The 95,180-nt window shown below is 66.0% G+C and carries 95 protein-coding genes, 5 tRNA genes, 1 other RNA gene and 1 pseudogene; 46 read left to right on the top strand and 56 right to left on the bottom strand.

Features of this window, described 5'->3' with window-relative positions; all coding sequences use genetic code 11:
* Positions 1-111: 111 nt before the first annotated feature.
* The 7 genes from ACT3S2_RS08790 to ACT3S2_RS08760 form a co-directional block, all read right to left on the bottom strand.
* Positions 112-756, bottom strand: coding sequence for a mycothiol-dependent nitroreductase Rv2466c family protein (locus ACT3S2_RS08790; RefSeq protein WP_444553682.1), 645 nt, complete (start codon positions 754-756; stop codon positions 112-114).
* A 79-nt stretch (positions 757-835) separates the two neighbouring features.
* Positions 836-2,128 (bottom strand): ATP-dependent Clp protease ATP-binding subunit ClpX, encoded by a 1,293-nt coding sequence (clpX, locus tag ACT3S2_RS08785; RefSeq protein ID WP_444553683.1) that lies wholly within the window; start codon positions 2,126-2,128, stop codon positions 836-838.
* Between the two features lie 157 nt (positions 2,129-2,285).
* Positions 2,286-2,948, bottom strand: coding sequence for an ATP-dependent Clp protease proteolytic subunit (locus ACT3S2_RS08780; RefSeq protein WP_444553684.1), 663 nt, complete (start codon positions 2,946-2,948; stop codon positions 2,286-2,288).
* A 47-nt stretch (positions 2,949-2,995) separates the two neighbouring features.
* Positions 2,996-3,589 (bottom strand): ATP-dependent Clp protease proteolytic subunit, encoded by a 594-nt coding sequence (locus ACT3S2_RS08775; protein WP_444553766.1) that lies wholly within the window; start codon positions 3,587-3,589, stop codon positions 2,996-2,998.
* Positions 3,590-3,880: 291 nt separating this feature from the next.
* The gene (tig, locus tag ACT3S2_RS08770; RefSeq protein ID WP_444561557.1) at positions 3,881-5,242 is read right to left on the bottom strand and encodes a trigger factor; all 1,362 of its coding nucleotides are present in this window, start codon (positions 5,240-5,242) and stop codon (positions 3,881-3,883) included.
* Positions 5,243-5,327: 85 nt separating this feature from the next.
* A tRNA-Pro gene (locus tag ACT3S2_RS08765) sits at positions 5,328-5,401 on the bottom strand.
* An 88-nt stretch (positions 5,402-5,489) separates the two neighbouring features.
* Positions 5,490-5,921, bottom strand: a complete 432-nt coding sequence (locus tag ACT3S2_RS08760; RefSeq protein WP_444553686.1) for a hypothetical protein — start codon at positions 5,919-5,921, stop codon at positions 5,490-5,492.
* A gap of 172 nt (positions 5,922-6,093) precedes the next feature.
* Here ACT3S2_RS08760 and ACT3S2_RS08755 point away from each other — a divergent pair.
* Positions 6,094-6,164 (top strand) — tRNA-Gly (locus ACT3S2_RS08755).
* A gap of 73 nt (positions 6,165-6,237) precedes the next feature.
* On the top strand, positions 6,238-6,897 hold the full coding sequence (locus ACT3S2_RS08750; RefSeq protein WP_444553687.1) for an alpha/beta hydrolase: 660 nt from the start codon (positions 6,238-6,240) through the stop codon (positions 6,895-6,897).
* 21 nt (positions 6,898-6,918) lie between these two features.
* On the opposite strand, the gene ACT3S2_RS08745 is transcribed toward ACT3S2_RS08750, so the two are convergent.
* From ACT3S2_RS08745 to ACT3S2_RS08735, 3 genes are read right to left on the bottom strand one after another with little or no spacing between them, the layout of a single operon-like run.
* Complete coding sequence (locus ACT3S2_RS08745; protein WP_444553688.1) at positions 6,919-7,827, bottom strand: Fpg/Nei family DNA glycosylase; 909 nt, start codon at positions 7,825-7,827, stop codon at positions 6,919-6,921.
* A gap of 2 nt (positions 7,828-7,829) precedes the next feature.
* Entirely contained in the window at positions 7,830-8,303 is a 474-nt protein-coding gene (locus ACT3S2_RS08740; RefSeq protein ID WP_444553689.1) for a ribose-5-phosphate isomerase, read from the bottom strand.
* 42 nt (positions 8,304-8,345) lie between these two features.
* Positions 8,346-9,398, bottom strand: a complete 1,053-nt coding sequence (locus ACT3S2_RS08735) for a lactonase family protein (RefSeq protein ID WP_444553690.1) — start codon at positions 9,396-9,398, stop codon at positions 8,346-8,348.
* Between the two features lie 238 nt (positions 9,399-9,636).
* Here ACT3S2_RS08735 and pepN point away from each other — a divergent pair, with 238 nt between their 5' ends.
* The 4 genes from pepN to ACT3S2_RS08715 all read left to right on the top strand — a co-directional run bounded on the left by pepN (position 9,637) and on the right by ACT3S2_RS08715 (position 14,088).
* Positions 9,637-12,183, top strand: a complete 2,547-nt coding sequence (pepN, locus tag ACT3S2_RS08730; RefSeq protein ID WP_444561556.1) for an aminopeptidase N — start codon at positions 9,637-9,639, stop codon at positions 12,181-12,183.
* Positions 12,184-12,284: 101 nt separating this feature from the next.
* Positions 12,285-12,752 (top strand): OsmC family protein, encoded by a 468-nt coding sequence (locus ACT3S2_RS08725; protein WP_444561555.1) that lies wholly within the window; start codon positions 12,285-12,287, stop codon positions 12,750-12,752.
* 2 nt (positions 12,753-12,754) lie between these two features.
* Positions 12,755-13,438 (top strand): DNA alkylation repair protein, encoded by a 684-nt coding sequence (locus ACT3S2_RS08720; protein WP_444561554.1) that lies wholly within the window; start codon positions 12,755-12,757, stop codon positions 13,436-13,438.
* Between the two features lie 44 nt (positions 13,439-13,482).
* The gene (locus ACT3S2_RS08715) at positions 13,483-14,088 is read left to right on the top strand and encodes a globin (protein WP_444561553.1); all 606 of its coding nucleotides are present in this window, start codon (positions 13,483-13,485) and stop codon (positions 14,086-14,088) included.
* A gap of 19 nt (positions 14,089-14,107) precedes the next feature.
* Here ACT3S2_RS08715 and ACT3S2_RS08710 read toward each other — a convergent pair whose 3' ends face one another.
* Both ACT3S2_RS08710 and ACT3S2_RS08705 read right to left on the bottom strand, forming a co-directional pair.
* Entirely contained in the window at positions 14,108-15,133 is a 1,026-nt protein-coding gene (locus tag ACT3S2_RS08710; RefSeq protein WP_444561552.1) for an MFS transporter, read from the bottom strand.
* The gene (locus ACT3S2_RS08705; RefSeq protein WP_444561551.1) at positions 15,133-15,378 is read right to left on the bottom strand and encodes a hypothetical protein; all 246 of its coding nucleotides are present in this window, start codon (positions 15,376-15,378) and stop codon (positions 15,133-15,135) included. The genes ACT3S2_RS08710 and ACT3S2_RS08705 overlap by 1 nt, the downstream gene beginning before the upstream one ends.
* Positions 15,379-15,678: 300 nt before the next feature.
* On the opposite strand from ACT3S2_RS08705, the gene ACT3S2_RS08700 reads away from it, so the two are divergent.
* Positions 15,679-16,965: a sensor histidine kinase gene (locus ACT3S2_RS08700; RefSeq protein ID WP_444561550.1), complete on the top strand. Its 1,287-nt coding sequence runs from the start codon at positions 15,679-15,681 to the stop codon at positions 16,963-16,965.
* Positions 16,962-17,639 carry a response regulator gene (locus ACT3S2_RS08695; RefSeq protein WP_444553697.1) on the top strand — a complete coding sequence of 226 codons (678 nt, stop codon included), beginning with the start codon at positions 16,962-16,964 and terminating at the stop codon, positions 17,637-17,639. The genes ACT3S2_RS08700 and ACT3S2_RS08695 overlap by 4 nt, the downstream gene beginning before the upstream one ends.
* Here ACT3S2_RS08695 and ACT3S2_RS08690 read toward each other — a convergent pair.
* Positions 17,636-18,556 carry a CPBP family intramembrane glutamic endopeptidase gene (locus ACT3S2_RS08690; protein WP_444561549.1) on the bottom strand — a complete coding sequence of 307 codons (921 nt, stop codon included), beginning with the start codon at positions 18,554-18,556 and terminating at the stop codon, positions 17,636-17,638. The genes ACT3S2_RS08695 and ACT3S2_RS08690 overlap by 4 nt on opposite strands.
* Positions 18,557-18,876: 320 nt before the next feature.
* Between ACT3S2_RS08690 and ACT3S2_RS08685 the strand changes: the two genes are divergently transcribed.
* Both ACT3S2_RS08685 and ACT3S2_RS08680 read left to right on the top strand, forming a co-directional pair.
* Positions 18,877-19,644 carry an ABC transporter ATP-binding protein gene (locus ACT3S2_RS08685; protein ID WP_444561548.1) on the top strand — a complete coding sequence of 256 codons (768 nt, stop codon included), beginning with the start codon at positions 18,877-18,879 and terminating at the stop codon, positions 19,642-19,644.
* Between the two features lie 4 nt (positions 19,645-19,648).
* On the top strand, positions 19,649-21,592 hold the full coding sequence (locus tag ACT3S2_RS08680; protein ID WP_444561547.1) for an FtsX-like permease family protein: 1,944 nt from the start codon (positions 19,649-19,651) through the stop codon (positions 21,590-21,592).
* Here the strand turns inward: ACT3S2_RS08680 and ACT3S2_RS08675 are convergent.
* Positions 21,564-22,238, bottom strand: a complete 675-nt coding sequence (locus tag ACT3S2_RS08675) for a hypothetical protein (protein ID WP_444553701.1) — start codon at positions 22,236-22,238, stop codon at positions 21,564-21,566. The two genes, ACT3S2_RS08680 and ACT3S2_RS08675, sit on opposite strands and share 29 nt — an antisense overlap.
* A gap of 116 nt (positions 22,239-22,354) precedes the next feature.
* Between ACT3S2_RS08675 and ACT3S2_RS08670 the strand changes: the two genes are divergently transcribed.
* Entirely contained in the window at positions 22,355-23,311 is a 957-nt protein-coding gene (locus ACT3S2_RS08670) for an acyl-CoA thioesterase (protein ID WP_444561546.1), read from the top strand.
* A 79-nt stretch (positions 23,312-23,390) separates the two neighbouring features.
* Here the strand turns inward: ACT3S2_RS08670 and ettA are convergent, their stop codons facing one another.
* Together ettA and ACT3S2_RS08660 are read right to left on the bottom strand one after the other, a co-directional pair.
* Complete coding sequence (ettA, locus tag ACT3S2_RS08665) at positions 23,391-25,073, bottom strand: energy-dependent translational throttle protein EttA (protein ID WP_444553703.1); 1,683 nt, start codon at positions 25,071-25,073, stop codon at positions 23,391-23,393.
* A 133-nt stretch (positions 25,074-25,206) separates the two neighbouring features.
* Complete coding sequence (locus ACT3S2_RS08660) at positions 25,207-25,752, bottom strand: single-stranded DNA-binding protein (protein WP_444553704.1); 546 nt, start codon at positions 25,750-25,752, stop codon at positions 25,207-25,209.
* Between the two features lie 215 nt (positions 25,753-25,967).
* Between ACT3S2_RS08660 and ACT3S2_RS08655 the strand changes: the two genes are divergently transcribed.
* Positions 25,968-26,043 (top strand) — tRNA-Arg (locus ACT3S2_RS08655).
* A 219-nt stretch (positions 26,044-26,262) separates the two neighbouring features.
* Positions 26,263-27,507: an MFS transporter gene (locus ACT3S2_RS08650; protein ID WP_444561545.1), complete on the top strand. Its 1,245-nt coding sequence runs from the start codon at positions 26,263-26,265 to the stop codon at positions 27,505-27,507.
* A 10-nt stretch (positions 27,508-27,517) separates the two neighbouring features.
* Here the strand turns inward: ACT3S2_RS08650 and ACT3S2_RS08645 are convergent, their stop codons facing one another.
* Together ACT3S2_RS08645 and ACT3S2_RS08640 are read right to left on the bottom strand one after the other, a co-directional pair.
* Complete coding sequence (locus ACT3S2_RS08645; protein ID WP_444553706.1) at positions 27,518-28,177, bottom strand: SDR family oxidoreductase; 660 nt, start codon at positions 28,175-28,177, stop codon at positions 27,518-27,520.
* Between the two features lie 28 nt (positions 28,178-28,205).
* Complete coding sequence (locus tag ACT3S2_RS08640; RefSeq protein ID WP_444553707.1) at positions 28,206-29,045, bottom strand: aldo/keto reductase; 840 nt, start codon at positions 29,043-29,045, stop codon at positions 28,206-28,208.
* A gap of 97 nt (positions 29,046-29,142) precedes the next feature.
* On the opposite strand from ACT3S2_RS08640, the gene ACT3S2_RS08635 reads away from it, so the two are divergent.
* A complete protein-coding gene (locus ACT3S2_RS08635) occupies positions 29,143-29,838 on the top strand; it encodes an HAD-IA family hydrolase (RefSeq protein ID WP_444553708.1) in 696 nt (231 codons plus the stop codon).
* A 134-nt stretch (positions 29,839-29,972) separates the two neighbouring features.
* The gene (locus ACT3S2_RS08630; protein ID WP_444561544.1) at positions 29,973-30,599 is read left to right on the top strand and encodes a malonic semialdehyde reductase; all 627 of its coding nucleotides are present in this window, start codon (positions 29,973-29,975) and stop codon (positions 30,597-30,599) included.
* A gap of 48 nt (positions 30,600-30,647) precedes the next feature.
* Here ACT3S2_RS08630 and ACT3S2_RS08625 read toward each other — a convergent pair whose 3' ends face one another.
* A complete protein-coding gene (locus ACT3S2_RS08625) occupies positions 30,648-31,754 on the bottom strand; it encodes a GTP pyrophosphokinase (RefSeq protein ID WP_444561543.1) in 1,107 nt (368 codons plus the stop codon).
* A gap of 291 nt (positions 31,755-32,045) precedes the next feature.
* Here ACT3S2_RS08625 and ACT3S2_RS08620 point away from each other — a divergent pair, with 291 nt between their 5' ends.
* Positions 32,046-32,678, top strand: coding sequence for a uracil-DNA glycosylase (locus tag ACT3S2_RS08620; protein WP_444553711.1), 633 nt, complete (start codon positions 32,046-32,048; stop codon positions 32,676-32,678).
* 146 nt (positions 32,679-32,824) lie between these two features.
* A complete protein-coding gene (locus ACT3S2_RS08615) occupies positions 32,825-34,312 on the top strand; it encodes a DUF2079 domain-containing protein (RefSeq protein WP_444561542.1) in 1,488 nt (495 codons plus the stop codon).
* Between the two features lie 45 nt (positions 34,313-34,357).
* Here ACT3S2_RS08615 and ACT3S2_RS08610 read toward each other — a convergent pair whose 3' ends face one another.
* Positions 34,358-34,963, bottom strand: coding sequence for an HAD family hydrolase (locus ACT3S2_RS08610; RefSeq protein ID WP_444561541.1), 606 nt, complete (start codon positions 34,961-34,963; stop codon positions 34,358-34,360).
* Positions 34,964-35,062: 99 nt separating this feature from the next.
* Here ACT3S2_RS08610 and soxR point away from each other — a divergent pair, with 99 nt between their 5' ends.
* Both soxR and ACT3S2_RS08600 read left to right on the top strand, forming a co-directional pair.
* Positions 35,063-35,509 (top strand): redox-sensitive transcriptional activator SoxR, encoded by a 447-nt coding sequence (gene soxR / locus ACT3S2_RS08605; protein WP_444553714.1) that lies wholly within the window; start codon positions 35,063-35,065, stop codon positions 35,507-35,509.
* Between the two features lie 104 nt (positions 35,510-35,613).
* Positions 35,614-36,141, top strand: a complete 528-nt coding sequence (locus tag ACT3S2_RS08600; RefSeq protein ID WP_444553715.1) for a flavin reductase family protein — start codon at positions 35,614-35,616, stop codon at positions 36,139-36,141.
* A gap of 19 nt (positions 36,142-36,160) precedes the next feature.
* Here ACT3S2_RS08600 and ACT3S2_RS08595 read toward each other — a convergent pair whose 3' ends face one another.
* The 3 genes from ACT3S2_RS08595 to mptB (ACT3S2_RS08585) are packed head-to-tail and all read right to left on the bottom strand — an operon-like array spanning position 36,161 to position 40,617.
* Positions 36,161-37,477: a glycosyltransferase family 87 protein gene (locus ACT3S2_RS08595; RefSeq protein WP_444553716.1), complete on the bottom strand. Its 1,317-nt coding sequence runs from the start codon at positions 37,475-37,477 to the stop codon at positions 36,161-36,163.
* Positions 37,474-39,081 carry a polyprenol phosphomannose-dependent alpha 1,6 mannosyltransferase MptB gene (mptB, locus tag ACT3S2_RS08590; protein WP_444561540.1) on the bottom strand — a complete coding sequence of 536 codons (1,608 nt, stop codon included), beginning with the start codon at positions 39,079-39,081 and terminating at the stop codon, positions 37,474-37,476. The genes ACT3S2_RS08595 and mptB (ACT3S2_RS08590) overlap by 4 nt, the downstream gene beginning before the upstream one ends.
* Positions 39,082-40,617 carry a polyprenol phosphomannose-dependent alpha 1,6 mannosyltransferase MptB gene (gene mptB / locus ACT3S2_RS08585; protein WP_444561539.1) on the bottom strand — a complete coding sequence of 512 codons (1,536 nt, stop codon included), beginning with the start codon at positions 40,615-40,617 and terminating at the stop codon, positions 39,082-39,084.
* Positions 40,618-40,860: 243 nt separating this feature from the next.
* Between mptB (ACT3S2_RS08585) and ACT3S2_RS08580 the strand changes: the two genes are divergently transcribed.
* The 4 genes from ACT3S2_RS08580 (at position 40,861) to def (ending at position 42,642) form a co-directional block, all read left to right on the top strand.
* Positions 40,861-41,058, top strand: coding sequence for a hypothetical protein (locus ACT3S2_RS08580; protein ID WP_444561538.1), 198 nt, complete (start codon positions 40,861-40,863; stop codon positions 41,056-41,058).
* A gap of 57 nt (positions 41,059-41,115) precedes the next feature.
* Complete coding sequence (gene orn / locus ACT3S2_RS08575) at positions 41,116-41,775, top strand: oligoribonuclease (protein ID WP_444553720.1); 660 nt, start codon at positions 41,116-41,118, stop codon at positions 41,773-41,775.
* Between the two features lie 151 nt (positions 41,776-41,926).
* Positions 41,927-42,002 (top strand) — tRNA-His (locus ACT3S2_RS08570).
* A gap of 67 nt (positions 42,003-42,069) precedes the next feature.
* Entirely contained in the window at positions 42,070-42,642 is a 573-nt protein-coding gene (def, locus tag ACT3S2_RS08565; protein WP_444553721.1) for a peptide deformylase, read from the top strand.
* Between the two features lie 91 nt (positions 42,643-42,733).
* Here the strand turns inward: def and ACT3S2_RS08560 are convergent, their stop codons facing one another.
* Positions 42,734-43,345, bottom strand: a complete 612-nt coding sequence (locus tag ACT3S2_RS08560) for a hypothetical protein (RefSeq protein ID WP_444553722.1) — start codon at positions 43,343-43,345, stop codon at positions 42,734-42,736.
* Between the two features lie 67 nt (positions 43,346-43,412).
* Positions 43,413-44,894, bottom strand: coding sequence for a glyceraldehyde-3-phosphate dehydrogenase (locus ACT3S2_RS08555; protein ID WP_444553723.1), 1,482 nt, complete (start codon positions 44,892-44,894; stop codon positions 43,413-43,415).
* A 469-nt stretch (positions 44,895-45,363) separates the two neighbouring features.
* Here ACT3S2_RS08555 and ACT3S2_RS08550 point away from each other — a divergent pair, with 469 nt between their 5' ends.
* A complete protein-coding gene (locus ACT3S2_RS08550; protein ID WP_444553724.1) occupies positions 45,364-45,597 on the top strand; it encodes a hypothetical protein in 234 nt (77 codons plus the stop codon).
* A gap of 304 nt (positions 45,598-45,901) precedes the next feature.
* Here ACT3S2_RS08550 and rnpB read toward each other — a convergent pair.
* Positions 45,902-46,270: RNase P RNA component class A (rnpB, locus tag ACT3S2_RS08545), an RNA gene on the bottom strand.
* 13 nt (positions 46,271-46,283) lie between these two features.
* A complete protein-coding gene (locus tag ACT3S2_RS08540) occupies positions 46,284-47,366 on the bottom strand; it encodes an acyltransferase family protein (RefSeq protein WP_444553725.1) in 1,083 nt (360 codons plus the stop codon).
* Between the two features lie 199 nt (positions 47,367-47,565).
* Here ACT3S2_RS08540 and ACT3S2_RS08535 point away from each other — a divergent pair, with 199 nt between their 5' ends.
* The 3 genes from ACT3S2_RS08535 (at position 47,566) to ACT3S2_RS08525 (ending at position 49,658) form a co-directional block, all read left to right on the top strand.
* Positions 47,566-48,348, top strand: coding sequence for a YaaA family protein (locus ACT3S2_RS08535; protein WP_444561537.1), 783 nt, complete (start codon positions 47,566-47,568; stop codon positions 48,346-48,348).
* Positions 48,349-48,487: 139 nt separating this feature from the next.
* Positions 48,488-49,492 carry an IS481 family transposase gene (locus tag ACT3S2_RS08530; RefSeq protein ID WP_444553909.1) on the top strand — a complete coding sequence of 335 codons (1,005 nt, stop codon included), beginning with the start codon at positions 48,488-48,490 and terminating at the stop codon, positions 49,490-49,492.
* Positions 49,493-49,508: 16 nt separating this feature from the next.
* Positions 49,509-49,658: a hypothetical protein gene (locus ACT3S2_RS08525; RefSeq protein WP_444561536.1), complete on the top strand. Its 150-nt coding sequence runs from the start codon at positions 49,509-49,511 to the stop codon at positions 49,656-49,658.
* Here ACT3S2_RS08525 and ACT3S2_RS08520 read toward each other — a convergent pair.
* On the bottom strand, positions 49,655-50,392 hold the full coding sequence (locus ACT3S2_RS08520) for a zinc ribbon domain-containing protein (protein ID WP_444553728.1): 738 nt from the start codon (positions 50,390-50,392) through the stop codon (positions 49,655-49,657). The two genes, ACT3S2_RS08525 and ACT3S2_RS08520, sit on opposite strands and share 4 nt — an antisense overlap.
* Before the next feature lie 54 nt (positions 50,393-50,446).
* Positions 50,447-51,355 (bottom strand): Nif3-like dinuclear metal center hexameric protein, encoded by a 909-nt coding sequence (locus tag ACT3S2_RS08515; protein WP_444561560.1) that lies wholly within the window; start codon positions 51,353-51,355, stop codon positions 50,447-50,449.
* Positions 51,356-51,628: 273 nt separating this feature from the next.
* Between ACT3S2_RS08515 and msrA the strand changes: the two genes are divergently transcribed.
* From msrA to epsC, 3 genes are all read left to right on the top strand, one after another.
* Entirely contained in the window at positions 51,629-52,153 is a 525-nt protein-coding gene (gene msrA, locus ACT3S2_RS08510; protein WP_444561559.1) for a peptide-methionine (S)-S-oxide reductase MsrA, read from the top strand.
* 71 nt (positions 52,154-52,224) lie between these two features.
* Positions 52,225-53,160: a cysteine synthase A gene (cysK, locus tag ACT3S2_RS08505; RefSeq protein WP_444561535.1), complete on the top strand. Its 936-nt coding sequence runs from the start codon at positions 52,225-52,227 to the stop codon at positions 53,158-53,160.
* A gap of 39 nt (positions 53,161-53,199) precedes the next feature.
* On the top strand, positions 53,200-53,784 hold the full coding sequence (gene epsC, locus ACT3S2_RS08500; protein WP_444561534.1) for a serine O-acetyltransferase EpsC: 585 nt from the start codon (positions 53,200-53,202) through the stop codon (positions 53,782-53,784).
* 84 nt (positions 53,785-53,868) lie between these two features.
* On the opposite strand, the gene ACT3S2_RS08495 is transcribed toward epsC, so the two are convergent.
* Both ACT3S2_RS08495 and gndA read right to left on the bottom strand, forming a co-directional pair.
* The gene (locus ACT3S2_RS08495) at positions 53,869-54,873 is read right to left on the bottom strand and encodes an aldo/keto reductase family protein (RefSeq protein ID WP_444561533.1); all 1,005 of its coding nucleotides are present in this window, start codon (positions 54,871-54,873) and stop codon (positions 53,869-53,871) included.
* A 120-nt stretch (positions 54,874-54,993) separates the two neighbouring features.
* Entirely contained in the window at positions 54,994-56,430 is a 1,437-nt protein-coding gene (gene gndA / locus ACT3S2_RS08490; RefSeq protein WP_444561532.1) for an NADP-dependent phosphogluconate dehydrogenase, read from the bottom strand.
* Positions 56,431-56,782: 352 nt separating this feature from the next.
* On the opposite strand from gndA, the gene ACT3S2_RS08485 reads away from it, so the two are divergent.
* The 4 genes and pseudogenes from ACT3S2_RS08485 (at position 56,783) to arfB (ending at position 59,447) form a co-directional block, all read left to right on the top strand.
* Entirely contained in the window at positions 56,783-57,598 is an 816-nt protein-coding gene (locus tag ACT3S2_RS08485; RefSeq protein ID WP_444561531.1) for an endonuclease/exonuclease/phosphatase family protein, read from the top strand.
* On the top strand, positions 57,586-58,224 hold the full coding sequence (locus ACT3S2_RS08480) for a hypothetical protein (RefSeq protein WP_444561530.1): 639 nt from the start codon (positions 57,586-57,588) through the stop codon (positions 58,222-58,224). Before ACT3S2_RS08485 ends, ACT3S2_RS08480 begins: the two co-directional genes overlap by 13 nt.
* A pseudogene (locus ACT3S2_RS08475) lies at positions 58,173-58,796 on the top strand (glycosyltransferase family 2 protein); the annotation flags it as partial. The gene ACT3S2_RS08480 and the pseudogene ACT3S2_RS08475, both read left to right, overlap by 52 nt.
* Positions 58,797-59,024: 228 nt before the next feature.
* Positions 59,025-59,447, top strand: a complete 423-nt coding sequence (gene arfB / locus ACT3S2_RS08470; RefSeq protein ID WP_444561558.1) for an alternative ribosome rescue aminoacyl-tRNA hydrolase ArfB — start codon at positions 59,025-59,027, stop codon at positions 59,445-59,447.
* A 48-nt stretch (positions 59,448-59,495) separates the two neighbouring features.
* Here arfB and ACT3S2_RS08465 read toward each other — a convergent pair whose 3' ends face one another.
* The 4 genes from ACT3S2_RS08465 to ACT3S2_RS08450 all read right to left on the bottom strand — a co-directional run bounded on the left by ACT3S2_RS08465 (position 59,496) and on the right by ACT3S2_RS08450 (position 61,339).
* Positions 59,496-60,158, bottom strand: coding sequence for a mismatch-specific DNA-glycosylase (locus ACT3S2_RS08465; protein WP_444561529.1), 663 nt, complete (start codon positions 60,156-60,158; stop codon positions 59,496-59,498).
* A gap of 153 nt (positions 60,159-60,311) precedes the next feature.
* Positions 60,312-60,384, bottom strand: a tRNA-Val gene (locus ACT3S2_RS08460).
* A 62-nt stretch (positions 60,385-60,446) separates the two neighbouring features.
* Complete coding sequence (locus ACT3S2_RS08455; RefSeq protein ID WP_444553736.1) at positions 60,447-60,923, bottom strand: redoxin domain-containing protein; 477 nt, start codon at positions 60,921-60,923, stop codon at positions 60,447-60,449.
* Positions 60,923-61,339, bottom strand: coding sequence for a DUF3052 domain-containing protein (locus tag ACT3S2_RS08450; RefSeq protein WP_443427881.1), 417 nt, complete (start codon positions 61,337-61,339; stop codon positions 60,923-60,925). The genes ACT3S2_RS08455 and ACT3S2_RS08450 overlap by 1 nt, the downstream gene beginning before the upstream one ends.
* A 362-nt stretch (positions 61,340-61,701) precedes the next feature.
* Here ACT3S2_RS08450 and aceE point away from each other — a divergent pair, with 362 nt between their 5' ends.
* From aceE to fabF, 6 genes are all read left to right on the top strand, one after another.
* Entirely contained in the window at positions 61,702-64,443 is a 2,742-nt protein-coding gene (gene aceE / locus ACT3S2_RS08445; RefSeq protein ID WP_444561528.1) for a pyruvate dehydrogenase (acetyl-transferring), homodimeric type, read from the top strand.
* 158 nt (positions 64,444-64,601) lie between these two features.
* Positions 64,602-65,813, top strand: coding sequence for a PucR family transcriptional regulator (locus ACT3S2_RS08440; RefSeq protein ID WP_444561527.1), 1,212 nt, complete (start codon positions 64,602-64,604; stop codon positions 65,811-65,813).
* A gap of 77 nt (positions 65,814-65,890) precedes the next feature.
* A complete protein-coding gene (locus ACT3S2_RS08435; protein WP_444553739.1) occupies positions 65,891-66,847 on the top strand; it encodes an ACP S-malonyltransferase in 957 nt (318 codons plus the stop codon).
* A gap of 49 nt (positions 66,848-66,896) precedes the next feature.
* On the top strand, positions 66,897-67,904 hold the full coding sequence (locus ACT3S2_RS08430; protein WP_444553770.1) for a beta-ketoacyl-ACP synthase III: 1,008 nt from the start codon (positions 66,897-66,899) through the stop codon (positions 67,902-67,904).
* A gap of 86 nt (positions 67,905-67,990) precedes the next feature.
* Positions 67,991-68,236 carry an acyl carrier protein gene (locus ACT3S2_RS08425; RefSeq protein ID WP_444553740.1) on the top strand — a complete coding sequence of 82 codons (246 nt, stop codon included), beginning with the start codon at positions 67,991-67,993 and terminating at the stop codon, positions 68,234-68,236.
* 161 nt (positions 68,237-68,397) lie between these two features.
* Positions 68,398-69,636, top strand: coding sequence for a beta-ketoacyl-ACP synthase II (gene fabF, locus ACT3S2_RS08420; RefSeq protein ID WP_444561526.1), 1,239 nt, complete (start codon positions 68,398-68,400; stop codon positions 69,634-69,636).
* A 190-nt stretch (positions 69,637-69,826) separates the two neighbouring features.
* Here the strand turns inward: fabF and ACT3S2_RS08415 are convergent, their stop codons facing one another.
* The 5 genes from ACT3S2_RS08415 to ACT3S2_RS08395 all read right to left on the bottom strand — a co-directional run bounded on the left by ACT3S2_RS08415 (position 69,827) and on the right by ACT3S2_RS08395 (position 74,722).
* The gene (locus ACT3S2_RS08415; RefSeq protein ID WP_444553742.1) at positions 69,827-70,330 is read right to left on the bottom strand and encodes a DUF3145 domain-containing protein; all 504 of its coding nucleotides are present in this window, start codon (positions 70,328-70,330) and stop codon (positions 69,827-69,829) included.
* 152 nt (positions 70,331-70,482) lie between these two features.
* Entirely contained in the window at positions 70,483-71,499 is a 1,017-nt protein-coding gene (locus ACT3S2_RS08410) for a tyrosine recombinase XerC (protein WP_444561525.1), read from the bottom strand.
* An 87-nt stretch (positions 71,500-71,586) separates the two neighbouring features.
* Entirely contained in the window at positions 71,587-72,816 is a 1,230-nt protein-coding gene (gene dprA / locus ACT3S2_RS08405) for a DNA-processing protein DprA (protein WP_444561524.1), read from the bottom strand.
* Complete coding sequence (locus tag ACT3S2_RS08400) at positions 72,813-74,366, bottom strand: YifB family Mg chelatase-like AAA ATPase (protein ID WP_444561523.1); 1,554 nt, start codon at positions 74,364-74,366, stop codon at positions 72,813-72,815. The genes dprA and ACT3S2_RS08400 overlap by 4 nt, the downstream gene beginning before the upstream one ends.
* Positions 74,363-74,722 carry a YraN family protein gene (locus ACT3S2_RS08395; RefSeq protein ID WP_444553746.1) on the bottom strand — a complete coding sequence of 120 codons (360 nt, stop codon included), beginning with the start codon at positions 74,720-74,722 and terminating at the stop codon, positions 74,363-74,365. The genes ACT3S2_RS08400 and ACT3S2_RS08395 overlap by 4 nt, the downstream gene beginning before the upstream one ends.
* A 559-nt stretch (positions 74,723-75,281) precedes the next feature.
* Here ACT3S2_RS08395 and ACT3S2_RS08390 point away from each other — a divergent pair.
* Positions 75,282-75,704 carry a DUF421 domain-containing protein gene (locus ACT3S2_RS08390; protein WP_444561522.1) on the top strand — a complete coding sequence of 141 codons (423 nt, stop codon included), beginning with the start codon at positions 75,282-75,284 and terminating at the stop codon, positions 75,702-75,704.
* 101 nt (positions 75,705-75,805) lie between these two features.
* Here ACT3S2_RS08390 and ACT3S2_RS08385 read toward each other — a convergent pair whose 3' ends face one another.
* The 11 genes from ACT3S2_RS08385 to ACT3S2_RS08335 form a co-directional block, all read right to left on the bottom strand.
* Positions 75,806-76,990 carry a methyltransferase gene (locus ACT3S2_RS08385; protein WP_444561521.1) on the bottom strand — a complete coding sequence of 395 codons (1,185 nt, stop codon included), beginning with the start codon at positions 76,988-76,990 and terminating at the stop codon, positions 75,806-75,808.
* A 9-nt stretch (positions 76,991-76,999) separates the two neighbouring features.
* The gene (locus ACT3S2_RS08380; RefSeq protein WP_086996372.1) at positions 77,000-77,323 is read right to left on the bottom strand and encodes a DUF2469 domain-containing protein; all 324 of its coding nucleotides are present in this window, start codon (positions 77,321-77,323) and stop codon (positions 77,000-77,002) included.
* Positions 77,324-77,338: 15 nt separating this feature from the next.
* On the bottom strand, positions 77,339-78,061 hold the full coding sequence (locus tag ACT3S2_RS08375; RefSeq protein WP_443348389.1) for a ribonuclease HII: 723 nt from the start codon (positions 78,059-78,061) through the stop codon (positions 77,339-77,341).
* Between the two features lie 3 nt (positions 78,062-78,064).
* A complete protein-coding gene (lepB, locus tag ACT3S2_RS08370) occupies positions 78,065-78,793 on the bottom strand; it encodes a signal peptidase I (protein WP_443427872.1) in 729 nt (242 codons plus the stop codon).
* Positions 78,786-79,379: a signal peptidase I gene (lepB, locus tag ACT3S2_RS08365; RefSeq protein ID WP_444561520.1), complete on the bottom strand. Its 594-nt coding sequence runs from the start codon at positions 79,377-79,379 to the stop codon at positions 78,786-78,788. Before lepB (ACT3S2_RS08365) ends, lepB (ACT3S2_RS08370) begins: the two co-directional genes overlap by 8 nt.
* A 118-nt stretch (positions 79,380-79,497) precedes the next feature.
* Positions 79,498-79,854 (bottom strand): 50S ribosomal protein L19, encoded by a 357-nt coding sequence (rplS, locus tag ACT3S2_RS08360; protein ID WP_086996363.1) that lies wholly within the window; start codon positions 79,852-79,854, stop codon positions 79,498-79,500.
* Between the two features lie 265 nt (positions 79,855-80,119).
* Entirely contained in the window at positions 80,120-80,926 is an 807-nt protein-coding gene (gene trmD / locus ACT3S2_RS08355; protein WP_443348384.1) for a tRNA (guanosine(37)-N1)-methyltransferase TrmD, read from the bottom strand.
* A 3-nt stretch (positions 80,927-80,929) separates the two neighbouring features.
* Positions 80,930-81,466, bottom strand: coding sequence for a ribosome maturation factor RimM (gene rimM, locus ACT3S2_RS08350; protein WP_443348383.1), 537 nt, complete (start codon positions 81,464-81,466; stop codon positions 80,930-80,932).
* A gap of 113 nt (positions 81,467-81,579) precedes the next feature.
* Positions 81,580-81,822 carry an RNA-binding protein gene (locus ACT3S2_RS08345; RefSeq protein WP_086996354.1) on the bottom strand — a complete coding sequence of 81 codons (243 nt, stop codon included), beginning with the start codon at positions 81,820-81,822 and terminating at the stop codon, positions 81,580-81,582.
* A gap of 2 nt (positions 81,823-81,824) precedes the next feature.
* Positions 81,825-82,253, bottom strand: a complete 429-nt coding sequence (gene rpsP / locus ACT3S2_RS08340) for a 30S ribosomal protein S16 (protein WP_086996351.1) — start codon at positions 82,251-82,253, stop codon at positions 81,825-81,827.
* Positions 82,254-82,478: 225 nt separating this feature from the next.
* Positions 82,479-83,381, bottom strand: coding sequence for a PrsW family glutamic-type intramembrane protease (locus ACT3S2_RS08335; protein WP_443348381.1), 903 nt, complete (start codon positions 83,379-83,381; stop codon positions 82,479-82,481).
* A 336-nt stretch (positions 83,382-83,717) separates the two neighbouring features.
* On the opposite strand from ACT3S2_RS08335, the gene ACT3S2_RS08330 reads away from it, so the two are divergent.
* Positions 83,718-84,548, top strand: coding sequence for an aldo/keto reductase (locus ACT3S2_RS08330; protein ID WP_443348379.1), 831 nt, complete (start codon positions 83,718-83,720; stop codon positions 84,546-84,548).
* Here ACT3S2_RS08330 and ACT3S2_RS08325 read toward each other — a convergent pair.
* The 4 genes from ACT3S2_RS08325 to ffh form a co-directional block, all read right to left on the bottom strand.
* Positions 84,545-86,905, bottom strand: a complete 2,361-nt coding sequence (locus ACT3S2_RS08325) for a bifunctional lysylphosphatidylglycerol flippase/synthetase MprF (protein WP_444561519.1) — start codon at positions 86,903-86,905, stop codon at positions 84,545-84,547. The genes ACT3S2_RS08330 and ACT3S2_RS08325 overlap by 4 nt on opposite strands.
* Positions 86,906-87,094: 189 nt before the next feature.
* Positions 87,095-88,306, bottom strand: coding sequence for an alpha/beta hydrolase (locus ACT3S2_RS08320; protein WP_444561518.1), 1,212 nt, complete (start codon positions 88,304-88,306; stop codon positions 87,095-87,097).
* Between the two features lie 201 nt (positions 88,307-88,507).
* Entirely contained in the window at positions 88,508-89,137 is a 630-nt protein-coding gene (locus ACT3S2_RS08315; RefSeq protein ID WP_443348375.1) for a hypothetical protein, read from the bottom strand.
* Positions 89,138-89,157: 20 nt separating this feature from the next.
* Entirely contained in the window at positions 89,158-90,726 is a 1,569-nt protein-coding gene (gene ffh / locus ACT3S2_RS08310; protein WP_444561517.1) for a signal recognition particle protein, read from the bottom strand.
* Positions 90,727-90,866: 140 nt separating this feature from the next.
* Between ffh and ACT3S2_RS08305 the strand changes: the two genes are divergently transcribed.
* From ACT3S2_RS08305 to ACT3S2_RS08295, 3 genes are all read left to right on the top strand, one after another.
* Positions 90,867-92,351 carry a glucose-6-phosphate dehydrogenase gene (locus ACT3S2_RS08305; protein ID WP_443348370.1) on the top strand — a complete coding sequence of 495 codons (1,485 nt, stop codon included), beginning with the start codon at positions 90,867-90,869 and terminating at the stop codon, positions 92,349-92,351.
* Positions 92,352-92,481: 130 nt separating this feature from the next.
* Complete coding sequence (locus ACT3S2_RS08300) at positions 92,482-92,925, top strand: universal stress protein (protein ID WP_218778260.1); 444 nt, start codon at positions 92,482-92,484, stop codon at positions 92,923-92,925.
* 181 nt (positions 92,926-93,106) lie between these two features.
* On the top strand, positions 93,107-93,565 hold the full coding sequence (locus ACT3S2_RS08295) for a universal stress protein (RefSeq protein WP_444561516.1): 459 nt from the start codon (positions 93,107-93,109) through the stop codon (positions 93,563-93,565).
* A 110-nt stretch (positions 93,566-93,675) separates the two neighbouring features.
* Here the strand turns inward: ACT3S2_RS08295 and ACT3S2_RS08290 are convergent, their stop codons facing one another.
* Positions 93,676-94,710, bottom strand: a complete 1,035-nt coding sequence (locus tag ACT3S2_RS08290) for an acyltransferase family protein (protein WP_444561515.1) — start codon at positions 94,708-94,710, stop codon at positions 93,676-93,678.
* 220 nt (positions 94,711-94,930) lie between these two features.
* On the opposite strand from ACT3S2_RS08290, the gene ACT3S2_RS08285 reads away from it, so the two are divergent.
* Positions 94,931-95,180, top strand: a 250-nt coding sequence (locus tag ACT3S2_RS08285; RefSeq protein ID WP_444561514.1) for a hypothetical protein, incomplete at its 3' end; no start/stop codon positions are given.

Here is a 95,180-nt window from a genome sequence, read left to right as displayed (position 1 = left end):
GGCCCGCCCGGCGCCCCCGCGGGGGGTCAACGGGGGGGATGTGCGGGGGGGGCCCCGGGGGCCCCCCGGCGGCCCCCACCACTGTCGGGACCCTACCGGGCCCGGAGGCGCTTAGGACGCATTGACCTGGGAGAACTGCTGACGTTCCTTGGTGAACTGCGGTGCCCCGGTGCGGGTGCGCTTCAGTTCGAAGAAGTACGGGAACGAGGCCAGGGTCACGGAGGCGTCGAAGAGGCGTCCGGCTTCCTCCCCCGAGGGGATCTCGGTGATGACCGGTCCGAAGAAGGCGGTGCCGTTCAGCGCGACGACCGGGGTACCGACCTCCTGGCCCACCAGGGAGATACCCTGCTCGTGGCTGGCCCGCAGGGCCGCATCATGCTCGTCGTTGGCGCCGGCCTGGGCCAGCTCGGCGGGCAGCCCGACACGCTCCAGCGCGCGGGTGATGACCTCGGCGAAGTCCTGGATTCCGGCATAGTGGATGAGTTCACCCATGGCCGTGTAGAGCTCGCCGACGACTTCCTGTCCGTGGGCTTCCGCGGCGGCGATGACGACCCGTACCGGGGCCCACGCGCTGCTCAGTCCCTTAGGGAATTCGCGTTCGACATCTTTGTCCTCGTTCAGGACGGCCAGGCTCATGACATGCCATTGGACTTCGATGTCACGGACCTTCTCCACTTCGAGGATCCATCGCGAGGTGGCCCAGGCGAAGGGGCAAAGCGGGTCGAACCAGAAATCTACGGCCGTGGTCTCGGACAAGGTGTTCCTCCTGAAATCGGTGCATGAACTCGGTGCCGACCCATGACGAGCCTGCCCCGCATTCGGTACAACGACCGGATCAGGCGGACTTATTCCGTCGTTTATTCACTACTTCGGCAGAAATGAGCGTCGGTTCACTCACCCGGGCCACCACTTCGGCGTTGATGACGACCTCGGCGATGTCCTCGCGGCCGGGCAGATCGAACATGATCGATCCCAGGGTCTCCTCGAGGATGGCCCGCAGCCCACGGGCCCCGGTGCCGCGCTCCAACGCCAGATCGGCGATGGCTTCGAGGGCATCGAGTTCGAAGGTCAGTTCCACACCATCGAGGCGGAACATCTTCTGGTACTGCTTCACCAGGGCGTTCTTCGGCTCGGTCAGGATCTTGATCAGGGCCTCGCGGTCCAGGTTCTCCACGGTGGCGATGACCGGCAGGCGCCCGATGAACTCGGGGATCAGACCGAATTTGAGCAGGTCCTCGGGGCGGACATCGGAGTACTTGGCATCCTCGGAGTTCAGTGCGGTCAGCGGCGCCCCGAATCCGATCCCCTTCTGCCCGGCCCGGGAGCCGATGATCTCCTCGAGACCGCCGAAGGCCCCGGCCACGATGAACAGCACGTTCGACGTGTCGATCTGGATGAACTCCTGGTGTGGATGCTTGCGCCCACCCTGGGGCGGGACCGAGGCCACGGTTCCTTCGAGGATCTTCAACAGTGCCTGCTGCACCCCCTCCCCGGACACGTCACGGGTGATGGAGGGGTTCTCGGATTTACGCGAGATCTTGTCGATCTCGTCGATGTAGATGATGCCCTGCTCGGCCTTCTTCACATCGAAGTCCGCGGCCTGCAGGAGCTTGAGCAGGATGTTCTCGACATCCTCACCGACGTAGCCGGCTTCGGTCAGGGCGGTGGCGTCGGCGGCGGCGAAGGGCACATTCAGCCGGCGCGCCATCGTCTGGGCGAGGTAGGTCTTGCCGCAACCGGTGGGCCCGATGAGCAGGATGTTGGACTTGGAGACCTCGACGTCATCCAGGGCATCCACGTCGCCCAGCTGGGCCGCTGCCGTGGAGCCGGTCCCCGATTGGATGCGCTTATAGTGGTTGTACACCGCGACCGACAGCGAACGCTTGGCGCCCTCCTGGCCGATGACATATTCCTGCAGGGAGTCGAAGATCTCGCGGGGACGCGGCAGTTCGAAGTCGGGACCGGCCTCGATCTCGGCCAGCTCCTCCTCCATCAACTCGTTGCACAGCTCGATGCACTCGGTGCAGATGTAAACGCCTGGACCGGCGATGAGCTTGCGGACCTGCTTCTGGCTTTTGCCGCAGAACGAACACTTCAGCAGGTCGGAGCTTTCACCCATACGAGCCATGGTGTTCTTCCCCTAACGTGTTACAGAAACCACACGGCGGACGCCGCATGATGATGTCTAGCTACAACTCTAGGTGAGTTGCCCGACAGAATAGGTGACCGGACGGCCCGTGGTGCGAAAAACCTACGGGACGCCCGGTCACGGCAGCCATCATCGACTACTTGTTGATGGCCTGCTGCTTGATCTTGCGGGGGCTGAGCACCTCGTCGATCAAACCGTATTCCTTGGCCTCGTAGGCGGTCATGAACAGATCGCGTTCGATGTCGTTGCCGACCTGCTCGGGGCTCTTGTGGCTCTGCTCGGACAGCGTGGTCTCCAACCAGGTCCGCATGCGCATGACCTCTTCGGCCTGGATCTGCAGATCGGTGGCCGTGCCGCGTTCCCCGCCGCCCATGGCCGGCTGGTGGATCAGCACGCGCGCGTTGGGCAGTGCCAGGCGCTTGCCGGGGGCACCGGCGGCCAGCAGGACCGCAGCGGCGCTGGCCGCCTGGCCGAGGCAGACGGTCTGGATCTCGGGACGGATGAACATCATCGTGTCGTAGATCGCCGTCATGGCGGTGAAGGACCCGCCCGGTGAGTTGATGTACAAGGTGATGTCACGCTCGGGGTCCATGGACTCCAGGACCAGCAGCTGGGCCATCACGTCGTCGGCCGATGCGTCATCGACCTGGGTGCCGAGGAAGACGATGCGGTCTTCGAACAGCTTGGCGTAGGGGTCCTGGCGCTTGAAGCCGTAGGGGGTGCGCTCTTCGAATGAAGGGAGGATGTAGCGGGCGGACGGCATTTCGCCAGCGGTGCCTTCGTTGCCGGTGTAATTCATGTTCTTCTCCTGGGGGGGGTCTGTGGGGATGCTCGTCGGCTGGGTGGCTAGTTCTTGACTCCGCCGCCGCCGGAGACCGTCACGGAGTTCACGGCGATGTGGTCGAAGAAGCCGTACTCCAGGGCCTCGGGGGCCGTGAACCACTTATCGCGGTCGTTGTCCTTGAGGATCGTTTCCAGCGTCTGTCCGGTCTGTTCGGCGGTGAGCTCGGACATGACCTTCTTCATGTGCAGGATCAGTTCGGCCTGGATCCGGATATCGGAGGCCGTGCCGCCGATGCCGCCGGAGGGCTGGTGCATCAGGATCCGTGCGTTCGGGGTCGCGTAACGCTTGCCCTTGGTGCCCGAAGAGAGCAGGAACTGCCCCATCGAGGCGGCCAGCCCGGTGGCCACGGTCACGACGTCGTTCGGGATGTAGTTCATCGTGTCGAAGATCGCCATGCCGGCGGTGATGGAACCACCCGGTGAGTTGATGTACAGGAAGATGTCCTTATCCGGGTCCTCCGCGGAGAGCAGCAGCAACTGGGAGGAGATGGCATTGGCCGACTCGTCGCTCACCTCCGTGCCGAGCCAGATGATGCGCTCCTTCAGGAGTCGGTTGTAGATGTAGTCCTCGCGACTGGCTGCATCGACCGAGGCCATCTTCGGGGTGTGGGATTCCGTCGTCATTTTCGAATACCTCTCCATGGGTGCCATGCGACGTGGCTCTTCCGGCCACGTACGGTAGCGCTTGCTTTCCTTGACACTACTGCAGTCACAACACGCGCCGCGCCCGCGATCATTCGCTGTTCGCTGATGGCGCATACCCCCGGCGGGGGCCCATCGCCCGTGGCTTAACTGCTGGTGCCTTCGGCTTAAAAAACGACGGCGGGGCCGCCTGCATGAGACGGTCCCGCCGGTGCAACCGGGAAGGGTTGCCGTGGTTTCGTGTGGCTACTCGGCCGATTCCGCCGAAGCGGAGGAGGCCGAGGATTCGGAGGACGCCGAGGACTCGTCCTCTTCGCCGGCCGGGCGGACGAAGTCGGTCAGGTCAACGTCCTTGCCGTCGGTATCGGTGACCTTGGCCAGTTCCAGGACCTTGGCCAGTGCCTTGCGGCGGCGGACCTCACCGATCATCATCGGCACCTGGCCGGCACTGTCGAGCATCTGGGCGAACTGGTTCGGGTCCATGCCGTACTGGCTGGAGCTCTGGACGATGTAGTCGATGAGCTCGGACTGCTCGACACCGACCTCTTCCTTTTCGGCGATCTCGTCGAGGATGACCTCGTTCTGGAACGCCCGCTCGGTGTTGGTCTTGACCTCGGCGCGGTGCTCGGCGGTGTCGTGCTCTTCACCGGGGTTCTCGTTGCCCTGGGCGAAGTGCTGCTCGACCTGCTCGTCGATGACCGACTCGGGGACCGGCACGCTGACCAGCTCGGTCAGCTTGTCCATGACCTTGTCGCGGGCCTGGACCCCCTGGTCGACGAGCTTGGACTCGGCGGCCTTCTGGGTCAGGTCCTCGCGGAGTTCGCCGATGGTGTCGAACTCGGAGGCCAGCTGGGCGAACTCGTCATCGGCGGTCGGGAGTTCGCGCTCCTTGACGGCCTTGACGATGACCTTGACCTGGGCGGTCTCCCCGGCATGCTCGCCGCCGGCGAGCTTGGTCTCGAACGTGGCATCCTCGTCGGCGGACAGGCCGGTGACGGCCTCGTCGAGGCCTTCAAGCATGGTGCCGGAACCCACCTGGTAGGACAGATCGGTGGCGGCGTCGACCTCCGTGTCCTCCACCGTGGCGGTGAGGTCCAAGGTGATGAAGTCCTGGTCGGCGGCGGGGCGCTCGACGTTCTTCAGCGTGCCGAAGCGGCCGCGCAGTTCGTCCATGGCGGTCTCGACGTCGGCGTCGGTGGCCTCGACGGCGTCGACCTGGACCTCCAGGCCGGTGTACTCCGGCAGCTCGATCTTCGGGCGGATGTCCACCTGGACATCGAAGACCAGGTTGCCCTCGGTGGCCGTCGGCTCCGGGACCTCGGTGATCTCGACCTCGGGGCGGGACAGCGGGACGATCTCCGTCTCGCGGACCGCTTCCTGGTAGAACTCGTTGAGCCCTTCATTGATGGCCGTCTCCAGCACATAGCCGCGGCCGACACGCTGGTCGATCAGGCGGTTCGGGACCTTGCCCTTGCGGAAGCCGGGAACATTGATCTGCTCCGCGATGGACTTGTAGGCCGCGTCGATGTTCGGCTGCAATTCGGTGAGGGGAACCTCGACATTGAGCTTGACCCGGGTGGGCGTGAGGTTTTCGACGGCGCTCTTCACTACGTAGCTCTCCTGAATGATCTGGGCTATAAAGACACTGCACACTCGTCCCCGATGTGGAGCTGACGGGGCTGAAGGTTCAGAGTCGGGGTGACAGGAGTTGAACCTGCGACCTCACGCTCCCAAAGCGCGCGCTCTACCAAGCTGAGCTACACCCCGATTGGTGCAGAGGCTAGTTTACGCAGAATCGACGCGGAACAACTAATTGCTGACAAGCTCCGGGGCCCACCATGGCGCGGGCCCGTCCCTACTGGTCGTCGGCGATCTGCGAGACCGGTTGCCGAATGATCCATTCGTCACTGGGCAAACGGTCCATGTAGTAGAACCCGCCCACCGCGGATGCACGATTCGGTGGGGCCTCCGGATGGTAGTTCAGCACCAGTCCCCGACGCTGCAACCAATCCAGCCAGGCGTGCAGGGCGTGGACCTGCTCATCGGGAACGTCCCGGCCTGCCCGCTGGCGCAGCAGGACCCGGATATGGGCCATCACGGCGCTGCGATGATGCTCGGACTCCACGGTCCAGGGCAGGATGTCGCGGTAGGAAGGCCGTCCCGCGGGGGCCTGGCCCCGGTCCAGGGCCCGCTGGACGCCGGCCGCAGTGACCCCGTAGCGCTCGGCGATCTGCTCGATGGTCACTCCCAGCTCGCTGAGTCCCCGCAGGATCCGAAGATCCGGCACTTTCCTGGGTCCGCCCAATTTCCACCCCCATGCCCCGCCGTCCGGGGCCTCGTCACGACGTCGGATCCCGACCTTTCGAGCATGCGCCGCCCGGGGACCGGCGTCAATTTTGCCGTGCTCCGGACCCACTGCTAATGTGGTCCAAGCAACGGGCCGCAAGGCCCGTCTTTGCGGGGATGTAGCTTAATGGTAAAGCCTCAGTCTTCCAAACTGATGACGCGGGTTCGATTCCCGTCATCCCCTCCGCATGCGTCGGGCCGCCCCAGGGCGGCCCTTCGTCGTTAAGGGGCGCGGAACGGGGTGCTAGTGTCCGGCCATGCGCATCTACGTTCCCGGGGCCAACCGCACCGGCAGGGCCGCCTGGCCGAAGTCCACCGATGACGAGGGACTGTACGTCTCCTTCGCCCCGGACTCACCCGTGGAGCAGCGGGCCACCCTTCTGGGACAGCTGAGGACAACGGAGCCCGGCACGGTCATCGCCCATTCGTTGGGGGCCGCTCCGACCTTGCTGGCCATCGCCGCCGGGACACTGCGTCCGGCGCGGCTGGTCCTGGTCGAACCGGCGCTCTTCGACCTCATCCGTGGCACCGCATCCGTGGAAGAGCACATCGCGGTCATGACCCGGGCCCGGAAAAAGGCCGCCGAGGGCGATCTCTTCGGCTATTGGGCGCTAGTGAAGCCCCGGCTGTTCGGCGGGCCCGCACTGGCAGCGGATTGGCCGCAGGACGAGCCCCACGCCCGTCGGTTCAGCACCCTTCCACCACCGTGGGGACACGACATCAGCCCGGACCTGATCGAGGCGCTACCCACCCTGGTGCTCAGCGGTGGGTGGAACGAGCATTACGAGGCCGTCGCCGAGGTCCTGGCCCGGCAGGGGGCCGGGCACCGGATCCTGCCCGGCAGCGGGCACCGGGCCCAGGACGATCCGGGATTCGAGGCACTGATCGCCTCCTTTGAACAGCTCACGGCCGGCTGAAGCCGCGATCCTCCGGCCGGATCAGGGCACCCGACGGGTCGGGGCTTGGCAGCCGGGGCACCAGTAGAGCTTGCGTGCCGCCAGTTCGGCCAGCCCGATCGGGGTGCCGCAGATCAGGCATGGCCGACCCTGGCGCTGGTAGGTGTAATAGGCATGATCGGGCCAGACCGGGGCCTCGGGATCGCTGCGGTCCCGGACCCGGGTGGTGATGATGCGGCCATCCCTGACCCCATCGGCCATCATCGCGCAGATATCGGCCCACAGCGCACGCAGGGCCGGAACCGGGACATCGCGGCCGCGCATCCATGGATCCAGTCCGGCCCTGAACAGTGCTTCGGCCCGGTAGATGTTCCCGACCCCGGCGATCAGCGACTGGTTCATCAAGGCCGCGGCGATGACGGTGCCCGTGGCCCCGATCCGGCCAACGAATTCCTCTTCCCCCGCAGCGGTATCAGCCCCCAACGGGTCAGGTCCCAGGCGCCACCGAACCGCTTCGGCCTCCGGGATGGTCAGGACCTCGCAGACCGAGGGCCCCCGCAGGTCGGCCCAGCCGTGGGCGGAGACCAGGCGCATCCTGACCTGGCCCACCGGGGCGGGAGGGCCGTCGTAGGCGGCGGGAGCCTCGTCGTCGTACGCTTCCTTTTCGCCGATCCTCCGGGGTGCCCCGATGCTTGAGGCACCCCGGAACGTCTGGTCCCCTCCGAAGCCGAAGGCCCCGTAGAGGCCCAGGTGCACCCGCAGGATCCGTTCGCCGGAGAACCGGGCGAAGAGCTGCTTGCCGTGGGCCGTGGCCTCCAGGAGTTCATGGCCGTCCAACAGTGCAGCCCCGGCGGCGAACCGTCCCTGCGGGCTGGAGACCTGTAGCACCTGTCCGGCGAAGACGTCGTCCAGCTGGCGGGCCAGCCGGTGGACGGAGTGCCCCTCGGGCACCCCTAGTGCTCCAGCTGGCCGGTGGTTTCGTAGGCACCGATCTGCTGGATCCGCCGGATATGGCGTTCGTCCTCGCTGAATGGTTCGGCCAGGAACGCATCGATCAGTCCGGTGGCCTCCTCCAGGCTGTGCTGGCGGCCGCCGACGGCGACGATATTGGCGTCGTTGTGCTGGCGGGCCAACCGGGCGGTGTCCAGGTTCCAGGCCAATGCGGCCCGGATGCCCTTGACCTTGTTGGCGGCGATCTGTTCGCCGTTGCCCGAACCGCCCAGCACGATCCCCAACGAATCCAGCCCGCGGGCCCGTTCGGCGGCGACCGCTTCGGCGGCGTTGATGCAGAATCCCGGGTAGTCGTCCTCGGCGTCGTAGGAGGTCGGGCCGTGGTCCACGACGTCGTGGCCAGCACTGCGCAGATGCGCCACGAGGTGGGCACTGAGCTCGAGTCCGGCATGGTCGGTGGCAATATGAACGCGCATGGTGTCCTTCGGGTCATCCGTGGCAGGGGAACATTTCCCACCTTACAAGGGGGCGACGACCTCGATCCACAGCGGGCCTGCTCCCGTGGCCACCCGGTCGGTCGCGGTGAGCGTGCCGTCCTGGGCGGAAATCCCATAGGCACTGAGGTGGCCCGAGAGTTCCCCGCAGACCAGCAGGTGGTCCCCGCCGGCATCCACGCCGGCCCCGCGGGGCTGCTGCTCGGTGTCGGTGGTGCGCAGGTAGTCCAACATGCCGGTGTCCGGGTCGATGGAGAAGGTGGAGATCGTCGAGGTCGACCGCTCGGTGGTGAACAGGAACCTGCCCCGTCCCCCGATGCGGATATCGGCGCACCAGATGGCGTCGGGGCCGGGCACCGGGCCACCGGGGTGGCGGGCGAAGCCCGGGATCAGGCCCAGGGAGGCCGGGACGGAGTCGATGCGTTGGATCTCGGTCAGGGCCCCGGAGACAGCGTCCCGCTCATGGACGGCGACCTCCCCGGACATCTCGTGGATGACATAGACCCGCGAGGCATCCGCGTTGAAGAGCAGGTGGCGTGGGCCGGAGCCGGTGGGGGCCTCGACGGAACCGACCAGTGTCAGTTCCCCCGGCGCCACCGCATACCAGACGACCCGGTCGCTGCCCAGGGAGGCCGCGTAGACGTAGCGGCCGTCGGGGGATGCCCGCACGCTATGGGCCTTCTCCCCCGGGCTGGGTGCCTGGACCGCGTCACCGACCGGAAGCCCCTGGTCGTCCAGCGCCACGGAGTTCACCGCGTCCTGGTGGTAGGAGGCACTGCGGACCGTCCCTCCGTCGGCATCGAGGCTGATGTAGGCCGTGTTGTCCGCCAACTGCACGCTCGCGGTCTCGCCGAGCCGGCCGGTGGAGGAATCGATGCGCAGCGCGGTGAGCCTGGGGGGCTTGCTGGAGGCCCCGGCGTAGAGCAGCCCGAGTTCCCGATTGGAGGCCAGTGACCGCACCCCGTCCACGGGCACCGGCCCACCGGCGGGGCCGAAGGTTCCTGCCCCGGGATCGAAGGCGAAGGTCTCGACGGTTCCGGCCTTGGCGCAGCCAACGTAGACATGGGTCTGGTTCACGGTGCTTCTCCTGGTCATCGACGCGGGGGGATGCGGGACGGATCCCGTCCACCGATCCTATCCGGCCCGTCCCCGGCGCGGACATGGGCCCCGGCGCCCCTGGCCGGGTCGGATGGCCCCAGGTAGCGCCATCCCGCCCATTAAGTGAGACAATAACCGTAATGTTCAGGAATCGCTTCAGATATCCGCGCTCTCTGGACCGCCATCAACCGCGAAAGACAAACAGGGAGGCATCACCGTGCCAGGATTGAATCTCACCCGCGACGAAGCGCGCGAACGCGCCGGATTGGTCACCGTCGAGAGCTACGACATCGAACTGGATCTCACCCGGGGCGAGAAGGTGTTCGGGTCCACCACGACCGTGAACTTCGAGGCGACCGCCGGGGCCGACACGTTCATCGATGCGGTCACCGACACCGTCCACTCGGTCACGCTCAACGGGGTGGAGCTGGATCCGGGGACGGTCAGCGACGGCGTCCGCATCCAGTTGCCCGGTCTGGCCGCACGCAATGAGCTGCGCATCGTCGCCGATGCCCTGTACATGAACACCGGTGAGGGCCTGCACCGTTTCGTGGACCCGGTCGACGACGAGGTCTACCTGTACTCGCAGTTCGAGGTACCCGACGCCCGGCGCATGTTCGCCGTCTTCGAGCAGCCCGACCTGAAGGCGGCGTTCTCCTTCACCGTCACCGCCCCCGACTACTGGGACCTCATCTCCAACTCCCCCACCCCCACGCCCTCGCCCGCCGGGGACGGGAAAGCCACCTGGGCCTTCTCCCGCACCGCACGGATCTCGTCCTACATCACCGCGCTGATCGCCGGGCCCTATGAGGCGGTGCGCAGCGAATTGACCAGTTCCGACGGGCGGACCATCCCGTTGGGCGTCTTCGCCCGCAAGTCGATCATGGAACACCTGGATGCGGAGAACATCTTCACCCTGACCCGCCAGGGCTTCGAGTTCTACGAGGAGCAGTTCGGCACCCCGTACCCGTTCGAGAAGTACGATCAGCTCTTCGTCCCGGAGTTCAACGCCGGGGCCATGGAAAACGCCGGGGCCGTCACGTTCCTGGAGTCCTACGTCTTCAGGTCCCGCCCCACCGATGCCATGGTCGAACGCCGGGCGATCACCATCCTGCACGAACTGGCCCATATGTGGTTCGGGGACCTGGTGACCATGCGCTGGTGGAACGACTTGTGGCTCAACGAGTCCTTCGCGGAATTCATGTCGGCCCTGGCCGCTGCGGAGAACACCGAGTTCAGCCAGGCCTGGACCACCTTCTCCTCGATGGAGAAGTCCTGGGCCTACCGACAGGACCAGTTGCCCTCCACCCACCCGATCAAGGCCGACATCAACGACCTGCAGGACGTGCAGGTCAACTTCGACGGGATCACCTACGCCAAGGGCGCCTCCGTACTGCGCCAGCTGGTGGCCTGGGTCGGCCAGCAGGAGTTCATGGCGGGGGTGCGCGAATACTTCGCCAAGCACGCCTACTCCAACACCGAGCTGGCCGACCTGATGCGCGAACTCGAGGCCTCCAGCGGCCGCGACCTCTCCGAATGGACCCGCCTATGGCTCGAAACGGCAGGGGTCAACAAGCTTGAAGCCGAGATCGCCACCGACGACGACGGCACCATCACGTCCTTCGCCGTCGTGCAATCGGCCACCGAGTCCCACCCCACCATCCGCCCCCACCGGGCCGCGGTGGGATTCTACGACCTGAACGACGCCGGCCAGCTGGTGCGCACCCACCGCCAGGAACTCGATGTGGCCGGGGAACGCACCGACGTCGAGGCCCTCGTGGGCAGGAAGCGCCCGGACCTGGTGCTGGTCAACGACGACGATCTGGCCTATGCCAAGATCCGTCTGGACCCCGCCTCGCTGCAGGTCGCGATGAAGCACCTGAAGGACTTCGAGGATTCCCTGCCCAGGACCCTGGTCTGGGGTTCGGCCTGGGACGCCGCCCGCGACGCCGAGACCCCGGCGCGTGAATTCGTTGAGCTGGTGCTGCGCAACATCGGCCACGAGTCCGATTCCTCGGTGGTCCTGGTCATCCTGGGCCAGCTGAACACGGTCCTGGACTACTACGTACGCGAGGAGGACCGCGAGCGGATCGGCGACCAGGCTGCCGACCGGCTGTGGGTGCTGGCCCGCGAGGCCGAATCCGGTTCGGATAAGCAGCTGCAGTTCGTGAAGGCCTTCGCCTCCCGGTCGCACACCGCCGACCAGCTGGACACGGTCGCGGCCTTGTTCACCGGCGAACAGAAGCTCGACGGACTGCAGGTCGACGCCGATCTGCGCTGGCACCTGCTGACCGCGCTGGTCGCCGGTGGGCGGGCCGCCGCCGCGGACATCGCGGCAGAACTCACCGCCGACGACACGGCCAACGGGCGGTTGGCCGCCGAAGTGGCGCGGGCCGCCATCCCGACGGCCGCCTCGAAGCTGGCCACCTGGGAGGCCATCATCGATGGCGGAGAGCTGTCCAACACCCATCAGCGCTCGGCGATCACCGGTTTCAAGCGGGCCCATGATCCCGCCCTGCTGGAACCGTTCGTGGAGAAGTACTTCCAGACCATCCAGGGGGTCTGGGAGTCCAAGAGCTGGGAGATCGCCCAACAGATCATCGTCGGGTTGTTCCCCATGGCCCAGACCAGCAAGGCCACGCTGGAAGCCACCGATGCCTTCCTGGAGCAGCTGGGCACCGGCAGCCCTGCACTGCGCCGGATGCTGGTGGAAAGCCGCGATGCGATGGTCCGGGCCCTGGCCGCCCAGGCCGTGGATGGCTAGGGCCCTGACTGGTTGATGCACTGATCCCCCGGGTCCCGGCTCCCCACGGAGCCGGGACCCGGGACGTTAATCGCCCGGGAATTCGGGCCTACAGTGGTGCCATGGATCCGAATCTGCATCAGTACCAGGTCGATGTCCAGTGGACGGGAAATCGCGGGACCGGGACCACCGGCCATCGCGATTACGGCAGGGAACATCTCCTGCGGGTGGACGGTCTGCCGGATCTTCCCGGCACCGCCGATCCCACCTTCCACGGTGACCCCGATCGGTGGAACCCCGAACAACTGCTGCTCGGCGCCCTGGCCCAATGCCATATGTTGTCCTACTTCCATGTGGCGGTGAAACATTCGGTGGCGGTGACCGGATACACGGACGCCGCCACCGGGACGCTGCGCCTGAACCGTGACGGCAGCGGCGAATTCACCCAGGTCCTGCTCCGGCCGCGCATCGTTCTGGCCGATGAGTCCCAGCGGGACCTGGCCGACACGCTGCATGAGAAGGCCCACCGGTTGTGCTTCATCGCCCGGTCGGTGAACTTCCCGGTCCTCAACCGGCCCGAAGCACCCTAGCCATGGGCACCGGGCTCGGGGAGTTGATCATCTCCCGGTTGGCGGCCGCCGCCGATCCGGTCGCGGCGGATGCCATGCAGCACTATATGAAGACCGACATGGAGTTCTTCGGCGTCCGGGCCCCCGTCGTCCAGCGGATCGTGCGCGACTCGGTGCGTGAATCCGGGGTCGGCCGGTGGGAGGAACTGCTCGGCTCGGCCCGCGGACTCTGGGAGGGCGCGCGGTATCGCGAGCAGTGGTATGCCGCCCAACAACTCACCGGGTACCGGTCCTGCCGGGGCAGGCTCGAGTTCCTCGACCTGTTCGAGGACATGGTCGTCGACGGCGCCTGGTGGGACATCGTGGATCAGTACCACCGCCGGTTCGCCGACCTCCTGGCGCAGCATCGCGGGCAGGTTGATCCACTGGTGCGCGCCTGGGCGGTGGATCCGAACCATTGGAAGCGTCGCCTGGCGATCATCACCCAGCTCAGCGCGAAGGAGGCCACCGACGTCGGCCTGCTGGAAGCGGCCATCGTGGCGAATATGAACGAACAGGATTTCTTCCTCCGCAAGGCCATCGGGTGGGCCCTGCGCGAATACGCCAAAACCGATCCGGCATGGGTACGCGCCTTCGTGGCCGGGCATCGGCAGGAACTCTCGGGCCTGAGCCAACGAGAAGCCCTGAAGCACCTGCGTATTCGATAGTGTGGAGGAGGCTGGACCGTGCCAGCCGTGGAAGGAAACAACTCGTGAGCGACCAGCAGAACCAGCAAGGCGGGCCCGTCCGTCTGCCCGGAGGGGAATCCTTGGGCATCCATGTCGGACAAGCGCGCCCGTTGTCCTCCCCCTCGGTGTCCCCTGCGGCCCCGGGCGGGCAGTCCGGGGACGGCGACACCTCCCCGCAGGGCCCTGATCGATTCGGCGGGACGACCCCGGCCTCCGCCGACCGGGGCGACCACGAGGACCTCTCCCCCTATCTGGGGACCTTCTACGCCGAGGTCGGCGGCTCCAGGACGTTCCAGCGGCTGACCGAGTTCTTCTACGAGTCCGTCGCCAATGATGCCGAGTTCAGGTCGATCTACCCCGAGGAGGATCTGAAGCCGGCAGCCATCCGCCTGCAGTTGTTCCTCGAGCAGTACTGGGGTGGCCCGACCACCTACAGCCAGCTGCGCGGGCATCCGCGGCTGCGGATGCGCCACGTCCCCTACACCGTGGACACCGCGGCCCGGGACACCTGGCTGGCCCATATGCGTCATGCCCTGGACCGGATCGCGTTGCCACCGCTGCAGGATGCCACGATCTGGGACTACTTCGACCGGGCGGCCCGTTCGCTGCAGAACGCCGCCGACCGCTAGGAGCCCTGCCCACCGCAGCCTAGACCGCCGCGGGAACCGACGCCCTGTGGGCCGTGAGCACGAAGAACAGTGCGGCGGCTCCGAGGGTAAGCAGGGGCCACACCAGCAACGGCACGCCCAGCCCGAGGGCATCGGCGAGCAGCCCTCCCCCGACGGCCGCCAGCGGCACGGAGCCCATGGTGATCGTGCGTTGGGCGGCACTGGTCCGGCCCAGCGAGGTGGCCGAGACGGCATTGGCGGTGAAGGCCGCCCCGGCGATATTGGTCACCGTCAGGGTGGCCGCCCAGCAGACCTCGAAGGCCAGCAGCAGCACCACGGCCGCCCCGGGCCACAGATACGCGGCCAGCGAGAGAGCTGCCACGACCGCCTGGAGGACCGCACCCCAGCCGAACAGGCGCCTCAAGGAGACCCGACGCACCATCGCCGGCGCCACGAAGGTGGCCGTCAACGCCGCCGCCGCCGCCACGGTCCCCAGGATCCCGTAGAAACCCATGCCCAGCCCCAAGGTCCGCAGGATCAGGATCGGTTGGATCGAACTACCGATGGCCAGCCCGATATTGCCGGCAGCCGTCAGCAGGGTGATTCCCAGCAGGACCCTGTTGCGCAGCAATACCGCGAAACCGTGGCCGGCCCCGAGGGCAAGGACCTTCGCCGCCCCGGCCGGGTTGCCGGCTGCCGACGGGGCGCGTGCCGGCCGCACCCGGCCGGGTCCCTTCCTCACCAGGGGGAGCATTGCCGCCACCGCCAGGGCGAAGAAGGCGGTGGACAGGGCCAAGGCGGGCGCGCCGCCCCACAGCGCGATGAGCGCACCGGTCACTCCGGGAAAGATGATTCCGGCAGCCCGGTCGACCGAAGCCATCGTGGCAATGACCTGGGCGATGCCCCTCGTGTCACGGGTCAATCCCGGAACGATGGTCGTCTGCGCGTTTTCGGAGGCCACGGTCAGGATCCCTGTCACCGTCACGGCGACCATGGCGGCCACGGTGCCCAGCTGACCGGTCAGGAACAGGATCAGGACGGTCCCCGATCCCAGCAGTTTGGCCACTAGATGTACTCGGCCGGGACCCGTGCGGCGCCGACACGGTCCACGAGCATGCCCAACGGGACGCTGAGGAACAGGAACGAGAGCGAACCCAGCGCGTTGAGCAGGCCGACTTGGGTGGCCGAGAACCCGAGGACCGTCACGGTGACGATATCCAGGGTGATGCCGAATAGTTGATTCGCCCCGGCATCGGAGGCGTTGGAGAGATTGGCAGGGCTGAGGCGGGGCTGAAGGGGTTTGTTTCTCACGGATCTTCCTGGCCGTTCGTCCTAGGGGTAGAGGCCACCGGGCGCAGCGACATGACGCCCACGGCTTGTGGACGTGATGACGTGCGGGACTAGGAGTAGACCCGTGTGATGAAGAACATGTTCCGACCCTACCGGTCGGGGGACGTCGGCCCCGTTCACTCCGGTTTCCCCGCGGGTCAACGCCTCCTGTTCGGGCCGGGCGATCATCTGCAAGGATGGGAGGGTGCCCCGGGCCCACACAGGGTAATCCACGACGAGGTCGCCCACCGTCCACCCACTCCAGGACAGGAACCCCAGGACATGCAGGACATGCAGGACCACGAGGATCGCAGCTTCCGGCCATCGCCCGCCGAGTGGGGTTCCGCCGTGGTGTGTGCCGGGCTGGCACTGACCACCCTGCTGCTGCTTCCGCTGCTCGAGACCGCCGATACGGAGATCCCGGGAGGGACGTTCCCCTCCGGCGGGCATGAGCTATGGGGAGTTGCGGTGGTCCTGGTGGGCCAGGCGGTCGCCCTGCTCCGGGCCAGGACGGCCCCGCGGGCGGTACTGCTCATCGTCGTGGCCTTGCCGATCGCCTTGGCCGCCTTCGTCCCTGGCTCGGCGTTCAGCCTGTGCACCCTGGCCATCTTCTGTGCCGCCTTCCTCACCGTCGGCGTGCTTCCGGTACGCCGGCTGGGCCCCTTGCTGGCCCTGGCCGTCCTGTTGCTTGCCGGGGCCCAGACGGTCAACGACTTCCGCACCGGCATGCCGGCCTCCGAGGCCGGGATCTCCGCGGCCCTCCAGGCCCTGGTGGTGGTCGGCGCCCCGGCCCTGTTCGCGCTGGTGTTCTCGTCCCGGCGGGAAGCCCGCCTCTCCCGCACCCATGAAGTCCAGGCCCTGGCGCGTGAACACCAAGCCCGGATCGAGGCAGCAGTTGCGAGGGAACGCACGGCGATGTCCCGGGAACTGCACGATATTGCCGCCCACCACATGTCGGGCATCGCCCTGATGACCTCGGCGATCCAACAGCAGATCGACACCGACCCCGAGGAAGCCAAACGGTCTGCCCAGCAGGTCCGCTCCCAAAGCACGGCCGTGCTGCAGGATCTCCGCCTGCTGGTCGGCCTGCTGCGCGAACACCCCGAAGGCACCCGTTCAACCCGGACGGTGGCTGCGGTTCCCGACCTGGTGGAGGAACGACGCGGCACGGGAATGGACGTGGAGGTGCTCCTGTCGGCGGCGGGGGACGACCGGGAGCCGGGGACCGGGATCGGACCGCTGGCCCAACTGGTGGTGTATCGGATGGTCCAGGAATCACTGGCCAATGCCTCCGCCCACGCTCCCGGGGCCCGGTGCGTCGTGGAAATCGACGACACCGATCCCGGCCGACTCACGGCCGTCGTGCGCAATGGGCCGTCCGCGGCCGGGCCCCGGGGCACCGCCGGGGGCTTCGGCCTCCTCGGGCTGGGTGAGCGGGCCGAGCTCATCGGGGCTACGCTGAGCCACGGGCCGATGGGCGACGGCGGCTGGTCGGTTCGTCTGGTGGTGCCCCGGGAGGCCAGGGACCCCGACGTCGACGACCACGAAACCCACCAGGAGTTGCCTTGATCCGCGTGTTGCTTGCCGACGACCAGCCCCTCGTACGAGCCGGGCTCTCCGCCTTATTGAACATGGAGGCCGATATCGATGTCGTCGCCGTCGCCTCCGATGGGGTTCAAGCCCTGGAGTTGGCCCGCGAGATGGACCCCGATGTCGCCTGCCTGGATATCCGCATGCCCGGGATCGACGGCATCAGCGTCACCCGGGAGCTGTGCGGGCCGGGGGTCCTTACGCCGATCCCTGTGCTGGTGCTGACCACCTTCGACCTCGATGACTATGTCTTCGGGGCCCTGGAGGCCGGGGCCTCGGGGTTCCTGCTCAAGGACGCCGAACCACAGGTGATTGCCCAGGCGGTGCGACGGGTCGCCGGCGGGGAGGCGACCATCGACCAGACGCTCACCCGCCGGATCCTGCGGGAGTTCGTCGAGCGACGGAGCCTGCAACCGGTCACCGGACGCAGGGTGGAGGACCTGTTGACCCCGAGGGAGCACGAAATCCTGCTCCTGCTGGCCCAGGGGAAACCGAATGAGGAGATCGCGGCCGATCTGGTGGTGGAAGTCTCCACCGTCAAATCGCATTTGGCGCGCATGCTGCCCAAGCTCGGGGTCAGGTCCCGGCTCCAGGCGGTCGTGTGGGCCTACCAGAATCGGATCGTCGAGGTCCCCGACGGCTCTGGTCCCTAGCCCACCCCTTCCCGGACTGCCTCCTCCGCGCCAGCAGGCACGTGGCCCAGCTGTCCGCCGGTGGCGACGATGATCGCCACCGCAGCGACGACGGCACCGATGGCGGTCGCCGGAAGGACCATGACTTCCGTGATCGCCGGGAAGGTCTCGGTCCAGATGATGGAGGCGAAGGTGTTGACGCTGACGTGCATGAGCATGGAGAGCGGAAGGCTCTGCCCGGTCCGGTTGAAGACCCAGGACATCACCACGTTGAACGCGAGGCAGAAAATGATGAATGCCACGGGGCGGGTCCAGTGGGCCTCGGGCCAGCCACCCCATTCGGTCAGGAACAGTGGCAGATGCCAGATGGCCCAGAGCGGGCCCAGGAGCATCGCCGCCCCCAGGGCCCCGAAGCGTTGCTGCAGGCGCGGCAAGGCGAAATCCCGCCACCCGGGTTCCTCGGCAAGTCCGGTGGTCAGCAGCTGGACCAGCAGCAAGGGAACGTAGAGTCCGAGGGCCGTCAGCGACGGAGCGTTGATCCTCCCGCCGGAGAACACGAACCCGGTCACCAGCATCGCCGCGGGAACCCCCAGCAGCGTGATCGCGTACCACTGCCAGTGGACACGCCACCTCCACAGGCGTCCGACCCAGATGCGGAGCCCGGAACGGCCCTCCGTCACGATCGTGACCAGCAGGGCCGAACCGATGGGTCCCAGGAAGGCCCCGGGCAGGACGCCGGCGAACTGCGAGGTGCCCAGCAACTCGGGGAATCCATAGTCCCAGACCCCCAGCCCGTTCCTGGACAGGATGTACGGCAGCCAGCCCAGCCAGCTCAAGAGGTTGGTCAGGATGAAGAAGGTCGTCAAAGGCCGTCGTCTAATCAGTCCCCGGACGGATCCGGCCTCGACGTCCGGTTGTAGTTCGGTGGTGGTCATCATGGTCCCTTTCCGGGGGTTCGTCCGCTGTTGTGCTGTCCTTCCGACGCTATGGCCGCATGCGGCAGGGCCTCCAGCCGTGCAGGATGGCATGTGGGGACCACCATCCAAAGGTGTTGTCCCGCCCTCGGGAACCGGTGCCACGTCAACGGACCGGCGGGCTCCCCGGGGCGTCGAGGGGCCCTCCCGGCTCCGCGCGCACCCGGTCCTTGCATCAAAGGATGCAAGTCCCGGGGTGCCTCCTCCAGCGGCTCGTGCCGGGCTCGTGGCGCTTCTAGGCTCGAAGTCCCCAGGCAACATTCCCCCGACATAGGAGCCATCCCATGAGCATGACCACCCCCGCCACGGTGCCGACCGGCCGGATCCCGGCACCGGCCGTGGTATTGAGCCGACTGCGCAGGACCTACCCGAACGGCCCCGGGGTCTCCACCGCCTTGGACGATGTCACCTTCTCCCTCCCCCAGGGCACCTTCACCGCGGTGATGGGGCCGTCGGGGTCGGGAAAATCCACCTTCCTGAACTGTGCCTCCGGGCTGGATGTACCCACCAGTGGACGCGTGGTCATCGGGGGAACCGACCTCACGATGCTCTCCCCCGACGCGGTCACCCGGTTCCGCCGGCGCCATATAGGTTTCATCTTCCAGGCCTATAACCTGATCGGTCATTTGACCGTCGCCGAGAACATCACACTCCCGCTCCAACTCGATGGCAGGCGTGCCGACACGCAGTGGCAGCAGCGGCTCATCTCGGCGGTGGGCCTGAATGGGAAGGAAGACCAGTACCCCGGCGAACTATCCGGAGGTCAAGCCCAGCGGGTCGCCATCGCCCGGGCCTTGATCGCCCGTCCGGACGTCGTCTTCGCCGACGAACCCACCGGCGCCCTGGACCGCCCCACCGGCCAGAAGGTCCTTCAGGTCCTGCGGACCACGGCCCACGAACTGGGCCAGACCCTGGTACTGGTCACCCACGATGCGCAGGTGGCCACCGCTGCGGACCGGGTGCTCTTCCTGTCCGACGGCCGTCTGGCAGGAGAACTGATCGCGCCCTCCACCGACCAGATCGTCGCCCGTCTCACGAAGCTCGAGGGCTGAGATCATGTGGTCCACGACCCTCTCCGCATTGCGCGCCCATCGTTCCAGTTTCATCGGCAGCTTTCTGATCGTGCTCCTTGCGGCCGCCTTGCTTTCGGCCACCGGAGTCTACCTGGCAGCGGGGCTGAACGCCGGGGCCTCGGGCTCCCCGGTGTCCCAGCTCCTGACGGTGGCCGGTTCCTTCGCCGGCACGGCCCTGATCCTGGTCGTCCTGGTGCTCTCCCAGACCTTCGCCGCCTCGCTACGGCAACGCCAGCAGCAATTCGCCCTGCTTCGGGCCATCGGGGCCACCTCCGCTCAGATTCGTTCGATGATCACCGCCGAAGTCTTTGCAGTCTTCTGCCTGGCCGCACCGCTCGGGGCCATCCCCGGGCTCTACGCTTCCGGCCTGCTCCTGCCGCTGTTGCGCCGCAGCGGGATCGTCCCGGCAGGGTTCGAGCCAACCATCAACGCACTTCCCGCTGTGGGTGCCGTGGTGGTGCTGTTGGCCACGAGCCTGCTCACGGCACACCTGGGCGCCAGGAGCCTGACCCGCGTCAGCCCGATGGAGGCCGTCAGCGGCAGCGCCATGGAAACCCCGGTGCTCTCCCCCGTCCGGCGTATCTCGGCCTGGAGCTTCCTGGCGGCGGGCTCGGGGTCCTCCGTGATCCCCATCATCCTGCCGAACACCATCGGCAGCGCCAGCGGTGCCTCGTCCGCGTTCCTGCTCGTCGCCGCGGCCGCGTTGGGCGGGCCGGCCATGATCGGGTGGGTGGCCCGGGCTGCGGTCAGGCTCTTCCTGTCGGGCCCGGCCGGGCCGGCGGTACTGGCGATCGCCAACACCCGGGGTTTCTCGCTTCGGCTCACCACCGCGATCATCCCCCTGGCCCTGTTGCTGGCCTTGGGAACCGTCCAGTCCGGGGTGGGGGTCGGTACCGTCGGAGCGGCCGGGCTGCAGCTCCGCGAGGGCCTGGAAGTCAATCTGGTGGTCTCCTCCCCCACGGGTCTGGGCACCGAAAACGCCACCGAGGTGGGACAGGTCCCGGGGGTGGAGTCCGCGATGGCCAGCTCTACCGTCCCGGTCAGCACGAAGCTCGAGGACGATGACGAGGATCTGGCCCTGTTCAATGACTTCCTCTGGGAACCCGGGGCCCTGCGCACGGTGGGAGACCACCCGGGCCGGTTCCTTGATCCGGGGCTCACGCAGGGGAGGCTGGAGGATCTTTCGACCCCCGGGACCATCGCCGTGAGCGATGTGGCCACGCTGGGGACCGGAAAGGGCCTCAATGACGCCCTCGAAGTGCGTTTCGGCGACGGCAGCGAACACACCCTGGCCATCGCCGCGATCTACCGCAACGGTCTGGGATTCGGCGACTTCATCATCAACGAGGACTACATCCCGGCGACGAACCGCCCGGACCGGGTGGACTCGGTGCTGGTGAACACCACCGGCAGCGGTGCCGCGGCCGCCTCAGCATCGCTCGCCTCCCGGGGATACACGGTCAGCAGTGTCGCGGACTACGCCGAACAAGCGGTGATCTCCACCGCCGAGCAGCAGCGCCTTTCCAACGCCTTGTTGCTGGTCCTGGTCCTCTTCGTCGCCTTGGCTGCCGGAAACACCCTGGTGATGCTCACCGGGGCGAGGAAGAACGAATTCACCGTGTTGAAACGGTTGGGTGCCACCCGCAGCCAACTGCGTTTCATGGTCTTCATCGAATCCGGTTTCGTCGCCGTATCCGCCCTGGTGATCGGCACTCTGTGTGTTCTTCCGGCACTCTTCGGTGTCGGTTACGGGTTGTTGGGAGGCTGGGCCCCGGCCGTGGACTGGCAGATCTATGGCGCACTGGCCGCCGCCGTGGTGTCGATCGCGGTCGGGACGATGGGTCTGTCGGCGTGGGCCGGAACCCGTGATCGGTCACCGGCCGGGGGCCGGTCGGTCCCTACAGCAATTGCGCCGCGTGCCGGATGAGGGTGTGTCCGCCCGCGGAGGACAGCCGAAGCCAGCGGCCTTGCCTGAAGACCCTGCTGGTTCCCCCGGGCCGCAGGAAACCCAAGGTGTGGGCGGCGAAGGCCGCCCCCAGCGGCAGTTCCACGTCATGGGGGCCGGTCCCGGTCACCGGGGCGGACCAGATCCTCCCGCGGACCGTATCCAGGACCGGGCGCCCCACGCTGGCCGGAACGGCCTCGGCGACCGAGCGCATCCCGGTTTCGGCCTGGGCCCGCAGTTCGTCGTCGGCGTAAGCGCCCAGTTCCTCCCAACCGGCCAACGGCGGGGTGATGCCGGCCCAGGCGGCCCGGGACTCCGCCGGGGGCAAGGCCAAGGTCGTTTCGAACTCATCGACCCGCGCCAACCGGTCGGTCAACGCGCCGAGCTCATGGACGGCTTCGAAACCGTCCGCTTCGGGGCTGGCCAGACGGGCCACCCGCAGTCCCAGCACGGTGGGGGTCGCCGCGGCGATGGCTTCCTGGGCCAGAACCGGAACGTAGACGGCCAGTGCCGTCCCGACCGCCTGCAGCCGGACTTGTCCGTCCTCAACGGTCCGGGCCCGGGTCAGGAACGTGCGTAGATCAGTCATGGTGTCGGCATCGGCGAAGAGCAGCGTATCGTGAAGCATGTTCCCATGCTGTCACCCCCGGTGTCGGCACGCTATTTTTCGGTTTCTCCTGCTTGATTGGCGAGGTGGCCCGCGGATAGTCTCTAGCGCAGGACAATGCCTACCAAGGAGTAATAGTGCCCGAAAAAGAAGTGCCCGAATCCCTGGTCAGGGTGCTGGATCTCGAAGGAGACGGCCAGACCCGCACGGACGAGGACATCTTCGTCGGCCACACTCCCGAGCAGAGCCGGGACCGGGTTTTCGGCGGGCAGGTCCTGGGCCAGTCGGTCATCGCCGCCTCGCGCACCGTCGAGGGCGGACGGCCCATCCACTCCATGCACGGATACTTCCTGCGTCCCGGCAACGTGAAGATCCCCATCACCTTCGGGGTCGAACGCCTGCGTGACGGCCGGTCCTTTTCCGCCCGGCGCGTCCATGCCTACCAGAAGGGCAAGCCGATCCTGTCGATGATCGCTTCCTTCCAGGAGCCGGCGGAGGGCCTGGAGCACCAGCTGCAGATGCCCGAGGGCATTCCGGAGCCCGAATCACTGCCGACCACCGCCGAGGTGATCGGGAAGATCAACCATCCCATTGCCCGCGAATGGGCCTATAAGCGCCCCTTCGACATCCGCTACATCGACAAGCCCCTGTACTTCGAGGCCCCGACCGGTCAGGCCCGGACCGCCTCGAACGCCGTCTGGATGAAGTCCTACGAGGTCCTGCCCGACGACCAGTCCCTCCACCGGGCCGCGCTGGCCTTCGGGAGCGACTACACGTTGTTGGAGTCGGTGCTGCGCCGCCATGGCCTGCCATGGATCACCCCGGGGATGAGTGTCGCGAGCCTGGACCACGCCATGTGGTGGCACCGCGACGTCCGCGTCGACGACTGGCTGCTCTACGTCCAGGAGAGCCCCAGTTCCTCCGGGGCCCGCGGGCTGGGCCAGGGACGATTCTTCACCCGCGAAGGCGTCCTGGTGGCGACCGTCGCCCAGGAAGGCATGCTCCGTGTTCCCACCGATACCAAGTCCAAGATCATTGGCGGGGTGCAGTCGCGCCTGATGCGCGCGGCGGTCAAGCACGAACAGAAACGCTAGGACCGCCCGCACCACACAAATACGGCGCCCCCGCCGGATGTCATCATCCGGTGGGGGCGCCGCTCGTGGTTCCGGGAACCTAGCCGCGGGTCAGACGGCGGTGGGTCACCCGGTGGGGCTTGGCCGCATCCGGGCCCAGCCGCTCGATCTTGTTTTCCTCGTAGGCCTCGAAGTTGCCCTCAAACCAGTACCAGTTGGCCGGATCCTCCTCCGTGCCTTCGTAGGAGAGGATGTGGGTGGCGACCCGGTCGAGGAACCAGCGGTCGTGCGAGACGACGACGGCGCAACCGGGGAACTCGAGCAGCGCATTCTCCAGGCTGGAGAGCGTTTCGACGTCGAGGTCGTTGGTCGGCTCGTCAAGGAGCAACAGGTTGCCGCCCTGCTTCAGGGTCAACGCCAGGTTCAAGCGGTTGCGTTCACCACCGGAGAGCACACCTGCCTTCTTCTGCTGGTCCGGGCCCTTGAACCCGAACGCCGAGACGTAGGCCCGGGAGGGCATTTCGACGTTGCCGACCTGGATGTAGTCATTGCCCTCGGAGACGACTTCCCAGAGGTTCTTCTCCGGGTCGATGCCACCACGGTTCTGGTCGACGTAGGAGATCTTCACGGAGTCGCCGACCTTGAGCACTCCGTCGTCGATCTCTTCCATGCCCACGATCGTCTTGAACAAGGTCGACTTGCCGACACCGTTGGGCCCGATGACCCCGACGATGCCGTTTCGCGGCAGGGTGAAGGAGAGGTCCTCGATGAGGACGCGGTCCCCGTAGCCCTTCTTGATCTTGTCGGCTTCGATGACCAGCGAGCCCAGGCGCGGACCCGGCGGGATCTGGATTTCCTCGAAGTCGAGCTTGCGGGTGCGCTCGGCCTCGGCAGCCATCTCCTCGTAGCGGCCCAAACGGGCCTTGGACTTGGTCTGGCGGCCCTTGGCGTTGGAGCGGACCCATTCGAGTTCATCGCTCAGACGCTTGGACAGCTTCTGGTCCTTCTTGCCCTGGACGGCCAGACGGGCCTGCTTCTTCTCCAGGTACGTCGAGTAGTTGCCTTCGTAGGGGTGGAGCTGGCCACGGTCGACTTCGGCGATCCACTGGGCCACGTGATCCAGGAAGTACCGGTCGTGGGTCACGGCCAGCACGGCGCCCGGGTAGGCCTGCAGGTGCTGCTCGAGCCAGAGCACGGATTCGGCGTCGAGGTGGTTGGTCGGTTCGTCCAGGAGCAACAGGTCCGGCTTCTGCAACAGCAGCTTGCACAAGGCGACCCGACGGCGCTCACCGCCGGAGAGGATCGAAACCTCGGCATCACCCGGAGGGCAACGCAGGGCATCCATGGCCTGCTCGAGCTGGGAATCGATATCCCAGGCGTCGGCGGCGTCGATGGCCTCCTGCAGCTTGCCCATCTCCTCGAGCAGCGCATCGAAGTCGGCGTCCGGTGAGGCCATCTCCTCGGAGATCTCGTTGAAACGGGAGATCTTCCCGTAGATTTCCCCGACCCCTTCCTGGACGTTGCCCAGGACGGTCTTCTCTTCGTTCAGCGGTGGCTCCTGCAGCAGAATGCCCACCGAGTATCCGGGGCTGAGCCGTGCCTCGCCGTTCGACGGCGTGTCGAGGCCGGCCATGATCTTGAGGATCGTCGACTTACCCGCACCGTTCGGGCCGACGACACCGATCTTCGCGCCGGGGTAGAACGACATGCTGACATCGTCGAGGATCACCTTGTCACCAACGGCCTTGCGGGCCTTGGTCATGGTGTAAATGAATTCTGCCATGCCCTCTAGGCTAGTCGTTGCCGCGGACATTTCCCTATTTGGGCGGGGCCGGAGGACTCCTGCCGGCACTACTGCTGCAGTGGCCCCACCGGAACAGTCCATCACCGGTGGTGCAGGACCGGAGGCCGCGGCCTCAACCGGCCAACGGATCCGCCTCCGGTTCCTCCTGGTCCTGCCACGCATCACCGGACCCGGCAGCGGAGGGACCCGCATGGGCCGTTCCCGGCCCGGACGGCGCCTCGGCTTCGTCCCCCTGGACCGCGGGTGGCCCCGGCTCCGTCCGGTGCCCGTCGCCCCGGGGGGCGAATAGTTGGGGAAGCCTGGCGAATTCGGTGGTCCCGAATTTGAGGTCATGGCCGATGGCCTCGGCCTCGACATCTATTCCCGTCCCCGTGCTGCCGTCCTCACGGGTGTATTGGTCCACCTTGGCGTATCCGGCCACGAAAACCCGTTGCCCCTTGCGCAGGGAGGCGTGGGCATTGAGCCCCAGCTGGTGAAACACCTTGATTGTGTACCAGTTGGTGCTCTTGGTCTCCCATTCGCCGCTTTGCTGGTTCCTGCCCCGGATATCGGCCCCGAGTCGGAACTGGGTGACCTTGAAGTCATTGGCATGCGTGCGCACCACCGGGTCGGTCCCCACATTGCCGACCACGGTGATGAAGTTGTTCACGTCTTTCATGGTGTCCTCCAGTGCTGCGCTCGAACCGGGACGGATCGTCCCGGATCCCCAGACTGGCCGTTCGGCCGCAGAAGCGGCGGCGCCGTCGGCGAGGGTGTGCACTACCGGTCTGATTCGTCCGGAGACCGGGGGGGTGTGAGGGGGCCGTGGCCGGCCCGATGTGGCGCTGCCGGAACGGATCGCTAGAATGATTCCTGTTGCCCTGCGGGGCACGGGCCCCCGTAGCTCAGTGGATAGAGCAACAGCCTTCTAATCTGTCGGTCGCGCGTTCGAATCGCGCCGGGGGCACCACCCACACCCACGAGGCCGTTGCGCTCAGACGCGCCGGGCCCGCGCCGGCGAGGCGCGAACAACAAATAGTCCACCCGCAGCATAAAAGCCATTAGACTATAGGCAGCAGCAGTGATACTCCCCCGCCCGGCAGCAACACGCTGATCCGATCGGGAGGTCCTCGGTCCTCCGGGACCGCATCACCATCTTGACCCCGAAGGAACAGGAAGAAGCATCCAGGTGCCCACCACGCAGCCGACCATGGTTCGAGGAAACCTCCGTGCGTGGCGCAATGCCGTTTTCGTGGTCTTCACCCTTTCAGGCCTGGGCTTCGCCTCGTGGGTCTCCCGCATTCCGGCGGTTCGGGACGGCATGCACCTGAGCACCGCCACCATCGGACTGATGCTCTTCGGCCTGGCCTTCGGTTCCATCGCTGGACTCGCCACCGCCCCGAACTACATGGCCCGGATGGGGACCCGCAACGGGCTGAGATATTCGCTGCTGGCCATGGCCGTGGCCACCGTGTTACTGGGCCTGGCCACCGAGGTATGGGGTTCCTTCCCCGCCTCGGCCGGCATATTGGTGCTCTTCGGTTTCTTCTACAGCATCACCGACGTCGTCATGAACGTCGAAGGGGCGGAGGTTGAAAGGGCCAATGGGCGCACCCTGCTGCCGATGATGCACGCCTTCTTCAGTTTCGGAACCATCATCGGTGCCGGCCTCGGCGCGGTGGCAGCCATGAATTCGCTCCCGGTGGCCATCCACTTCACGGTGGTCGGGGTGGCCATCGCGGCCGCCGGCAGTTGGAGCGTTCGCTATCTTCCCGGGCCCGGGATCAAGGAGCCCGTCGTCCTACCGACCACGCCCCAGGTGGTCACCGGTGTCGGGAGGCACACCCACCTCGGGGCACGGCTGCGCGAAATCCTGAAGATGGCCGCCGAACCCCAGTTGTTCTTCCTGGGGCTCATGGTCGTGGGCATGGCCTTCGTGGAAGGCTCCGCCAACGACTGGTTGCCCATCGCTGCCGTGGATGGTCATGGTTTCGACAATGCCGGTGGGGCCCTGGTCTACGGGACGTTCGTGGCGGCGATGACCGTCGGGCGGGCGGGCGGCGGGCCGTTGATCGACAGATTGGGCCGACGCCACACCCTGACGATCATGGGGGCACTAGGGTTCATCGGCATCCTGATCTTCATCCTGACCGACAGCCAGTGGACGGCCTTTGCCGCCGCGGGCCTCTGGGGCCTGGGCGGTTCGCTGGGCTTCCCGATCGGTGTCTCGGCGGCGGCGGACCACCCCACGCAGTCGGCACGGAGGGTCAGCATCATCTCGATCTTCGGCTACATGGCCTTCCTGGTCGGCCCGCCGGTGCTCGGTGTGGTCGGCGAACACCTGGGGATCCTCAACGCGTTCTATCTCGTGGCGCTGATGCTGCTGCTTTCACTGGTGGTCGCACCCCGCGCCATGCGCGCCCCACCCCGTTAGCGCCACCGGGTCACCCGTCCACTGCGGCGAACCATTGGTCCACGGGCAGGTCCCCGTCGCAGAAGTTCAACGTGGCACCAATGGTGCGCGGTTGGGCCAAGGCTTCGGCAATGGCTGCGGCGACATTGGCCCGCGCGGTGGAGGTGTCCCCGGAGATCGGATGCTCCAGCGGGGCCACCTTCCCGGTTCCCGGTTCCAGCGTCAGCGCCCCCGGCCCCAGGATCGTCCAGTCCAACGCCGATTCACGCAGATGCTCGTCGGCGGCGATCTTGGCCACCTGATAGGGATAGAACGGGTCGTCGAGCGGTTTCAGGTAGCGGGTATCGGCTTTCGCGAAGGAGACCAGGACGAAGCGTTGCACTCCGGCCACCAGGGCGGCGTTCATGATGCGGATGGCCGCGTCCCGGTCGACCGCGTAGGTGCGCTCGGGATCACCGCCGCCGGCCCCTGCGGTGAACACCACGGCGTCGAATCCTGTCAGGGCCGGTTCCAGTTCGGGGCCGTAGGCCCGCTCGATGTCCAGCACCAACTCGGTGGCGCCGGTCGCCCGGACCTCTTCCGCATGGTCCGGATTGCGGATGACCGAGGTGACCTGATCACCTCGACGGGACAGTTCGCGGCCGAGCAATAAGCCGATCTTTCCGTGGCCGCCGATCACGATGACCTTCATGGGTGGCTCCTGGGGTTCGTGGTGGCGGTCAGTGGCCGAAGACCATCGGGTCGACCAGCTCGTCGCCGGTCCCGTCGAGGGCGTCGATGGCGGCCATCTGCTCGGCGTCGAGTTCGAATCCGAACACGTCGAGGTTGTTGGCCATCCGTCCCGGATCCTGGGACTTGGGGATCGGTGATGCCCCGTGCTGCAGGTTCCAGCGCAGCACCACCTGGGCGGGGGTCTTCTGGTGGGCGGTGGCGGCCTCGATGACCGGTGCTGCCTTCAACGCGTCGCCGCGGGCCAGCGGGGCCCAGGCCTGGGTGTGGATGCCGTGGCGCTGGTGGAAGGCAATCTCCTCTTCACGCCTCCACATCGGGGAATGCTGGATCTGGTTCACATCCGGCACCACCCCGGTGGCATCCATGAGTTCGGTCAGTTGCGCGGGGGTGAAGTTCGAGGTCCCGATCGCCCTGACCTTGCCCTTGGACAGGAGCTTCACCAGCCCCTCATAGGCTTCGACGTAGGTCCCCTGCCCCGGATTCGGCCAGTGGATGAGCAGCAGGTCGATGTAGTCCAGTCCCAACTGTTCGATCGAATGCCGCCAAGCCTGGCGGACCCCGTCGAAGGACTGCCATTCGGCATTGAACTTGGTGGTCACGAACAATTCGCTACGGGCGAGCGGACAGCGCGCGATACCTTGTCCGATCCCGGCTTCGTTGCCGTATTTCTCGGCGGTGTCGATCAGTCGATAGCCGGCCTCGACGGCGTTGAGCACCGCGGCTCCGGCCTCGGTGTCGTCCATCGTCCAGGTGCCCAATCCGATCATCGGGATCTCGGCACCGTTGGCGAGCTTCTGAAGGGGAATTGCTGCTGGGTTCTCTGACATTCACTCATGCTAGCCTGCCCCGTCGATTCCTGCCCGGGCCCGGGCCACCGATTTTCCGGCCACTCCGGGAGCCCGGTTCCGCCGATAGGCTGGGCTGATGGATACCAGCCACCGCCCAGCGGCCCGTCACCACTCCAACGGCGACCATCTCGACGTCGAGGCACTGCTGTTCGACCTCGATGGGACCCTCATCGATTCGACCCGGGCCACCGAGAAGTGTTGGCAGGAATGGTCCCATCGGATGGGGCTGGGAGAGCACGGCCCGCACCCGCATGGCGTCCCGGCCCGGGATGTCGTGGCCCAACGGATCGAACCGGGCCGCCGGGCCGAGGCGCTGGCCCTGATCGAAGCCCTGGAGGTGGAGCAGAAGGAGGGCATCGCGATCAAGGACGGTGTCGCCGAACTGCTGGCGGCGTTGCCGGCGACACGCTGGGCGATCGTCACCTCCTGCACCGCTGAGCTGGCCGCCGTGCGGTTGTCGGTGGCGGGGATCGAGGCCCCCGCGATCCTGGTCTCCGCCGACTCGGTCGCCCAGGGCAAACCCGACCCCGAAGGCTACCTGGCCGCAGCAACCGCCCTGGGCGTGGACCCGCAGCGGACCCTGGTCTTCGAGGACGCTCCCGCCGGGATCGAGGCCGGGCGCGCCGCCGGAGCGTGGACCCTGGGCATCACCGGAACCTACGATGCCGATTCCTTGGACGCCTCGAAGATCGTGGGGACCCTGGAGGGCCTGACCGTGGCCGTCGGTGGGGACGGTACGGGGCTGCGCATTGGTTTTCCGACCGTTGACTAGGCGCCGGTGATCAAGGCCACACCATGATGCGGAAATATGCACAGGCATGCAATGGTTGGGAATTGAAGACCAGCACAACGTCAGTGGCCGGCACCTCACCATGCCCCGACCACCGTCTCCCCCGGAAGGACCCCATGACCACCACGACCTCCGACGTCGAGCAGGAACTGGCCATCGACCCGGCCACCGCCGATGTACTCTTCCGTGAAGCACGCACGGCCAACACCTTCACCGATGAGCCGGTCAGCGAGGAGACGGCCCAGGCCATCTACGACCTCATGAAGATGGGGCCCACGATGATGAACAACCAGCCGATGCGCATCACCTGGGTCCGCTCCGAGGCCGCCCGCGAAACCCTGGTCAACCGCATGGCCGAGGGGAACCGGCCCAAGACGCTCTCCGCCCCGCTGGTCGCCGTCCTGAGCTTCGACACCGAATGGCATGAGCACTTCGCCACCTTCCTGCCCCATGCCCCGGACCGCAAGGAGGCCTTCGACGGTGCGGACAATGCCGCCGCACGCTCCCATGTGGGCAACTCCAACGCCCATCTGCAGGCGGGCTACTTCATCATGGCCGTGCGGGCCGTCGGTCTGCATGCCGGCCCCATGGGAGGCTTCGACGCCGCCGGGGTGGACGAGGACTTCCATGCCGGAACCACCCAGCAGACGTTCATGGTCGTGAACATCGGCAAGCCCGGCGAGAACGCCTGGCGTCCGCGCCTGCCACGCTTCGACTACCAGACGGCCACCACCACCATCTAGTAGCCGGCGCCTGCCCCGGGACCGGCGCACGAACCCGACGGGTCGGTGCTAGTCGGACCCGGGGTTTTTTTCTGCCTGGTAGGAGTCCATCTGGGCCAACCGGCGCCGCAGGCTCTCCTGGCGCTGCCGGTCCTTCCCGGCGGTCAACTCGATATGGCGGGCCCCGAAACGCCACAGCAGCACGTCATCGAGCAGCCGGTCGGGGCCCGGTGAGTACCGGTGGTCCAACGCCTTGCGTACTTCGGTGATTGCGGTGGCATCGAGCAACCCGGCCAGTTCGATCGTCGTCCCCAGCCCGTGGGCGGCGAGCAGTTCGGCGGCCCACCCCCAGTCGTCGTCCGCCTTGCGGTCCACATGCGGTAGCAGGGTCTGCCAGATCTCCCGGATCCGCCCCGGGTCCAGCTCCACGGCCCCTTCGCCGTCACGGTCCCAGTAGCCGGTGACCGCCAGATAGCGGTCATGCAGTTCCTCGAAGGTCGATTCAACGGCCTCGAGCATGGCGGCGGTCGCGGTGAATTGGCGGTCCAGATAGGGGCTCCAGGCCCGCGGGTCGACCTTCTTGAACCGGATGTCATGCTCGATCTCACTCCAGGCATGGGCCAGGATGGTGCGGATCTGGGTTTCAAAGATGTAGTTGCCGGTGACCCTGACGTTCTCGGCCAGTTCACTCTGGTAGTCACGGACGACGTCGTTCTGCCGGGTGCGCAGGATCAGGTGCCGGCTGGAATAGCCGTAGGTCCCCGATTCCACCGAGCCGATGTCCTTCTCCCGGTCGGCGCGGCAATCGAATTCGTGGCGCCGGCGTTTGATCAGGTTGGCCGCTTCGCGGACTTCGTGGGGCAGGGACACGATGACCCGCACCCCGACCAGGTCGTGGAGGTCCCGCAGCGGATGGGGGAATTCGAGTTGGCGATCGCCCCCGGGCTCGTCTGGCTCGATCGTCCGTGAGGCCTTATCGCGGAAGGAGTCCACCGTTTTGGTCCGGCCGGTCACGAAGAGCGGCTGCAGGTCAACGCCTTCGAAGATCTCCCGGATCCGTGCTGTGACGTCGGCGGTCACCCGCTCCAGATGGGGGCGGAGGCGCTCGTAGTCGAGGGTCACTGCGTCGACCCCGGGTTTCAACTGGTCATCCAGCCGGTCGAATACTGCTCCCATGAAGGGTTGCTCCCTCGCCTCGTTGTCTACCGCACCACACACTATCAAGCGGCGTGGACGCTGAGAATCCTCCGGTTCCAGGCCCTCCGTGCCATGGATCACCGAAGACCAGGAGGCCGCCTCGGCGTGTCCAAAAGCCAGAAGGAGTAGTGTGGGAAGCACGCAACGGCATTTTCCGACGCGTTTCCCGTTCACCTCGGCGCCCCAGGGGGCAAGTCCTCCAGTGCGCCGGTCATCACCGGCGGACCAGCTATCCGCAACCAGCAGCAACCCCAGGAGAAGCACCCCTTCATGACCGCATCTGCCCCGGAATTATCGACCGACACGCTGTTTAGCCGCCGTTACGAGGAGCAGATCGCCCCCGTCAACCGACTTCTGGACGAGACCGCCTTGCTGCGCCCCGGCTCCTCGGTCAGCTACGTCGACCCCCAGCACGACGTCGACCAGGTCAAGATCATCTCCCTGTTCTCCAACATCGGCATCGCCGATGACAGCGGCTTCATCACCCCGGGCGACTCCGACGCCGCCGAGCGCATGATTGCCCTGCAGTGGCAGCTGGGCCTGCGTCCGGAATACGTCATGCCCTGGAACGTTTCCCCGTGGCATACCCCCGGTGAAGCCAATGGCCGCTTCGAACCGGCCCAGATCACTTCGGGCCTGAAGCCGCTGCTGCGCATGCTCAAGCAGGTTCCACGTGCGTCGGTCCTGGTCGCCCACGGCACCGAGGCACACCGTCTGGCCGATCAGCTGGCCAAGACCCAGAACCCGCTGTTGTGGCGTCGCGGTTTCAAGACCTATAAGGTCAAGTCCCTCGACGGCCGGGCCTTCGCCGGCTCCGCCGAACGCCAGCAGGGCCACCTGGACCAGATGCAGACCGCCTACGCCGATGCGATGGCCCGCACCGGATTGGCTTCCATCCGCTAGTCCGGCTCCCTGCCGGCTGCGGCAGGAATCCTCAGGACGGTGTCCACCTCTTAGGTGGGCACCGTCTTTTATTGTGAGCCATGCCGCGCCGAATCCCCGCGGCGATGGTCCAGCGAGGGCCCTGATACCCCGCTAAACTCGTAGCCATGCCCGAAGCCCCACCCGCCGCCGAACCCGCGGTGACGCCCGTCAGCCGAGCCCATAAGCTACAGCTGGCTGCGGTCATGGTCGGTGCGACCATCCTGTACGTCGCCCATTCGCTGCTGCGCTACCGCAATTTCGAGGCCAAGGGCTACGACCTGGGCATCTTCGACCAGGCGGTCCACCAGTATTCGCTGTTCAAGGCGCCGATCGTGCCGATCAAGGGCGTGGACTTCAATCTGCTCGGGGACCACTTCCACCCGATCATCGCCCTCTTCGCCCCGCTGTATTGGATCTGGCCCGATCCGCGGATGCTCAACTTCGGGATGATCGCCCTGCTGGTGGTCACGGCCATCCCCGTCTACCTCTTCTCCCGCAAACATCTGGGTCACCGCGGAGGTTTGCTCACGGCGGCGGCACTGCTTTTGTGGTGGCCCTTCCAGTCGATGGTGAACTGGGATTTCCACGAGGTGGCCTTCGCGGTGCCCCTGATGGCGTGGATCGTCTGGGCTTTCGATGCCCGACGGTACTGGCTGGTCGTGGGCCTGTCCTCGGTGCTTCTGCTGGTCCGTGAGGACATGGGCGTGACGCTCATTGCCGTGGGCCTCGTCCTGGCCTTCCACCGCCAATGGGGCAAGGCGATCCTGATGGCCGTCGTCGGTGTGGCCGGCTATCTGGTGGTCACCGAAATACTGGTCCCGCACTTCGCTCCCCCCGATGCCATGTCCTATTGGCAATACACCGCATTGGGCCCCACGGCGGGGGCCGCGATCGTCTTCATCCTGTCCCACCCGTTGAAGTCCATCGCCTTGCTGTTCAACCACGAGCTGAAGGTCCTGCTCTGGTTGATGTCCTTCGTCCCGCTGGCACTGCTGCCCTTCCTCTCCCCCTACGTGATCCTGGTGGCCCCGAGCCTGCTCAGCCGGTTGTTCAACGACAGGCTGAACACCTGGGCCCCGGTCTACCAATACGATGCCATGCTCGCCCCGGTGCTGCTCATGGCCTCGGTGCATGTGCTGTCGAAGATCATCGCCCGCACCGGCAGGAGGAAACTAGCCGTCGGGGCCCCCGCCTATCTGCTGATCCTGGCGTTCGTCTGCACGCTGTTCATCCATGCGGTCTTCCCGCTGGGCCGGACGCTGACCGGGCAGAACTGGACGATGCCCGAAACCGCGAAGGCCCAGGCCCGGGCGGTGGCCCTGATTCCCGACGGGGTCTGTGTCGAGGCTGCGGATACCGCCGTTCCGCATCTGGTCCAGCGCACCTACGTGGGCCTGCACGGGGATATCGGCGACGACCTGTCCAGCTGGATGATCATCGACTTCAATACCGACGAACTCGGTGGCTGGGATCCGCTCTCACCGCAGGAGGCCCTGAAGCGGGGCAAGAAGCTGGGTTTCAAGGTCGTCACCGAGGACGATCACGGCATCTGGGTCCTGCATCGCGATATCCCGGTTAATCCCATCTGTAGCGACTACCTTCCCCAGCACTGAGGCCCTCCCCTGCCATGGCAGGGGTCCGAGAGGCCTGGACGGTGGTTAGAGTCCGAGTTCGGCAGCTAAATCGGTGCCTGCGGTGTAGTGAACGGTACCCAGTCCCAAAGCTGCTGCGGCGTCGATGTTCTCGCGTTTATCGTCGATGAATACGACGTCGGAGGCTTCGGCGCCCATCGTCGCTAGGGCGTGTTCGTAGATCCGCGGATCGGGTTTGGCCAGGCGCAGGGGTCCGGAAAAGATCAGGTGCTCGAAGTAGCCGGTCCACCAGCCTTCTGCCTCAAAGATCTGCGACATCCGCGCCGGCATATTCGAGAGCACCGCCATCGACGCCCCGCGAGATTCCAGTGACCGGAGGACCTCCCGGGTCCGCGGATCGGGTTGGGACCACAGGGCGGTATCGAGTCGGTCCAGGTTCTCCGCTTCGGCCGGCTCCACGGGCCGTTCCAGAACGGCGCTCCAGTACAACGGCGAATCCAGGGCGCCGGCGTCGAAGGAGTGGCGATGGGCCCAATAGGTGCTGCCCGGCGCCCGCAGTTCCCGCCCGGCGGTCTGTTCCAGACGGTCCCAGTCCCCGGCGGCCGGCGCGGCGGCGATGACCATCCCGTAGTCGAAGAGGTACCACCCGGCGTCGTGCTGTGTTTGTGTCATGACCCCAGCGTATCGCCCGGTCCCCGGCAGCCGATCCGGTGTATTCTTCCAAGCGGCCCCCGTCCCCGGGGCCACCATCCAGAGTAGCCGGAGGGAACCATGCCGTCGGAGGACGATTCGCGGATCAGCGTCGGACAGCTGTCCGCCCGCAGCGGGGTCGCGGTCTCGGCCCTGCACTTCTATGAGCGCAAGGGGCTGATCCAGAGCCGGCGCACCACCGGCAACCAGCGCCGGTATCCCCGATCGACGCTACGCCGGGTGGCCGTCATCCGGGCCGCCCAGCGCGCCGGCATCCCCTTGGCCTCGGTGTTGGAGGTCTTCGAGCAGTTGCCGCGGGACGGGGTGCCCGACCAATCCGATTGGCAGCATCTCTCCGAGGCCTGGCGCGGTGAGATCGATGCCCGCATCACCATGTTGGAGCATCTGAGGGACCGGCTGGACGGATGCATCGGCTGCGGTTGCCTCTCGTTGTCGACCTGCGGTTTCGTCAATGCCGATGACCATCTGGGCACCGACACCACCGGGGCGCCCCGGCTGGACCAGTGAACCGGCGGTCCATCACGACCCCCGGTTTGACCTGAACCTAGGTTTAGGTTTTAGGCTCGGGGTGTTCCCGAGGACGTCGTGAACCCGCCGACGAAAGACCATCGATGACCGCCCCCGCCCAGTCCGTGCCCGCAGCGCACACCAATTCGCTCCTCTTCCGGGAGGCTTTCCGCGGCCATCCGGCCGGGCTGGCCGTCATCACCGCCACCGGCCCGACGGGGCCGATCGGCCTGACTGCTTCCTCGGTCTCCTCGGTGTCCGCCGATCCCCCGGCCCTGGTGTTCTCGCTTTCGGGCCGGACGACGGCCCCGCTGCTGGCCGCCGCCGATACGGTCCTGGTCCACCTCATGGATGCCGGACAGGCCGATACCGTCCGGCTCTTCGCCACCCCGGGCAGCCCGCGTTTCACCGAGGACCTGGAGTGGAGGTTCCTTCCCACCGGGGAACCCCTGCTGCACCACAGCGCCTGGGCTTTGCGTTGCTCCATCACCGACCGGGTCGAGGTCGGCTCATCCCGGGTGGTGATCGCCTCCGTCCTGGACATCCAGGGGGAAGCCTCAGGCCACGGGCCGTTGGTCTACCACGACCGCACCTACCACCGGCTCTCCGAAGGCTCCAGCCTGGCCGGCTAGGGCCTCGGACCCGGCCCGCTCAGCGCCGCACGGGCAGCGTGAACCGGTCCGGCGTATCTTCCACCGGACCGCCGAGCGGGTCGTCGTCCCCGTCGGCGCGGACCAGATCCCGTGTGGGGTGCCTGATGTCCCCGATGATCTTCACACACAGGTAGATGACCATCGCCATATGCGCGGCGATGCCGGTGCCATAGGCGATTTCGATCCACGCGGTCCCCTCACCGAAGCTTCCCCCGCTGACAATTTTCGCGCTCATCAGCCAGACGGCCGCCCAGTGGTAGGCCTCCAACACCTGCCAGAGCAGGAATTCGCGCCAGCGCGGGCGGGCCAGGACGTAGAGCGGGATCAGCCACATGACGAACTGCGGGGAATAGACCTTGTTGAGCAGGATGAACGCCGCGATGATCAGGAAGGCCAACTGGGCCACCCGGGGCCGGCGCTGGGCGGTGAAACCCAGGTAGGCGATCCCCAGGCAGGCGAGCGCGAACAGGCCGTTGGACAGCAACGAGAACCCTTCCCCGTCCAGCCCGGTCCAGGTGAACGCCAGCCACATCGAGGAGAAGCTGATCTCCCGTTCGGAGGAGAAGGTATAGAAACGCGACCATTCATCGAAGGCGGTGAGCATGAACGGGACGTTGACCACCAGCCAGGCAAGCACCGCGGTGGATAGTGATTTCCAGAAGGCCGACATCCTTCCGCTGCGCCAACACACGACCAGGATCGCCCCGAAGAGGAAGAACGGGTAGAGCTTCGCCGCGGCGCCCAGCCCCAATAGGATCCCCGCCAGGTAGATCCGTTGTCGCGAGAACGCGAACAGCCCCAGGGTCGCGAACAACACGGCCCACAGGTCCCAGTTCAATTGGCTGGTCAGGATGATGCCCGGGGCCAGGGCGACCATGAGGGCGTCCCGACTGCGCTTGCGGGCACTGTAGGCGACCGCCACGACGATGATCCCCCAGCACAGGAAGGAGCCCAGGGAATTCAGGTCGAAGTAGGCCAGCTGCCGCTCCAGGCTGAAGCCGGTTCCGGGGATCATGAACGCGGTGACCCCGGCGATGACGGCCAGCAGGGCCGGGTACTCCAGCGCCTGTTCCTGGGGCAGCCCGGTGTAGAAGGGGAAGAGCTTATCGGCCAGCCCGCGGGTGCCGAAGAGTTCGGCAAAGTCCGAATAGCACATGTGGATATGCTGATCGGCCCCTGACCAGCCGTTCACCCGGCACCACTGTTTGCTCAGGACGGCCAGCACGGCGCCGATCACGGTGGCAACCAGCAACCAACCGATCACGGGCCTGGTGGCTTCGCGGGAGTTGCGCAGGGTCTTCAGTGGTGAAGTCACGACGCGGTGGCCTCGTTTCTGTTCTCGGTGGGATCGGGGCCGGTGCCCCGGGTGAAGATGAAGGAGGTCCTGGGGTCGGAGAAGACCAGGTACCCCAGATACAGCAGCCCGATCACGGCCGCCAGCACCCGGACCCAGAGCAGGCTGATCCATTGGGCGACGCTGAGCTGGTCGACGACCCCGACCAGGACCAGGACCATGCTGGCCAGGTACCAGAAGCGGGCCCAGCGGCCCTCATAGACGCGGGTGACCGCGAAGAAGGGGATCAGCCACAGCAGGTACCAGGGTTGGATGATCGGTGCCAGCAGCACCGTGGCCAACAGGGCCAGGGCGCTATAGAGCACCGGCGAGCTGGCCGGACGACGGAAGGCGAGCCAGATGGCCAGCGCGAGGGCCAGGACCTTGAACCCCGTGTAGACGCCATTGGCCGTGGCGGACAGGTTCCCCCCGGCTTGTTCGACCAGCCAGCCGATGCCCAACCCCAGCAGCCCCACCGGGGCGTAGGGGAAGGCGGCCGACCCCGCGGAGGCCATCGCCTTGATCCACCCGAACCAGAGGCCGGAGACCCAGCCCAGGAACGTCAGCGTCGCCCCGGAGACCAGGGCGGTATAGGCCCAGGCGCGCAGCCGCAGGGCGAGGCGTGCCGTGGCGGGCAGCATGGCCAGCCCGATGAAAGGCAGTGCGAGCACGACGACCGGTTTGATGGCGATGGCGGCACTGACGGCCAGCACCCCGGCGAACCTGCGGCCCTGGTAGACCCAGAGGAAACCCAGGAGCACCCCACCCATCATCAGGGCGTCGTTGTGGACGCCCCCGATCATCGTCAGCAGGAACAAGGGGTTCGCCAACGAGATCCATACCGCCCAGGTCGGATCCGAGCCCAACCGGTCGGCCAGCCGGGGCACCGCATACAGGCAGAGGAGCACCCCCGCCACGGCCAGCACGCGGAAGAGCAGCACCGCCAGCTCCGGGATGCCGCCGGTGACGAAATAGACGCCCTGGGCCGCCAGCAGGAACAGCGGTCCGTACGGGGACGCGGATTCCGCCCAGAGGCTGTCCGACCCCTGGGCGAACCAGCCCGGGAGTTGGGAGATCCAGTTCTCGTAGGGGCTCAGGCCGGCGTGCATGAGCCGGCCCTGTCCCAGATACGAATAGACGTCCCGGCTGAAGATCGGGAAGGAGAACAGCAGCGGCCCGCTCCAGAGCAGGACGGTGTTGCGCACCGTCACCACGGAGGCCCGGTTGTTCGGCCCCCCGCGCTGCCCGAAGCGCAACCAGGCACGGCACATGATCATCGAACCCAGCGCGAGCAGGATGGTGCAGACGATGACCCCTGCCGTTTCCACGCGCAACGGGTTCAGCAAAGTGGTGCGGGCGAACAGGGAGTCCTGGGACTGGGCCAACCAGCCCACCCCCCAGGAGCCGACCATGATCATCAGCGAGGCCAGGAACCCCTGGGCCATGGCCACCCCGCGTTTGGCCTCGTCGCCGCCGGCCAGCCGGTGCAGCAACGGCAGATGCTCGATGTAGTGGCGCAGCCCCCGGACCGCGTCGGTGAGCACTGCGGTGCGGGCCCGCGTCCGCCCGGGGTTTCCTGCAGCCATTCAGTTGGCTGCCTTGGGCCGCCGCAGCACGGTCCATGCGGCACGAAGGGAATCGCGGAAGTCCAGGAAGATGCGTTTGGTCCGGGGGTCCAGGAACGCCAGGTAGGCCATGGCGGCCCAGGAGATGCCGGTGGATAGATGCTTCACCCAGGGGTCCAGCCCGTCGAGGAACTGCCAGATGAAGATCTGGTCGGCGGCCCCGAAGGCGACGAAGAAGGCCACGGTGAAGTACACCCAGATCAGTTGCCAGTCGTCCCGGATGCCGGTGGCCGCGAAGAAGGGCAGCAGCCAGAGCAGGTACCAGGGCTGGATGATCGGTGACAGGACCACCAGCGCGGCGAAGGCCAGGGCAAGGCGTTGGACCAGATGGGAGTGGCTGCCACGGAACATCAAAAACACCACCACCGCCACCGAGACCAGCCGGGCGATGAGTTTCACCACGGGCAGCACCCAGGCGTATTCCAGGCCCAAGGTGTCCAGGATCCCGCTGAAGAAGTTCGTGAACATCCCCACGGGGGCGAAGAAGACCGTTCCGGTCCCGGTGCCCAGCATGACCTTCAGCCAGCCGAAACCGTAGCCGTTGACCCAGCCGATCAGGGCCATGATGCCCAGGCACAGCCCCAACGTATAGGCCCAATAGAGGAAACGGCGTTTCCAGGAGGAGCCGGGCCCGGCCCAGAGCAAGCCGATGAACGGCAGGATGACCATGGTGATCGGTTTGATGCCGATGGAGGCGGTGACCAGCACGACCCCGAGCACACCGCGGCGGGTGGCTGCATAGTAGGTCCCGGCCACGGCCAACCCGACCATCAGGGCGTCGTTGTGGGCGCTGGCGATGAAGCTGATCAAGAACAGCGGGTTGGACACGGTGATCCACAGGGCCTTGGCCCCGGGCACCTGGTGCAGCCCGGCCAGCTTGGGCACGTAGACCATGCAGAGGAGCACCCCGGCGAAGGCCACGAGACGGTAGAGCAGCACCGAGGCGTCCGGGGAGGACCCGGTGACCATGTTCACGAGGCGTTCGATCGTCAGGAACAGCGGGCCATACGGGGTTTCGGATTCCGCCCAGGTGACATCGGCGCCGAGCTGGAACCAGTTCGACAGCGTGGAGATGCCATCCACGTAGGGGTCCTGCCCGGCGGTGACCAGCCGGCCCTGTCCGATGTAGGCGAAGACGTCACGGCTGAAGATCGGCAGGCAGAGCAGCAGCGGCGCGCCCCAGGCCCAGCAGGCCTGCCGCACGGTGCGCAAGGAGCCTTCGGCCCAGCCGGCGAGTTCCTGCCCCAGTCGCAGCCAGGCACGGAACATGATCCAACAGCCCACCGTCAGCACGACCGTTGAGGTGATCACCCCCCATTGCTCGGTGCGCACGGCGATGAGCAGATGTTCGCGGTTCAGCGGCGAGACGCTGGCGAGCCACCCGATGCCGTAGGAGCCCAGCAGGACCAGCATCGCCCCGATGAATCCCTGGACCAGGATCGCCCGGGGTCCGTGGTCCACCCGAGCGGACCCCGCACCCGCCTCGACCCTGCTCATCGCCATCGGCTCGTTTCCGTTGTCTGCCCGTCGGGGCTCCACGTCCGGCCCGTGGCCACGGACGCTGAGACGACCGGGCTCCGGGGCCGGCGGCCCGCTCAAATACCCACCCGATGTTAGCATCGCGCCCGCCCCAACTGGCGGCACGACGCCGGGTCCCGGGGTTGCCGGCCGGCTGGACCTACAGTGGGATCTGCCGCCGGGAGGCCCCGGCGTCGCACGTGGCTGACGAAAGGGACTTCAGTGGCTCGGCACGCATCAACCGCAGGCAGTACCCGCACCCGGCAGACGCCCCTGCTCGGATGGGGCTTGTTCATCGCCGTGCTGGTGGTGGTCGTCTCCCCCATGCTCGGGCTGCACGCCCTGGGGGCCGCCGCCCTGGGCGTGACCGCAGCGGTCGTCTTCGTGGTGTTGTATTTCCTCAGTGGCGTGACGACGTAGCACTTCCCCACCCCGGCTGCTGATCGATCGGACCGCAGAATCCGGTAGATTGGGATCGTGCCTATTTCAGCTGAAAACATTGTGTGGATCGATTGCGAGATGACCGGGCTGAGCCTGGAAGCCGACGCGTTGATCGAAGTTGCCGTCCTGGTCACCGACCCGGAATTGAACATCCTCGGCGAGGGTGTCGATGTCGTCATCAAACCCGAAGCCCAGTCGCTGGAACAGATGAATGACTTCGTACGCCAGATGCATGTCTCCTCGGGGCTGCTCGAGGAACTGGACGGCGGCGTCGATCTGGATACCGCGACCGAGCAGGTCCTCGCCTACATACGCCAGTGGGTCCCCGAACCAGGCAAGGCCCCGTTGGCCGGAAACACCATCGGCACCGACCGGAACTTCCTGGCCCGCGACATGCCGGGGGTCATCGACCACCTGCACTACCGGGTCATCGATGTCTCCACGCTCAAGGAGCTGGCCCGGCGCTGGTACGCCCGGGCCTACTTCCAGTCCCCGCCGAAGACCGGAAACCACCGCGCCCTGGGCGACATCCGTGATTCGATCAACGAACTGCGCTACTACCGCAAGGCCATCATGGTCCCGGCCCCCGGCCCGGACAGCAAGACGGCCAAGGAGGTCGCCCGCTCGTTGGCCGCCGAGGACACCGCCGCGCAGGGTTCCGGGACCGGAGCCACCGCCGGGTCCAGCGCCGACTGACCACCCGCCGCCAGGTGATCCCTGCCACAGTTCGACGCGGAGATGTCGTGGTGTCGCAAGGCCTGCCGAAAGTGTGTAAACTAGTACTCGTTGCCCGGACCTCCACGGTAGGAATACCAAAGGTGCGGGCACCGCGTTGAGAGACGCGATGGTGGGTATAGCTCAGTTGGCAGAGCGTCTGGTTGTGGTCCAGAAGGTCGCGGGTTCAAGCCCCGTTACTCACCCCAGCAGCCGCCCCGGATCCGTCCGGGGCGGCTTTTTCTTCGCTATCAGCATCACCAGCAGGAGGCCCAGATGCCCGTCCGTCCCGTCGTCGTCTACGGCGAACCAGTGTTGCACGCCCGAGCCGCCGAAGTCACCGAATTCGATGATGAGCTACGGGCGTTGATCGCCGACATGTCCGAGACGATGCACGCCGCCAACGGGGTGGGTCTGGCAGCACCCCAGGTCGGGGTGGGTCTGCGGCTGTTCACCTACACGATGGAGAACGACGACGGGGTCCCCGCAGAGGGGGTGCTGGTCAATCCGCGGATCGTGCTCGGCAAGGTCTCCGGCGCGCAACCGGACCCCGAGGAGGAAGCCGAGGGCTGCCTGTCGGCCCCCGGCTTGTCCTTCCCGCTCAAACGCGCGAACTACGCCCGGGTGATGGGCTACGACGGCGACGGGAACCCGCTCGATTTCGAGGCGACCGGATGGTTTGCCCGGATGTTGCAGCACGAATACGACCATCTGGACGGCTACCTCTACGTCGATAGGCTCAACACCAAGTGGGCGAAGCGGTGGAAGAAGGCCAAGAAGTCCCTGGGCTGGGGCGTTGCGGGGAACACATGGTTGCCCGGGGTCGATCCGGACCCCTTCGGCCACTAGCACTCAGCGGATCCACGATACAAACATGAAAGAGCCGGTGCCCACCCCGACGGATCGGGGTGGGCACCGGCTCTTCCGGGCAGGAGTCCTGCTACTTCGCCGAGGCGACCTGGAAGACGTCGCCCTTGGCGTAGCACGGCTTGGCCTGCGAGGCCTGATCCGAGCTCAGGGTGATCTTCTTGCCGGTGAATTCGGCCTGCTGGCCGACGCGGATGGAGGTTCCTCCCACCGTCACGGTCGGCTTGCCCTTGCTGTTCAGCGTGGTGTCCTCGGGGAACACGAGCAGCGTCGGGGGCCCCTGCTTATTGACGGCGTGGAAGCAGCCGTGATCGGCGATGATCAGCTTGGTGTTCAGCGAATCATTGCCGGAAGCGGACTTGCCGGTGGAGACCACGGCAATCTTGTGCTCCTTGTTCTTCACGGTATCCAGGGCCAGCTTGTCCTTGGCCGGGGCGGCCTTCTTGGACTTCTTGGTCTGGGTGGTCTTCGACTGGCTCGCGGTTTCGGTGGCCGAGGAGGCAGCGCTGCTGCTCGCCGGCGCCGAGCTGGAGGCTGCCGCCGAGGATTCCTGGGTGGCGGGCGCCGACGACGAGTCGTCGGAGCTGCCCGTGGAGGAACATCCGGTGGCTGCCAGCAACAGGGCGAACCCGGCGGCGGTGACCCCCAGTGCGCGGCGTGCTCGGCTATCGATCCTACGATCCATGCTGTGGTCCTGCTTCCTGCCCTGGCTTGGGCTGGTTGTCCGGCGCCGTCGTCGGCTCCGGTGGTTGCTACACGGTGGCGGTTGCCTCGACCGTGATGTCTTCGGTCCTGTCGACGGCCGGGAAGGCTGCCGGATGGGTTCCGGCGAGTTCCTCGATGACGCGAACCACCTGGCAGGAGTATCCGAACTCGTTGTCGTACCAGACGTAGACGACGGCGTTGCGGCCGTTGGCGATGGTCGCCAGCCCGTCCACGATGCCGGCCCGGCGCGAGCCGACGAAATCGGTGGAAACGATCTCCGGGGAGTCGATGTAGTCGATCTGCTTATGCAGTTCGGCACCCAGCGAGGTCTGGCGCAGGAACGTGTTCAGTTCCTCCTTGGTGGTGTCCTTTTCCAGGTTCAGGTTCAGGATGGCCATGGAGACGTCGGGGGTGGGGACCCGGATGGCGTTTCCGGTGAGCTTGCCCTCGAATTCGGGCAGGGCCTTGGCGACGGCCTTCGCTGCTCCGGTCTCGGCGATGACCATGTTCAATGCCGCCGAACGTCCACGGCGGTCGCCCTTGTGGAAGTTGTCGGTGAGATTCTGGTCGTTGGTGAACGAGTGGACGGTTTCCACGTGGCCGTGGGCCACGCCGTACTCGTCGTTGATGGCCTTGAGCACCGGGGTGATCGCGTTCGTGGTGCAGGACGCGGCGGAGATGACGGTGTCGTCGGCGGCGATGTCCCCGTGGTTGATGCCGTGGACGATGTTCTTCACATCGCCCTTGCCCGGGGCGGTGAGCAGCACCTGGGACACGCCCTTGGCCTTGAGGTGCTGGCCCAGTCCTTCACGATCGCGCCAGCGGCCCGTGTTGTCCACGACGATCGCCTTGTTGATGCCGTAGGCGGTGTAGTCCACGGCGGTCGGGTCGTTGGAGTAGATGACCTGGATCAGCGTTCCGTTGGCCAGGATCGTGTTGTTTTCCTCGTCAACGGTGATCGAGCCTTCGAAGGGTCCGTGGACCGAGTCGCGGCGCAACAGCGAGGCGCGCTTGACCAGGTCGTTCTCACCGTTCTTGCGCACCACGATGGCGCGCAGCCGGAGGCCGTAGCCACCGCGCTCGATGAGGATGCGGGCCAGCAGGCGGCCGATGCGGCCGAAGCCGTAGAGCACGATATCGCGTGATTCGGCTTCGGTGCGTCCCGCGCCACCGGCCTTTTCGGCGAATTCGGCGACTAGGAAGTCGGCCAACACGGCGTCGTTGCCCTGCTCGTTGAATTTGCGGGACAGCCGGGCCAGATCCACCGATACCGCCCCGAGATCCAAGGCATCCAGTCCCTGGAGCAGCGGCAACGTCTGGGATGGGGAGAGTTCCACGCCGTCGATATGGCGGGCCACCCGGTGGGCCTTGAGGATGTCGATCGGGGATTTGTTGATGAGCTTGCGCCCGTAGATGGAGGTCACCACATTGTTCTTGCGGTAGAGACGCCCGATCAGGGGAATCATGGCCTCGGCGAGTTCCTCGCGGCCGCTCCATTCGTTCTGGGCGGCGACAGACTGCTGGGTCACTTCTTGTCCTTCCAATTCAGCCGGCCGGGATCCACTAGCCGGTTGGCACCGCGAAAGCACCATTGCAGATACGGTTGGTTGGGGTCTGAGATTCCTCGCCCCCGGGGCTGCGCCCACCTCCATTCTAGGTTGTTGACCCCCGATCACCGCATTGATACCGGTGAACTCACTCACATGACCTGCCGCAGCGCCACGCCGCCCCAAAACCATGCATTCGAAGACATCTTCGATTATACTTGAATTGGCGGCGCCCCGTCTCTTGCGCCGCCGGCACGGCTCCCCCAGGCCGTGCCCATCAACCGGCCCCGCTCCTTCACCTCGGGCGGGGCCGGTTGCCGCCCCGACGCATCCCGCACCCCCTGGTCATCCGCGCATCCGGTCCGTCATCCAGGCCGGAACAGAACCGGGTGCCGCTAGACTGGCTGGAGGTTCGGCACGCCGCCGTCGACCGGCTACTGACTGGGGAAACATGAGGATTGGGGACCTGTCCCGCGAGCATCGACACCTGGGGATCGTCTTCCTCTGCGACACGATGGCCATCAACGGGACGCTGGATTACTTCAGGGCCATCTGGGTCGGCAGCGAATATCGGCAGGTGCTGACCATCAGCGGATGGGTTTCACCTCCCCTGCCATTGGATGCAGAGATCGAAGTCCACGAGCCCGACCCCACCCCGCCGACAGACGGCAAGTCGTCCGTGTAACCGAATTCGCGGTGGACCGCCACCGCTCACAGTAGAACGTATGTTCGACTATGGTTAAACCTCGCCAACCACCGGGGAGGACACCATCAACAAGGTCGACGTCGCCCAGGCGCTGCAGACCCTCAACGCCGATCTGGCCAGCGGGGGCCGGCCACCTCGGGTGAAGCGGAGCCTCATGCCGGGGGATTACCCGCCGCAGGTCCACCCGGATGACTGGGAACCGGATGACGAAACCGATCGTGGTCCACTCCAACCCCCGTGAGCCCTACCGGGAGGTGACACCGGGTCCGCAGTGGAAGGTGAGTGGACGGGATGGCCTGTACGCCGGGTTCTGTACCGGCAGCGGTTGCCCGGCTGCCGGTGACGATCATCCATCTAGGGGCACCGTTGCCGATGCCCTCACGCGGCCTACCCGACTACTGGGGCGAACAGCCCTCATACGCAGCCTGTCTGGCCTTGCTCCGGGTGGGGTTTACCGAGCCGCCCCAGTCACCTGGGGCGCTGGTGGTCTCTTACACCACCTTTTCACCCTGACCCGCACTCGGCGGGCGGTCTGTTTTCTGTGGCACTGGCCTGCGGGTTTCCCCGAGTGGGCGTTACCCACCACCCTGTTCTGTGGAGCCCGGACGTTCCTCGGGCCGCTTGCGCGACACGCGATCGTCCAGCCATCCCGTCCGTTGACCAGTCTAGCGTGCTCCGGGCGGCGTCCGGTCAGCCACCCCTACGGGTCCTTGCTCGGCCCGTTCGTCCCCCGTCGACGCGTCGGCCGGTCCAGTCTTCGGGGCCACGGCTGGTGATCCCGGTTTCGGCGGGACGATCCTGTCGACCAACGGCACCAAGACGGTGCCGATGCGTCCGACCACCTGGTGGACCGGCTTCATCGAGGCGAGCAAGGCGATCCCCGTCATGAGCATCAGATAGATCACCACGGCGACGTACCTGTTGTCCTCCGCCATCATCTTCGCGTAGCGCGCCACGGCCAGGACCGCGAAGCCGTGCAGCAGGAAGATGGAAAGACTCCGCTGGCCGAACCTGACCAGCAGGCCGGGTTCACGGGGCACCAGGACCAGCAGGCCGACGGTCAGAACCACCGCACAGATCTGCAGCACGAGTCGGTAGACCACGCCCGTGGGGTCGGAAACGTCCAGGACGTCGTAGCCCCTGCTCCCGTAGAACCATCTGTGGTCGGGGGCCCAATACAGCAGGAAGCCGAACACCAGCAGGGCGGCCGCGACCACTGCGGACCGGCCCCGGAGCCGCAAGCGGGAGACAAAAGCCAGCATGGCCTTGCCGTAGGTGAAGCCCAGCACGAAGAACGGCAGGAACACCAAGGTGCGGGAGGCGCTGTACGGGTAGTCGATCACGTCGACCATGCCCGATCCCAAGGAGATCAGGACGGAAAGGGCCAGGCTCGTGCGGGGAATCTTCGCGATCAGCGGGGTCAGCGCGGTCCATACCGCCATGGACAGCAGGAACCACAGGATCCAGTAGGGCCTCTCCCACGAGAACTTCGCGTCGGAACCCATCACCCACCGGGCCGCGAAATACGCGCCCTGGAAAACGACCAGCAGGGTCAGGAACTGGGTGCAGCGCTGGAGGATCCCCCTTGGTTTGGAGGTGATTCCGGCGAGGAAGACGAAAGCCGGCATATGGAAGGCGTAGATGCCGGTGATCAGGGCCTTGGTGATGAATCCATCATCTGGATGGGACCGGGCCAGCAGGTGGCCCAGGATGACCAACAGGATCAAGATCCCCTTGGCGGCGTCCAAGACGGGATCTCTACGGGTTCGTGGGGTAACCATCATGTACTACATATTCCTGACGAGCTCCGGTTGGGCATTACCCCCCACTGATCCGTGGAACCCGGACGTTCCATGGACCGATCGTGCGAGGCAAGGCCGTGCAGCCATACCCGCCCCGGCAGTCTAACGTGCTCCGGGGTCCCCGGGGCGCCGCTAGGATCGATGGGTGCTTATTCTGCTCCCCCCTTCCGAAGGAAAGAAGCCTGCCGCCGCGGGCCCCGCCTACGACGCCGAGACCCTGGCGTTCCCCGAACTCTCGGCTGATCGCGCCGAAGTGCTCCAGGCACTGGCCGCTGTATCCGGCCAGGAGGACGCCTTGGAGGCCTTGGGGGTGGGCGCCTCGCTGGCCGGGGAAGTGACCCGCAACATCGCCCTCCACCAGGAGCCGGCGGCCCCGGCCCACGAGGTCTACACCGGGGTGCTCTTCGAGGCGTTGGGCTACCACACCCTCACTGCGGCCCAGCGGCGCACGGCGGATGCCTCCGTCGTCGTGGTCTCGGCCTTATGGGGCGCCGTGGGCTTCGCCGACCGGATTCCCGCCTACCGGTTGTCGATGTCGGTGAAGCTGCCGGGGATCGGGAAGCTGGCCAACTGGTGGAAGAGCAGGCTCAATCCCGTGTTGGGTGAGCGGGCCGGCGACGGGCTGGTCATCGACTGCCGCTCGAGCACCTATGCCGCCGCCTTCACTCCCCCGCCACAGAACACGGTGGCCGTCTCGGTGTTCCAGCTCCGCGGAGGCCAGCGCAAGGTCGTCTCGCATTTTGCCAAGCACACCCGCGGTGAGGTGGCCCGCCACGTCCTGGCCCGGCGGAGCGCACCAAGCACTCCGGCGGCCCTGCTCAAGGCCGTCCAGGAGAAATGGGATGCGGAGCTGGTGCCCGCCACCGCAAAGAAGGCCCACCAGCTGAACATCATCCTGCCCGAGGACCATAGCTTCGCCACCAAATAATCCCGAAACACGCAGGATCAGGGCCTAGGTGTTCTGCTCATGGAGGTTGGTGACGCCCGGTGTGGCGGATAGCTAAAGAGGGCCTTTCTTGGATTCGGTGTTAAGCGACCAAGCAAAACGCCGAAAAGAAAGGCCCTCGATGTCCCACCGTAACGCCCCGCTGACCCCTGAAGGACGTCGCCGCCTCTGTGAGCGTGTTGATGCCGGCCGCCCGATCTGCCACGTCGCTTCCGAGGCGGGGATTGCCCGTCAGACACTCGGGCGTTGGTACGCCCGCTGGACCGCGGAAGGCGAACCAGGGCTCGAAGACCGGTCCTCACGCCCCGAGACCAGCCCGAACCAGACCGACCCGGACATCGAGGCACGGGTCTGCCAGCTACGCCGGAAGGAAAAGCTCGGCCCGATGCAGCTGGTCGGGCTGCTCGTCACCAAAGGCATCGAGCTACCGGCCTCGACCATCTACCGGATCCTGCTGCGCCATGGCATCTCCCGGCTCCGGGACCTGGACGTGTCCGGGGAGGACCTGCGCGAGCCCGTGGTCCGCTACGAGTGGGACCGGCCCGGGGACATGGTCCACGCCGATGTGAAGAAGATCGGCTTCATCCCCGACGGTGGCGGTTGGCGCATCCATGGCCGGGGCTCGGCCCAGCACAAGGCCTCCAGCCGCGCCAAGAATGCAGGTGCCCGCGCCGGCTACGTGTACCTGCATTCAGCCGTCGATGACCACTCCCGGCTGGCCTACACCGAGGAACACATCGACGAAAAGGGAGCCACCGCCGCCGGATTCTGGGAACGGGCCGTGAAGTTCTTCCGCCGTCACGGGATCACTCGCATCCGCCGGGTCCTGACGGACAACGGCTCCTGCTACAGGTCCTGGCTGTTCACCGCCGCGCTGGCCAAGTCCCGTACCCGGCACAAGTTCACCCGGCCCTACCGTCCGCAGACCAACGGCAAGGTCGAGCGCTACCAGCGCACACTGGCCCGCGAATGGGCCCACCGACAAGCCTGGGCCAGCAACGCCGAAAGAACGGCGGCCCTGCAAGGATTCCTAGACCACTACAACTACACTCGATCACACACCGCGCTCAAGGGCAGGCCCCCAGCCAGCCGCGCGCCAATCGGTGTCACCAACCTCGCGGCATAGAACACCTAGAGGCCCCATGGTCTGTCACCAGTTCGATTTCGAAGCCGTCCGTGTTCTGCAGATAGGCGGCGTCATGGTCGGCTCCGCCGGCATGTGGATGCAGCGCCGCGATTTCGAGATGGTGCAGCCGCCCGCGCGGAACCGGCTCGCGGGCTTCTTGTTCTAGTTCCACTCGGGCGAGCGGACCAGGATGACTCCCGAGTCGGGGCAGGAGACGACGTCGTCCTCGGCGGCGGCACGGATCTCCGCCAGATCGCCGGCGGCCAGTTGCATGCCGGATCCTTCCGAGGTGCCGTGGAAGAGCCGGGCGGCGCCGATACCGCGCTGGGCCAGCCGCTTTTCATACATCCCCACCAGGGTCGGGTCGATGCCTCCTGCCAGCTCGGTGCGCTCGTTCACCAGCGTGGCCCGTTCGGCGGCCAGTTCCGCGGCCTTCCCGTCGCGGGCGCGTTCGAGTTGGGCGAGTTGGGCCGCGGTGCCGTCGGCGGAGGCGGTGACGCCTTCGAGCCTGCCGGCGACCTCTTCGGCCGTTTCCATCAGTTCCAGTTCGGTGGTTTCGAGTTCCCCGCGCTTGAGCAGCAAGGAGTCGATCTCGTGCTGCAGGGCCATCATGTCCCGGGCGGTGCCGCGACCGGCCTCGATCTGGGCGCGGTCCTTATCGATCCGGCCCTGGATCTTCTCGCCCTGGTGTTCGATGTCGGTCAAGGCATGCTGGGCCGCCGCCGATTCCTCGGCCACTTCGCGGCGGGCTGCCTCGGCGTCGGCCACGGCTTCCCCGGCGGCGATGATCTCGGGATCGGAGTCGAGGGCCTTCACCGCCCGGTCGATCTTCACGATCTTCGAGTCCAGCCCCTGCAGGTCCAACAGCAGCAGCTGGTCGGCGGGTGATGCCTTGGCCATCGGTGTTTCTCCTCTTGCTCGGTGGTTCCCCAGCCTACTGCCCGCCGTCGCCGATCACCCCCCCGGGGTGAGGATGAAATCCCAGGGATCGGTGTTGATCGAGCTGACCCCGATCTCCAGGACGAAGTTCTGGTCGATCAGCACGTTGTAGAGCCCTTCAGCGGCGGCTGGCAGCCACAGCCATTCCCCGGCGAAATGGGAGATGTCCACCAGATAGGGCCGGTCTTCCACGGCTGCCTCGCGTGCTTCGGAGGCCGGGTGGTGACGCAGGTCGGCGGTGACGAACACATCGGCCCGGGCGGCCCGCACGGCGGAGAAGAGGCTGTCCCCGGCACCGCCGCAGATCGCCACCGTGCTCACGATCCCGTCCCGGTCACCGGCCACGCGCACGCCCCCGGCGACCGCGGGCAGCGCGCCGAAGACCCGGGAGGCGAAGTCGGAGAGCGCCAGGGCATCCGGCAGGGTGCCGACCCGGCCGAGCCCTTCCTCGGGCAGCCCCTCGGAGGCCGCGACCAACGGGGTGACATCGGTCAGTCCGAGGATGTCGGCCAACACGTCGTTGACCCCGCCCACCGCCGAGTCGCCATTGGTGTGGACGGTGACCAAGGCGCAGTGGTTCTCGATCAGCTCGTGGATGACCTCGCCCTTGAACTGGTCGGCCGCCACCGATTTCACCCCACGCAACAGCAGGGGGTGGTGGGTGATCAGCAGGTCCGCTCCCCGGGCGATGGCGTCGCGGACCACCTCGAGGGTGGGGTCCACGGCGAAGATGATGCGCCGCACCGGACGCTCGACCCGTCCGGCGACGAGGCCGACGGCGTCCCACTCCTCGGCCAGCGAGGCCGGCCAGAGCTCTTCGATCGCCACCAGGACCTCACCCAGGGTGGGAACGGTGGCCCCGGGGCGGGGACCGGGGGCCACGGCGGCGCGGGCATCCCGGGCACCGCCATCGGTGGCCTCCACGGCCTCGTCACGTCCTGGGGCGTCGTCCGTCACGGTCGTCTCGCCCTGGGGGGAGTCCTGCGGCGTCTTGTCCTGGTCATTGCGCATGCTCCTACCGTAGTCCGCGGGGAGTCAACCGGGCGTCAAGTGCCCCCTCGACCCTGATCGCGAAGTCGTCCGGGAATGAATGGGAGCCTGCGGGCATTGACCATGGATGTGAGTAGCAAGTCAGCAATCCCAACGTCAGCGGCGCAGTTCGGCACGTCCGATTCCGCCGGATTACCCGACCACGGCATCCAGACCTTCATCCTCGGTGCCGGATGCTTCTGGTGCATGGACACGATCTACCGCAAGACCGTCGGCGTCTCCTCGGTGGTCTCCGGATACATCGGCGGGCACACCCCGGACCCGCACTACCGCGAAGTGTGCAGCGGAACCACCGGACATGCCGAGGCGGTCGCAGTAACATTCGATGCCGCCGTCGTCCCGGCCGACGTCATATTGGACATGTTCTTCACCGGTCATGACCCCACGACGTTGAACCGCCAGGGGTACGACGTCGGGACCCAGTACCGTTCGGCCATGTTCTACACCGATGTCCGGCAGAAGGAGTTCTTCGAGGCGTCCTTGCGGCGGAACCAGGAGAACTGGGGGGACCCGATCGTCACCGAGATCGTCCCCGCCCCGTACTTCCACGAGGCCGAACCGATCCACCAGGATTTCTACGCCGCGAACCCCTACGAGGGCTACTGCCAGGTCATCATCAACCCCAAGTTGGCCAAAGCCAGGAAATATTACTCCCGGTGGCTGGCCGAATAAACCGTGATTCGGCACCTCGATAAGCTGGACCACCGATCAACCCCACAAACTCTTCCGAAAGCAGGCCGCTGATGGCACAGATCTACAACGACGTGACCGAACTGGTCGGACGCACTCCCCTGGTCCGCCTGAACCGCTTGGCCGAGGGCCTGCCGGCGCAGGTCGCGGTCAAACTCGAATTCGCCAACCCCGCCAATAGCGTCAAGGACCGCATCGGGGTGGCGATCGTCGACGCCGCCGAGAAGGCCGGCGCCCTGACGACCGGTGGGACCATCGTGGAGGGCACCTCCGGCAACACCGGGATCGCCCTGGCCATGGTCGGGGCCGCCCGCGGTTACCGGGTCATCCTCACCATGCCCGAGACCATGTCGACCGAACGCCGGGTCATGCTGCGCGCCTTCGGTGCCGAGATCGTGCTGACCCCCGGGTCCGAGGGCATGCGCGGCGCCGTGGAGAAGGCCAAGGAAATCGTCGCCCATACCGAGAACGCCATCTGGGCCCAGCAGTTCGCCAACCAGGCCAACCCCGAGATCCACCGCACCACCACGGGCCAGGAGATCTGGGACGACACGGACGGGGCGGTGGACGTCCTGGTCGCCGGCATCGGCACCGGCGGCACCATCACCGGGGCCGGCCAGCTGCTGCGCGAGAAGAAGCCCGAGGTGCAGATCGTCGCGGTGGAGCCGAAGGATTCGGCCATCCTCAACGGTGGCGCCCCCGGCCCGCATAAGATCCAGGGCCTGGGCGCGAACTTCGTTCCCGAGGTCCTGGACACCGAAATCTACAACGAGGTCCTGGACGCCACGATCGAGGATTCCGTGCGGGTCGCCCGTGACCTGGGAACCAAGGAAGGCATCCTCGGGGGCATCTCCGCCGGTGCCGCCGTCTGGGGTGCCCTGCAGGTCGCCGCCCGTCCAGAGAACGCCGGGAAGCTGGTCGTGGCCGTGGTCCCCGACTTCGGCGAACGCTACATCTCCACCCTGTTGTACGACGACATCCGCGGATAGCGGCAGCACCTGAAGGACAACCACCAGCAAAGGTTTCGTGTGACTTTCCTATCCCGCCTGAAAGAGGATCTCGAAGGGGCCCGCGCCCATGACCCGGCAGCACGCGGGGACGCGGAAAATGCGTTGGCCTATTCGGGCCTGCATGCCATCTGGGTTCACCGGCTGACCCACCGGCTCTGGCAGACCCCCGCGCTGCGCCTTCCGGCACGGCTGATTTCGCAGTTGGCGCGCTTCACCACGGGAATCGAGATCCACCCAGGGGCGACCCTGGGCCGCCGGTTCTTCATCGACCACGGCATGGGCGTCGTCATCGGCGAGACCGCCGAGATCGGCGACGACGTGATGATCTACCACGGAGTGACCCTCGGGGGCCGGTCCTTGGCGAAGGTCAAGCGACACCCCACCATCGGTGACCGGGTGGTCATCGGTGCCGGGGCGAAGGTCCTGGGGCCGATCGTCATCGGCGCCGATTCGGCGATCGGAGCCAACGCCGTGGTGGTCAAGGACGCTCCCGAGGATTCGATCATCACCGGGATCCCTGCAACCAACAGGCCACGCCGACCCCAGGAGCACCAGCCGGCCGTGGATCCAGCCGAATACATCGACCCGGCGATGTGGATCTGACCGGCGGCCAAGGCCTCCCACGACGAACGGTCCGGGACCGGCAGTTCTTTGCTGCAGGTCCCGGACCGTTCGTGTGCGTCCGTGCTAGGCGGGGCGCTGTTCGGGACTGACCGTCTTGGCCGGATCTCGCTCGACCACATCCCCCAACGCCTCATCGATGCGGGTCATCAATTCCGTGGGGATCTCCACCCCCGAGGCCTTCACGTTCTCGGCGACCTGCTCGGGGCGTGAGGCCCCGACCAGGGCGGTGGCCACGTTCTCGTTCTGCAACACCCAGGCAATCGCCAGCTGGGACATCTTCAACCCCAGTTCATCGGCGATCGGTTCCAGCTGCTGCACCCGGCCGAGCACGTCATCGGTCATGAAGCCCGAGATGGTCTTCTTGCCGCCCTTCTCATCCGTGGCCCGGCTGCCTTCCGGCGCCGGTTGCCCCGGGCGGTATTTGCCGGAGAGCACGCCCTGGGCCATGGGCGACCAGACGACCTGGGACATACCCAGTTCCTTCGAGGCCGGGACGACCTCGGCCTCGATGACCCGCCAGAGCGCGGAGTACTGCGGCTGGTTCGACACCAGCAAGAATCCCGCCTGCTTGGCCAACGCCTGACCCTCGCGCAGCTGGGACGCACTCCATTCGGAGACCCCGATATAGAGGGCCTTGCCGGCCCGTACGACGTCGGCGAAGGCCTGGATGGTCTCCTCCAACGGCGTCTGGTGGTCGTAGCGGTGCGCCTGGTACAGATCGACGTAGTCCATCCCCAACCGACTCAGCGAGCCGTTGATGCCTTCCATGATGTGTTTGCGCGAGAGCCCGCAATCGTTGGGCCCCTTGGGCCCCACCAGCCCGAAGACCTTGGTGAAGACCTCCAACGATTCACGCCGCTGGCTCTTCAGCGCGGCGCCCAGGACCTCTTCGGCGGCCCCGTTGGCGTAGACGTCAGCGGTGTCGAAGGTGGTGATTCCCGCGTCCAGGGCGGCCTGCACGCATTCGGTGGCGACGTCGTTTTCCACCTGGGAGCCGTGCGTCAGCCAGTTGCCGTAGGTGATTTCGGAAATTTTGAGCCCCGAGGCCCCGAGAAATCTATAATCCATGCCCTCAGCCTATGCCCGCGGGCCTGAGTCAAAACAGGGCACGACGGCGGAACCCGGAATGGTTCCGCCGTCGTGCCCGCAGGAGCGTGTCGGCAGGGGGTGGCCCCGCCGGTGTGGTCGCTAGTGCGTGGAGACTGCTTCGATCTCGGTCTTGTCTCCGCTCCACTGGGTGTGGAAGGTTCCTTCGGCATCCATCCGGTTGTAGGTGTGGGCGCCGAAGAGGTCGCGCAGACCCTGGGTCAGGGCTGCCGGCAGGCGCTTGCGGCGCAGGCCGTCGTAGTAGGCCAGCGAGGAGGAGAAGACCGGGACGGGGATGCCCAGGGAAACCGCCGTCGAGACCACGCGGCGCCAGGCCGGGACGGCCCCGGCAATGGCCTCGGAGAAGGATGGGGTGAACAGCAGGTTGGCCGGCTTGTCGTCCGAGGAGTAGGCCTTCATGATGTCGGCCAGCAGTTCGGCGCGGATGATGCAGCCACCGCGCCAAAGCGAGGCGATCTCGTCGAGCTTCAGATCCCAGTCGTACTCGGTGGCTGCCGCGGTGAGCATGTCCAGGCCCTGGGCGTAGGAGACGAGCTTGGAGGCGAAGAGCGCCTGGCGGACGTCCTCGACGAAGTCGTCGCCGAGAGTGACGTCCTGCTCGTGTCCGGCCAGCACCTCCTGGGCGATGGCGCGCTGGTCGCGCTGGGAGGACAGCCCGCGGGCGAAGACCGATTCGGCGATCGCGGAGGTGGGCGATCCCAGATCCAGGGCCGATTGCACGGTCCAGCGGCCGGTACCCTTCTGGCCTGCCGAGTCCACGATGACGTCCACGAGCGGTTTGCCGGTCTTGGCGTCCTGGTGGGCCAGGACCTCTGCGGTGATTTCGATGAGGAAGGAGGCCAGTTCGCCCTTATTCCATTCCGTGAAGATCGTGGCCTGGTCGGCCGGTTCGATTCCGGCGCCGGAGCGCAGCAGGTCGAAGGCCTCGCCGATGACCTGCATGTCGGCGTATTCGATGCCGTTGTGGACCATCTTCACGAAGTGGCCGGCGCCATCGGTGCCGATCCAGGCGCAGCATGGGGTGCCGTCGACGTGGGCCGAGATCTTCTCGAGCATCGGGCCCAGGGCCCTGTAGGACTCCTCGGAGCCGCCGGGCATGATGGAGGGGCCCCACAGGGCTCCTTCTTCACCGCCGGAGACGCCGATGCCCACGAAGTGCAGGTCCTTCTTCGCCAGGGCCGCCTCCCGGCGGCGGGTGTCCTGGAAGTTCGAGTTGCCGCCGTCGATGACGATGTCACCGGCTTCGAGCAGCGGAACGAGCTTGTCGATGACCGAATCGACCGGGGCGCCTGCCTTGACCATGAGCAGCACGCGGCGCGGGGTCTCCAGCGACTCGACGAGCTCCTCCATGGTGTCGGTGCGGATGAACTCGCCCTCATCGCCGTGTTCCTTGAGTAAGGCGTCGGTCTTCTCGATCGATCGGTTGTGCAGGGCCACCGTGTAGCCGTTGCGGGCGAAATTGCGGGCGAGGTTCGCGCCCATGACCGCTAGGCCGGTGACGCCGATTTGTGCCTTCATCAGGACTCCATCCATTGGAAACAAGACGAGCTGGTGCCCCGGCACACTACGGTGCCGGACACGGCTCCGTGACTGGTTCCCAGTCTAGTTCGCCCGCCCCTCGGCGGAAAGCCGATCAAGCTGTTGCCTGCGACCGACAGCAACAATTCAACGATTCACCTACTGGAGAGTTTGTATAGAAACATACAAAGACACGGTATTGTTGCGAAGGGAGTTCTGCGCCGGGGCTCGCTGGTAGCGTGACGATATGGGCTGGCCGACGAACGATGGGGACACCGCATTGCGCTCTTTTCCCGCCCATTCTCCTCCGACACCCCTCATCGGCCCCTTAGCACTTCCCCTGCTGCACGTCATGACACTGAACATCCGGCGGCGCATGCCACCGTTCTGGTTTCCGGCGGCGGATCGATGGGCCCGCCGCCGTCCCCTGCTGCAGCAACTGCTGGCCGCCGAGCAACCCACCGTGCTGGCCTTGCAGGAAGTGATGCCGGGCCCATCCCGGCAGATCCGGGACATGCTCGGCGCTGCCTACGCCTCCGTGGGGACCGGGCGGTCCGCCGGTGGCGGCGGGGAACGCTGCGAACTGCACTACGACCGCCGCCGACTTCACCTGCTTGATTCCCGGTTCTGGTGGCTTTCGGAGCACCCGGAACGTCCCGGTTCGCGTTCCTTCGGCAACCCACTACCCCGCTTCGTCGTCCAGGGACACTTCAGCGATCGGGGCACCGGTGCACGCTTCCATGTCCTGGTCACGCATCTGGATCCGTTTTCCGCCCCGTCGCGCCGGGCCTCGGCCCAACTACTGCACCGCGTGGTGGCGGATCTTCCCGATCCGGTCATCCTGCTGGGGGACTTCAACGCAGGCACCGGCTCCCCGGCCCACCGTCACCTGGTCGACGGTCGGGTCCTGGCCGATGCCCTGGAGGTGTCAACGCGACAGGTCGGCGCCGACTGTTCGACGTTCACCCGGTATGGCAGCCCCACCAGCACCGGCCCCCGGTTGGATTGGATCCTCGTCTCCCCCGGCCTTCAGGTCGAGTCGGCGGGAGTGAATGCACTGCGCCTGGGCGGAGCCGCCGTCTCAGACCACGAACCCGTCCACGCAGTGCTGAACCTCGGCCCGAAGCATTCGGCCCACCCCGAAGGGGGCCCGTCATGGAAGCGGTGAGACACGCCCTCTTCCGGCCTCCCGTGAACCGGGTGGTGCTCCTGGCCGACGTCGTGCGGGCAGCCATGCTCATCAGCGTCGTGGTCGCCGGGGTGGGGTGGGGCTGGATCCAGGTAGCTGTCTTCATGCTCGCCGTATTGGCGACCTTGATCCCTCGCGCGCTGCGAGTACGGGCCAGCCTGGACCTTTGCGTCGGCATCGCCTCGCTGGCAGCCGCCTGGAGCAACGTCTTCGACCTGTATGTGCTCCTGCCGGGGTGGGATAAGTTCATGCATGCAGTATTGGGCGGACTGATTGCCGTCTTGTCAGTGGTGATCGCCCAGCGGGCGGGCATCCTGCCGCCGACCATTCAGCGGCCCGGCGCATTGGTCGTGGCCACCCTCGTTCTCGGCTTGGCCACCGGAGCAGTCTGGGAGCTGTTGGAGTGGGCCGGACACACCCTCATCGACCCGGGGGTACACGTGGGCTACCAGGACACCATGGGCGATCTGGCGGCCGACGGCCTGGGGGCCCTGATCGGGGGATTCCTCCTTCCCTCCCTGACGGCTGATCCCCCGGAACCTGCCGCCCCGCCATGCTCCCCCGGGCAGGCAGCCTCGCCGCATGGCCCCCGGGAGCTGCCATGAACCGCCCGACGGTCAGTGTGGTGATCCCGGTCAAGGACGACGCCGAAAAACTGCGGCATTGCCTGGAGGCGCTGGCCGGGCAGCAGGTGGCCCCCCTCGAAATCATCGTCGTGGACAACGGCTCCAGCGACGACAGCGCGCGCGTGGCCCGAGGCAACGCGGCACAGGTCCTCTTCGAACCCCGCCCCGGAATCGGCGTCGCCAGTGCTGCCGGCTACCACCGGGCGCGTGGAGACATCCTGGCCCGGCTGGACGCCGATTCGGTGCCGGCCCCGGACTGGATCGCCACGATCGTCGCGTCCTTCCATGCCGATGCCGGCGTGGATGCGATCACCGGCCCAGCCCACTTCAATGACGGCCCCTCCGCCCTGCGCCGACCGGCCCTGTGGGCCTACCTCCTGCCCTACTTTGCGCTCTCTTCCCTGGCCTTGGGGCATGTGCCGCTCTTCGGCTCCAACATGGCCTTCAGACGTCGAGCCTGGCACGAGGTCAGCGATCACCTCCACACCGATCGTTGGCTGGTCCACGACGACTTCGATCTCTCGTTCCATTTGGGCGTCAAGCATGTGCTCCGTTTCGTACCGACCCTGCGCACCGGCATCTCGATGCGCCCCTTCCACGATGGCGGGGCGGTCCTGCGCCTGCGCCGCGGGTTCCATACGGTGTTCCTGCATTGGCCCCACGATCTGCCCTGGCTTCGGATCACCCGGCGGCTGCGCACAAGGTTCCGGCGTCCCGCCCACAGGGGCCAGTACGACGGCGGGGCTCCTGGGAATCCTGCGTCGTGGGACGATCAGGACATGGACTTGCAGGTATCCCCGGTGCTGACGATCCCGGCTTCGGAGCTCGGCTGGCGTTTTTCGCGGTCCTCCGGTCCCGGCGGGCAACACGTCAACACCACCGATAGCCGGGTGGAACTGTTCTGGAACATCGCCGCCTCCCCCACCCTGGGCGAAGAGGACCGTGAACTGCTGTTGGACCATCTGGGTCCGCGGCTGGTCGCAGGAACCCTCACCGTCACCTCCTCCGAACAACGCTCACAACGCCGAAATCGCGAGAGGGCCCTGGAGAAACTGGCCCAACTCATCCGCGAGGCCCTGGCCCCGGCAGGACCCAAGCGGCGTCCGACGAAACCGACCCGGGGCTCCAAACGCCGTCACCGGGCCGCGAAGAAGCAACGATCCGACGTCAAACAGCAGCGCCGTAGGCCCTCCGCGGAGTAGGTTCCACCCGGGGACCATCCTTACCCCCGGCCCGCCGGCGGTTCCGACTCAGGCGCTGGCGTGCCAGACATCCTCCCACTTCAGGGCCAACGACCCGGCCGTTTCATGGGCATTGAGCCCGCTGGGGTTGGGAAGGACCCACAGTTGCACGTCCTCCGGCCACCCTTCCGGTGGCGTGTCGGTCTGCAAGCCCAGCGTGGCCCGGGGTTGGCTGAAGGCCACCCGGTAGGCCGTCACCCCCAAGACGCCCACTGCCCGGGGCCGCAGGATGCGTACCCGCTCCACGAGTCGGGCCCCGCCGGCCCGCAGTTCCTCGGTCGTCAGTTCGTCTGCCCGTGCCGACGTGCGCTCAACCATGTTGGTGATCCCCAGGCCGCGCTCCGCCAGCATCCGTTCGTCCACCGCGGCGAGTCCTCGTGAGGCATCGACTTTCCGGTCGAGGACTCCCGCCAGGGCCAGGGACGTCCAGAACCTGTTTCCCGGCCGGGCGAAGGGCGCATTGACCGCTGCCGTCCAGGGACTGGGGTTGATCCCGACGATCAGCAATCGGAGCATTCCAGCCGATAACCGGTCCGCCGGGTAGGGCAGGACGTCTTCGCGCCCCAGGCCCGAGTGCGCCGCGTGGGCCACGTCCGTCTTCGTGGGCCGTTTTCCACCCAGCGGGGATTCGCTTCGCCACGGTGTCCAGTCGGCGGCAAGTCGCATCTGCATGGGGACAGCCTAGATCGTGTCGGATCAGGCGGCATCCACACGGCGGTGGCGCACCATACAATGGCGCCCCCGCGCCTCGCGGAACCGCGGTGGGAATGAAAAATCCCCGTCGTCCTTTCGGCGGTGCCTGAAGGATGACGGGGATTCATGGCGTGGGCCCTACCGGGATCGAACCGATGACATTCACGGTGTAAACGTGACGCTCTACCAGCTGAGCTAAAGGCCCTTGCGGGGATCGAGCTTACCGGCAATCGGCCCCGCCACCAACTCGGGGTCACGACGCCTACGTCAGCGGCGCAGCCGGGCGATGGCGTCGAAGTAATCCTGTTCCTGCCTCGCTTGGCCGATGCCGCTGCTGAAATGATCCACCACGCGTCCGCCGGCGAGCAGGAACGTTGAACGCAGGGCCCGGCCCTGCTCCTCGTCGAAGCAACCGAAGGCCCGGGCCACCTCTCCGTGGGGCCAGAAATCGGCCAGCAGATCGAATCCGAGGCCCTGCTCGGTGGCATAGGCCCGCAAGGCGTGCTTATGGTCGACGGAGATTCCATGCAGTGAAACCCCGGAGGCTTCCAGTTCCGGACGCACCCGTTCCAGACCAACCAGTTCCCCCGTGCAGACCCGGGAAAAGGCAAACGGGTAGAACACGAGAAAAGCCCGTGCGGCGCCGATGCCCTCCAGCGAGACCGGCCCACCGAACTGGTTCGGGAGGCTGAAGGCAGGAATCGGTGAACCCAGCAGCGCGTGGGTTCCCGGCTCAGCCGTCATTAGTTCTTTCGACGACCCACGAGCCTGGTCGCCGTCCAGTCTTCGGATACACCTTCACTGCTGGTGACGTGCAGCCCGGCCGTCGGGGCGGCTTCCTGGATTTCGGGCACGCCGACGAAGCCGTCACGACCCGATTTGGGGGTCATCAACCAGATGACGCCGCCTTCATCCAAGGTGGTCAGCGAATCGACAAGTTCGTCCACGAGGTCGCCCTCGCCATCGCGCCACCAGAGGAGGACGCCATCGACGACTTCATGCTCGTCCTCGGCCAGCAGTGCGTGGCCGGTAACTTCTTCCAACGTGTCACGGAGACCGTCGTCAACGTCGTCGTCATAACCCAGCTCCTGGATCAGGTCTCCATCCTTGAAGCCCATTTTCTCCACGGCTGCGGTCTTAGCCGCTCCGGCGTCGCTCACGTTTCTCCTCCCACTAGATGCATATACACCTCTCAAGCCAACACCTTTAAACACTTCCCATCAAGCGCAGAGCCCGCAAACACGCCCCAGCGGCGAAAAACGCACCACCCGGGCCCGGATCTGGGCCCGGAACGTGCGGTCGTTCGCGGCCCCCGTACGTCTGTTCTTCCGGTCACCGAGGTCACGGACACCTCTCCCGGCTACGCATCACCAGAGAAAGGCAACTACAGTGGACGGGATGGACTCGCACCCACCCGGTGTGCGTCCATCGTCAAGCGGCCTTGCCGCCGCGACGCGCCCCGCTCCAACAACGGGAACGTCGCATTCCCCACGCTGTAACCCGTACCGAGGAGAAGTTGGACGTGGCTGAAGAGGAACACATTTCCCACATTCGCAGTGGCTTGACCAGCCAACTGCCGGACCGCGACCCGGAGGAAACCGCCGAATGGATTGAATCCTTCGACGGTCTGGTCGAGGCCCAGGGCACCGAACGGGCCCAGTTCATCGTCCGCTCCCTCCTGCAACGCGCGGGTGCCCAGAGCGTCGGTGTCCCCATGGTGACCACCACCGACTATGTCAATACCATCCCCGTGGACCAGGAACCCGAGTTCCCCGGACACGAAGAAACCGAACGCCGTTACCGTGCCTGGATGCGCTGGAATGCCGCCATCATGGTCCACCGCGGCCAGCACCCCGATATCGGCGTCGGCGGACACATCTCCACCTACGCCGGCGCGGCCACGCTCTATGAAGTGGGCTTCAACCACTTCTTCCGCGGCAAGGACCACCCCGGCGGCGGCGACCAGGTCTTCTTCCAGGGCCACGCCTCCCCCGGCATGTACGCCCGCGCCTTCCTGGAAGGCCGGCTGAGCGAAGAGGACCTCGATGGCTTCCGCCAGGAGAAGTCCAAGGAAGGCCATGCGCTGCCTTCCTACCCGCACCCCCACTCCATGCCCGACTTCTGGGAATTCCCCACCGTCTCCATGGGCATCGGTCCGTCCAATGCGATCTACCAGGCCCAGCTGAACCGCTACCTGCACAACCGCGGCATCAAGGACACCTCCGACCAGAACGTCTGGGCCTTCCTGGGCGACGGCGAAATGGACGAGCCGGAATCGCGTGGCTTCCTGCAGCTGGCGGCCAACGAACAGCTGGACAATCTCAACTTCGTGATCAACTGCAACCTCCAGCGCCTCGATGGCCCCGTGCGGGGCAACGGGAAGATCATGCAGGAGCTGGAGGCCTTCTTCCGTGGTGCCGGTTGGAACGTCATCAAGGTGGTCTGGGGCCGCGAATGGGACGACCTGCTGGACAAGGACGACACCGGCTCGCTGGTGGACATCATGAACCAGACCCCGGACGGGGACTACCAGACCTATAAGGCCGAGTCCGGCGGATTCATCCGCGAGCACTTCTTCGGCAAGAGCCCGCAGACCAAGGAACTGGTCGCGGATCTGACCGATGCCCAGATCTGGAACCTCAAGCGTGGCGGCCACGACTACAACAAGATGTATGCCGCCTATAAGGCCGCCACCGAGTTCAAGGGCAAGCCCACGGTCATCCTGACCAAGACGGTCAAGGGCTACGGCCTGGGCAACAGCTTCGAGGCGCGCAACGCGACCCACCAGATGAAGAAGCTGACCTTGGATGATCTCAAGGGCTTCCGCGACCACCTGCGGATCCCGATCACCGATGAGCAGCTCGAAGCCGACCCGTACACCCCGCCGTACTACCACCCGGGCATGGATGCCCCGGAGATCAAGTACATGATGGATCGCCGGGCGGCCCTGGGCGGTTCACTTCCCGAACGCCGGACCAAGCACACGCCGTTGCACCTGCCCGACGACAAGGCCTATGCGGTCGCGAAGAAAGGCTCGGGCAAGCAGCAGGCGGCCACGACGATGGCCTTCGTGCGTCTGCTCAAGGACCTCATGCGCGATAAGGAATTCGGCGATCGCGTGGTCCCGATCATTCCGGACGAGGCTCGCACCTTCGGCATGGACTCGCTCTTCCCGACGAAGAAGATCTACAACCCCAAGGGGCAGAACTACCTGTCGGTGGACCGTGACCTAATCCTGGCCTATAAGGAATCCCCGCAGGGGCAGATCCTGCATACCGGCATCAACGAGTCCGGCTCCGTGGCCGCGCTCACCGCCGCGGGAACCTCCTACGCCACGCACGGCGAACCGCTGATCCCGATCTACATCTTCTACTCGATGTTCGGTTTCCAGCGCTCCGGAGACTTCTTCTGGGCTGCCGGGGACCAGATGACGCGCGGCTTCGTGCTGGGCGCCACCGCCGGGCGCACCACGCTGACCGGCGAGGGGCTGCAGCACGCCGACGGGCACTCCCCCGTCCTGGCCGCAACCAATCCCGCAGTGGTCTCCTACGATCCGGCCTACGGCTACGAGATCGGGCACATCATGAAGGACGGGCTCAAGCGCATGTACGGGGGCGAGCACGAAGACCCCAACGTCATGTATTACATCACCTTGTACAACGAGCCGATGCTGCAGCCTGCCGAGCCCGAGGACCTGGATGTGGAGGGGCTGCTCAAGGGCATCTACCTGCTCTCCCCCGCCAAGGTCGACGGACCTCGGGCCCAGTTGCTGGCGTCTGGCGTCTCGGTGCCGTGGGCCCTGGAGGCCCAGCAGATCCTCGCCGAGGAGTGGGGCGTCTCCGCCGATGTCTGGTCGGTGACCAGCTGGAACGAGTTGCGCCGTGACGGGCTGGATGCCGAGGAGGAGGCGTTCATGAACCCGGGCAGCGAACCGCGCGTTCCCTACGTGACGCAGAAGCTGGCCGGGGCCACTGGGCCCGTCGTCGCGGTCACGGACTTCATGAAGGCCGTGCCGGACCAGATCCGCCAGTTCGTCCCCAACGAGTTCGCGACCCTGGGGGCGGACGGCTTCGGCTTCTCGGACACCCGTGCCGCGGCCCGTCGCTTCTTCAGGATCGACGCCCACTCGATGGTCGTCAGGACCCTGGAAATGCTCGAACGCCGGGGCGAGGTCGAAAAGGACACCTCGGCCAAGGCCTTCACGAAATACCAGCTCGACGATGTGAACGCCGGTACCTCCGGCACCGCCGGGGGCGATTCCTAACCCCCGGCCACCGAGGACGCTGGCGAGGACCTCCCCGCCATCGTTCCCGGTCCCGGCAGTCCCCCGGACACCTGCCCAGGCAGGTGTCCGGGGGACTTCTTCTTTTGTAGTGTTCCTCCAAAATGGAGCCACGGGCCACCTGTGCGTAGGGTGGAGCCATGACAGACGAACGTCCGGGCACCGGATCCCCCCGCATCCGCCCCGTGCGTCAGCCCAAGGCCAGCCCGGAAACGCTGAAGCGGCTGAAGTCCCATCTGGGAATCCTCTCCACGGTCGCCCTGAAGCACCTGGACCAGTCGCTGCCCTGGTACCGGGGTCTGCGCCCGCAGGAGAGGGCCGCACTGGGCCTGGTCGCACAGAAGGGCATCGCCTCCTTCGTCTCCTGGTATGAACGTCCCAGTTCCCCGCAGTGGGTGCTCACCGATGTCTTCGGCACCGCCCCCACCGAGCTCACCCGCTCCATCTCCCTGCAGAAGGCCCTGCAGCTGATCCGCACCATCGTGGAGGTCGTGGAGAACCAGGTCCCCGAGCTGGCCCCCGATTCCGAACAGATGCAGCTACGTGAGGCCGTGCTGCGTTATTCGCGCGAAGTGGCTTTCGCCGCGGCGGATGTCTATGCCCGGGCCGCCGAATCACGCGGGGCCTGGGACAGCCGGCTGGAGGCCCTGGTCGTGGACGCCGTGCTGCGCGGGGAGAGCCCCGACGCCCTGCGCTCGCGTATTGCCGCGGTCGGCTGGACCTCGCAGTCGGGGATCCACGTCATCGTCGGCAGCTCCCCCGAGGACGCCGGCGCCACCTTCGTCGGTGACCTGCGCCGGGCCGGCCAGCGGGTCGCCAAGGACTGCCTCGTAGGCATCCAGGGCGACCGGCTGATCCTCATGCTCGGCGGGGTGCGTGAACTGGAAACCACGTTCTCCCGGCTCGCCGAATACTTCGGCCCGGGTCCCATCGTCTACGGCCCGGAGGCCGCCAGCCTGCGCGACGCCGCGGCCAGCGCCCATGCCGCCTTCGAGGGCATCGCCGCCGCCCGGGCCTGGCCGTTGGCCCCCCGTCCGGTGGCCGCCGACGACCTCTGGCCCGAACGGGTGATGAACGGTGACGTCGCGGCCCGCACCGCCCTGATCAACGACATCCACAAGCCCCTCGTCAAGGCCGGAAACGGCCTGGTCGAGACCCTGTCCAGCTATCTGGCCCTGGGCCATTCACTGGAGGGAACGGCCCGTGAACTCTTCGTCCATGCCAACACCGTCAGGTACCGCCTGAAGCGGGTCTGCGACGTCTCGGGATGGGACCCGTTGGTCCCCCGGGAGGCCTTCGTCCTGCAGACGGCCCTCGTGGTGGGACGCCTGGATGCGAGCGAGTCGTTGTAGGATTCCTCTAAAGCCCTTTGCGCAGCTTCGTGCCGCAAGACACCCGTCATGTCCCCGATCTTTGGAAAGCTGGAACAGTGCTAGCTATCGTGTGCCCAGGACAGGGCTCCCAGACCCCCGGATTCCTCGAACCCTGGCTCGAGGTGCCCGGCGTCGCCGACCATCTCGCCCGGCTCTCCGAGCTGACCGGCCGCGACCTCGTGGCCCACGGAACCGTCTCCGACGAGGCAACCATCAAGGACACGGCAGTGGCCCAGCCGCTCATCGTCGCCGCCGGCCTGATCGCCGCCCGCGCCCTGCTGGGTGATTCGGGCCTCGGCCAGTTGCCCGCCTCCACCATCCTGGCCGGACACTCCGTCGGTGAGATCACCGCCACCGCACTGGCCGGGGCCCTGCCCGAGGCCGACGCCATGACCTTCGTCCGTGAACGGGCCAACGCCATGGCCGACGCCGCCGCCGTGACCCCCACCGGGATGGCCGCGGTCCTCGGCGGCGACCCCGAGGAGGTGGCCGCCACGTTGGCCGCCTTCGGGCTGACGGCAGCCAACGCCAACGGCGGCGGACAGACCGTCGCGGCAGGGACCTGGGAGCAGATCGACGCCCTGGTCGCCTCACCGCCTACCAAGGCCCGCGTGATGCCGCTGAAGGTCGCCGGCGCCTTCCACACCAAACACATGGCCCCCGCAGCGGGCATCCTCCAGGATCTGGTCCCTTCCCTGCACCCCGCAGCCCCGTCGGTGTCCCTGCTGAGCAACTACGACGGTGCGGTGGTCGCCGACGGCGAAGCCAACCTCTCCAGCCTGGTCGCCCAGGTGTCCCGTCCGGTCCGTTGGGACCTGTGCATGGAGACCATGGCCGCCCAGGGGGTCACCGGCCTGCTGGAACTGCCCCCGGCAGGGACCCTGGTCGGTCTGGCCCGTCGCGGTCTGAAGGGACTGCCCACGATGGCCCTGAAGTCCCCCGAGGACCTCGAGGCAGCCCGCGAATTCATCAACGAACATGGCCGGACGGCCACCGCAGAGGACAGGAACTAACGTGAGCGCAGTACTTTCCCAGAACACGCCGCGGGAGTACACCCGCATCATGGGGGTGGGCGCCGCCCGTGGCGACGTCGTCGTCACCAATGAGGACGTCTGCCAGTGGATCGATTCCTCCGATGAGTGGATCCAGAAGCGTACCGGCATCATCACCCGTCGCCGGGCCGACGCCGACACCTCCCTGGTCGATCTGGCCGAGACCGCTTCACGCCAGGCGCTGGAGAATGCCGGCATCGAGGGCTCCCAGCTCGGCGGGGTCATCATCTCCACGGTGACCTCCCCCTATGCCACGCCTTCGGCGGCCTCCGCCTTGGCCCACCGCCTCGACGCCACCCCGGCCCCGGCCTTCGACATCTCCGCCGCCTGCGCCGGCTACTGCTACGGCGTGGCCCAGGCCGATGCACTGGTGAAATCCGGTGCCGCCGAGTACGTCCTGGTCGTCGGGGCAGAGAAGCTCTCGGACATCATCGACAACCACGAGCGCACCATTTCCTTCCTGCTGGGCGACGGCGCCGGCGCCGTGGTCGTCGGCCCTTCCGAGACACCGGGCATCGGCCCGTCGGTCTGGGGTTCGGACGGCGGAAAATGGGATGCCATCGGCATGACCCACTCCATGCTGGACCTGCGCGATGTCGCCGTCCAGGCCGAAGAGGACCCCCAGGGTGACGCCCTGGTCGCCAGCACCGAAGCCAAGCTGTGGCCCACGCTGCGCCAGGACGGCCAGACCGTCTTCCGCTGGGCCGTCTGGGGCATGGCCAAGGAAGCCAAACGCGCCATGGATGCCGCCGGGATCAGCGCCGAAGACCTCTCGGTCTTCCTCCCCCACCAGGCGAACATGCGCATCATCGACGAGATGGTCAAGCAGCTCAAACTGCCCGACACCGTCGCCGTCGCCCGGGATATCGCCGATACCGGAAACACCTCCGCCGCCTCGATTCCGTTGGCCATGCACCGCATGCTGCAGGAACGCCCCGAGCTCTCGGGAACCCTGGCCCTGCAAATCGGGTTCGGCGCGGGCCTCGTCTTCGGTGCCCAGGTCATCGTCCTGCCCTAGGCTATTGACCGGACATCACTAAGTTCACCGTCCGCCGGACGGGAAAAATCGTCGGGAGAGTCCCGGCACAAAAGAAAGGGAGCCTCATGGCTAGCAACGAAGAAATCCTGGCCGGCCTCGCCGAGATCGTCAACGAAGAGACCGGTTTGGCCACCGACGCAGTCCAGATGGACAAGTCGTTCACGGACGACCTCGACATCGACTCCATCTCCATGATGACCATCGTCGTCAATGCCGAAGAGAAGTTCGATGTGAAGATCCCGGACGAGGAAGTCAAGAACCTCAAGACCGTCGGCGACGCCGTGAACTTCATCGCGAACGCCCAGGCCTGATCGATTCCGGTTCTTCCCGCGGGCGCCGCTGAAGGCGCTTCTCGCCGGGAAGCCATGGTCTTCGGGGTGGTCCACCGAGGTCGGCGGACCACCCCACCCACCACTCGGGCGTGGGGCAACCTGCTCCACGCCACCAGCAATCCAGCACAGAGAGTATGTTGATGGCTCGCAAAGTAGTAATCACCGGCCTCGGCGCAACGACGCCGATCGGTGGGGACGTCCCCACCCTCTGGGCCAACGCCCTCAAGGGTGTATCCGGCGCCCACACTTTGACCGCCGATTGGGTCGAGAAGTATTCCCTGCCGGTCCACTTCGCCGCGAAGGCCTCTACTCCGGCTGCGGATGTGCTGTCCCGGGTCGAGCTCAAACGCATGGATCCCTCCACCCAGTTCGGCGTCGTCGCCGCGCGGGAAGCCTGGAAGGACTCGGGGATCGAGGACGTCGACCACGACCGCCTCGCCGTCACCTTCGCCACCGGGATCGGTGGGGTATGGACCCTGCTTGACGCCTGGGACACGCTGAAGGAAAAGGGGCCGCGTCGGGTGCTGCCCATGACCGTTCCCATGCTGATGCCCAACGGGCCGGCCGCCGCCGTCAGCCTCGATCTCGGGGCACGCGCCGGCGCCCACACCCCGGTCTCGGCCTGCGCCTCGGGTACCGAAGCCATGCATATGGGGCTGGAACTGATCCGTTCGGGCAAGGCGGATGTCGTGATGTGTGGTGGCGCCGAAGCGGCCATCCACCCGATGCCGATGGCCTCCTTCTCCGCCATGCAGGCGCTGTCCAAGCGCAACGACGATCCCGAGCATGCCTCACGCCCCTATGACATCGACCGCGACGGCTTCGTCATGGGTGAGGGCGCCGGCGCGCTGGTCCTCGAGGCAGAGGAGCACGCATTGGCTCGTGGCGCCCACATCTATGCGGAGCTGGCCGGCACCTCGGTCACTGCCGATGCCTACCACATCACCGCACCCGACCCCGAAGGCCTCGGGGCCACCCGGGCGCTGAAGGCCGCCATGTTCGATGGCCTCATCCAGCCCGAGGACGTGGTGCACGTCAACGCGCACGCCACCTCCACCCCGGTGGGCGACAAGCCCGAGTACACGGCCCTGCGGGCCGCCTTGGGCAACCGCCTCGACGAGGTCTGTGTTTCGGCGACGAAGTCGCAGATGGGTCACCTGCTCGGTGCCTCCGGTGCCGTTGAATCCGTGCTGAGCGTCCTTGCCGTGCAGGAGCGCAAGGCGCCGGTGACCATCAACCTGGAAAACCAGGATCCCGAGATCCCGCTCGATGTCGTCACCGGCAGTCCGCGCGAGCTGCCCTCCGGGCAGATCGTGGCGCTGAACAACTCCTTCGGTTTCGGCGGCCACAACGCCGTGGTGGCGATCCGCAGCGTCTAACGACGTCACCCACCACACCAAGGCCCGCACCAGTTGGTGCGGGCCTTGGTTTTTAATATCAACAATTAACTATTAGAGAAGTCGACTGACTGCTAGATCGACTATGGACATACTCTCCTGAATCATTGCTGCCGGGAACTGGTCGGCAGGATGATCGAAAGAACGGTGGACCCGAGCACAGGGCAGGGGCTCAACCGACCTGGTGCAGCCAGCGGACCGGGGCACCTTCGGTGGCGTGGCGGAAGGGGTCGAGTTCCTCGTCCCACGCCTCGCCCAGTGCCAACGAGAGTTCCTGGTACACCGCGGCAGGGTCCCCGGCACCTTGCTCATAGGCGAAGCGGATCCGGTCCTCGCCGACCATGATGTTGCCGGCGGAATCGGTGGCGGCATGGAAGATGCCCAGTTCTGGAGTGTGGGACCAACGGCTTCCGTCGACGCCCCGGCTGGGTTCCTCGGTGACCTCGTACCGCAGGTGGGCCCAGCCACGCAGGGCGGAGGCCAATTGCGCGCCGGTGCCTTGGGCACCTGACCAGTGGATCTCCGTGCGGTACATTCCGGGCGCGGCGGATTGCGGCACCCAGCTGAGGTCCGTGCGCTCATCGACGACGGACCCGATGGCCCACTCGATATGCGGGCACAACGCTGTCGGGGCTGAGTGTACGAAGAGTACGCCCCGGGTCATGGGTACAGACATGCCATCCTCCAGTTCCTGTTGGTACGTCTTCCCCAACGACCACAGTCACTCTTGGAGGCCAGCACATGCTGCCTGATTTCATTGTGCCCGATTATTCGCCGAATCTCCACCGTGACCTGCCCAAGGGCACGTTTTGGTCCCGTTCGGACGCCTCAGGCCCGTGGGTGGGCCTGCTGGTAGCTGTTGCGCAGCCGATCCACCGAGACGTGGGTGTAGAGCTGGGTGGTGGCCAGGGAACTATGTCCGAGCAGTTCCTGGACGGTACGCAGGTCGGCACCGCCATCGAGCAGGTGGGTTGCTGCGGTGTGGCGTAGGGCGTGGGGCCCCCGGGCAGCGGTGTCGCCGAGTCCTTCCAGGGCCCGTTGGACCATGGACCTGACTTGGCGGGCTCCCATGCGTGCCCCTCGTTCCCCCAGGAACAAGGCGGGGCCGGATTTATCGATCGCCAACCGTGTCCGACCGCGGCTGATCCAGTCGCTCAGGGCCTGGTGGGCCGGCTGTCCGAAGGGAACCGTGCGTTCCTTATCGCCTTTGCCTAGTACCCTCAGGGTTCGCCGGTCGTGATCGATGTCATCGACATCCAGTCCGGTCAGTTCCCCCACACGGATCCCCGTGGCATACAGCAATTCGAGTATGGCCCGGTTACGGTCGGCCACCGCCTGCTGGCGTGGCGTGGTCACGGGCGCCGGCGTCGCTTCGGGGTCCGCCGCCGGTTCGTCGTCGAGCAGCCGGTGCATCTGGGTGCCTTGGAGGACGTGCGGGAGCCGTTTGGCGTTCTTGGGAGACTTCAGCCGGAGCGAGGGGTCCGTGGCGATCAGTTCCTCCCGCAGGGCCCACCCCATGAACGTCCGCACCGATGCCGCGTGTCGGGCCAGGGTGGCCGGGGCCTTGCCACTGGCCTGGTGCTGTCCCAGCCAGAGGCGCAGAACGGCCAGATCGATTTCCGCCAAGGCCTTGATGCTGTGCTCGCTGGCAGCGAATTCGAGCAGTGAGGTGACATCCCCCAGGTAGGCCCTGCGGGTGTGCTCGCTCCGGGATCGTTCCCATGCCAGATACCGCTCGAAGCGATCCAGTGCCGCTTCGTACCCGGCAGGAAGACGGCTCGCGTCCCCGGCCCCGGCAGGCGGCTGTGCCGCTGCGGGGTCCGCGGAATCGGGCCTGCTACTCATACTCTCAGTGTGGATTGGTTTGTCCCGTAACCGGTACTGCCACGCCGCGGTCCGGAGAGGACAGGGCGCGATTTGGAGAGGATTGGTTCAGCCTCCACGGCGGCGTCGCCAGCCATCGGCACTGGATTCGGCGAGCCCGCGGGCCTGCAGTCGGCTGAGTCCGCCCAGGACGGCACCGATGCCCAGGCCGGAGACCGTGGACAACTTATCCGGGGTCGCCGGCTGGCGGATGGGCAGGGCATCCATGAGCAGCAGGTCTTGGATATCCAAGCCGTCATGGGGCCTGGTATCCGCCGCCGTGGATCCGTTCCCGTGCCAGGGTCCGCTGGTCGTCGGGGCCCCCGTCGGCAGGCCGACCAGTTCGATGGCTTCGGCGGCGTCGGTGACGGGGATGGCAGAGCCCTCCCGCAGGAGCCGGTGGCAGCCTGCCGAATTGGCGGAGAACACCGAACCGGGGACCGCGCCGACGTCCCGGCCGAGCTCACTGGCACGCCGGGCCGTGGTCAAGGCGCCCGAGCGCCACCGTGCTTCGACCACGAGGGTCGCCCCACAGAGCGCAGCGAGCAACCTGTTGCGTTGCAGGAAGCGCCAACGGGTCGGCGCCGTCCCCGGGGGGACCTCGGCGAACAACAGCCCGTTGGCTTCGACGCGGCGCAGTAGTTCGTCGTTGCCGGCGGGATAGAAGCGGTCCAGTCCCCCGGCCATGATGGCCAACGTCGGCGGCGCCTGCCCGTGATGTTCGACCTGGAGTGCGGCTTCGTGGGCGCGTGCGTCGATGCCGTAGGCGCCGCCGGAGACGATGGTGACTCCCCTGGTGCAGAGCTCGGAGACGATCTGGCTGCCCACCTGTCTGCCGTACTCCGTGGCATCCCGGCTTCCCACCACGGCCATGAGCGCGTCCGTGGCCGGCAACTCCTGGGGAGGGACCGAGCCCCGCCACCACAGGCATAGGGGCGCCCCCAGACCCAGGTCATCCAGTTGTCCCGGCCACGCAGGATCCTCGGGGACGAGCAGACCCCCACCGAATCGACGGATGGTCTCGAGATCCCGGGGCGGGCCCTGGGCGTCCACCCGTGGCCTCCACCGCTCCAGTCCCGCGTCGAGCCGGTGGGCGCCCCGCGTTCCGGCGTCCCCACCGAGGAGTTCAGCCACGGCTTGTTGTTCGGCGGCCGGAGCCTTGCCGGCGGTGGTGGTGATCAGCCGGTACGCCTCGACCGGACCACTCACCGCCACCAGGGCGGTTCCGGTCAGGTCGTTGGGTTCCATCAGACGCGCCAATCCGGCGCGGGCGACGAGTATTTCCGCGTCGATGCTCATGGTCTTCCTCCTCGTGCGTGGTGGCGTAGTTGCAAGGCGACTTCGATGTCCCCTTGCCGCGGGCATTCCTGCCCGCCCAGATCGCTGATGGTCCAGCCCAACCGCAGGACCCGGTGATACCCCCGGGCCGTGAGCAGGCCGCGTTCGACCTGTCGGTCGGCCGTGGCGGTGACATGCCGGGGCAGGGCCAGCTCGTGCCGCAGTACCGTTCCGGGAAGATCCGCGTTGCGACCGAACCCCAGGGCCCGGAGCCTGCTGCGTTGGACCTGACGGGCCGCGGAGACCCGCCCCGCGACCACGGCGGAGGTTTCCTCACCGCGACCGGTGCCCAGCTGGACCGTGTTCACGCGAGGGACCTCGATCTGCAGGTCGATCCGATCCAGCAGCGGGCCGGAGAGCCGGTCGAAGTAGCGGCGGCGCTGGGTGGGCGTGCACCGACAGTCCAGCGCCTTGCCCGTGTTCTGCCCGCAGGGGCACGGGTTGGCCGCCAGCACCAGTTGGAAACGGGCGGGGTAGGTGGCCATGCCGGCGGCACGGTGCAACGTGATATATCCCGATTCGAGCGGTTGGCGTAGCCCGTCGAGCGACTTGGCGCTGAATTCCGGTGCCTCGTCCAGGAACAGGACCCCACGGTGGGCCCGGGACGCGGCCCCGGGCCGCGGGAGTCCCACCCCACCCCCAATGAGGGCTACCTGGCTCGCGGTGTGGTGTGGACTCTCAAAGGGCGGCCTGCGCAGCAGGTGGTCCAGCCCTGCGGTGCCGCGATGCAGTGAGTGGATGGCAGTGGCCTCCATCCCTTCGACCGGATCCAGGTCGGGCAGCAGACCGGGCAGCCGTTCGGCCAGCATCGTCTTGCCTGCGCCGGGCGGGCCCACGAGCAACAGATGGTGTCCGCCGGCCGCGGCGACCTCCAGAGCGAAACGGGCCAGCGGCTGCCCAATCACGTCGCTGAGGTCGGCTCGCTGCGCGGGTTCGCTGACGTAGTCCGTGGCGGCGGCCGGTGTGACGACCTGGGCCTCATTCCTGGGGGGAACCACGGTATCGAGGCAGCCGTAGTCGGAGAGGACTTCACCCAGATGGCGGTAGGCGCTGATCCGGGCACCGGGGACCAACCGGGCCTCGGCGGCATTGGCTTCGGCGACGACCACCCGGGGTCGCCCGGCCCGCACGGCCGCCATCACCGCCGGGAGGACCCCGGCGACCGGACGCAGGGTGCCATCCAGGCCAAGTTCCGCCAGATGGACGACCTCGGGTGGATTCTCGATCTCCCCGGCGGCAGCAAGTGCCGCGACGACGATTGCCAGGTCGAAGGAGGACCCCCGTTTGGGCAGCGAGGCAGGGACCAGGTTCACGGTGATGCGCCGCGGACACAGGGGAACGCCCGAGTTGCGGGCGGCGGAGCGGATCCGGTCGCGGGCTTCGATCAAGGAGGCGTCCGGCAGTCCCAGCAGGATGAAGCCCGGCAGCCCTCCCCCGATATCGGCTTCGACATCGATGATGTGCCCGTTCAGCCCGACCAGTGACACCCCGCTGGCCCGTCCCAGGCTCACGGGGTGACTTCCTTGAAGTAGGCGATCCGGGGTTCCTGGCCCGGGGCGGCGACGATCGCGATGACATCGACGCGGCGGCGTCGACCCGGTTGGCCCGCCGTCCGGCACCAGGCGCTGGCCAGACGGTGCAGCCGGCGCAGCTTCACCGCATCCACCGCCTCGGCGGGATGCCCGAAGCCCAGCCCCGAACGGGTCTTGACCTCCACGGCCACCAGCGTGCCGGCGTCGTCCGCCACGAGGTCGATTTCCCCGAGGGGGCACCGCCAGTTGCGGGCCAGCACGCTGATCCCCCGCCCGGTCAGGTACTGCGCGGCCAGCAGTTCCCCGCGTCGACCCAATTCCTGGTTATGTCCCATCTGCCACCTCCGCCTCCACTCTCCGCGGCTACGACAGTGCGTAGCTCGGACCGGTATCCGACTGTGGACCCGTGAGCACTCCTTCGGGCTGTGGAGGGGTTCCCCTGGCCGGTGATTGGCGGACGCACGTCACCCGCGGGCACGATCGGCCACCCGGAGGGCGTCCGAATCCTCTCTGCCGTTATTAAAGACTGCGAGTCCAGGCTCGTAGATCAGCTGGACGGTAGGATCATATAGGTGCCCCTGGGCTTGATCGGCGAGTCTCCCCGCGGCGTTTCTTTGCCACGGGTGGGATGGTGTCCACTACCCGCGATCGTCAATTCCTGCCCACCCCTCCTGATGATTCCCCCACAACTTATTGGGCGGCATCGTGCAGCCGACCATATTTTTTACCTAAGCTTTCCCTTGAAAGGTGTCTTCAATGTTCATGAACGCTCTGGGTGCGTCGTGGCAGACGCTCCTCCTGGTTGCCATTGCCACAATCGGCATTTACGTTGCTTTGATCGTATTTTCCCGCTTGGCGGGCCTGAGATCCTTCTCCGAAATGACCAACTTCGATATGGCTGCCACAGTGGCCTTCGGCTCGATCATGGCAACGACCGCGGTGACGACCAGTACGTCGCTGTTGTCTGGTGCCGTAGGGCTCGCCGTCTTATTCGCCATCCAGTGGCTGCTCGCTCAGGTGCGACGCATCCGCGGGGCGGATCGGGTCGTGGACAGTGGCCCCTTGCTGTTGATGAAGGGCGGCCGCTTCATACCCGAACATCTCGCGATGGCCCAAGTTACACAGAATGATCTGCGGGGGAAGCTTCGCGAGGCAGGCGTCACCCGGTACGACCAGGTCGGAGCCGTGGTCATGGAGGCGACGGGAGTCGTATCCGTCCTGGTGCACGGTCCCGATGACCTTCCGATGGAGCCCGATTTGTTTTCCTCCATCAGGGGACGCGAACAGCTCTTCCCTGATCACGAGTTCACCGGATAGCAGACCCCGGCCGGAGCAAAGAAGGCTCAGGAGATGCCTCAAATCCTTGGCAACCGCAGTGCAGACATCACAGCGGATGCGGGGCACCCAAGCACTCGGTGCTAAGCGGGGGTGAGCCGCCAGAGGGACGTGATTTCGGCGGAGCGGGCGGAATGGAAGGGGTCGTCGGGGTCCACGGCGCGGCGATGGGTGGGTTTCACGTCGCGGCGCCCGGCCACCCGCAGTCCGGCGTCGGCGATCCAGCCCAGCAGCTCGTCGCGGCTGCGCAGCCCCAACTGCTCGGCCAGATCCGAGATCACCAACCAGCCTTCTCCCCCGGGCTCCAGATGGGCAAGCAGCCCGGTTAGGAAAGCACGGAGCATCCGGGACTTGGGATCGTAGACCGCCTGATCCAGCAGGGTGTTGGCACTGCCGGGCAGCCAGGGCGGATTACACACCACCAGTCCTGCCCGTCGGCCGGCCGGGAACATATCGGTCTGTTCCAGCTCGACGATGTCGCCCGCCCCGAGCCGGGCCAGGTTCTCCCCGGCGCAGGCGATGGCCCGGTCGGAAAGGTCGGTGGCGATGACGTGGTTGATGCCGCGTCGGGCGAGGATCGCGGCGATCACCCCGGTCCCGGTGCCGATGTCGAAGGCCGTGGTGGTCTCGGGCAACGGTTGCTCCGCGACCAGGTCCAGGTATTCCCCGCGCACCGGGGCGAAGGTGCCGTAGTGCGGGTGGATGGTGTCCTGGAGTGCGGGCACGGAGACTCCGCGGATCCTCCACTGGTCGGCGCCCAGCACCCCCAACAGATCCTGCAGCGGGACGACGGCGGCCTCGGGGAGCCGGCCGTGGGCGTGCGTCCAGGCCTGGGCGATGTCCGGGGCCCGGCGCAGGTCCACCGCGGGGCCGGGGGCCAGCGGGACCAGGATGGAGACCAGCAGGCGCGAGCGGCGGGAGCGGGCCTGGCGGTGCCGGTAGAAGTCGGATCCGACGTCGGGCCCGGGTTCTGCCTTCTGGCCCGCGGACCGTTTTGCGGGGCGGGCGCCGGGGATCCGGCGGCCCAGCGCGCTGAGCAGTTGGCGGGCGTTATGGTAGTCGCCGCTCCAAAGCATCGTGGTGCCCCGGGTGGCCAGCCGATAGGCGTCCTCGGCCTTCAACGTATCGTCGACAACCTGTATCCGGGTGGGGACGGGGCCGGTGCCGTACCAGCGGGCGCTGCGGGGGGTTCCGTCGTCGTCCCAGCTGAGCAGTCGGGGTGCGGGGTGCCCCAGATCGGAGGGTTCGGGGGTGGGTTGGTCTTTCATGGCGGCGGCCTAGCTGCCCAGGCCGGCATCCTTGGTGGTCAGTTCCCCGGTTTCCGCGAGTTCTTCGACGTTGACGTCCTTGAAGGTAATGACCCTGACGTTTTTCACGAATCGGGCCGAACGGTAGACGTCCCAGACCCAGGCGTCCTTGAGGGTGACGTCGAAATAGACTTCGCCGTCGGCCGAGCGGATCTGGAGGTCGACCTCGTTGGCGAGGTAGAACCGTCGTTCGGTTTCCACGACATAGGTGAACAGGTTCACCACATCGCGGTATTCGCGGTAGAGCTGCAGCTCCATATCCGTCTCATAGTTCTCGAGATCGTCGGCGCTCATGGTTCCTCCCTGGGTCTAACGGGTTGCCGCCGGCGCCGTGAGCCGCCAGCTGCGGCGGTGGTAGTCGGTGGCACCGTGTTCGACGATGGCCTGGCGGTGGGCTGCCGTTCCGTAGCCCTTATTGATCGCCCACCCATAGTGGGGCTCCAGTTCATCATAGGTGGCCATGAGGGTGTCGCGTTCCACTTTGGCCAGGACCGAGGCTGCGGCCACCGACAGGCAGAGCAGGTCTCCCTTGATCTGGGTGCTCACCCGGGCTTCGGAAGCGTCGAAGGGGTACGACGGCGCTGTGGCACCGGTGCCCTGGCCCAGCAGTGCCGGTTGTCCGGGGGCCGTCAACCAGTCGTGGCTGCCATCGAGCAATACGGCGTGGGGCCGCGCCGATTCGGCGAGGTTCGCCCAGGCCCGGTTTCCGGCGAGGCGCAAGGCGCCGACGATACCCAGCTCGTCGATTTCGGTCGCTGCCGCATGGCCCACACCCCAACCGGCGGCCCATTCCCGAATCACCGGGACGAGGGCTTCGCGAGTGGCGACCTTGAGAAGTTTGGAGTCCCTGACGTCCTCGAGCAGTTCGGCGGTCGCCGGGTCGATGACGACCATGCCCACGCTGACGGGACCTGCCAGGGCTCCGCGGCCGACCTCGTCGCAACCGCCGATGAGCTGGTTTCCTCCGCCGCCCAGGGCTGTAGCCAGGGCGAGTTCGGTGTCCAGGGTCGGGGCGGGGGTCCGGTTCGCCATGGGTTAGCGGCCTGATTCGTCGGGGACGTCGGCGAAGACTTCGTGGTGTCCGTCGATGGTTCCGAAGCGGTCCAGGGGCCAGGCACGCAGGACCGCCTTGCCTTCGATGGAGTCCGTGTCGATGAATCCGTCCTGAATATCCGGGTGGAAGCGTGAATCGGCGGAGGCGTTGCGGTGGTCCCCCATGACCCAGGCCTTGCCTGCGGGCACGGTGACCTTGAAGGACTCCTCCGAGGGGGCTGCTCCGGGGTAAATGTAGGGCTCAGTGATGGGCACCCCGTTGACGATCAGGCGCCCGTCCTCGGAGCAGCATTCCACGGTGTCTCCCGGCATGCCGATGAGGCGTTTGACCAGATGCTGGTCTGCGGTGTTGGGGAGCAGGCCGACGAAGGTCATCGCCTCGGTCACCGGGTTGGTGGGGGTCGGCGGGGTTTCGCCCAGCCAGCCCAGATCGTCGTTGAAGACGACGACGTCGCCGCGGTGCAGGTCGAAGGGGCCGGGGATCAGCAGGTTCACGAAGATCCTGTCGTTGATCTCCAGGGTCTGCTCCATGGAGCCCGAGGGAATGTAGAAGGCGCGGAAGAAAAAGGTTTTGATGACGAAGGAGAGCACCAGTGCGATACCGACCACGATGAGGAATTCGCGGACCCAGCCCCAGACGGGGTTCCGGGGACCCTTGACGGGCGCACCGCCGTCGTCCTCGGCCGGTCCTACCGCCTGCTGCTCATTCACGTGGTGCCTTTCCCTCGATATGCCGCGCCGCGCCCATGGGCCAAATCACCCGTTCCACCCGTCCGATGACTCGTTCCTCGGGGATCATTCCTCCCCCGGGTGCCCCCAGCAGGGAGCGGGAATCGGCCGAAACCGAACGGTGGTCGCCCATGACCCAGATCCTGCCTTCGGGGACCACTGCGGTGAACTCCTGTTCGCTGGCTGCGTCCCCGGCGAAAAGGTAGGGCTCGTGGAGCGGTTCCCCGTTGAGCAATAGCCGTCCGTCCTTGTCACAACAGCTTAGGGTGTCTCCGCCGACGGCGATGACACGTTTGACGAAGGCCGTGTCGTCCCCCGAGACGCGCAGTGCCCGCAGCACATCATCCAGCGGGCTGGCCCGTTGGTAGGGCAGCAGGGATCCGCGGCCATCGAAGACCAGGACGTCGCCGCGTTGTGGCGGATCCTGGTGGTAGGCTGTCCGGTTCACCAGCAACCCCTCGCCGGGTTCCAGGGTGCTCTCCATGGAGTCGGAGCCGATGTAGTAGAAGTCCACCAGCGTGCCCCGCACGATGATCGCCGCGATGGCGGCGACCATCAGTGCGCCCACGACAAGGCGCCAGCCCCGCAAACGGGACCGGCGCCTGCTCCGCCCGCTCGGCGAAGCGTGCGGGACGGATGATGTCTTCACGATCATGGACGGGACGAATTCGTCCCGACGCACGGCTCTACTTGGAGCCGAACTCGCGCTTTTCCTTGATGCGTGCAGCCTTGCCGTGACGATCGCGCATGTAGTACAGCTTCGCGCGACGCACGTCACCGCGGGAGACGACCTCGATCTTTTCGACGATCGGCGAGTGCACCGGGAAGGTACGCTCCACGCCGACGCCGAAGGTCACCTTGCGCACGGTGAACGTCTCGCCCACACCGTGGCCCTGGCGGCCCAAGACGTAGCCCTGGAAGACCTGAACACGAGTGTTCTTGCCTTCAACGATGTTCACGTGCACCTTGAGGGTGTCACCGGTCCGGAAGTCCGGAATGTCGTTACGCAGCGAGGCTGCGTTAACTGAGTCGAGAATATGCATCTGGTGCTTCTCCTTGGGCGGATGCCACAGGTCACCCACCTTCGACACGTTCTCACGGCCGCGATACGAGGAAAGCGGAAACCGTGGAAACGGAGTGTGGTGAACCGACCAACACGTCTATGTCCGTCGGCGCTCTGACTGTTGGCGCACTCCCCCTGTGGCAGGGGCGCACCCAGTAGACGCAAGGTCTCATTTTGCCATACGCATCCCCGCGGTGGTTAATCCCGTGCCGGCCCATAGCGTGCTGTCGGGGATCCCGGCCTGGTTAGTCCGCGGGGCGACCCACGACGCAGCCGTCTTCGATCATGAAGCCCGCATGCCACAGGGTGTCGCGGTCGCGCCGGTTCAGGGAATCGGGGTCCAGCGCCCGGATCAGGTCGGGGCGGCGTTCGGCGGTGCGTTCGAGCTGCCAGGCCCGGCGGGTCCGGGCAATGAGAGCGTGGTTGCCGTTGAGGAGAACCTCGGGGACGTCGCGGCCCTCCCAGCTGGACGGTTTGGTGTAGACGGGGTATTCGAGCAACCCGTCGGAGTGGGATTCCTCGACCAAGGATTCGGGGTTGCCCACGACTCCGGGGACTAGGCGGCCAATCGCCTCCACCATGGCCAGCACGGCAACTTCTCCCCCGTTCAGGACATAGTCGCCGAGGCTGACGGGGCGGACCTCGTAGTGTTCCGCGGCGAATTCATAGACCCGCTCGTCGATGCCTTCGTAACGTCCGCAGGCAAAGACCAGATGTTCGCGTTCGGACAGTTCCCGGGCCATGGGCTGGGTGAAGACCTCTCCAGCGGGTGAGGGGATCAGCAAGAGGGGCCGGGAAGAATCGGCGTGCTGTGCTCCTGACTCGGCTCCGGCGATCGAGGAAAGCGCTTCGGCCCAGGGGCCGGGTTTCATCACCATGCCGGCTCCCCCGCCGTAAGGGGTGTCGTCGACGGTGCGGTGTCGGTCGTGGGTATGGTCGCGTAGATCGTGGATCCGCACGTCGAGTAGGGCCTCCCGCCGGGCCTTGCCGATCAGCGAGATATCCAGTGCCTGCAGGTATTCGGGAAAGATGCTGACGACGTCGATGCGCATGCCCTAGGCCTGGCCCTCCTCGGCGCCCTGCGCACGATTGAGCGTGAAGAGCCCGTCCGGCGGGGTGAGCCGGATGAAGCCGGCCTGCGGGTCGACCTCGGGGACGATGGCTTCAACGAAGGGGACGAGGACTTCGGCGCCCTCGGTGTCTTCGATGACGAGCAGGTCCTGGGCGTCGTTGGTGCGTAGTCCGGTCACCGTGCCGACGGCTTCCCCGCCGATGCGGGCCGTGAGGCCGACCAGCTCATGCTCATACCAGGCGTCCTCATCGTCTTCTTCAAGATCCGCTGTCTCGAGGAACAGCAGGGATCCGCGCATGGTCTCCGCGGTGTTGCGGTCGGGGATCTCCTCGAAGGCAACCAGCAGGATTTCCTTATTCCAGCGCGCCCCCTCCACGGTCAGGTGCTTGGCCGGGGAGGATTCGACATCGAAGACGGTTCCCGGTTCGAAGCGTGCGTCGGGGTCGTCGGTCATGAGCTGGACGGTGACCTCCCCCCGGATTCCGTGAGGCTTGCCGATGCGTGCGACCTGGAGGCGCATGGTGACTCCTTGAGATGGGAACGTTCTGCAACGTTCCGACGATGTGTTTAAAGCGCGCGGCCCCGCACCGGTGTACGGTGCGGGGCCGGCGGGGTGAAACTCTGCGACCGGGCCTAGCGGCGTCGGTCGGTGTCGACCACGTCGACGCGGACCGGTTCGCCGTCCGACAGGGCCGCTACCACGGTGCGCAATGCGCGGGCGGTACGTCCCTGACGGCCAATGACCCGTCCGAGGTCGTCCGGGTGGACCCGGACCTCGAGGGTGTCGCCTCGGCGGTTGGCCTTCTGCTCCACGGCGACGTCCTCCGGGGAGTCGACGATGCCGCGGACCAGGTGGTCGAGAGCTTCAACGAGCATTTCTACTCAGCCTCGGTGGCTTCTGCCTTCTCGGCCTCGGCTTCCGCGGCGGGTGCTTCTTCTGTCTTATCGGCCTTCTTGGTGATGGCCTCGGGCAGGATGACCGAAGACTTCTCCGGAGCGACGTACGCTTCCTTGGCGGTCTTGGTCTTCAAGGTGCCTTCCTGGCCCTCGATGCCCTTATGCTTCTGCCAATCACCGGTGATCTTCAGCAGTGCGGCAACCTGCTCGGTCGGCTGGGCGCCGACGGAGAGCCAGTAGCCAACACGCTCGGAGTTGACCTCGATGAACGAGGGCTCCTCGGTGGGCTGGTATTTGCCGACCTCTTCGATGGCATAACCGTCGCGCTTGGCGCGGGAGTCCATGATGACGATGCGGTAGGACGGTGCGCCCTTTTTGCCGAGGCGCTTGAGTCGAATCTTAACGGCCACTGTAGTGGTCACTCCTGTATCTAATACTGGGCGATCCCGCGTTTCTGCACCCGTGGGGCGGGCCATACTGCGAAGGGTCTGAGGACAAGATGCACACGCGGAGAGAGGGGCCACGTCGATCGAGTACCTTGCCATTATGCCAGAACGCGGCGCGCGACGCGACCCATCGTTCAGACGGGCGAGCCGTGGCCGCACGGCGGGTTGGTGGAAGCGGGTGCTGGCTGGTCAGCGCATGGAGCGGTCGACGGATTCCTGCTCCCTGCGAGCCCCGTGGCGCACTGATAGGCGCAGCCAGTTGATCCCGATAAGGGCAATGATCACCATTCCACCGATATACATCAGCAATGAGATGAAGGCGACCTCGGGAGCTACCGATGGGGGCAGATGACCGTAGGTGAGCTCAAATCTGACGGTTCCGGTGAAGAGAACGGCGAGGAAGGAACTCAGCGGTCCGATCAGATCCCAAAGGGAATGAAGTGCCGAGACGCCGATGAAGGTCAGGATCAGCCTCCAGACCGGCCGGCCGGGCCGCCTCAGGGAAAAGAGTGCGGCACCGAGGATGGCCGTCCACAGGATGTGCCCCACGGGAGAGAGGGCTGCCCGCAGGACCTCCGTCTCCAGAAGAGAGGTGAGATTGATGGTGTTTTGGCCCAATGCTGCGTTGAAGGCGTAACCCGCGGATTCGAAGGCCGCGAAGCCTGCCCCAACCACCGCACCCAGCGATGCTCCCAAACGCGCCGTGCGCCGGGTGATCCCGCGAGCGGCGATGGCCAAGATCAGGAGCTTGACGAACTCTTCAATGAACCCCACCAGGGCGAACTGGAGGGCTGATTTACCGAGGTCCACTTCGAGGAGGGAAGCCCCCAAGACACCGAAGACCCCGCCGATGAAGAAAGCCGAGAATAAGCGGACCGGCGATAAAACGCCTTCCTGTCGGGCTCCCACGAACAGGACCACCACGAAGGGGACCAAGAAACTCCCCAACAGGATCAGCGTGGGGATCAGATTGGTGTTCTCTGTACGGGCGGTGACGACGATGGTGAGGATCCACAAGGCGACTCCGCCGAGAAGCACCTTCCACCAATACCCGTGCAGGCCCGGGCTCGAATCCCGTGGAGCTTCGACCACCGCTACGCCCCCCATCTTGCCGACCAAGCCGGGTGTTAGAGCCGCCCGCGACTCGTGAGGATCCACCGGGACCGGAGAAACGAAGCCTACATCCAGCACGATGGGCCAACAACAGTCCGTCGCCAGAGGTGGTCTCCCACCCACAGCGGGCACGGGCCCACGATGCGATGTATCAATGGCACCCAACACCCAACCACATCGGTAGATGACGAGATCTTCCACAGCGACGCTGATGATCCCCTCGGCACGTTCGGCGCTTTCCACGACGGGCGGCGAGCAGCCCGCAGCAGCTTTGCATGATTTCATGTGACGGTGACGTGAACGAAAGGACCCATCATGCGAACAGTTCAACTACCTAACGGGACGACCATGCCCGCGATGGGCCAAGGCACGTGGTTCCTCGGCGACAATCCCCAGCGTCGGGCGCAGGAGATCGCTGCGCTGCGTGCCGGCGTTGAATGCGGCCTGACCCTGATTGACACCGCTGAAATGTATGGAGGCGGTCGCTCGGAGGACCTCGTCGGTGAGGCCATCTCCGGCTGTCGCGACGACGTGTTTCTGGTCAGCAAGGTCCTCCCCGGATCCAACCGCGCCGAAACCATCGAAGCCTGCGAGAAGAGCCTGGAACGCCTGGGCACCGACCATCTGGATCTGTACCTGCTCCACGGGGTCGGACCCGCACCGTTTGAGGAGACGCTCGAGGGCTTCGAGCATCTCGTCGCTGCGGGCAAAATCGACCAGTTCGGTGTCAGCAACCTGGACCTCGAGGAAATGCAGTACTTCCACTCGTTGCCCGGCGGCGGTCACACCCAGGTCCAGCAGCTGCTCTACAACCTCAACCAGCGAGGAATCGAATGGGACCTTCTGCCGTGGTTGCAGCGGAAGGGTCTGGGCATGATGGCCTATTCCCCGTTCGACCGCGGCGATCTGGCCCATCACGCGGGGCTCACCGGCTTCGCTCGTGAACGTGGTGCCACCGCAGGCCAGGTCGCGCTGGCCTGGCTTTTGGCCCAAGACCAGGTCATTCCCATCCCCAAGAGCTCCCAGGTGGAGCGGGTCACCGAGAATGCCGGCGCCCTCGAACTAGAACTCACGACGGAAGATTTGGCGGCACTCGATGACCTGTTCGCTCCGCCGAACGGGCCCGAGTCGCTACAGATCTATTAGTGACGGCTCAGCAATGTCCTGGCCAGTGACCAGCCGGCGCTCAATGATGCGTCCCCGATATAAGCCTTGGAGATGGCGACGGAAATGGCTGGCAGGGCGGCTGCGTCGGGGTAAACCATGTATTGGGGGACGAACTGTGGCTGAAATTTTTTCTTGAAGGACATCAGCGACTGGAATCCATAGACCGGCTCCAAGGTGGCTGCCAGCCAACCCAGTACCCGCTCCATGGGCGGCACTCCGGTGTCATCTCCGGTCGGCGACACCGTGTCCTGTGGTTTGTTCGCGGAGACGAGCGGCGCACCGGACAGGCTGGCGAAGGAATAGCCCTGCGCTTGGAGCGTCAGTGCCGCGGTGCCAATCAGGAACTCCACGACCGGCCTGAACCCTCCCTGTTTCCGCCGCATGAAATCAAGAGTCCACCCTGTCACTTGCCCGCAGTGCCGGACCGGCAGCCACGAGGTGGCCCCTTGCAGCACACCCGCGTCGTCAACGGCCAGCAACAGCCTCACCTCGGGATCGTCCAGCTCAGCCAGCCCGCCGAGGGTGAAACCGAGCTCGGGCATGCCCCGATCGGCAACCCACTCCTCGGAGATGGCCCGGAGTTGTTCGCGCCTGTTCAGGGTCAACAGCGAGTATTTGCTCCACACCGCCTCGACACCCGACTTCTCTGCCCGGTTCAGTGCCGTGCGCACATCCTGAAACTTCTTCCCGGTGAACGCCATCGAACCGAGTGGAAGCACCGTTTCTGTGGCGACGCGAACCCTGCTGAACGTCTCCGGCGGCAACGCGTCTGCGACTTCGCTCGTCACGGAGTAGAAGCACGGGATCCATGCGTGGCTTATGCAATACCCGGCGAACCCGCGAACCACCGCAGCAACATCCTGGGGCGCAGCGATGGGGTTGCTCGTGGTCAAGGCGACTCCGGCGGTCACCCGGTAGGCGATGAACGAGCGACCATCTGGTGCGAACCAGTAACTGTTGCCCTCCCAGGTGGTCATCCACGAGAACGTTCCTCCCGTCCCCTCTCGCACCAGGGCCCGGGCGCGGGTCCCATCTGCCGTCGAATCGTGGTCCCCTGCCGTGATGAAGGATGCGAGCAGCCAGAGGCAGACGGCAGCCCAAAAGAGGATCCCCAACCCCTCGAACAGGATGGTTGCGGCCGCGGTGATCGGGACGAACTCGGGGCTGATATGAAGGGCATAGACCAGGGGAACGAAACGCTCGGGCAGGTTCTCTGCCAGCTCGCCAAGATCCGGGACCGGGCGGAACCCCTCGCGCAACCAGAACCCCACCCCGAGGTAGAGCGCCGACAGGAAAACCCCGAGCAGCAGGATCTTCTGCAGTAGACGACGGTTCACTCGGGGCGGCGCACTGATGCTGAAGAGCCGCCGGGTGGCCAGCAAGAGGAGAAAGACGGCCAGTGGAGCCAGCAAGGGCAGGATGATGGCCTTGGCTTGCCCGTAGTCGGTGAAGTCATATTCGCCCAACCCCTCCAGCAGGCCAGCGTCCGGGACCCTGGCCTGAAGCACGACGCCGGCAAGGAAAATCAGGGTCAACCCGGCCATGGCTCCCTGGACCACGGCTGCCGCCCACCAGGCGAGGCGGCGCCCCCGCCGCAGACCGTCGGCCAGAACCACCAGAAGAATGGAAGGAAGGACTGCGGAGAACATGGCGCCGAGGCCGGCTCGTTGTTGAAGCTGTGCTGCGGCGCATTCGTTGATGCGTTCCGGACTCGAGCACAACTCGGCCAGCGACTGGGGATCGACCGGCACGATGTTGGTTCCCAGATAACGCAGGACGGCCAGCGGTCCTACGGCCCCGGGTGAGAGGGCCGCCACCACGGGCCCCAGTGCCGCAGCGCAGATGACGACCGCCACGAGGACACGGCCCTCATGGCGTGTAGCCCTGATCCGCGGCCTGCCCGGCCGTTGACCGATCAGCAGCGGACCGAGCAATAGCCCGATCAGTACCGCCCCCAAACGCATGACATCCGGCAGCGTCCCGGCATACAGCGCGGTGACCAGGACAACGGCCAGCAACCCGGTGCGCAGCCGTCTGCGCCACATCACCCGTAGCCCTGCGGTCGCTGCCATCGCCGTGCCGCAAGCAATGACCGTCACCCCCACCAGGAGGCCCGGCTCAGCCCTATGGACCGCTGCGTCCGGTTGGATCAAGGCCACGAACACTGCCCCGGATGCCAAGGCCGCAGACTGGGTGAACAAGAAGGCGACGAGAAATCTCAGGCTACCCATCCTGGTCTCCACCCACAGGGCCACCAACGCGATGAAGACCGCGCCGAGAATGAACGCCGTCAGATGGCTGGTGCTGGGCAGATAGGCATCCCATGCCGCTTGCACAGGCGAGAGAACGGCTGGACTGGGCGTACCCGGGCCCCTGGGATCCTTCGGTTCCGAGATATGTCCCCTGCTAGCGAGGCCGGCGGCGACATAAGCACAGAGCAGGACGAGGGTGACCGGCAGCCGCAGGAGCTTTCCCTGAATGCCGGCGCTCCAGGCATCAACCGAGTTTCTCTCTCCCAGGCTCATTTAGCGCACCATGCCCCAGTGAGGCGCCAGAAAATCCAGGCCCGCGGTAAGCCCCGCCCTGGCGGCCGCCCACGAGTGGCCCGCTCCGGGGACCCGGAGTTCCTTCACCTGCATACCTGCGGCACGGGCAGCGGTGACCACCACCTCCATATCGGGACCATATTGATGATCGCTGGCCCCCACCGAAAAGAAAGCGTGGGTTGAGGGAAAACGTTGGTGGTGCAGGAGCGTGAGTGGCAGGCGGGACTCGAAGGCAGCCGTGTTTCCGCCAAAGGATTTGTCGATGGTCTCGGTTCGGCTGACCGACAGGGCCGGCTCCTGCTGACCGGAGAGATCAATGATGTTCGGGTAGAGGTGCGGATGCATGGTTCCCATTTGCAGCGCGCAGGTACCCCCGAAGGAAAACCCGCCAAAGGCCCAGCCCGGGCTGGGTTTTTGCACGTTGAGCGTCGTGGTGATCCAGGTCGGCACGTCGACCGAGAGGTAGGTGTCCGCCTGGGCGATGACCGAATCCATGCACATTGAATTTCCGCTAGTGGTTCCATTGGGATCCGCGACAACGACCACGGGTGCCATGCCGTGGTGCGCAGCGGCAAAGGAGTCCATGATTCCTGGCAGATGCCCTGCGTCGAGCCAACGTTGCGGTCCGCCGGGCTGTCCAGCGACCAACACCAAGACGGGTAGCTGCCTCGGTCCCGACGGTTCGTAGGCGGGCGGCAGGTAGATGATGGCATCGCGCGCCGTGAACTTCGAAACGGTCCCCGGGATCGATGCCTGACTGACGGTACCGGGCATTGGAATCTTCTGGCTGCCGGTCCCGGATCCGCCGCGCATGAGGTTCGGTGGCAGGGCTTGCACCGCCACTTGATCGCCCAACAGGCTTCTCACATTCACGTATTGCCCGAAATAGGCGTTCAGTTGCAATCCGGCGAGGAGAACGACGGCGATGGTCGCCAGTGTGGCCAGGAGCTTCCAGGTCCAGGGAGACTTTGACGCCGAATACACGCCGAGCAGGATGCCGAACAGGGCCAACCCAGCCCAGGCGATGACGACCAGTGGGAGCGGATCGGCGATGACGAACCAGACGTACACGAGGAGAAGATAGATCACCCAGGTGACCAGAGCCGCGGCCAAGACAAGCAAGGGGTAGGCGAGCCACCATCGACGGCGTTGACGCGGTAGCACCAGGAAGATGAGGCCGATAATACCCACTACCCAAACCAGTGGGGGTAGCCAGCCGCCAACGAGGCTGATCGATTCCACAGCATCCATAGGTTCCGGCCTGCCAGTGCTGTGCCGGCCCGTGCCGGATCCACTAGGCCCCTCCGATGTGGACTCTACGCCTAGCACGTCACAGTTGACTCGATGGACAGGCGATTATTTATTGTCGGGGCTGCGACACGCAGCCTGCGCTCATCCTCGCGTTTGGCGCAACCCGGGTACCGGCGCGGTCGCGGGCAGCTCGGGCATGAGGCCGCGGGGAGGCTGCCGGTTACCCGGTACATGGCGAGGGGTCATGTCCCTGCCGTGCTCGAGTTCGGTCACTCCCCCGAGCTCCAGGGCACGGACACCGGCTGCGGCACGTTCTGCGTCCCCGGGTGGCAACAGGACCGGAAGTTGATCTAGCGGGCAGAATCTAACCTGGAGCAGCCCGCCGTCGGCGGTGAAGCGTTCCACTTCGGTGACCCAGGTGCCTCCGTCGTACACGAAGAACTCTTGGCCCGTGTCATTTCCTCCGGCCGAGTGCGCTCCTCCGGTAGCGGGGCGGAAATCATGGACCAGCATCCGGCCCATCGAGGGTTCCAAAGCCATCCGGGCCAGGATCGAGGCGGCAGCCCCGCGCGGTGTCGCCCCTGACCTGACCTGGGCGGTCGGTAGCACCCAGTCCGGCTCCGAGTCCTCGCCGTAACGGGATTCGTTGACTCCCACGGCGTCCTTGACGGTCAGGACGGCCCCATCGGAGCGCCGTACCAGGGTCGAAGCGTAGGCCTGGTGCTTCCACCGGGCGCCGAGGAATCCGTCAAGTCCCTGCACAACAGTCATCAGCCGCTACCGCCGCCGACCTATTTGCCCAGGAACTTATCAAAGCCCTTGGGCAAGTTCAGGTCCGAGGGATTGAAGTCCTGCCCGCCCTGCTGCCCGAAGGAGGCACCCGTCGGGGCCGAGGGAGCAGCCGACTTGCGGTTCTTGGAATCCAATTCCGCCTTGGCAGCCTTGGCCGGGTTTCCGAACTTCTGCTTCTTCTTGCCAGCGCCTTTACCCTTTTTGGCGCCGCCCCGACCACCGCCACCGGGCATGCCCGGCATCCCACCGCCGGCGGCCATGCGCTTCATCATCTTTTGTGCTTCACCAAAGCGCTCGAGCATCTGGTTGACCTCGGAAACGCTCACGCCTGAACCCTTGGCGATACGGGCTCGACGCGAACCGTTGATGATCTTCGGCGCCACGCGTTCGTGCTGGGTCATCGAGCGGACGATGGCTTCGATCCTGTCGATCTGACGCTCATCGAATTGCTCGAGCTGCTGTTTGGAGATGGCGGCTCCGGGCATCATGGAGAGCATTTTCTTCATGGAGCCCATTTTTTTGATTTGCTGCATCTGGGACAGGAAGTCGTCCAGGGTGAAGTCCTCGCGGTCGGCGAACTTCTGCGCCATCCGTTCGGCTTCGCCCTTATCCCAGTTCTGCTCAGCCTGTTCGATGAGCGTCATCATGTCGCCCATGTCCAGGATGCGGCTGGCCATCCGGTCCGGGTGGAAGACCTCAAAGTCGCTCAGGTTCTCGCCGGTCGATGCGAACATGATCGGCTTGCCGGTCACCGAGGCAACGGACAGCGCGGCGCCACCGCGCGCGTCGCCATCGAGCTTGGAGAGCACCACACCGGTAACTCCGACACCTTCGTTGAAGGCCTGGGCAGTGTTCACGGCATCCTGACCGATCATCGCGTCGATGACGAACAGGACTTCATGTGGATTGACTGCCGAACGAATGTCAGCTGCCTGCTGCATCAGCTCTTCGTCAACACCCAGACGGCCGGCGGTGTCAACAATGACCACATCGTGCTGCTTCTGCCGGCCTTCGGAGACGCCGTTGCGGGCGACGACGACCGGGTCGCCGGTGGCCTCCTCAAATTCCGAGGAGACGCCTGGGTGTGGGGCATAGACCGGGACACCCGCGCGTTCACCGTTGACCTGGAGCTGCTTGACGGCATTGGGCCGCTGCAGGTCACAGGCCACCAACAGCGGGGTGTGCCCCTGGGCCTTGAGGTATTTGGCCAGCTTGCCCGCCAGCGTCGTCTTACCGGCGCCTTGCAGGCCCGCCAGCATGATGACCGTCGGTGGAACCTTGGCCAGGTTCAGCCGGCGGGTCTCTCCGCCGAGGATGCCCACCAGTTCCTCGTTGACGATCTTGATGATCTGCTGGCCCGGATTCAGCGCACCGCTGACCTCGGCGCCCAGCGCACGCTCCTTGACCTGGGCGGTGAAGGCACGCACCACCGGGACGGCGACATCGGCGTCGAGTAGGGCGCGCCGGATCTCCCGGACGGTCCCGTCGACATCGGCTTCGGAAAGGCGTCCCTTGCCGCGCAGGCCCTTGAAGGTCGCTGTCAGCCGGTCGGAGAGAGAATTGAACACGTGAGCTGAACTACTTTCGTGTGGGTGGCTGCGGGAAACCCCGCTGGACTCGACTACCAAGGTTACCAAGGTCCAACGTGCCCAACGGTATCGGCCAGCGGGGGCAGACACGGTGGGCGCAATGGTGGCAAGCTAGGCAGGTGAGTGAAGCAAAGAAATCCCATGTCAAGACGTTACTCATCCTCGGCGCCTCAGGGGACCTGACCGGGAGATTGCTGCTGCCCGGTCTGGCTGCCCTCATCTCCAAGGGAGATCAGCCTGACTTGATCCTCGCCGGGGCCGGCTCCCCGGATTTCACCCCCAAAGATTGGTCCAACCGCGTCACCGAGGCCTTCGCCAACGCACGGACGAAGGCTTCCGGAGACGGTGCCGCACATTTGGACCGCATTGCCCGGCAGACGACGTACACGGCCCTCGACGTCACCGCACCGGGCGAACTCGGCAAACTACTGGCCACGTGCGAGGGCCCGATCGCCCTGTATTTCGCGCTTCCCCCGACGGTCAGCCAGAAAGCCTGCGAAGTCCTGACACCGGAAGAAGTCCCCGAGGGTACCTCGCTGGTCATGGAGAAGCCCTTCGGTTCCAGCGCCGAATCAGCCCACGCCCTGACCAAGACACTCACCCGCCTGGTGCCGGAGGAATCCATTCAGCGTGTGGACCACTTCCGAGGCAAGGCCACGGTCTTCAACATCCTGGGCCTACGCTTCGCCAACCGCTTCCTAGAACCGCTGTTCAGCAGCGAACACGTGGCGAAGATGGAGATCTTCTACGACGAAGACCTGGCCCTGGAGTCCAGGGCAGGATACTACGACCATGCCGGTGCCCTACGGGACATGATCCAGTCACACCTCTTGCAGATCTTGGCCCTGCTGACCCTTAACGCCCCCGCCACTTTGGGCGAACGGGATCTACGCGACCACATCGGTTCGGTCCTTCGGGCGACGAAGGTCCCCACCGACTACACCAAAAGCACCCGGCGTGCCCGTTACACCGCTGGGACGAGCCGCGGACACCATGTGCCTGACTACACCTCCGAAGACGGTGTGGATCGGACCAACAACACCGAAACCCTGGCGGAGATCGAAGTCGAGATCAACAACTCCCGCTGGTCTGGCGTACCGTTCATCCTGCGTTCGGGAAAGGCTCTGGCGCAGCCCCGCAAAGAGGCCGTCATTACCTTCAAGCCGGTCGCCCACCTACCGCAAGGCTTCACCGGCAACGACTCCCCCACCCGCCTGCGCATCGGTTTCGGCCCGGACATCCTTCAACTCGAGCTAGACGTCAATGGCCCCGGGGACATGTACAACCTGGATCGTGTCGGTCTTTCAGCCCAGCTCAACACCCCCGACCTGCTGCCCTACGGTGAAGTCTTGGCGGGCGTACTGGCCGGGGACCCGACGCTGTCGGTTCGTGATGACACCGCCGAACAATGCTGGCGGATCATCGAGCCGGTATTGGCCGCCTGGTCGAACGGCGAGGTCCCGATGGAGGAGTACCCCGCCGGCTCCAACGGACCCACCCACTGGGTGACTTCCCAAGAAGTCGAGCTGGAGAGCGAACCGATGGAAGGCCTCCTTCCGGGCACCGAACTCCCACCACAGGACGCTCCTCCAGCAGCCGGCTGACCCCTTCGTACCCGCTGCTAAGCTGGCCTCAGGTGGACGAAACGGTCCTGCCATCCGGCACGTCCTCTGCAACAGCGACCGTGATCTTCGAAGGTGTGCTCGGAGCACACCGGAGGTGGTGAACGAACACATGGCAACCAAACCAGTAGTCGTCGGCATCGATGGCTCCAACGACTCCAAGGCAGCTCTTCAGTGGGCCGTGGAGTATGGGAAGCGCTTCGACCTTCCGGTCTACGCTGTGGCGGTCTGGGAACTTCCGTTGGCCTTCGGGAATATGGCCACCTACCCAGAGACCGGCGCACAAGTTGAGGAACGCACCAGCAAGGTCCTCAACGAAGCAGTTCAAGAAGCCGTCGGCGCAGATTCCGGAGTGCTTCAACGCACGGAACGTGGGCACCCCGCCAAAACTCTGGTGGAAATCTCGGAGTCCGCCGAGCTCTTGGTCTTGGGCACCAGAGGTCGCGGTGCTTTCAGGGGCATGCTGTTGGGCTCCGTCAGTCAGCACTGCGCGTCTCATTCAAAATGCCCCTTCGTCGTCATTCGGCATCCGGAGAGCGACGTCGAAGCGAAGTAATTGATGTTCGAGTCGCCGCAGGGTCGAAGGACCCTCCGGCGACCCCAGTCTGGCCCCGGATCAGGGCTCTGCCGCCGTGATATGCTGGCTATTGAGTGGACGAGGCGGTCCTGCCAGAAGGCACGTCCACCAGAACCGTGGCCGCAGTCTTCAAGGGTGTGCTCGGTGCACACCGGAGGTGGTGAACGAAATCATGGCAACCAAACCAGTTGTGGTCGGAGTCGATGGGTCCGATGATTCCAAGGCAGCCCTGAAATGGGCCGTGGAATACGGGCAGCGGTACGAAGCTCCGGTAGAGGCACTGGCCGTTTGGGATATCCCGACGAGCTACGGATACTTGGCCGCGTACGCAGAATCCGGGGAGAAAATCGAGGCGCGTGCACGCGAACTTCTCGAAGAAACCGTCGCCGAAGCCGTCGGAGCGGACTCCAATGTTATTCGGCGGACCGAGCGGGGGCATCCTTCTTCAACACTGGTCGAGGCATCTAAAGACGCACAGCTACTGGTCTTGGGCACCCGAGGCCATGGAGCCTTTGCCGGGATGCTGTTGGGCTCCGTAAGTCAGCACTGTGTGGCACATTCGAAATCCCCTTTCGTCGTCGTTCCCAGCGAAAAGGAAGATAGAAAGAAACGTAAATAGCCGTGCTGCCTGGAGTAGATCGCCGGTGACCTACTCCAGGCTCGTTTCACCTATTTTCTCGCGGTGAACATTCGTCGCGGCGCGTGGTGGAGAAGCAAACGCCGGGCCCGTCATGAAGATAATGTTTGCAGCTTCGAATACTTCTTGGTTGCCTGTTGAGTTGACGGTTTGAAAAAGTACCCGCTGATAGTGCGCATCACGGCATTGGTGCGTGGCCCCGAAGTCAATAACACCGTGGCCGCGGTCAGGGTCAATACAAAAGCAAGTGCAACGACGTTATTCCGTGCCAACACTGCGGGCAGGTACAGTTCGGCGCCCAGCACGATGAATCCGTGCAGCAAGAAGACCGGCAACGTGTGACGGCCCACCATGGCCAATCCCGGGGACTCACGCTGCGGTACGAGCATCAGGAACGCCATGATTCCCAGGGATGCTGCGAGAAGAAGTACGGTCCTGATGACCAAGCCTTCTGCTGGATTCACCTCCAAGCTTTCGGCGCTCAAGCTGCCGTAAAACCATTCATGCTTAAGGTGTGCAAAATACAAGACCATCAGGGCTGACGCGGCACCAGCGACTGTTACGCCCTTGAGCACCTTCGTGGAGCTCATGCACCAATCGAGTATCCGTTTGCCGTACGCGTATCCAACAGCATAGAACGGCAGGAAGACCAAAGCTCGCCCCAATGACAAGGGGTAGCCAATCCACGGGACAGCAGTGACTGCGATGGCTAAAGCGGTAGAGACCGCAATGGAAGCCCTGGGAAATTTATCGATGATGGGCGTGAGTAACAACCACCAGATCATCGCCACTATAAACCAGAGCATCCAAAAAGGAGTATCCCATTCAAACTCTGCGCCCGGTTTAAGGACGCGGGTCGCCCCGAAATATAGGAATTGGAAGAGGACTAACAACACCAGAAGCGGGCCCACTCTCCGGACCAAATTTTTTGGAGTTCCAGTGATCCCAGTGAGGAACGCGAAAGCAGGCATATGAAATGCGTATATGAGCGTCAAAGGGAGACGCACCGTAGTTGCCGACCAAACATTCGTCCCCTCGAGCAAATGTCCGAGGACCACCAGCCCAATCAGGAGCCCTTTGGCAATGTCGAGACGCTGGTCGCGCCGCTTCACCTCAACTTCTCTCATCACACTACGGTAACAATTTTCGCTTCTCAAGCCGAATGGCTGGGGCAGTCCAGCAATGCGCCTACGAAGTCCTCAGCGTCGAGAGCTTCCCGTCCCGCGAGACAGCGCCACACCCCTAAATGCAGTGTTTCGCTGCATGGAAAATCCCGGGGCGAGAAAGACTCTCGCTGCTCAAACGAGTGTGCGGCCACCTCCGGCTTTGTCCCCGTAGACTCATCCAGTGCTCAAATCCTGCTTCCGCAACAACCCCTATCGCTTGTTGTGCATACTTCTATTTGTCGCTTTCATACCTATCATTCTGAAGTTGCCGGCTCTCAACGATCTCTTTGTCCACGCGGCAACGCTCGAGCGACTCCAGCAAAACTTTTGGCGCCCCCGAGATCCGATGGTCAACGAACCAGGCTTGGGCAATCCGTATTTTTCGCCTTATATGGTTTTCTGGGCGGTTTTCTCCAAGTTCACCGGCCTGG

Source organism: Arthrobacter sp. AOP36-A1-22, assembly GCF_052377615.1.
Lineage (GTDB): Bacteria > Actinomycetota > Actinomycetes > Actinomycetales > Micrococcaceae > Arthrobacter_H.
Note: the sequence above shows the minus strand (reverse complement) of the source record. Positions and strands in the feature narration are given on the sequence as shown.

Coding starts and splice junctions, on each gene's coding strand:
- mptB (WP_444561539.1), bottom strand. CDS start 40,617: ATGAGCAGGGTCGAGGCGGGTGCGGGGTCCGCTCGGGTGGACCACGGA.
- ACT3S2_RS08680 (WP_444561547.1), top strand. CDS start 19,649: ATGTGGTCCACGACCCTCTCCGCATTGCGCGCCCATCGTTCCAGTTTC.
- ACT3S2_RS08300 (WP_218778260.1), top strand. CDS start 92,482: ATGGCAACCAAACCAGTAGTCGTCGGCATCGATGGCTCCAACGACTCC.
- ACT3S2_RS08375 (WP_443348389.1), bottom strand. CDS start 78,061: ATGGCGAACCGGACCCCCGCCCCGACCCTGGACACCGAACTCGCCCTG.
- clpX (WP_444553683.1), bottom strand. CDS start 2,128: ATGGCTCGTATGGGTGAAAGCTCCGACCTGCTGAAGTGTTCGTTCTGC.
- ACT3S2_RS08725 (WP_444561555.1), top strand. CDS start 12,285: ATGGATCCGAATCTGCATCAGTACCAGGTCGATGTCCAGTGGACGGGA.
- ACT3S2_RS08520 (WP_444553728.1), bottom strand. CDS start 50,392: ATGGCCAAGGCATCACCCGCCGACCAGCTGCTGCTGTTGGACCTGCAG.
- ACT3S2_RS08425 (WP_444553740.1), top strand. CDS start 67,991: ATGGCTAGCAACGAAGAAATCCTGGCCGGCCTCGCCGAGATCGTCAAC.
- ACT3S2_RS08615 (WP_444561542.1), top strand. CDS start 32,825: ATGCCCGAAGCCCCACCCGCCGCCGAACCCGCGGTGACGCCCGTCAGC.
- ACT3S2_RS08390 (WP_444561522.1), top strand. CDS start 75,282: ATGGCTGCCACAGTGGCCTTCGGCTCGATCATGGCAACGACCGCGGTG.
- ACT3S2_RS08635 (WP_444553708.1), top strand. CDS start 29,143: ATGGATACCAGCCACCGCCCAGCGGCCCGTCACCACTCCAACGGCGAC.
- ACT3S2_RS08415 (WP_444553742.1), bottom strand. CDS start 70,330: ATGTCTGTACCCATGACCCGGGGCGTACTCTTCGTACACTCAGCCCCG.
- ACT3S2_RS08625 (WP_444561543.1), bottom strand. CDS start 31,754: ATGGGAGCAGTATTCGACCGGCTGGATGACCAGTTGAAACCCGGGGTC.
- ACT3S2_RS08610 (WP_444561541.1), bottom strand. CDS start 34,963: ATGACACAAACACAGCACGACGCCGGGTGGTACCTCTTCGACTACGGG.
- ACT3S2_RS08380 (WP_086996372.1), bottom strand. CDS start 77,323: ATGAGCGCCGACGATCTCGAGAACTATGAGACGGATATGGAGCTGCAG.
- trmD (WP_443348384.1), bottom strand. CDS start 80,926: ATGCGCATCGACGTCGTCAGCATCTTTCCCGAATACCTGCAGGCACTG.
- ACT3S2_RS08775 (WP_444553766.1), bottom strand. CDS start 3,589: ATGGCCTCGGTCGATGCAGCCAGTCGCGAGGACTACATCTACAACCGA.
- gndA (WP_444561532.1), bottom strand. CDS start 56,430: ATGAAGGCACAAATCGGCGTCACCGGCCTAGCGGTCATGGGCGCGAAC.
- rimM (WP_443348383.1), bottom strand. CDS start 81,466: ATGCGCCTCCAGGTCGCACGCATCGGCAAGCCTCACGGAATCCGGGGG.
- ACT3S2_RS08495 (WP_444561533.1), bottom strand. CDS start 54,873: ATGGATTATAGATTTCTCGGGGCCTCGGGGCTCAAAATTTCCGAAATC.
- ACT3S2_RS08550 (WP_444553724.1), top strand. CDS start 45,364: ATGAGGATTGGGGACCTGTCCCGCGAGCATCGACACCTGGGGATCGTC.
- ACT3S2_RS08675 (WP_444553701.1), bottom strand. CDS start 22,238: ATGCTTCACGATACGCTGCTCTTCGCCGATGCCGACACCATGACTGAT.
- ACT3S2_RS08740 (WP_444553689.1), bottom strand. CDS start 8,303: ATGCGCGTTCATATTGCCACCGACCATGCCGGACTCGAGCTCAGTGCC.
- ACT3S2_RS08750 (WP_444553687.1), top strand. CDS start 6,238: ATGCGCATCTACGTTCCCGGGGCCAACCGCACCGGCAGGGCCGCCTGG.
- ACT3S2_RS08525 (WP_444561536.1), top strand. CDS start 49,509: ATGGTCTGTCACCAGTTCGATTTCGAAGCCGTCCGTGTTCTGCAGATA.
- arfB (WP_444561558.1), top strand. CDS start 59,025: ATGGACTTGCAGGTATCCCCGGTGCTGACGATCCCGGCTTCGGAGCTC.
- ACT3S2_RS08690 (WP_444561549.1), bottom strand. CDS start 18,556: ATGATGACCACCACCGAACTACAACCGGACGTCGAGGCCGGATCCGTC.
- ACT3S2_RS08700 (WP_444561550.1), top strand. CDS start 15,679: ATGCAGGACATGCAGGACCACGAGGATCGCAGCTTCCGGCCATCGCCC.
- ACT3S2_RS08410 (WP_444561525.1), bottom strand. CDS start 71,499: ATGAGTAGCAGGCCCGATTCCGCGGACCCCGCAGCGGCACAGCCGCCT.
- cysK (WP_444561535.1), top strand. CDS start 52,225: ATGGCACAGATCTACAACGACGTGACCGAACTGGTCGGACGCACTCCC.
- rplS (WP_086996363.1), bottom strand. CDS start 79,854: ATGCATATTCTCGACTCAGTTAACGCAGCCTCGCTGCGTAACGACATT.
- ACT3S2_RS08780 (WP_444553684.1), bottom strand. CDS start 2,948: ATGAATTACACCGGCAACGAAGGCACCGCTGGCGAAATGCCGTCCGCC.
- ACT3S2_RS08345 (WP_086996354.1), bottom strand. CDS start 81,822: ATGCTCGTTGAAGCTCTCGACCACCTGGTCCGCGGCATCGTCGACTCC.
- ACT3S2_RS08620 (WP_444553711.1), top strand. CDS start 32,046: ATGACCGCATCTGCCCCGGAATTATCGACCGACACGCTGTTTAGCCGC.
- ACT3S2_RS08600 (WP_444553715.1), top strand. CDS start 35,614: ATGACCGCCCCCGCCCAGTCCGTGCCCGCAGCGCACACCAATTCGCTC.
- ACT3S2_RS08630 (WP_444561544.1), top strand. CDS start 29,973: ATGACCACCACGACCTCCGACGTCGAGCAGGAACTGGCCATCGACCCG.
- ACT3S2_RS08530 (WP_444553909.1), top strand. CDS start 48,488: ATGTCCCACCGTAACGCCCCGCTGACCCCTGAAGGACGTCGCCGCCTC.
- ACT3S2_RS08640 (WP_444553707.1), bottom strand. CDS start 29,045: ATGTCAGAGAACCCAGCAGCAATTCCCCTTCAGAAGCTCGCCAACGGT.
- ACT3S2_RS08480 (WP_444561530.1), top strand. CDS start 57,586: ATGGAAGCGGTGAGACACGCCCTCTTCCGGCCTCCCGTGAACCGGGTG.
- ACT3S2_RS08315 (WP_443348375.1), bottom strand. CDS start 89,137: ATGACTGTTGTGCAGGGACTTGACGGATTCCTCGGCGCCCGGTGGAAG.
- ettA (WP_444553703.1), bottom strand. CDS start 25,073: ATGGCAGAATTCATTTACACCATGACCAAGGCCCGCAAGGCCGTTGGT.
- ACT3S2_RS08430 (WP_444553770.1), top strand. CDS start 66,897: ATGGGGGTGGGCGCCGCCCGTGGCGACGTCGTCGTCACCAATGAGGAC.
- fabF (WP_444561526.1), top strand. CDS start 68,398: ATGGCTCGCAAAGTAGTAATCACCGGCCTCGGCGCAACGACGCCGATC.
- ACT3S2_RS08455 (WP_444553736.1), bottom strand. CDS start 60,923: ATGACGGCTGAGCCGGGAACCCACGCGCTGCTGGGTTCACCGATTCCT.
- ACT3S2_RS08465 (WP_444561529.1), bottom strand. CDS start 60,158: ATGCAGATGCGACTTGCCGCCGACTGGACACCGTGGCGAAGCGAATCC.
- ACT3S2_RS08290 (WP_444561515.1), bottom strand. CDS start 94,710: ATGAGAGAAGTTGAGGTGAAGCGGCGCGACCAGCGTCTCGACATTGCC.
- soxR (WP_444553714.1), top strand. CDS start 35,063: ATGCCGTCGGAGGACGATTCGCGGATCAGCGTCGGACAGCTGTCCGCC.
- ACT3S2_RS08395 (WP_444553746.1), bottom strand. CDS start 74,722: ATGGGACATAACCAGGAATTGGGTCGACGCGGGGAACTGCTGGCCGCG.
- ACT3S2_RS08385 (WP_444561521.1), bottom strand. CDS start 76,990: ATGAAAGACCAACCCACCCCCGAACCCTCCGATCTGGGGCACCCCGCA.
- mptB (WP_444561540.1), bottom strand. CDS start 39,081: ATGGCTGCAGGAAACCCCGGGCGGACGCGGGCCCGCACCGCAGTGCTC.
- ACT3S2_RS08645 (WP_444553706.1), bottom strand. CDS start 28,177: ATGAAGGTCATCGTGATCGGCGGCCACGGAAAGATCGGCTTATTGCTC.
- def (WP_444553721.1), top strand. CDS start 42,070: ATGCCCGTCCGTCCCGTCGTCGTCTACGGCGAACCAGTGTTGCACGCC.
- ACT3S2_RS08440 (WP_444561527.1), top strand. CDS start 64,602: ATGACAGACGAACGTCCGGGCACCGGATCCCCCCGCATCCGCCCCGTG.
- ACT3S2_RS08660 (WP_444553704.1), bottom strand. CDS start 25,752: ATGAAAGACGTGAACAACTTCATCACCGTGGTCGGCAATGTGGGGACC.
- ACT3S2_RS08330 (WP_443348379.1), top strand. CDS start 83,718: ATGCGAACAGTTCAACTACCTAACGGGACGACCATGCCCGCGATGGGC.
- ACT3S2_RS08685 (WP_444561548.1), top strand. CDS start 18,877: ATGAGCATGACCACCCCCGCCACGGTGCCGACCGGCCGGATCCCGGCA.
- ACT3S2_RS08560 (WP_444553722.1), bottom strand. CDS start 43,345: ATGGATCGTAGGATCGATAGCCGAGCACGCCGCGCACTGGGGGTCACC.
- ACT3S2_RS08485 (WP_444561531.1), top strand. CDS start 56,783: ATGACACTGAACATCCGGCGGCGCATGCCACCGTTCTGGTTTCCGGCG.
- ACT3S2_RS08720 (WP_444561554.1), top strand. CDS start 12,755: ATGGGCACCGGGCTCGGGGAGTTGATCATCTCCCGGTTGGCGGCCGCC.
- dprA (WP_444561524.1), bottom strand. CDS start 72,816: ATGAGCATCGACGCGGAAATACTCGTCGCCCGCGCCGGATTGGCGCGT.